This is a genomic window from Embleya sp. NPDC020630 (assembly GCF_044334985.1).
Classification (GTDB): domain Bacteria; phylum Actinomycetota; class Actinomycetes; order Streptomycetales; family Streptomycetaceae; genus Embleya.
In genome coordinates this window covers 230,686-346,028 of the sequence record NZ_JBIRUB010000001.1, presented here as the reverse complement: position 1 = coordinate 346,028, position 115,343 = coordinate 230,686, and the positions used below count along the sequence as shown (strand labels likewise).

99 protein-coding genes, 1 tRNA gene and 1 pseudogene (2 of these 101 only partly in view) are annotated in these 115,343 nt (G+C 71.9%); 50 read left to right on the top strand and 51 right to left on the bottom strand.

Translation table 11 applies throughout. The features are described from left to right. The 5 genes from ACH4XV_RS01425 to ACH4XV_RS01405 form a co-directional block, all read right to left on the bottom strand. Positions 1–77, bottom strand: the start of a protein-coding gene (locus ACH4XV_RS01425) for an electron transfer flavoprotein subunit beta/FixA family protein (RefSeq protein WP_395785996.1). It extends 703 nt beyond the left edge of the window; 77 of the gene's 780 nt are visible here — the first part of the coding sequence; the start codon lies at positions 75–77; the stop codon falls past the left edge of the window. Between the two features lie 241 nt (positions 78–318). Then, a complete protein-coding gene (locus ACH4XV_RS01420; RefSeq protein ID WP_395785994.1) occupies positions 319–1,605 on the bottom strand; it encodes an adenylosuccinate synthetase in 1,287 nt (428 codons plus the stop codon). After that, entirely contained in the window at positions 1,602–2,597 is a 996-nt protein-coding gene (locus tag ACH4XV_RS01415; RefSeq protein WP_380038771.1) for a hypothetical protein, read from the bottom strand. Before ACH4XV_RS01415 ends, ACH4XV_RS01420 begins: the two co-directional genes overlap by 4 nt. 120 nt (positions 2,598–2,717) lie before the next feature. Beyond that, positions 2,718–3,872, bottom strand: a complete 1,155-nt coding sequence (locus tag ACH4XV_RS01410) for a lipopolysaccharide kinase InaA family protein (protein WP_395785992.1) — start codon at positions 3,870–3,872, stop codon at positions 2,718–2,720. Next, positions 3,869–4,771 carry an NUDIX domain-containing protein gene (locus ACH4XV_RS01405; RefSeq protein ID WP_395785990.1) on the bottom strand — a complete coding sequence of 301 codons (903 nt, stop codon included), beginning with the start codon at positions 4,769–4,771 and terminating at the stop codon, positions 3,869–3,871. The genes ACH4XV_RS01410 and ACH4XV_RS01405 overlap by 4 nt, the downstream gene beginning before the upstream one ends. A gap of 288 nt (positions 4,772–5,059) precedes the next feature. On the opposite strand from ACH4XV_RS01405, the gene ACH4XV_RS01400 reads away from it, so the two are divergent. Both ACH4XV_RS01400 and ACH4XV_RS01395 read left to right on the top strand, forming a co-directional pair. Next, positions 5,060–5,857 carry an STM4013/SEN3800 family hydrolase gene (locus ACH4XV_RS01400; protein WP_395787034.1) on the top strand — a complete coding sequence of 266 codons (798 nt, stop codon included), beginning with the start codon at positions 5,060–5,062 and terminating at the stop codon, positions 5,855–5,857. Between the two features lie 118 nt (positions 5,858–5,975). Further along, a tRNA-Thr gene (locus ACH4XV_RS01395) sits at positions 5,976–6,051 on the top strand. Positions 6,052–6,180: 129 nt separating this feature from the next. On the opposite strand, the gene ACH4XV_RS01390 is transcribed toward ACH4XV_RS01395, so the two are convergent. After that, positions 6,181–7,035 carry an ADP-ribosylglycohydrolase family protein gene (locus ACH4XV_RS01390; protein ID WP_395785988.1) on the bottom strand — a complete coding sequence of 285 codons (855 nt, stop codon included), beginning with the start codon at positions 7,033–7,035 and terminating at the stop codon, positions 6,181–6,183. Between the two features lie 542 nt (positions 7,036–7,577). On the opposite strand from ACH4XV_RS01390, the gene ACH4XV_RS01385 reads away from it, so the two are divergent. From ACH4XV_RS01385 to ACH4XV_RS01370, 4 genes are all read left to right on the top strand, one after another. Next, positions 7,578–9,746, top strand: coding sequence for a putative bifunctional diguanylate cyclase/phosphodiesterase (locus ACH4XV_RS01385; RefSeq protein WP_395785986.1), 2,169 nt, complete (start codon positions 7,578–7,580; stop codon positions 9,744–9,746). A 158-nt stretch (positions 9,747–9,904) separates the two neighbouring features. Then, positions 9,905–11,209 (top strand): sensor histidine kinase, encoded by a 1,305-nt coding sequence (locus ACH4XV_RS01380; protein ID WP_395785984.1) that lies wholly within the window; start codon positions 9,905–9,907, stop codon positions 11,207–11,209. 13 nt (positions 11,210–11,222) lie between these two features. Beyond that, positions 11,223–11,891, top strand: a complete 669-nt coding sequence (locus tag ACH4XV_RS01375) for a response regulator (protein WP_395785982.1) — start codon at positions 11,223–11,225, stop codon at positions 11,889–11,891. 120 nt (positions 11,892–12,011) lie between these two features. Continuing rightward, positions 12,012–13,475: a DUF6745 domain-containing protein gene (locus tag ACH4XV_RS01370; RefSeq protein ID WP_395785980.1), complete on the top strand. Its 1,464-nt coding sequence runs from the start codon at positions 12,012–12,014 to the stop codon at positions 13,473–13,475. 13 nt (positions 13,476–13,488) lie between these two features. Here ACH4XV_RS01370 and ACH4XV_RS01365 read toward each other — a convergent pair whose 3' ends face one another. The 3 genes from ACH4XV_RS01365 to ACH4XV_RS01355 form a co-directional block, all read right to left on the bottom strand. Further along, a complete protein-coding gene (locus ACH4XV_RS01365; RefSeq protein ID WP_395785978.1) occupies positions 13,489–14,448 on the bottom strand; it encodes a DUF1152 domain-containing protein in 960 nt (319 codons plus the stop codon). A 139-nt stretch (positions 14,449–14,587) separates the two neighbouring features. Further along, the gene (locus ACH4XV_RS01360) at positions 14,588–14,764 is read right to left on the bottom strand and encodes a hypothetical protein (protein WP_395785976.1); all 177 of its coding nucleotides are present in this window, start codon (positions 14,762–14,764) and stop codon (positions 14,588–14,590) included. A gap of 69 nt (positions 14,765–14,833) precedes the next feature. After that, the gene (locus ACH4XV_RS01355; protein WP_380038791.1) at positions 14,834–15,526 is read right to left on the bottom strand and encodes a DNA polymerase beta superfamily protein; all 693 of its coding nucleotides are present in this window, start codon (positions 15,524–15,526) and stop codon (positions 14,834–14,836) included. A 259-nt stretch (positions 15,527–15,785) separates the two neighbouring features. On the opposite strand from ACH4XV_RS01355, the gene ACH4XV_RS01350 reads away from it, so the two are divergent. From ACH4XV_RS01350 to ACH4XV_RS01315, 8 genes are all read left to right on the top strand, one after another. Next, positions 15,786–16,592: a hypothetical protein gene (locus ACH4XV_RS01350; RefSeq protein ID WP_395785974.1), complete on the top strand. Its 807-nt coding sequence runs from the start codon at positions 15,786–15,788 to the stop codon at positions 16,590–16,592. A 177-nt stretch (positions 16,593–16,769) separates the two neighbouring features. Beyond that, positions 16,770–18,368, top strand: coding sequence for an acyl-CoA carboxylase subunit beta (locus tag ACH4XV_RS01345; RefSeq protein WP_395785972.1), 1,599 nt, complete (start codon positions 16,770–16,772; stop codon positions 18,366–18,368). Between the two features lie 73 nt (positions 18,369–18,441). Then, positions 18,442–20,499, top strand: coding sequence for a biotin carboxylase N-terminal domain-containing protein (locus tag ACH4XV_RS01340; RefSeq protein ID WP_395785970.1), 2,058 nt, complete (start codon positions 18,442–18,444; stop codon positions 20,497–20,499). Further along, entirely contained in the window at positions 20,496–22,274 is a 1,779-nt protein-coding gene (locus ACH4XV_RS01335; protein WP_395785968.1) for an acyclic terpene utilization AtuA family protein, read from the top strand. The genes ACH4XV_RS01340 and ACH4XV_RS01335 overlap by 4 nt, the downstream gene beginning before the upstream one ends. Positions 22,275–22,277: 3 nt before the next feature. Beyond that, positions 22,278–23,492, top strand: a complete 1,215-nt coding sequence (locus ACH4XV_RS01330) for an acyl-CoA dehydrogenase family protein (protein WP_395785966.1) — start codon at positions 22,278–22,280, stop codon at positions 23,490–23,492. Between the two features lie 234 nt (positions 23,493–23,726). Further along, positions 23,727–24,962 (top strand): alpha/beta hydrolase, encoded by a 1,236-nt coding sequence (locus ACH4XV_RS01325; protein WP_395785964.1) that lies wholly within the window; start codon positions 23,727–23,729, stop codon positions 24,960–24,962. 211 nt (positions 24,963–25,173) lie between these two features. After that, a complete protein-coding gene (locus tag ACH4XV_RS01320; RefSeq protein WP_395785962.1) occupies positions 25,174–25,335 on the top strand; it encodes a hypothetical protein in 162 nt (53 codons plus the stop codon). A 78-nt stretch (positions 25,336–25,413) separates the two neighbouring features. Continuing rightward, on the top strand, positions 25,414–26,013 hold the full coding sequence (locus tag ACH4XV_RS01315; RefSeq protein WP_395785960.1) for a hypothetical protein: 600 nt from the start codon (positions 25,414–25,416) through the stop codon (positions 26,011–26,013). 76 nt (positions 26,014–26,089) lie between these two features. Here the strand turns inward: ACH4XV_RS01315 and ACH4XV_RS01310 are convergent, their stop codons facing one another. Continuing rightward, on the bottom strand, positions 26,090–27,622 hold the full coding sequence (locus ACH4XV_RS01310; protein ID WP_395787033.1) for an APC family permease: 1,533 nt from the start codon (positions 27,620–27,622) through the stop codon (positions 26,090–26,092). Between the two features lie 122 nt (positions 27,623–27,744). Then, a complete protein-coding gene (locus ACH4XV_RS01305; protein WP_395785958.1) occupies positions 27,745–28,407 on the bottom strand; it encodes a TetR/AcrR family transcriptional regulator in 663 nt (220 codons plus the stop codon). A gap of 160 nt (positions 28,408–28,567) precedes the next feature. On the opposite strand from ACH4XV_RS01305, the gene ACH4XV_RS01300 reads away from it, so the two are divergent. Both ACH4XV_RS01300 and ACH4XV_RS01295 read left to right on the top strand, forming a co-directional pair. Continuing rightward, on the top strand, positions 28,568–29,773 hold the full coding sequence (locus ACH4XV_RS01300) for an FAD-dependent monooxygenase (RefSeq protein WP_395785957.1): 1,206 nt from the start codon (positions 28,568–28,570) through the stop codon (positions 29,771–29,773). Positions 29,774–29,879: 106 nt separating this feature from the next. Next, positions 29,880–30,800: an alpha/beta hydrolase gene (locus ACH4XV_RS01295; RefSeq protein WP_395785955.1), complete on the top strand. Its 921-nt coding sequence runs from the start codon at positions 29,880–29,882 to the stop codon at positions 30,798–30,800. Positions 30,801–30,849: 49 nt separating this feature from the next. On the opposite strand, the gene ACH4XV_RS01290 is transcribed toward ACH4XV_RS01295, so the two are convergent. From ACH4XV_RS01290 to ACH4XV_RS01260, 7 genes are all read right to left on the bottom strand, one after another. Next, positions 30,850–31,674, bottom strand: coding sequence for a heme ABC transporter ATP-binding protein (locus tag ACH4XV_RS01290; RefSeq protein ID WP_395785953.1), 825 nt, complete (start codon positions 31,672–31,674; stop codon positions 30,850–30,852). Next, complete coding sequence (locus tag ACH4XV_RS01285; protein WP_395787032.1) at positions 31,674–32,744, bottom strand: FecCD family ABC transporter permease; 1,071 nt, start codon at positions 32,742–32,744, stop codon at positions 31,674–31,676. The genes ACH4XV_RS01290 and ACH4XV_RS01285 overlap by 1 nt, the downstream gene beginning before the upstream one ends. Before the next feature lie 186 nt (positions 32,745–32,930). Then, positions 32,931–33,863, bottom strand: a complete 933-nt coding sequence (locus ACH4XV_RS01280; RefSeq protein WP_395785951.1) for a hemin ABC transporter substrate-binding protein — start codon at positions 33,861–33,863, stop codon at positions 32,931–32,933. Positions 33,864–34,046: 183 nt separating this feature from the next. Further along, complete coding sequence (locus ACH4XV_RS01275) at positions 34,047–34,997, bottom strand: hypothetical protein (protein WP_395785949.1); 951 nt, start codon at positions 34,995–34,997, stop codon at positions 34,047–34,049. Positions 34,998–35,119: 122 nt separating this feature from the next. Beyond that, a complete protein-coding gene (gene valS, locus ACH4XV_RS01270; RefSeq protein ID WP_395785947.1) occupies positions 35,120–37,639 on the bottom strand; it encodes a valine--tRNA ligase in 2,520 nt (839 codons plus the stop codon). A gap of 205 nt (positions 37,640–37,844) precedes the next feature. Continuing rightward, positions 37,845–38,033: a DUF397 domain-containing protein gene (locus ACH4XV_RS01265; protein WP_395785945.1), complete on the bottom strand. Its 189-nt coding sequence runs from the start codon at positions 38,031–38,033 to the stop codon at positions 37,845–37,847. 35 nt (positions 38,034–38,068) lie between these two features. Continuing rightward, a complete protein-coding gene (locus ACH4XV_RS01260) occupies positions 38,069–39,046 on the bottom strand; it encodes a helix-turn-helix domain-containing protein (protein WP_395785943.1) in 978 nt (325 codons plus the stop codon). Positions 39,047–39,339: 293 nt separating this feature from the next. Here ACH4XV_RS01260 and ACH4XV_RS01255 point away from each other — a divergent pair, with 293 nt between their 5' ends. Further along, complete coding sequence (locus tag ACH4XV_RS01255) at positions 39,340–39,846, top strand: hypothetical protein (protein ID WP_395785941.1); 507 nt, start codon at positions 39,340–39,342, stop codon at positions 39,844–39,846. 61 nt (positions 39,847–39,907) lie between these two features. On the opposite strand, the gene ACH4XV_RS01250 is transcribed toward ACH4XV_RS01255, so the two are convergent. Both ACH4XV_RS01250 and ACH4XV_RS01245 read right to left on the bottom strand, forming a co-directional pair. Then, positions 39,908–40,708 carry an ATP-grasp domain-containing protein gene (locus tag ACH4XV_RS01250; protein ID WP_395785939.1) on the bottom strand — a complete coding sequence of 267 codons (801 nt, stop codon included), beginning with the start codon at positions 40,706–40,708 and terminating at the stop codon, positions 39,908–39,910. A gap of 134 nt (positions 40,709–40,842) precedes the next feature. Further along, positions 40,843–41,568, bottom strand: a complete 726-nt coding sequence (locus ACH4XV_RS01245) for a hypothetical protein (protein ID WP_395785937.1) — start codon at positions 41,566–41,568, stop codon at positions 40,843–40,845. Positions 41,569–41,752: 184 nt separating this feature from the next. Here ACH4XV_RS01245 and ACH4XV_RS01240 point away from each other — a divergent pair, with 184 nt between their 5' ends. From ACH4XV_RS01240 to ACH4XV_RS01230, 3 genes are read left to right on the top strand one after another with little or no spacing between them, the layout of a single operon-like run. Next, on the top strand, positions 41,753–43,105 hold the full coding sequence (locus ACH4XV_RS01240; protein ID WP_395785935.1) for a helix-turn-helix domain-containing protein: 1,353 nt from the start codon (positions 41,753–41,755) through the stop codon (positions 43,103–43,105). Between the two features lie 16 nt (positions 43,106–43,121). Continuing rightward, positions 43,122–43,433, top strand: coding sequence for a 4a-hydroxytetrahydrobiopterin dehydratase (locus ACH4XV_RS01235; RefSeq protein WP_395785933.1), 312 nt, complete (start codon positions 43,122–43,124; stop codon positions 43,431–43,433). Positions 43,434–43,444: 11 nt separating this feature from the next. Next, positions 43,445–43,951, top strand: coding sequence for an HD family hydrolase (locus tag ACH4XV_RS01230; protein WP_395785931.1), 507 nt, complete (start codon positions 43,445–43,447; stop codon positions 43,949–43,951). Positions 43,952–43,985: 34 nt separating this feature from the next. On the opposite strand, the gene ACH4XV_RS01225 is transcribed toward ACH4XV_RS01230, so the two are convergent. Both ACH4XV_RS01225 and ACH4XV_RS01220 read right to left on the bottom strand, forming a co-directional pair. After that, positions 43,986–45,305, bottom strand: coding sequence for an ammonium transporter (locus ACH4XV_RS01225; RefSeq protein ID WP_395785929.1), 1,320 nt, complete (start codon positions 45,303–45,305; stop codon positions 43,986–43,988). Positions 45,306–45,516: 211 nt separating this feature from the next. Next, positions 45,517–46,410, bottom strand: a complete 894-nt coding sequence (locus ACH4XV_RS01220; RefSeq protein WP_395785927.1) for an IclR family transcriptional regulator — start codon at positions 46,408–46,410, stop codon at positions 45,517–45,519. A gap of 142 nt (positions 46,411–46,552) precedes the next feature. Between ACH4XV_RS01220 and ACH4XV_RS01215 the strand changes: the two genes are divergently transcribed. The 4 genes from ACH4XV_RS01215 (at position 46,553) to ACH4XV_RS01200 (ending at position 51,891) form a co-directional block, all read left to right on the top strand. Further along, positions 46,553–47,665: an LLM class flavin-dependent oxidoreductase gene (locus tag ACH4XV_RS01215; RefSeq protein WP_379998603.1), complete on the top strand. Its 1,113-nt coding sequence runs from the start codon at positions 46,553–46,555 to the stop codon at positions 47,663–47,665. A gap of 38 nt (positions 47,666–47,703) precedes the next feature. Continuing rightward, positions 47,704–49,299: an alpha/beta hydrolase gene (locus tag ACH4XV_RS01210; RefSeq protein ID WP_395785925.1), complete on the top strand. Its 1,596-nt coding sequence runs from the start codon at positions 47,704–47,706 to the stop codon at positions 49,297–49,299. 89 nt (positions 49,300–49,388) lie between these two features. Next, positions 49,389–51,332, top strand: coding sequence for an exonuclease domain-containing protein (locus ACH4XV_RS01205; protein WP_395785923.1), 1,944 nt, complete (start codon positions 49,389–49,391; stop codon positions 51,330–51,332). 124 nt (positions 51,333–51,456) lie between these two features. Beyond that, positions 51,457–51,891, top strand: a complete 435-nt coding sequence (locus ACH4XV_RS01200; RefSeq protein WP_395785921.1) for an SRPBCC family protein — start codon at positions 51,457–51,459, stop codon at positions 51,889–51,891. Between the two features lie 95 nt (positions 51,892–51,986). Here ACH4XV_RS01200 and ACH4XV_RS01195 read toward each other — a convergent pair whose 3' ends face one another. The 3 genes from ACH4XV_RS01195 to ACH4XV_RS01185 all read right to left on the bottom strand — a co-directional run bounded on the left by ACH4XV_RS01195 (position 51,987) and on the right by ACH4XV_RS01185 (position 54,774). Next, positions 51,987–52,706 carry a M50 family metallopeptidase gene (locus ACH4XV_RS01195; RefSeq protein WP_380038843.1) on the bottom strand — a complete coding sequence of 240 codons (720 nt, stop codon included), beginning with the start codon at positions 52,704–52,706 and terminating at the stop codon, positions 51,987–51,989. 133 nt (positions 52,707–52,839) lie between these two features. Then, positions 52,840–53,901, bottom strand: coding sequence for a hypothetical protein (locus ACH4XV_RS01190; RefSeq protein ID WP_395785919.1), 1,062 nt, complete (start codon positions 53,899–53,901; stop codon positions 52,840–52,842). Positions 53,902–54,099: 198 nt separating this feature from the next. Beyond that, a complete protein-coding gene (locus ACH4XV_RS01185; protein WP_395785918.1) occupies positions 54,100–54,774 on the bottom strand; it encodes a nitroreductase family protein in 675 nt (224 codons plus the stop codon). 201 nt (positions 54,775–54,975) lie between these two features. On the opposite strand from ACH4XV_RS01185, the gene ACH4XV_RS01180 reads away from it, so the two are divergent. From ACH4XV_RS01180 to ACH4XV_RS01165, 4 genes are all read left to right on the top strand, one after another. Then, a complete protein-coding gene (locus ACH4XV_RS01180; RefSeq protein ID WP_395785916.1) occupies positions 54,976–55,437 on the top strand; it encodes a MarR family winged helix-turn-helix transcriptional regulator in 462 nt (153 codons plus the stop codon). Between the two features lie 341 nt (positions 55,438–55,778). Then, entirely contained in the window at positions 55,779–56,105 is a 327-nt protein-coding gene (locus ACH4XV_RS01175; RefSeq protein ID WP_395785914.1) for a PadR family transcriptional regulator, read from the top strand. Then, on the top strand, positions 56,102–56,458 hold the full coding sequence (locus ACH4XV_RS01170) for a DUF1048 domain-containing protein (protein WP_395785912.1): 357 nt from the start codon (positions 56,102–56,104) through the stop codon (positions 56,456–56,458). The genes ACH4XV_RS01175 and ACH4XV_RS01170 overlap by 4 nt, the downstream gene beginning before the upstream one ends. Position 56,459: 1 nt before the next feature. After that, entirely contained in the window at positions 56,460–56,786 is a 327-nt protein-coding gene (locus ACH4XV_RS01165) for a DUF1048 domain-containing protein (protein ID WP_395785910.1), read from the top strand. A 241-nt stretch (positions 56,787–57,027) separates the two neighbouring features. Here ACH4XV_RS01165 and ACH4XV_RS01160 read toward each other — a convergent pair whose 3' ends face one another. The 4 genes from ACH4XV_RS01160 to ACH4XV_RS01145 all read right to left on the bottom strand — a co-directional run bounded on the left by ACH4XV_RS01160 (position 57,028) and on the right by ACH4XV_RS01145 (position 60,037). Then, positions 57,028–57,552, bottom strand: coding sequence for a flavoprotein (locus ACH4XV_RS01160; protein WP_395787031.1), 525 nt, complete (start codon positions 57,550–57,552; stop codon positions 57,028–57,030). Between the two features lie 100 nt (positions 57,553–57,652). Further along, positions 57,653–58,228 carry an HD family hydrolase gene (locus tag ACH4XV_RS01155; protein WP_395785908.1) on the bottom strand — a complete coding sequence of 192 codons (576 nt, stop codon included), beginning with the start codon at positions 58,226–58,228 and terminating at the stop codon, positions 57,653–57,655. Positions 58,229–58,282: 54 nt separating this feature from the next. Then, positions 58,283–58,576: a 4a-hydroxytetrahydrobiopterin dehydratase gene (locus ACH4XV_RS01150; protein ID WP_395785906.1), complete on the bottom strand. Its 294-nt coding sequence runs from the start codon at positions 58,574–58,576 to the stop codon at positions 58,283–58,285. 126 nt (positions 58,577–58,702) lie between these two features. Continuing rightward, positions 58,703–60,037, bottom strand: a complete 1,335-nt coding sequence (locus tag ACH4XV_RS01145) for a transcriptional regulator (protein WP_395785904.1) — start codon at positions 60,035–60,037, stop codon at positions 58,703–58,705. Positions 60,038–60,772: 735 nt separating this feature from the next. Here ACH4XV_RS01145 and ACH4XV_RS01140 point away from each other — a divergent pair. Further along, complete coding sequence (locus tag ACH4XV_RS01140) at positions 60,773–60,982, top strand: hypothetical protein (RefSeq protein WP_395785903.1); 210 nt, start codon at positions 60,773–60,775, stop codon at positions 60,980–60,982. Between the two features lie 18 nt (positions 60,983–61,000). On the opposite strand, the gene ACH4XV_RS01135 is transcribed toward ACH4XV_RS01140, so the two are convergent. Together ACH4XV_RS01135 and ACH4XV_RS01130 are read right to left on the bottom strand one after the other, a co-directional pair. Then, complete coding sequence (locus ACH4XV_RS01135) at positions 61,001–61,303, bottom strand: hypothetical protein (protein ID WP_395785901.1); 303 nt, start codon at positions 61,301–61,303, stop codon at positions 61,001–61,003. Between the two features lie 118 nt (positions 61,304–61,421). After that, positions 61,422–61,991: a TetR/AcrR family transcriptional regulator gene (locus ACH4XV_RS01130; RefSeq protein WP_395785899.1), complete on the bottom strand. Its 570-nt coding sequence runs from the start codon at positions 61,989–61,991 to the stop codon at positions 61,422–61,424. 101 nt (positions 61,992–62,092) lie between these two features. On the opposite strand from ACH4XV_RS01130, the pseudogene ACH4XV_RS01125 reads away from it, so the two are divergent. Continuing rightward, positions 62,093–62,674, top strand: a pseudogene (locus ACH4XV_RS01125) (DUF2867 domain-containing protein); the annotation flags it as partial. 689 nt (positions 62,675–63,363) lie between these two features. Then, positions 63,364–64,224: an aminoglycoside phosphotransferase gene (locus tag ACH4XV_RS01120; protein WP_395785897.1), complete on the top strand. Its 861-nt coding sequence runs from the start codon at positions 63,364–63,366 to the stop codon at positions 64,222–64,224. 21 nt (positions 64,225–64,245) lie between these two features. On the opposite strand, the gene ACH4XV_RS01115 is transcribed toward ACH4XV_RS01120, so the two are convergent. Both ACH4XV_RS01115 and ACH4XV_RS01110 read right to left on the bottom strand, forming a co-directional pair. Beyond that, the gene (locus ACH4XV_RS01115) at positions 64,246–64,629 is read right to left on the bottom strand and encodes a hypothetical protein (RefSeq protein WP_395785895.1); all 384 of its coding nucleotides are present in this window, start codon (positions 64,627–64,629) and stop codon (positions 64,246–64,248) included. A gap of 83 nt (positions 64,630–64,712) precedes the next feature. Beyond that, positions 64,713–67,226 carry a DEAD/DEAH box helicase gene (locus ACH4XV_RS01110; RefSeq protein ID WP_395785893.1) on the bottom strand — a complete coding sequence of 838 codons (2,514 nt, stop codon included), beginning with the start codon at positions 67,224–67,226 and terminating at the stop codon, positions 64,713–64,715. A 166-nt stretch (positions 67,227–67,392) separates the two neighbouring features. Between ACH4XV_RS01110 and ACH4XV_RS01105 the strand changes: the two genes are divergently transcribed. After that, on the top strand, positions 67,393–67,866 hold the full coding sequence (locus ACH4XV_RS01105; protein ID WP_395785891.1) for a hypothetical protein: 474 nt from the start codon (positions 67,393–67,395) through the stop codon (positions 67,864–67,866). 163 nt (positions 67,867–68,029) lie between these two features. Beyond that, positions 68,030–69,259 (top strand): styrene monooxygenase/indole monooxygenase family protein, encoded by a 1,230-nt coding sequence (locus ACH4XV_RS01100; RefSeq protein ID WP_395785889.1) that lies wholly within the window; start codon positions 68,030–68,032, stop codon positions 69,257–69,259. Between the two features lie 428 nt (positions 69,260–69,687). Here ACH4XV_RS01100 and ACH4XV_RS01095 read toward each other — a convergent pair whose 3' ends face one another. After that, on the bottom strand, positions 69,688–71,049 hold the full coding sequence (locus ACH4XV_RS01095; RefSeq protein WP_395787030.1) for a sensor histidine kinase: 1,362 nt from the start codon (positions 71,047–71,049) through the stop codon (positions 69,688–69,690). Between the two features lie 164 nt (positions 71,050–71,213). Next, positions 71,214–71,891, bottom strand: a complete 678-nt coding sequence (locus ACH4XV_RS01090; RefSeq protein WP_395785887.1) for a response regulator transcription factor — start codon at positions 71,889–71,891, stop codon at positions 71,214–71,216. A gap of 143 nt (positions 71,892–72,034) precedes the next feature. Between ACH4XV_RS01090 and ACH4XV_RS01085 the strand changes: the two genes are divergently transcribed. After that, entirely contained in the window at positions 72,035–72,589 is a 555-nt protein-coding gene (locus tag ACH4XV_RS01085; protein WP_395785886.1) for a hypothetical protein, read from the top strand. A gap of 90 nt (positions 72,590–72,679) precedes the next feature. On the opposite strand, the gene ACH4XV_RS01080 is transcribed toward ACH4XV_RS01085, so the two are convergent. The 4 genes from ACH4XV_RS01080 to ACH4XV_RS01065 form a co-directional block, all read right to left on the bottom strand. Further along, positions 72,680–73,354: a hypothetical protein gene (locus tag ACH4XV_RS01080; protein ID WP_395785884.1), complete on the bottom strand. Its 675-nt coding sequence runs from the start codon at positions 73,352–73,354 to the stop codon at positions 72,680–72,682. Positions 73,355–73,384: 30 nt separating this feature from the next. Next, entirely contained in the window at positions 73,385–74,071 is a 687-nt protein-coding gene (locus ACH4XV_RS01075; RefSeq protein WP_395785882.1) for a lactate utilization protein C, read from the bottom strand. Next, positions 74,068–75,576 carry a lactate utilization protein B gene (locus ACH4XV_RS01070; protein ID WP_395785880.1) on the bottom strand — a complete coding sequence of 503 codons (1,509 nt, stop codon included), beginning with the start codon at positions 75,574–75,576 and terminating at the stop codon, positions 74,068–74,070. Before ACH4XV_RS01070 ends, ACH4XV_RS01075 begins: the two co-directional genes overlap by 4 nt. Before the next feature lie 125 nt (positions 75,577–75,701). Further along, positions 75,702–76,433: a (Fe-S)-binding protein gene (locus ACH4XV_RS01065; RefSeq protein WP_126635586.1), complete on the bottom strand. Its 732-nt coding sequence runs from the start codon at positions 76,431–76,433 to the stop codon at positions 75,702–75,704. Between the two features lie 136 nt (positions 76,434–76,569). Here ACH4XV_RS01065 and ACH4XV_RS01060 point away from each other — a divergent pair, with 136 nt between their 5' ends. Then, positions 76,570–77,313, top strand: a complete 744-nt coding sequence (locus ACH4XV_RS01060; protein WP_395785878.1) for a FadR/GntR family transcriptional regulator — start codon at positions 76,570–76,572, stop codon at positions 77,311–77,313. A 204-nt stretch (positions 77,314–77,517) separates the two neighbouring features. Next, positions 77,518–78,705, top strand: a complete 1,188-nt coding sequence (locus tag ACH4XV_RS01055) for a phytanoyl-CoA dioxygenase family protein (RefSeq protein WP_395785876.1) — start codon at positions 77,518–77,520, stop codon at positions 78,703–78,705. Positions 78,706–78,951: 246 nt separating this feature from the next. Here the strand turns inward: ACH4XV_RS01055 and ACH4XV_RS01050 are convergent, their stop codons facing one another. Beyond that, positions 78,952–79,341, bottom strand: a complete 390-nt coding sequence (locus tag ACH4XV_RS01050; protein WP_395785874.1) for an STAS domain-containing protein — start codon at positions 79,339–79,341, stop codon at positions 78,952–78,954. 279 nt (positions 79,342–79,620) lie between these two features. Between ACH4XV_RS01050 and ACH4XV_RS01045 the strand changes: the two genes are divergently transcribed. Beyond that, complete coding sequence (locus ACH4XV_RS01045; RefSeq protein WP_395785872.1) at positions 79,621–81,351, top strand: PP2C family protein-serine/threonine phosphatase; 1,731 nt, start codon at positions 79,621–79,623, stop codon at positions 81,349–81,351. After that, positions 81,348–82,343, top strand: a complete 996-nt coding sequence (locus ACH4XV_RS01040) for a B12-binding domain-containing protein (RefSeq protein WP_395785870.1) — start codon at positions 81,348–81,350, stop codon at positions 82,341–82,343. Before ACH4XV_RS01045 ends, ACH4XV_RS01040 begins: the two co-directional genes overlap by 4 nt. 44 nt (positions 82,344–82,387) lie before the next feature. Here ACH4XV_RS01040 and ACH4XV_RS01035 read toward each other — a convergent pair whose 3' ends face one another. The 3 genes from ACH4XV_RS01035 to ACH4XV_RS01025 all read right to left on the bottom strand — a co-directional run bounded on the left by ACH4XV_RS01035 (position 82,388) and on the right by ACH4XV_RS01025 (position 86,539). Then, on the bottom strand, positions 82,388–82,768 hold the full coding sequence (locus ACH4XV_RS01035) for an STAS domain-containing protein (protein ID WP_395785868.1): 381 nt from the start codon (positions 82,766–82,768) through the stop codon (positions 82,388–82,390). Positions 82,769–83,108: 340 nt separating this feature from the next. Further along, on the bottom strand, positions 83,109–83,783 hold the full coding sequence (locus ACH4XV_RS01030; protein WP_395785866.1) for a peptidyl-tRNA hydrolase: 675 nt from the start codon (positions 83,781–83,783) through the stop codon (positions 83,109–83,111). A gap of 1,877 nt (positions 83,784–85,660) precedes the next feature. After that, positions 85,661–86,539, bottom strand: coding sequence for an alpha/beta hydrolase fold domain-containing protein (locus ACH4XV_RS01025; RefSeq protein WP_395785864.1), 879 nt, complete (start codon positions 86,537–86,539; stop codon positions 85,661–85,663). A gap of 417 nt (positions 86,540–86,956) precedes the next feature. Here ACH4XV_RS01025 and ACH4XV_RS01020 point away from each other — a divergent pair, with 417 nt between their 5' ends. Together ACH4XV_RS01020 and ACH4XV_RS01015 are read left to right on the top strand one after the other, a co-directional pair. Further along, positions 86,957–90,469, top strand: coding sequence for an ATP-binding protein (locus ACH4XV_RS01020; protein ID WP_395785863.1), 3,513 nt, complete (start codon positions 86,957–86,959; stop codon positions 90,467–90,469). Positions 90,470–90,581: 112 nt separating this feature from the next. Beyond that, positions 90,582–91,847 (top strand): phytanoyl-CoA dioxygenase family protein, encoded by a 1,266-nt coding sequence (locus ACH4XV_RS01015; protein ID WP_395785861.1) that lies wholly within the window; start codon positions 90,582–90,584, stop codon positions 91,845–91,847. A 154-nt stretch (positions 91,848–92,001) separates the two neighbouring features. Here ACH4XV_RS01015 and ACH4XV_RS01010 read toward each other — a convergent pair whose 3' ends face one another. The 3 genes from ACH4XV_RS01010 to ACH4XV_RS01000 all read right to left on the bottom strand — a co-directional run bounded on the left by ACH4XV_RS01010 (position 92,002) and on the right by ACH4XV_RS01000 (position 94,359). Then, positions 92,002–92,403: a hypothetical protein gene (locus ACH4XV_RS01010; RefSeq protein ID WP_395785859.1), complete on the bottom strand. Its 402-nt coding sequence runs from the start codon at positions 92,401–92,403 to the stop codon at positions 92,002–92,004. Then, complete coding sequence (locus tag ACH4XV_RS01005) at positions 92,400–92,978, bottom strand: RNA polymerase sigma factor (protein WP_380008086.1); 579 nt, start codon at positions 92,976–92,978, stop codon at positions 92,400–92,402. Before ACH4XV_RS01005 ends, ACH4XV_RS01010 begins: the two co-directional genes overlap by 4 nt. 256 nt (positions 92,979–93,234) lie before the next feature. Then, entirely contained in the window at positions 93,235–94,359 is a 1,125-nt protein-coding gene (locus ACH4XV_RS01000; RefSeq protein WP_395787083.1) for a hypothetical protein, read from the bottom strand. 268 nt (positions 94,360–94,627) lie between these two features. Here ACH4XV_RS01000 and ACH4XV_RS00995 point away from each other — a divergent pair, with 268 nt between their 5' ends. The 4 genes from ACH4XV_RS00995 (at position 94,628) to pssA (ending at position 101,449) form a co-directional block, all read left to right on the top strand. Next, positions 94,628–95,539, top strand: a complete 912-nt coding sequence (locus tag ACH4XV_RS00995; protein WP_395785857.1) for an NAD(P)-dependent oxidoreductase — start codon at positions 94,628–94,630, stop codon at positions 95,537–95,539. Positions 95,540–97,856: 2,317 nt separating this feature from the next. Then, entirely contained in the window at positions 97,857–99,557 is a 1,701-nt protein-coding gene (locus ACH4XV_RS00990; protein WP_395785856.1) for an amidohydrolase family protein, read from the top strand. A 394-nt stretch (positions 99,558–99,951) separates the two neighbouring features. Beyond that, the gene (locus ACH4XV_RS00985; RefSeq protein ID WP_078977923.1) at positions 99,952–100,614 is read left to right on the top strand and encodes a phosphatidylserine decarboxylase; all 663 of its coding nucleotides are present in this window, start codon (positions 99,952–99,954) and stop codon (positions 100,612–100,614) included. Further along, entirely contained in the window at positions 100,601–101,449 is an 849-nt protein-coding gene (gene pssA / locus ACH4XV_RS00980) for a CDP-diacylglycerol--serine O-phosphatidyltransferase (RefSeq protein ID WP_380008098.1), read from the top strand. Before ACH4XV_RS00985 ends, pssA begins: the two co-directional genes overlap by 14 nt. A gap of 119 nt (positions 101,450–101,568) precedes the next feature. Here pssA and ACH4XV_RS00975 read toward each other — a convergent pair whose 3' ends face one another. Continuing rightward, positions 101,569–103,824, bottom strand: coding sequence for an ATP-dependent RecD-like DNA helicase (locus ACH4XV_RS00975; protein ID WP_395785854.1), 2,256 nt, complete (start codon positions 103,822–103,824; stop codon positions 101,569–101,571). A 170-nt stretch (positions 103,825–103,994) separates the two neighbouring features. Between ACH4XV_RS00975 and ACH4XV_RS00970 the strand changes: the two genes are divergently transcribed. The 3 genes from ACH4XV_RS00970 (at position 103,995) to ACH4XV_RS00960 (ending at position 107,284) form a co-directional block, all read left to right on the top strand. Next, positions 103,995–104,423: an SRPBCC family protein gene (locus ACH4XV_RS00970; RefSeq protein WP_395785852.1), complete on the top strand. Its 429-nt coding sequence runs from the start codon at positions 103,995–103,997 to the stop codon at positions 104,421–104,423. 159 nt (positions 104,424–104,582) lie between these two features. Next, the gene (locus tag ACH4XV_RS00965) at positions 104,583–105,920 is read left to right on the top strand and encodes a M16 family metallopeptidase (RefSeq protein ID WP_395785850.1); all 1,338 of its coding nucleotides are present in this window, start codon (positions 104,583–104,585) and stop codon (positions 105,918–105,920) included. Continuing rightward, positions 105,917–107,284 (top strand): M16 family metallopeptidase, encoded by a 1,368-nt coding sequence (locus ACH4XV_RS00960; protein ID WP_395785848.1) that lies wholly within the window; start codon positions 105,917–105,919, stop codon positions 107,282–107,284. Before ACH4XV_RS00965 ends, ACH4XV_RS00960 begins: the two co-directional genes overlap by 4 nt. A gap of 118 nt (positions 107,285–107,402) precedes the next feature. Here the strand turns inward: ACH4XV_RS00960 and ACH4XV_RS00955 are convergent, their stop codons facing one another. Further along, entirely contained in the window at positions 107,403–108,065 is a 663-nt protein-coding gene (locus ACH4XV_RS00955; protein ID WP_395785847.1) for a hypothetical protein, read from the bottom strand. 77 nt (positions 108,066–108,142) lie between these two features. After that, positions 108,143–108,568: an ankyrin repeat domain-containing protein gene (locus ACH4XV_RS00950; RefSeq protein WP_395785845.1), complete on the bottom strand. Its 426-nt coding sequence runs from the start codon at positions 108,566–108,568 to the stop codon at positions 108,143–108,145. Positions 108,569–108,737: 169 nt separating this feature from the next. On the opposite strand from ACH4XV_RS00950, the gene ACH4XV_RS00945 reads away from it, so the two are divergent. Next, the gene (locus ACH4XV_RS00945) at positions 108,738–109,583 is read left to right on the top strand and encodes an arylamine N-acetyltransferase (RefSeq protein WP_395785843.1); all 846 of its coding nucleotides are present in this window, start codon (positions 108,738–108,740) and stop codon (positions 109,581–109,583) included. A gap of 3 nt (positions 109,584–109,586) precedes the next feature. Next, on the top strand, positions 109,587–110,258 hold the full coding sequence (locus tag ACH4XV_RS00940) for an O-methyltransferase (RefSeq protein ID WP_395785841.1): 672 nt from the start codon (positions 109,587–109,589) through the stop codon (positions 110,256–110,258). Positions 110,259–110,362: 104 nt separating this feature from the next. Here the strand turns inward: ACH4XV_RS00940 and ACH4XV_RS00935 are convergent, their stop codons facing one another. Together ACH4XV_RS00935 and ACH4XV_RS00930 are read right to left on the bottom strand one after the other, a co-directional pair. Continuing rightward, positions 110,363–113,182: a DUF6493 family protein gene (locus ACH4XV_RS00935; protein ID WP_395785840.1), complete on the bottom strand. Its 2,820-nt coding sequence runs from the start codon at positions 113,180–113,182 to the stop codon at positions 110,363–110,365. After that, positions 113,179–114,627 carry an SWIM zinc finger family protein gene (locus ACH4XV_RS00930; protein ID WP_395785839.1) on the bottom strand — a complete coding sequence of 483 codons (1,449 nt, stop codon included), beginning with the start codon at positions 114,625–114,627 and terminating at the stop codon, positions 113,179–113,181. The genes ACH4XV_RS00935 and ACH4XV_RS00930 overlap by 4 nt, the downstream gene beginning before the upstream one ends. Before the next feature lie 488 nt (positions 114,628–115,115). On the opposite strand from ACH4XV_RS00930, the gene ACH4XV_RS00925 reads away from it, so the two are divergent. Next, positions 115,116–115,343 carry the 5' end (the start) of a helix-turn-helix transcriptional regulator gene (locus ACH4XV_RS00925; RefSeq protein WP_126643644.1) on the top strand. 639 nt of this gene lie beyond the right edge of the window, so the window shows 228 of its 867 coding nt (coding positions 1–228); the start codon lies at positions 115,116–115,118; its stop codon lies beyond the right edge, outside the window.

The window sequence follows — 115,343 nt, the reverse complement described above, 5'->3', positions numbered from 1 at the left end:
TCGGTGGTGCCATCGTCGTTGAAGCCCCGGTCCCCGGTCGCGTCGGGTACGTACTTCACGCAGACAACGATTTTCACAACAGTTCTCCTGTGGTCGTCCGGTCACCCAGGTGCCGGTCCGAGGGTGTCATGCCCGCCGTCGGGGTCCACGACGGGCCCACGGTTCCGGCCCCAAGATCCATCGATCTCGCGCCACGATGCCACGCCCGCGCGCGGGCACACGCGTGACACAGGGCACATTCAGTTCTGACGGTCCGTCAACTTCTGGTTCCGAGAGTACGCGGTCTTGGAAAAGACTCCGACCATCGACCCGGAACCGCTATGTTACCGGAGAGTAATAGGAGCCTAGTACCGCCCGCTCGCGCTTGTCACCGGTGCGCGGACCGAACGAGAGCAAGGTCACCGGGGCACCCAGCTCGGCGGCGGCGAAATCCGGCCACTGGGCGACCGACGGGGCCGGCTCCACCACCGGCCGCGCGGCCGACATCAAGGCGGTCAGCCGCTCCGCGTGGGCCAGGTCCGGAACGGGGCTCGCCCACGGCTCGGTTCCGGCGTACGCGCGCACCACGCCCAGGCCCGGCACCCGCCCGGGCACGTCCGCGTGGGTGAGCGCGAGCCCGTCCACACCGCCGCACACCGCGACCGCGTACCGATGCGCGACCGCGTCGAAGTGGCCCACCCGGAACGTGCCCTGCCACCGCCCGGTCCCGTTGTGCGGATCCGGCAGCGCGGCCGTCAGCCCCGCGTCCTCGCTCGGCAGCGGCCCGGGCCCGTGCCGCGTGGTGTAGGTGCGCAGCACGCCGAGCCGGTACACCCCCTCTCCCGCCTCGGCGGCCAGCGCCTCCGCGCCCGCGAACGTCGTGGTCGACCACGTCGTGTACGGGTGGAACCCGTGCCACTCGTCCAGCAGTACGCCCTGCGCCCCCTCGAACACCACCGGCCCGGCCCGCAGCAGCTCGCCCGTATACCCCCCTTCCACCGCGCGCACCGCCCGCCCGAAGCCGGTGAACGCCGCCACGCACGCCTCGACGTCGGGTCCCCGCAGTGTCCCGAATTCGGCGCTCAACGCCTCCCGCACCGCGCTCAACCGCCGACGCAGCAGCCGGGGCGCGCCGCAGTCCCCCACCCGCGGCGCCAGGTCCGGATGGGCGAGCGCGAAGGCCGCGGTCTCGCCCACCCCCATCCCGCACGACCCGTGCCGCCCCGCCCCGCGCGCCGACTCCCGGGCCCGATTGGCCGCCGCGTGGTACGGCGTGGTCAACAGCGCGTCCCGGTCCACCGTGAGCAGCCCCAGCGGATCCGCCACCCCCAGCGCGCGCAGGTGTTCGGCCTCGGCGGCCAGCGCGAGCGGGTCCACCAGCACGAACCGGGACAGGTGGGTGCGCGTGCCCGGGGTGAACGTGCCCGAGCCGAACTGGGCGAACGTGTGGTGCCGCCCGTCGTCGGTGACCACGTTGTGCGCGGCCTGCGCACCCCCGTTGAACCGGATCACCGCGTGGACCGGCCGCCCCTGCGCGCGTCCCCGCGCGCACAGCCGGTCCACCGTGGTGCCCTTGCCCGCGTCGCCGAACCCCAGGTCGACGACCGCGACATGACGAGGTGTCACAGGCGCGTGGTGCCCGCGCCGTCGCCCTCGCCCAGGCCCGGCAGCGAGCCGGAGACGGCCACCGCGCCGCCGGAACGGGCATACGAGGCCAGCGCCTTGGACACGTTGGCCACCTGCGCGTCGGCACCCACGTCACGCAGGTGCTCCAGGCCCTCGTCCAGGTCGATCGCGTCCTCCGCGAGGCCGATGGTCAGCGCGATCGTCTCGCAGACCCCGTCGGGGTCGTCGAGTTCGATCACGTGCTGCCCGAGCAGGCCCCGCCACTCGCCCAGGACCTCCTTGTCGCCCACGTAGGAGGACCCGGCCGGGAGGATGTAGTACACCTCGAACTTGCGCCGCAGTTCGGCCAGGATCCGCTCGATCGGGATGTCCTCGCCGATGTCGTCGCCGATGAACTCCAGCACCTCGGACCGGCGCACCTTGCGGTAGGGCATCTCGTCGCCGATCACGAACAGGTAGCCGCGCTTCCCGCGCTTCTCGTGACAGTCGATCGAGGTGTGCCGGGCCATGAAGTACAGGGCCAGCTCGTAGGATTCGCGCTTTTGCCCGCCGCCGCCCCCTTCGAGCAGGATGTTGCCGAGCTGGTCGTCCATCCGGTTGTCGGACTCGAACTGTCCGACCTGCAACGGGACTCGGTCGCTGGTCGCGTCGCCGATCGCGCCGAACATGATCTGCGGGTCCTGCACATAGCCCTTGCGCAGCAGCAGCCCGAACAACTCGGGCAGCTTGGTCTGCAGGGTCTGCGGAACCCGCAGCATCGAGCCGGTCACGTCGAACAGCACCGAGACGGCCAGGGACATCGGGTGTTCGTCGCTGTCCCGGCTCTCCCGGATGCCCGCGAGCGCCGGATCCAGGTCGACGTGCGCCTTCCAGGCGCTGTGCGGCGTGCTGTTCTTGGTGACGTGGTCGTAGTGGAACGCGCTGCGACCGCTGGCCCGGTTGTAACTCTGGGCCGCGTCGTAGACGTTGGTGGACCAATTGCCACTACCCATGGTGCTCACTCCCCGATCGGGACGCTGGGATGCGTGCGTGGATGTTCGGCCGGCCGAGCAGGCCGGCCGAAGGTGCGACGGGAGCAGGCGGAGACCGCCGCCGCTCCCGTCGGATGGGACCTACGAGTCGCGACGCGTGGGCATCGCGAACGGCCGGAAACGGCGCGGGCCGTAGAGCTTGCCGAGCAGTTCGTCCAACTCGCCGAGCAGCTTCCACGCGTCGTGCGGACGGCGTGCCGGGGCGGGCAACGAGCAGCCCCGGGCGAAGCGCAACAGCGGCTTGGGCGCGTCCGGCGCGAGCAGGCCGGTGACACAGCGGGTCGCCATGTAGACGTCCGCGGCGGTCTCCGGCGGTTGCTTGGCCGGGATCTCCGGCGGGTACAGGTCGGCGTGCCGGTCGATCATCGCGGGCACGTGTTCGACCGCCTTCGCCCGCAGGATCGCCTCCGGTCGGGCCGGGTCGACCGGGCCGTCGAGCAGCACCGAGTAGCACCAGTCGACCAGGACCAGGCCGTGCTCGCGCGGATGGATCAGCACGTGGTCGGGGGTGATCGCGCCGTGGACCACACCCGCGCGGTGCGCGTATCCGATCGCGACCAGCAGCCGGCGCCACATCCAGGCCACGTCGCGCGCGTCCAGGCCGTCCGGGTACGCCTCGCGCACCTCGGCCAACGACCGGAAGCCGCGCACCCGTTCGATCACGTTGGCGCGCCGCTCGGTACCGGACGCGGCGTCGCGATGCCGGAACGTCTCGATCAGCCGCGGTACGTAGTTCGCGTATTCCGGGTCGCCCTCGCGCGCGATCCGCTCCAGGGCGGTGGCCTCGCGCTCCATCAGGTCGTTGTCGGTGACCGAGCGCGGCAGCTTGAGCAGCGCCCGCGCCTCGCCGTCGTCCTCGGCCCGGTAGTTGACCTTGTAGAGCGTGGCGATGTCGCCGCTCGCCCGCTCGCCGCCGACCGAGTAGACCCGGCGCTTGGTGGTGATCACCACCTGACGGCCGGTCACCCCGGTGATGTCCTGCTGATACCGGTTCCACGACTCGCCGAGCCGGGTGAACGCGGCGGCGGCCTCGGCCCGGCGGTCGGCCGGCGCGGTGTCCGGGTGGAGCAGGCGCGCGAGCAGCCGATAGGTGCGGTTGCCCGCCCGCAGACAGGCCTCCGGCGTGCCGTCGTAGGGCCCGAAGACGCCCTGGGGATCCGGCGCGCCGGTCAGCAGATCGAGCGCGTCGTCGAAGGTCGTGGGGCCGGTCGAGGTGGTGCCGGGCGTCCTGGTCATCGGGAGTCCTCCTCCGGGGACGGGCGCAGCAGCGCCGGGTGCAGCAGACGTGCGGGGCCCGCGCGGTACAGCCGGGCGCGGCGCCCGCCGCGCGCGCCGCCGCGGGCGGTGGTGGCGCCGGTGTCCCGGACGAAGCCGGGTACCGAGAGCACCTTGCGGTGGAAGTTGCCGGCGTGCATCGGCCGGCCCCACACCGCCTGGTAGACCTCGCGCAGTTCGGTGACGGTGAACTCCTCGCCCGCGAACGCGGTGGCCAGCGGCGAGTATTCGAGCTTGGCGCGGGCGCGTTCCAGGCCGTCGGCGAGGATGCGCGCGTGGTCGAAGGCCAGTTCGGCCGGGTCGACGTCGGCGACGGGGACCCACTGCGCGTGGGCGGCGTCGCCGCCGGCGGTCGGGTCGGGCAGGTCCGGGGCGAAGGCGAGGTGGGCGACCGAGACGATCCGCATCCTCGGGTCGCGCCCGGGGGTGCCGTAGGTGCCCAGCTGTTCGAGGTGGAGTCGGTCGAGTCGAGTGCCGGCGGCAAGCCCGGTCTCCTCGGCGAGTTCGCGCTCGGCGGCCTCGGCGAGGTCTTCCTCGTGCCGGGTGCCGTCGGGGTCGATCACCGGGCGGACGAAGCCGCCGGGCAGCGCGAGGCGGCCCGCGAACGGCATCTCGCCGCGCCGGACCAGGAGCACGTGCAGCGCCTTGGCGGCGCTCTCGGCCCCCTCGCCGACTCCCCCGCCGGCTTCCGGGCCGGCCCCCGCCTCCGCGTCGCCCCCCGAATCGCCCGACGCCCCGGCCGGCGGGCCGAGTTGACGGATCGTCAGCGCGACGATGTCGACGGTCACCGCGATCGGCTCGAAGGCCCTGGGGTCGTAGGACGCGAGCCAGTCGCGTTCGGTGGTGGCGGTGTCGGCCATATCGCGAATCCCTCCCATGCGCTCATGGCGATGCACGTCCGACGCAGCCCTGTCGGTTCACGTTCCCGACACCGACTCGACGGTTGTTCTCCGATTGAGATCTTCTTAATCTGAGAACAACATACACGGCCGGATCCGAACCGGCGAGGGGGTTATCCCTCGAAGAGTCCCCTCCCTCTGGTAGGCATGGGCGATCCACTCGCCGCCCGCGTGCGGGCCACCGGCGGCGGCCCCGAACACCCGAGCAGAAGCGGAGCAGGTGGCATGTCCGATATGACCGATCCCGACATGAACGCCGTCGTGGGTGAGCAGGACCTACTGCTCGTCACGCTCGACGCGCTGCGGTACGACGTGGCCGTCGAGCTCGCGGCGGCCGGCCGGCTGCCCAACCTCGCGCGGGTGCTGCCCGAGGGCGGCTGGCAGCGCCGGCAGACCCCCGCGCGGCTCGCGTTCGCCGCGCACACCGCGTTCCTCGCGGGCTACCTGCCCACCCCGGACGGACCCGGGCCGCACCCGCGCCTGTTCGCCTCCCGCCTCGGCGACACCGAGACGACCGGCCCGCACACCTGGCTGTTCGACACCCCGGACCTGCCCAGCGCGCTGACCAAGGCCGGCTACCACACCGCGTGCATCGGCGGGGTCGGCTGCTTCGACAAGCAGGGTGCGCTGGACTCGGTGCTGCCCGCGATGTTCGCCGAGAGCCACTGGGACCCCGAACTCGGCGTCACCTCACCGATCTCCTTCGAGGCCCAGGTCGCCCGGGCCGAGCTGGTGGTCGGCGGCCTGGACCCGGATCGCCGGTTGTTCCTGCTCGTCGACGTCGCCGCCGTGCACCACCCGAACTGGTTCCACACCCCCGGCGCCACCGCCGCCGACGGCGACACCCGCGACACCCACGCGGCGGCGCTGGAATACGTGGACCGGCACATCGGCCGGCTGTTTCGCGCGATGAGCTGCCGCCGGCCGTGCTTCGCGATCGTCACCAGCGACCACGGCACGGCCTACGACGAGGCCGCGCAAGCCGCCGGCGAGGTGGTCTGGACGGTGCCCTACGCGCACTTCACGATGAGCCCCGGCGAGTGGTGAGCACCCCTGCGGGAGGCGGGCGCGAGCCCGGCGCGGAACCGCCCCCGGGCCGGGCCGGCGACCCGAACGGATCAAGTTGGCAGACCGAACGCGGATCCGGTAAGTTTTCGCCGCGCAGGCCCCAATAGCTCAGTCGGTAGAGCGTCTCCATGGTAAGGAGAAGGTCTACGGTTCGATTCCGTATTGGGGCTCCAGGCAGACGAGAGGCCCCCGGTTCGCCGGGGGCCTCTCGTATTTCACCGGGGGCCTCTCGTCTTTCGGCCGCCCACCCCTCGGGACGCGGCCGAGGCGATCTTTCGCCGGACTTTCGCCCCGCGCCCGGCTCAGCCGAATCGCGCCGTCAACCGCGCGTCCAGGCCCGCGAGATGTTCCCGGCCGTACGGGCCGTCCTCCAGGCCCGCCAGCAGCTCGCGCGGCAGGTCCTGGGCGTACTCCGCCGAGCAACTCGCCGCCGCCAGCGCGATGGTGGCCACCGTGTCCACGTCGCCGGTGTACGCGACGCACGCGCGCAGGAGCGCGGCCGTGCCGGTGTGCGCGGCGAGCGCGGTGACCGCCGCGCGGGTGCTGTCCATCCCGGCCGAGCCGACCTTGCCGCGCCACGGCTCGGTCCACACCGCCGGGCCGGTGGAGGCGGGCAGGTTCGCCGCCAGCCATCCCGGCAGCTCGGCGACCGGGCCGAGCCCGTACCGGCAGTAGTGCACCGCCAGCGCCGCCGCCGTGGCCGAGGTCATCCCGCCGAGCGTGCGGTGGGTGATCCGGGCCTGGAGCGCCGCCGTGCGCCGCACCTCGTCCCGGTCCGGGAGCAGCCCGATCACGCCCGCCCGCATCGCCGCGCCGCTCTTGTCGCTCTCCGGCCGCAGCACCTCCAGAAGCCCTGGGCCGTCGGCGACTTCCTCGAGTACGCCCCGGAACCCCCGCGCGTATCCGGCGCGCGGATCCCGCTTGTACGCCCGCACGAACAGCTCCGCCAGGGCCGGAATTCCGCGATCGTCGCCGAGCAACCACTCGGCGACCGCGATACTCATCTGCGTGTCGTCCGTATATCGACCCGGAAGCACGTCACGATGACGGGGATGCTGCACATAACCGGCGAGTGTGTTGCCTCGCGTGACGAACGAGCGCTCCGCGTACTCGAACCCTGCGCCGTACGCGTCGCCCACCGCCAACTCGACCATCATCGGGACCACATCCTCTCTCCGGACGGGTCGCCGAACGCCGGTCGCGGCAGCGCCCCGACTCGCCGACGCGAGCCGGTAGAGCGTACCGTTACCCGAGGGCAACAACCTGATGGTCCGTCAGTCATCGCGTCGGGCGCCCTGCGTGCGCCGGAGTACGAGGGCGTACGCCACAATTCGGTACGGACCCGCGCGCACCACCTGTCCCTCTCCGGAGTGATGCTCCTCGCGCCGTGTCCAACTGCAAGACGTTTCCGCGCCGCGGCGGATACCGTCAACGATGATCACGCGATCGTCGGGACGTGTCGGACGTACCATCCGGCTCGTCCGAACGGGTGATAACGGGTGATGTGGCTCGTTCACACGGCCGCTGGGGATTGTGGCCGGCTCGTCCGAGAGGCGACCGCACCGACATTGCGCGGTGGCGGATCGCCCCCGAGGAGGAAAGGTGGGGCGGTGGATCGACCATCGTGGGCGCCGGGCATGTGGCTCCAGGCGTGCCGGGGAGCCGGCCGGCGCGCCCGGACCACCGTGGGGAGCACAGGGTGAGCGGCGGAACGGACGACGCGCGCTTCGACGAGGCCGAGGGGTCACTGAGCCGCTTCGCCCGGGACTGGGCCCGCACCATCGAGGGCACCAGCTTCGTCCCGTTGAGCGGAGCCGAGATCGAGGAGTACCTGCGCGGGCAGGCCGAGCGCCTCGCCCGGGCGCTGCGTTCCGAACCGTTCGACCCCGCGATCGCGCGCGAGGTCGGCGCGTCGCTGGTCGGGCAACACTTCACCGGCAGCGGGACGCTGGAGCGCACGCTGGGCCTGGTCGGCCCCTGGTGGCCCGTGCTGCGCGCCAAGGCCGCCGCGCAGGGCCACGATCCCGACGCCTGGCTGGAGCGGGTCACCGCGCTCGCCGGGGCGCTCGCGGCGGGCTACGCGGAGGCGCTGCGGCGGCGCACGCTGGACGAGCAGGAGGCCATCCACGCCGCCGTCCTGGTCGCGCGGGACAACGCCGAACACGCGCTGCACACGAGCGAGGCGCGTTTTCGGGCGGTCTTCGACCAGGCCGCGATCGGCATCGGGATCGGTGACGTCGACGGCAACGTGATCGATGTGAACCAGGCGATGACGACCATGTTCGCGGCCAGTGTCGAGGAGATGTGCAAGCGGCAGGTCCGCGAGTTCATGCACGCCGGCGACACCGACCACATGTGGAAGCTCTACGACGAGCTGGTCACCGGCGAGCGGGATCACTTCGCGCTGGAGAAGCAGTTCGAGAACGCCGACGGCGAGACGTTGTGGACACACCTGTCGCTCTCCCTGGTCCGCGACTCCAAGGGCAATCCCGAGTACCAGGTCTGCATGCTGGAGGACGTCACCGACCGCCACCGCCTGCACACCCGGCTGCGCCATCAGGCGATGCACGACCAACTCACCGGGCTGCCCAACCGCGCGCTGTTCGTCGAACGACTGACCGCGGCCTTCGAACACCCGGGCCCGGGCGATCGGGTCGGCCTGTGCTACCTGGACCTGGACGGGTTCAAGGTGGTCAACGACAGCCTCGGGCACGACGTGGGCGACCAGTTGCTGGTCGCGGTCGCCCGGCGGCTGAGCCGGTACGCGGGCCAGGCCGGGCATCTGATGGCGCGGATGGGCGGCGACGAGTTCGTCATCCTGGTCGAGCACTCCACCGGGACCGGCCAGGTGGTGGCGCTCGCCGACGGCGTATTCGCCGCGCTGCGCGAGCCGTTCCGGATCCGCGGCCACGATCTGACGGTCACGGCGAGCATCGGCATCGTCGAGCGGCCGGTGGCCGGCACCAGCCCGGCGGACACGCTGCGGGCGGCCGACATAACGCTGTACTGGGCCAAGTCCGACGGCCGCGGCCGGTGGACGGTGTTCGACACCGACCGCAACGACCGCGAGGTGGCCCGCTACACGCTGTCCGCGGAGATGCCCGCCGCGCTGCATCACGGCGAGTTCTACGTCGACTACCAGCCGCTGGTGTCCCTCGCCGACGGCGGCGTGCTGGGCGTCGAGGCGCTGGTGCGCTGGCGCCATCCGCGCAACGGCCTGGTCGGACCGGACCGCTTCATCGGCCTGGCCGAGGAGACCGGCCTGATCGTGCCGCTGGGCATGCACGTGCTGGAACAGGCCTGCCGCGAGGCGCGCCGCTGGCAGGACCTGGAGCCGGACAGCGCGCCGTTCATCAGCGTCAACCTGGCCGAACGCCAGTGCCGCGAACCGGGCCTGGTCCGGCAGGTGGAGCGGGTACTGGCCGAGACCGGCCTGGATCCGGGCCGGCTGCAATTCGAGCTGACCGAGAGTCAGATCATGTCCACCGACGGTGGTCCGCTGGAACGGCTGCGCGAACTGGCCGCGATGGGCATCCGGATCGCGATCGACGACTTCGGCACCGGCTACTCGAATCTGGCCTATCTGCGTCGACTGCCGGTGTGCGAACTCAAGATCGCGGGCTCGTTCGTCGAGGGCCTGCGCCAGCCCGGCGACTCGGACCCGGTGGACGGGCGGATCGTGGCCTCGCTGGTCGAGCTGGCGCACGCGATCGGGCTCACCGTGACGGCCGAGGGCATCGAGACGGCGGTCCAGGCGGAGCGGCTGCGGGCGATCGGGTGCGACGCGGGGCAGGGGTGGTACTTCTCCCGCCCGGGCCCGCCGGACCGCATCGAGGGCATGCTGGCGGGGGTCAAGGAGCCCGGTTGAGGGGTGGGGCGGCCGATTGCCGGCCGTCATACCCGTAATACCTCCGAGCCAGTCCGGAAGGCGGCTCCGCGGCGGGATGCGCGCCGGTGGGAGCGGTGCGTAGCTTCGGTGCCGGGGCCGGGTCGGGCATCGACCCGCCCGGACGGCGGAGGTACGGCGTGCCTAGGGTTGATCTTGTGCGGGAGGGCAGCGGGGGCCGATTCGGAGCGGCACTGGGCACACTGATCCGCACGCTCCGTGACGACCTGTGGACGGCGCGGCCCGATCCGCTGCCGCCCGGGTGGCGCGACTGGCAACCGGCGATGGTGCTGCTGGTCGCCTTCGCGGTGTTCCCGACCGGGATCCTCGGCATCAACCAGGCGATCTGGCAGTACGGCCTGGGTCAGGGGCCCGGCGTGGTACTGGGCGCGATTCCGCCGCTGGCGGTGGTGTACGCGGTGCGGCGGCCACTGCCCGCCTGGTGGGCGGTGACGGTGACGGTGGTCCTGGTCGCGGTGCTCGCGAAGCCGCACGGGCCGCAGATGTACCCGTGGACCGGCAGCGGCCTCGCGCTGCACGCCGCGGCGTTGTTCATCCTGGCGCTGCGGATGCGTCCGCGGATCGCGGCCGAGGCGCTGGGGATCAGCGTCCTGGTGGGCGCGGTGTGCACGGTCGCCGCGGCGCCGGTGCACAATCCCGATCTGTACCAGGCCACGCTGATCTTCTGCGTCACGGTGCTGGTCGGCGCGGCGCTGCGCGCGCGGGGGGTGGCCCGGAACCAGTTGCTGGCGCAGACCGAACTCACCGCCGAGGAACGGGCCAGGCGCACCCTTCTGGAGGAACGCACCCGGATCGCCCGCGAGTTGCACGACGTGGTCGCCCATCACATGTCGGTGATCTCGATCCAGGCGCAGGTCGCGCCGCATCTGGTGGCCGAGCCGTCCGAGGCGTTGCGGGAGAACCTGATCGGCATCCGGGCGAACGCGGTGGACGCGCTCGCCGAACTGCGCCGGGTGCTGGGCGTTTTGCGCTCTGAGGACGACCTGTCGAGCGCGATGCGGCACGTCCCGCAGCCGACCCTGGACCGGCTGGACGAGTTGGTCGACAACGTGCGCGGCGCCGGCCTCGACGTGGAAACCCGGATCACCGGCGAGCGCCGGGCGTTGTCGCCGGGGGTCGAGTTGTCCGCGTTTCGGATCGTGCAGGAGGCGCTCAGCAACGTGCTGCGGCACGCACCCGGGGCGGCGATCCGGGTGGAGGTGGGGTATCAGGCCACGGGGTTGGCGCTGCGGGTGGCCAATACGGCGCCGCCGGCGGCGGAGGGCGTGGCCGAGGCCGCCGGGGCGGGGACAGCGGGTGGCGGGCACGGGTTGCTCGGCATGCGGGAGCGGGTGGCCATGCTGGGGGGCGAGTTCGCCGACGGGCCCATTCCCGGCGGCGGTTACGAGGTGGTGGCGCGGCTGCCGCTGGGGAGCGGTTCGTGAGGGGGAACGGTTCGTGACCGTGCGGGTGTTGATCGCCGACGACCAGGTGATGGTCCGGCAGGGGTTCACCGTGCTGCTGAACGCCGAGCCCGACATCGAGGTGGTCGGCCAGGCGGTGGACGGCCTCGACGCGGTCGCGATGGTCGCCGAACTGGCTCCCGACGTGGTGCTGATGGACATCCGGATGCCGCGCCTGGGCGGCATCGAGGCCACCCGCCGGATCACCGGCACCGCCGACGGCGCGGCCAAGGTCCTCGTACTGACCACCTTCGACCTGGACGAGTACGTGTACGAGGCGCTGCGCGCGGGCGCGTCGGGCTTCCTCCTCAAGGACGCCTCGGCCGAGGAACTGGCCAACGCGGTACGGGTGGTGGCCGCCGGCGACGCCCTGCTGGCGCCCAACCTCACCAAACGCCTGATCGGCGAGTACGCCCGCCTGGCCGGCGCCCCGAGGATTCCCGTCAAGGGCCGGCTCGGCGACCTGACCGAACGCGAGACCGAGGTCCTGTCCCTGATCGCCCAGGGCCTGTCCAACGCCGAGATCGCCGCCGGCCTGGTGGTGGCGGAACAGACGGTGAAAACCCACGTGGGCCGGATCCTCGTCAAGTTGTCCCTGCGCGATCGCACCCAGGCGGCGGTGTACGCCTACGAATCCGGCCTGATCCGCCCGACGGGATACTGAGCCGCGGCACGGGCGCGGTCGGGCGCCGTCGGGCCCGGCCGGGCGCGCGGCGCAGGCACGGTGCGGTGTCGGTCGGGTCGGTTAGCGTGTCGCCGCGAACCGCCAGCCATGGGAGACACGATGCCCCCGCCGCCCCGCCGACTGCCCGGCATCGCGCTGCCCCGCAGGCCGCCCGCCGCACCCCCGGCGCCCCGCCCCGCGCCGCCCGCCAATCCGGCCGACGCGGCCTGGTCCGCGCTCCGGGCCCACATGGCGAGCATGGCCCGCGAGACGAAGGCCCCACACGAGGAAACGGCGGCCCGCGCCCCGGCCCCTCTCCCGAGGCCAGCTCCCGGTAGGCACCCCAAGCCCGCCCTCGCGACGGTCGTGGTCCGCTCGCGTCCCGGCGACGCCGACGGGCCGGCCCGAGTGCTCCGGGACGCGGACCGGGTGGTGTTGCAGGAGGCCGCCGAGCACTGGGGCGAGGTGGTCTCCGGCACCGGCGGGGCGGATAGGGAGGCGGCCGAGCGGGCGATCCGGGCGGTGTATCGGGCCGCCGGGACGGCGGAGCCCGAGCGGGTGGTCTGGTACGACTCGCCCCTCACCGCGGCGGTCGCGGCGGCGGTGGCCTCCGGTACGTGCCGGCCGGCGGACCTGGCCGCCACGCGGTTGTCGGTGAAGGTGCCCGGCAGGCCCGGTCGGCCCGTCCAGGAAAGGTTGTGGAGCGGGCCGTGGCAGGCCGCCAAGGCAGAGGCAAGCGCGGCGCTCGGCGCGTCCGGTTGGCAACTCGCTTGGAACGAGGGCGCGTCGCGGTTGTGGGAGCCCACCCGCGAGTTGACCGAGCGGATCCGCGAGGCCGTACACGCCGGCGTCGGCGCGACGGACCCCTCGGTACGCACCCCCACCAGGCGCGTCGCCTCCGTCCCGGGCCGATGGGACGTCGCCGACAAGGTCCGCGCGACCACGTACAGCGCCCTCGGCGGCCAGTTCGACGGGGCCTGGCTGGCGGTGTTCGACGGACTGCGGAGGTGTTTCCCCGAGTTCGACTTCCCCGTCGTGGCCGAACTGGGCGAGGTGGCCCGCCACGTCGGCTGGTGGTGGCCCTACGAGCGGATCGCCCTCGTCAGCGAACGGCCCATCGTCATGCACCGCGACGACCACTCCCGGCTGCACCACGGCGACGGCCCCGCGCTCACCTACGCCGACGGCTTCGCGCTGCACGCGTGGCGCGGGATGCCCGTACCGGCCGACTTCGTCGGTGGCCTGGGTCCCGGTGGCAGCCGGCTGACCGCACGGGCCATCCGGAGCGAACACAACGCCGAACTGCGCCGGGTGATGCTGGAGATCTACGGCTACGACCGCTACCTGCGCGAGGTGGGCGCGCAGCCGCTCGATCGGGACGAGACCGGCGTGTTGTGGGAGATCGACCTCGACGACGACGAGCCGATCGTGATGGTCGAGGTGCTCAACTCCACCCCCGAGCCCGACGGCAGCGTCCGCACCTACTGGTTGCGGGTGCCGCCGGACACCGAGACCGCCCGCGAGGGCGTGGCCTGGACGTTCGGCCTGAGCCCGGACGACTACCGCCCGCTGCGCGAGACCTGACGGCCGGCCGGCCTCAGTGCGGGATCGCCTGCCTGGGCCGGGTCGACGGCAACTCGTCGCGGAACTCCGCTATGCGCGACGCGACCTCCCAGATGTTGCGGGTGCTCTCCAAACGGTCGAGGTAGAGCGAGCGTTCGGCCAAACCGACCAGGTCGACGGTGAAGTACACGCTCATCAGCGGATTGATGAACAGCTCGCTGTTCCCGGTGCGTTCGGTGAAGTGCGCGTCGCCGAACCGGCCGGTCAGCGCGGCGCCCACCGAACCCTGCACGATGCTCGGGCGGCGCGGGGTGACCCGATTCGCATAGGCCACCGCGTCCAGGAACAGCGTGCCCTCCCGCGATTCGCGCGGGATGGACAGCGCGCCGAGATAGTGGCCCGACCGGCTCAGCGCCGCCAGGTTCTCCAACACCTGCGCGTGGCAGATCCCGTGGTAGGCGTCGATCCCGAACCCGAGCGAGGCCACCAGCCGGACCGGTACGTCCACCCCGGCCACCGCCGCCAGGCTGGTCATGTCCTCCTCCGGCGTACCGAGGGACGCCTCGTCGCCGCGCATCAGGATGTCGGTCCCGCCGTCGACCAACACGATCGCGTCGATGTCCAAGTCGTGGACCAGGCGCCGGTACAGCGCCCGCAGCGGCTTCGCCCCCGTCATCGCGAAGGCGTAGACCGTGTCCGGAAAGCCGTTGCGCGACAACCACATCGCCAGCGCCCGCTCCGGGAAGTAGTCGTCGTTCCCGGGGGTATCCGCTCGCACCGCCGCCAGGCCCGGCATCACCCGTACCGAGGACGGCAGGTGATCCACCGTCACGAACGACAGATTGGCGAAGTGCACCCGCTTGCCCAGATCCGTCAACGCGATGCCGAGCGGCAGCCCGGCGAACACGTCGAATCCACCGCCCGCCCCGGCGATCAGCACCGAGCGGGCATCGCGGAGGCGGGCGAAGAGCGGAGGTTCGGCAAGTGTGAACACGGCCGGACCGTACCAAGGTGATCACCACAAAGGTCAACACATTTGAGCCATACCGCAAGGGTCCCCGGGTGCCCCCGACCGGACGCGGATGTGCTCGGGGCCGAGACTCGGCGCGCGAGGCTCGCCGCCGCGCCGGCCGCTATCGCGTCGGTCGTACCGGGACGGCGGAGGAGCGAAAGCCGCACTCGCCGCACTGGAACAGGTCCGGACCCTCCGCGTGCCAGTCGTGCGGCGTGGCGTCCCAGTGTTCGAAGGAGTTCTTCCAATCCTTCCGGGGCGGCCTGCTCTTTCGCGGAGGATCGTATTCCTGCGCCATGATCGCGCCTCCCTTCGAAGGTTCCGGTCCGTGTCGATATCTACCCACACGGAGCGTATCCGACCTCGGTCAGGGGGTGAGGGCGGCCATCCGCAATTCCACGACCAGCGTGTTGATCGCCGCCCGGTCCGGCCGGTCGGGGAGCACCGAGGCCACGGCGTCGAGGCCGGCCTTCTCGTGTTCGAAGCGCGCGGCGAACGCGGGCGGGTCCTCGACGGCCAGCCGGCCCGCGGCGAACAGGTCCTCGCGCTGCGCTCCGACATCAAGGATCAACTCGCCGGTGGCGAGCAGGCGTTGGGCCTGGATCAGCAGGCGCAGACAGTGTCGGCCGTGCTTGGCGGTACGTCGGGCGGTGTCCGCGGAGAAGCCGTCCTTGCCCGCCTCGTGCCGTCCGAGCAGGCGTTTGGCCTGCTGGAGCGCATAACCGCCGTAAGCCGACCGGACGTACTCCGTGGACAGAAACTTCCCGCGCAGGGCCCGGAGTCGGCGACCGGCCTCGGTCTCGACCCGATACTCCGGAAGCCACAACAGCTCGGTCACCGTCGGGTTGCACTTGAGCGCGAGCGAGCAGTACTTGCCCAGTTCGTGCATCGTCACGTCGGGCTTGGTGGTCACCCGCGAGCGGCCGGCCGCCGCCGCGCCGTCCAAGCCCAGCACCTCCCGCGAATCCGCGAGGAAGACGCCGAGCAGGTCCTCGTCGGAGGTCTCGGTGGCCAACCCGTAGGCGGTCGACCCGACCACCCCCATCAACAACGTACGCATCCCGCCGACCTCGCTTCCCCGTGACCGTCCCCCCGAGCCCGCAGTATCCGACACCGCGCACCCGATGCGAATCCCGTTTTCCGGCCCGGCCGACTCACCGGCGTCGGCCGTCACGCCGCGAAGAAGTTTCGAGGAGCCGCACACATGATCTTGCCAGATACCCCCAGGGGGTATAACTTCATCTTCGTGGCCGGTACCGCCGGCCGCCGACGAAGAAACCGAACCTCGAACAGCACGCACATCGCTCAGGGAGACCGTCATGACCGTCCACGCCCACCACGCAGCCGCCCCCGCCACCCCCGAGGGTCTCCAGGTCTCCCGCGACGGCTACACCCTGGTCCCCGTCGCCGCGCCCGCCGGCACCTTCGCGTTCCGGATCGACGGCCCCGACGGCACCCCGGTGCGCGAGTACGTCCCGCAGCACGACAAGGACCTGCACCTGATCGTGGTGCGCCGCGACCTGAGCGGCTTCCGGCACGTACACCCGGTCCTCGGCGAGGACGGCGTCTGGACCCAGGAGCTGACCCTCGACGAGGCCGGCACGTACCGGGTCTTCACCGACTTCGCCCCGGCCGCCACCGGCACCCCGCTGACCCTCGGCGTCGACATCCACGTCGCGGGCGACTTCCGGCCCGTGCCGCTGCCCGCCCCGGCCGCGACCGCCGAGGTCGACGGCTACACGGTCACCCTCGCCGGCGAACCCGCGGCCGGACAGGGCGCGCACATCACCCTCTCCGTGGCCCGGGACGGCGTGCCCGTCACCGACCTGGAGCCCTATCTGGCCGCGTTCGGCCACCTGGTCGTGCTGCGCGACGGCGATCTCGCCTACCTGCACGTGCACCCCGGCGGCGCGCCCGGCGACGGAGTCACCCCGGCCGGTCCGGAGATCGTGTTCCACACCGAACTGCCCAGCGTCGGCACGTACCGGTTCTTCCTCGACTTCCAACACGGCGGCGTGGTCCGCACCGCCGAGTTCACCGTCGAGGCGGGCAAGCCCGCACCGCACGCCCACTCGCCGGAGCAGGCCGCCGACCCGCACGCGGGGCACCACGGGCACCACGGCTGATCGCACCCGCCGGCGCGCCCCCGATCGGGGTCGCGTCGGCGTCGTTGTGCGCCGACCGATCCGGGTACGGCGCCGGCGTCCGCGACTCCCCCGCAGCGCTCGGGCCTTCCATAGCCAAGTGACCGGCCGTTAACATCCGGAAGCTGCCTTCGCGTCGACAGGCGAGGAGTCGAGGTCGTGCCCGTTCTGCGTTCCCGTCTCGATCCCCGGTCCGACACCTACCGGGCCAACCGCACCGCACAACTGGCCGCCCTCGCGGCGCTGCACGAGCAACTGGACCTGGCCCGGGCCGGCGGCGGCGAACGCTACGTCGAACGACATCGGGCCCGCGGACGCCTGACCGCCCGTCAGCGCATCGAGCTGCTGCTCGACCGGGACGCGCCCTTCCTGGAGTTGTCCTCCCTGGCCGCGTGGGGCACCGACTTCACCGTCGGCGCCGGCGTGGTCACCGGCATCGGTCCGGTCTCCGGCGTGGAGTGTGTGCTGATCGCCAACGATCCGACGGTGCGCGGCGGTTCGGTCAATCCGTACTCCCTGCGCAAGAACCTGCGCGCGCTGGAGATCGCCCGCCGCAACCGACTCCCCGTGGTCAACCTGGTCGAGTCCGGGGGTGCCGATCTGCCGACCCAGGCCGAGCTGTTCGTGCCCGGCGGCCGGGTCTTCCACGACCTGACCGAGCTGTCCGCGCTCGGGATCCCCACCATCGCCCTCGTGTTCGGCAACTCGACCGCCGGCGGCGCGTACATCCCGGGCCTGTGCGACCACGCGGTCCTGGTGGCCGGCCAGGCCAAGGTCTTTCTCGGCGGGCCGCCGCTGGTCCGGATGGCCACCGGCGAGGAGGCGGACGACGAGGAGTTGGGCGGCGCCGCGATGCACGCGCGCGTGTCCGGACTCGCCGACCACTACGCCGTCGACGAGTACGACTGCCTGCGGATCGGGCGGCGCATCGTGGCCGACCTGAACTGGCGCAAACACGGCCCGGGTCCGAGCCGACCGCCCGACGAGCCGCTGTACGACATCGACGAGGTGCTCGGCCTGGTCCCGACGGACCTGCGCGTCCCGTTCGATCCGCGCGAGGTGCTTGCCCGGGTGGTGGACGGGTCGCGGTTCGACGAGTACAAGTCCGAGCACGGCACCAGCCTGGTCACCGGCTGGGCCTCGGTGCACGGCTTCCCGGTCGGGGTGCTGGCCAACGCGCGCGGGGTGCTGTTCGGCGAGGAGTCCAGGAAGGCCGCCGAGTTCATCCAACTCGCCAACCGCTCGCACACCCCGCTGCTGTTCCTCCAGAACACCACCGGCTACATGGTCGGCACCGCGTACGAACAGGGCGGCATCGTCAAGGACGGCGCCAAGATGATCAACGCGGTGACCAACTCCACCGTCCCGCACCTCACCCTCAACATCGGCGCGTCCTTCGGCGCGGGCAACTACGGGATGTCCGGGCGTGCCTTCGATCCCCGCCTGCTGTTCGCGTGGCCGACCGCCAAACTCGCGGTGATGGGCGCGGCGCAACTGGCGGGCGTGTTGTCCATCGTCGGCCGCCAGGCCGCCGCCGCTCGTGGGATCGCCTTCGACGAGGACGTGGACGAACTGCGGCGCGCCGCGATCGAGGCACAGATCGAGCGCGAATCGCACGCCTTCTTCGTCACCGCGCGGCTGTACGACGACGGGGTGATCGACCCCCGCGACACCCGCACCGTGCTCGGCATCGCGCTGTCCGCGGCACATTCGGCCCCGGTCGCGGGTACCGCCGGCTACGGGGTCTTCCGCATGTAGGCCCGACCTCCGCCGGGGCCCGCACCCGCCCTCGCGACCACCCCACCGGCCACCCGCACACCGAGGGGATCGTATGCCGCTCATCCGCAGGCTGTTGATCGCCAACCGCGGCGAGATCGCGGTCCGGATCGCCCGCACCGCACACGCGATGGGGATCGACACCGTGGCCGTGTACGCCGATCCCGACGCCGACTCCCCCCACGTCGCGGCGGCGGACGAGGCGGTCCGGCTGCCGGGCGCGACGGCCGCGGACACCTACCTGCGCGGCGACCTGCTGATCGAGGCGGCCCGCACCACCGGCGCCGACACGATCCACCCCGGCTACGGATTCCTGTCCGAAAACGCCGACTTCGCCCGCCGAACGGCCGAGGCGGGGCTGCTCTTCGTCGGTCCGACTCCCGAGACCATCGCCGCGATGGGCGACAAACTCGCCGCGAAGGACCTCCTCGGCCGCGCCGGCGTCCCGGTCCTGCCGGGCGGCGTCGTGGATCCCGAATCCGCTCCCGAATCCGTGGACGAACTGGCCGACCGCATCGGCTTCCCCCTCCTCGTCAAGGCCGCGTTCGGCGGCGGCGGTCGGGGCATGCGCGTGGTCCGCGCCCCGGGCGACCTGCCCGCCGCCGTCGCCGCCGCCCGTCGCGAGGCCGCCGCCGCGTTCGGCGACGACACCGTGTTCCTGGAGCAACTGGTCGTAGATCCAAGGCACATCGAGGTACAGATCCTCGGCGACACGCACGGTCGGGTAATCGCCCTGTTCGAGCGGGACTGCTCGATCCAGCGCCGACACCAGAAGCTGATCGAGGAAAGCCCCGCACCGGGCATCGACCCCGGATTGCGCGCCGAGTTGTGCGCGGCGGCGGTCACCGCCGGTCGCGCGATCGGCTATCTCGGCGCGGGCACCGTCGAGTTCGTCCTCGACCACGCCGGCGCCTTCCACCTCCTGGAGGTGAACACCAGACTCCAGGTCGAGCACCCGGTCACCGAACTGACCACGGGCCTGGATCTGGTCCGCCTGCAACTCCTGGTGGCCCAGGGCCACGCACTGCCCGCACAGGCGCACTCCGCCGGGCACGCGATCGAGGCCCGGCTGTACGCGGAGGACCCGGTCCGGGACTACGCCCCCTCGGTCGGCACCCTGCACCGGTTCGAACTCGCCGAGTCCGCGCGGGACGGAATCCGAGTGGACGCCGGGGTGGTGACGGGCAGTCGGATCGGCGCGCACTACGACGCGCTCCTGGCCAAGGTGATCGCGTACGCGCCGACCCGCGAGGAGGCGTGCCGAAGACTCGCCCGCGCGTTGGCCCGAGCCCGGGTTCACGGCGTACGCACCAACCGCGATCTGCTCGTCGGCGTGCTGCGCTCGGCCGAGTTCACCGCCGGCGCCGTGGACACCGGCTTCCTGGATCGGCATGCCGCCGCCGACCTGTGTGCCGCCGACCCCTCGGCGACGCGCGTGCACGCCGCCGCCGCCGCGCTCGCCGGACAGGCCGAACGCCGGTCCCGGGCAGGCGTGTTGACGAGCATCCCGAGCGGCTGGCGCAATGTCCGCGACGCCGACCAGCAGGTGACCTACACATCCGACCCGGACACCCGGACCACCGTGTCCTACCGCCTCCCGGACCACGTCGCGATCGACGGAAAACCCCTGCCGGGCCTGGTGATCCACGCCGCGCACGCCGATCGGGTCGACCTGACCGCCGACGGCGTCCGCCGCACCGTGCACGTACACCGGGTCGGCGACACGGTGTACGTGGACAGTCCCCTCGGCGCGAGCGTGCTGACCGAACTCCCGCGCCTGCCCGAGCCGGTGCCGGCCGAGACCGAACCGGCCGGGTCACTGCTCGCACCGATGCCCGGCACGGTGGTGCGGATCGCGGTCACCGAGGGCCAACGGGTGGCGGCCGGGCAGCTCGTCCTGGCCGTGGAGGCGATGAAGATGGAGCACGAGGTGACCGCCCCGTACCCGGGCGTGGTGTCCCACCTGCCGGTCGGCGCGGGCGAAGCGGTGGATACCGGAGCGGTATTGGCGGTTGTCCGCGCCGCGGATGGCGAGGAGGCGGGGCTCACCACGAAGCCGGCCGACCCACCCGCCGACCCATCGACCGGATCCCCGGAGGAGGCGGTCGGATGAGCCGGACCGACAGCCGCCCCATCCGGATCGCCAACTGCTCCGGCTTCTACGGCGATCGCCTCTCCGCCGCGCACGAGATGGTCGAGGACGGCCCGATCGACGTGCTCACCGGCGACTACCTGGCCGAGCTGACCATGTCCATCCTGTGGAAGGCCCGCGCCAAGGACCCGGGCGCCGGCTACGCCCGCACCTTCGTGACCCAGCTCGAACAGGTCATGGGCACGTGCCTGGACCGGGGCATCCGGGTGGTCTCCAATGCGGGCGGCCTCAACCCCGCCGGCCTGGCCGAGCGACTGCACGTGAGCGCGCAACGCCTCGGCCTGGCCCCGAAAATCGCGTACATCACCGGCGACGACGTACTGGACCGGATCGACGCCGGCCCGCGCACCGTAACGGCCAACGCCTACCTCGGCGGCTGGGGCATCGCCGAGGCGCTGGCCGAGGGCGCCGACATCGTGGTCTGCCCCCGCGTGACCGACGCGTCCCTGGTGGTCGGCCCAGCCGCGTGGTGGCACGGTTGGCGACGCACCGACCACGACCGCATCGCCGGCGCGATCGTCGCGGGCCACGTGATCGAGTGCGGCCCACAGGCCACCGGCGGCAACTACCCCTTCCTCGGCGAAGCCCCCCGACGGCAACGCCCCGGCCGCACCGCCGACTTCGCCCTCGACACCCGCCGCCCCGGCTTCCCGATCGCCGAGGTGGCCGCCGACGGCTCGTCGGTGATCACCAAACACCTCGGCACCGGCGGCACCGTCTCGGTCGGCACGGTCACCGCCCAACTCCTGTACGAGATCGGCGGCCCCGCCTACGCCAACCCCGACGCGGTGGCCTGCTTCGACACCATCCGGATCGGCCAGGCCGGCCCCGACCGGGTCCGGATCCAGGGCGTCCGGGGCCTGCCGCCGCCGCCCACCCTCAAGGTCGGCGTCAACGAACTCGGCGGCTACCGCAACACCATGACGATGGTGCTCACCGGCCTGGACATCGAGGCCAAGGCCGCACACGCCGAGCACATGTTGTTCGACGCGCTCGGCGGCCGGGACCGCTTCGCCGAGGTGGACGTGCGGCTGATCCGCTACGACCGCCCCGACGCGCCGACCAACGAGCAGGCCGGCGCGCACCTGCGGATCACCGTCAAGGACCCGGACCCGACCAGGGTCGGCCGCGCCTTCTCCCGCGCGGTCGTCGAACTGGCCCTGGCCGGCTACCCCGGCTTCCACACCACTACACCGCCCACAGCCGAGACCGCCTACGCCGTCTTCCGCGCCGCGTGGATCCCCGCGAGCGAGGTCGCGCACACCGTGGTGCTCCCCGACGGCGCCGTCCGCCCGATCCCGCCGCCGGAGTTGACCGCCGCGCTGCCACACGGCTTCCCGGATCCCATACCTCCCCCACGCCCCGCCCCGCCGGTTCGGCCCGCCCGCCCGCCGACCCCCACCCGCCGAGCCCCCCTCGGCCTGGTCTGCGGCGCCCGCTCCGGCGACAAGGGCGGCGACGCCAACCTCGGCCTGTGGACGCGCGACGACGCGTCGTATCGCTGGCTGCGCGTACATCTGACCGTCGGTCGGCTGCGCGAGCTGCTGCCGGAGGCGGCCGACCTGCCGATCGAACGCCACGTGTTCGACAACCTGCGCGCGGTGAACTTCGTGATCACCGGCCTGCTCGGCGAGGGCGTCGGCTCCTCCACCCGCCCGGATCCGCAGGCCAAGGGCCTGGGCGAGTACGTGCGGTCCCGCCACACCGACATCCCCACGACGCTGCTGGACGGGTGATCCATGCGCTTTGCCGAAACTCACGACGAATCCCGCGACGAAGGCTTCGACCCGAGCATCGACGAGAGCGACGAACACCGGGCCCTGCGCGCCGCCGTGGGCGCCATCACCGACGGATTCGGCCCCGGCTACTTCGCCGAGCACAGCCGCGAGCGCCGCCCCACCACCGAGCTGTGGCGGGAGCTGGGCCGGCACGGCTACATCGGTGTCAACCTGCCCGAGGAGTACGGCGGCGGCGGTGGTGGCCTGGTCGAGCTGACCATCGTCTGCGAGGAGGTCGCCGCGCACGGCTGCCCGCTGCTGCTGCTCCTGGTGTCCGGGGCGATCGCCGGCGAGGTGCTGACCCGCTTCGGCACCGCCGGGCAACAGGCCGCGTGGTTGCCGGGCCTGGCCGCCGGCACCCGCAAGATCGTGTTCGCGATCACCGAGCCGGAAGCCGGTTCCAACACCCATCGACTGTCCACCACGGCCCGCCGCGACGGTGACGGTTGGTTGCTGCGTGGCACCAAGCAGTTCATCTCCGGAGTCGACGAGGCCGACGCGGTACTCGTGGTGGCCCGCACCGGCACGGACCCGGGATCCGGGCACGGCCGGCTCTCGCTGTTCCTGGTCGACACCGACGACCCGAGGCTGACCGCGACCCCACTGGCGATCGAAGGGGCGGCCCCGGAACGCCAGTTCACCCTCTTCTTCGACGACGTACCGCTGTCCGCCGACCGGCTGATCGGCACCGAGGGCGACGGGCTGCGCCAGGTCTTCCACGGCCTCAACCCCGAGCGGGTGACCGGGGCGGCACTGGGCGTGGGCATCGCGAGATACGCCCTCGCCCGCGCGGCCGACTACGCCCGGACCCGCGAGGTGTGGGATCGCCCGATCGGCACCCATCAGGCGATCGCCCACCCGCTCGCCCAGGCCGCCATCGAGGTCGAGTTGGCCGCGCTGATGACCTACCGCGCGGCCCGGTTGCACGACGCGGGCGAGGCGCGGGTCAAGGCCGCCGGGGAGGCCGCCAACATGGCCAAGTACGCCGCCGCCGAGGCGGCCGTACACGCCGTCGACGCGGCGATCCAGACCCACGGCGGCAACGGGATGAGCCGCGACTACGGGCTGATCCCCCTGTGGGCGATGGCCCGTACGTTGCGGATCGCGCCGGTGAGCCGGGAGATGATCCTCAATCATGTGGCGCGGCACACACTGGGATTGCCACGTTCGTACTGATCCCCGATCGGCGGCCGGAGGAGTCGGGGCACTTGCGTGCGACTTGTGAATGACTCGGCACGGGACCCGGGATCGACGCGCCGGCACCACGTCGGGCACAAAATAGACAGAGGCTGCACCGCTCCCGGCGCGACCGTGCGGGGCGTCGTCCGGGACCGGCGCCATCGGTCGGGCTCGGCGGAGAAGGCAGTGGGAGCGTTGGATCAAGTGCTGGCGGGACGGCCCTTTTGGGACGTGGACATCACGAGTGTGTGGTTCGTCATAGGCATGGCGGTCGCCACCGCCGGTACCGCCTTCGCCACCGTCTGGTTCTGGAACCGCCCGACGCTGCAGCGCACCCGCCGGATCTGCACGCTGTTGTTCACCCAGCTCATGGTGACCTTCACCATCCTGGCCGCGGTCAACGCGCAGATGTACTTCTACTCGACGCTGTCGGACCTGATGCACATCGCCGACGGGCCGTCCGTACCGGACGTGTCGGTGTCCACGGTGAAGGTCAAGCACCTCGATCCCAAGCCGGCTGTGCCGTTCTCCGACGACGACGGCAAGGGCCTGCCGTTCATGGTCACCAAACCCCCGCTGACCGACCAGCCGCGCCCGCCGCATCCGCCGCGGCGCGGCGCCGACCCCAAGCACGGCGTGCTGGTCAACACCAGCATCCAGGGCCCGCGCACCGGCTACAAACTGAACACCTTCGTCTACCTGCCGGCCGCCTACTTCACCCCGGACAACGCCCGGACCCGCTTCCCGGTGATCCAGCTCACCTCGGGCTTCCCCGGCACCCCGGACACCTGGCTGCGCCGGATGAAGGTGCACCAGATGCTGGCCGGCCTGATGGAGTCGGGGCGGATGCCGCCGGCGATCGTGGTGATCGCGGCGCAGAACCCGATCGAGGGCCGCGACAGCGAGTGTGTGGACGCGCCCGGCGGCGCCCGCGCCGACACCTACCTCGGCCAGGACGTGCCCGACGCGATAACGGCCAACTTCCGCACCGCGCCCGCGCCGGCGGGCTGGGGGCTGCTCGGCTACTCGACCGGCGGCTTCTGCTCGGCGAACCTGGCCCTGCGCCACCCCGACCGCTACACCGCGGCGGCCAGCCTGTCCGGCTACTTCAAGGCGATCACCGACATGACCACGGGCGATCTGTACAGGGGCGACGAGGGGCTGCGCCGGGCCAACAGCCCGCAGTACACGATCGACAACCCTCGGCGGGCACCGGTGCGCATGTATCTGTTCGCGGCCAAGGGCGAGGGCAAGACGGTGCGCGAGGCCCGGGAGTTCGCCCGCAAGTTCCGGCCCACGGACACGGTGAAGGTACAGATCGAATCGTCCGGCGGGCACAACTTCGGCACCTGGGCCAGGGGGCTGCCCGCCGCGTTCGAGTGGCTGGGGCGCGAACTCGCGGCGGCCACCGCACAGCAGGGCGAGGTACGCGGACCGGCCTTCACGGGCGGACGTCCGCTGCACTGAGCGGTGGCCGCCGGTCCTTCAACGCGGCTGCGTACGGTGCGAGACTTCTGCGGCGCCATCCGAACGGAAGCTCAGCAGCCCGTCGCCCGCCCGGGCGGTGGACCGCCGCACCGAGACAAGGATCGCCCATGCACCCCGGTGTCATCGCCGCCGCGCGCCCCAACCGCCCCGCCGTGATCCTGGCCGGCTCGTCCAGCCGGCCGAAGGCGCCGTGCCCGGAACGGAGTTGGCCGAGGAACCGATCGCGTACTGCCGCGCCCGACTGGCCCACTTCAAGTGCCCGCGCTCCGTCGACTTCCGTCCCACCCTCCCGCGCCACCCGACCGGGAAGCTGTACAAACGTCTGCTGGTCGAGGAGTACGAGCGCTCGTGAGGGAACACCGGTAGGTTGTGCGGCCCAAGGCCCCCGTGCCTGCGAATCCAATGAATCCCCTGGGGGATCGCGCACGTCATGACCATGCCGTTCCAGAACGAGACACAGCTGATCATCCGGCAGAACTTCCGCCCGATCGTGAACCAATACGTGGTGCACCTGGTCGGCCCGGACGGCAAGCACGGACCGGTGATCGCCTTCGCACAGCAAAAGCGCGGCAAGCTCAAGGAAGAGGTGATCCTCTACACGGACGACACCAAGACCACCGAACTCGCCCGGTTCAAGGCGCGCCAGATACTCGACATCCGGTCCCAGCACGACGTGACCGGTGTCGAGGGCAGCAACCTCGGCATGTTCGCCAAGGACTTCAAGAAGTCGCTGCTGCGTTCCACGTGGCATCTGGAGCGTCCGGACGCTCCCCGGGCGACGGGGCAGGAGCGCAGCCTCTTCGGGGCGATCTTGCGCCGCCTGTGGGGTCTCATACCGGTGGTCGGGGACTGGCTGCCGGCTCCGACCTACCACTTCGACTTCGTCGACGAGGGCGGCCGGCCGGTGCTGACCGTCGAGCGGCAGATGAAGCTGCGCGACCAGTACCTGGTCTCGCTCCCCGACCCGACGATGGACCGCCGACTGGCGATCTGCGTCGCGGTGGCCATGGACGCCATCCAGAACCGCTGAATCGTTCCGTCGCCGGCCGGGTCCCCCAGCGACCCGGCCGGCGACGGGCCGGTCGTGCCGGGTCGGCCGCGTGCGCTCAGTCCTCGTCCGGCACCAGGACGGGCGTGTCCCGCTTGAGCACCTCGCCCCGGAAGAACGCCGGGCTCTCGATCCGGCGGATCTCCATCAGCACCACGCCCAGCACCAGCAGGCCCACGCCGATGATGAACACGCTGCCCACGCCCAGGACCCGGTTGCCGTCGCCGTAGTTCGGGTCGGCCACGTCGACCAGCGTCTTGACGAAGATCGCGCCCAGCATCAGTCCGCCCAGGGCCGGCATGACGCCCTTGACCATCGCTTCGCGCACGCTGCGGGAAAGGTCCTTGCGGAAGTACCACACGCAGGAGAACGCGGTCAGCGAGTAGTAGAAGCAGATCATCAGGCCGAGCGCGTAGATCGTGTCGGTGAGCACGTTCTCCGACAGAATCGTCATGACCGTGTAGAACGCGCCGGTGGCGACACCCGCGGTGATGGTGGCGAACCCCGGTGTCCTGTACCGGGGATGCACCCGCGAGAACACCTTCGGCACCGCCTGGTAGGTGCTCATCGACAGCAGTGTGCGGGCGACCGGGATGAAGGTGGTCTGGAGGCTGGCCACCGAACTGGCCAAAACCGCGACGAACATCAGCACGCCGAGCCCCGAACCCATCACCGGATCGGCCAGTTTCGCGAAGATGTTGTCGTCCTCGTCGTTGTTCAGGCCCAGTCCCGTGGTCCCGGTGCCCGCGTACATCAGCGTGGCGACGCCCGTCGTCAGGTAGGCCACCACGATGCACAACACCGAGATGATCGCGGCCCGACCCGGCACCTTGGGCCCGCCGGCGGTCTCCTCGTTGATGCTCAGGGCGGTGTCCCAACCCCAATACATGAAGATCGACAACGACAGGCCCGCGGTCAGCGCGGCAAAGCTGCCGATGCTGAACGGGTTGAACCAGTCGAAGGAGAACGGGATCGAGGTGGGCACGTCGCCCGCGCCGGCCTTGCCGATGGCCATCACGACGAACAGGGCGAGCACCGCGAGTTGGAGCGCGACGAGCACGTATTGGACCCGCTTGGTCACCGTCATCCCGCGGTAGCTGATCGCGGTGGCGATGGCGATGAAGGCCAGACAGGTGGGCACGTGGACGAGCTTGTTGTCGTCCAGGTCGCGGATCCGGTCGCTGTCGAACGCCTCGCCGAGCGCGAGGTAGAAGAACGACGTACCGATGCCGGCCAGGTTGGACAGCACGATGATGGTGGCCATCACCAGGCCCCAGCCGCACATCCAACCCACGCGCGGGCCGAACGCCTTGACCGTCCAGGTGAAGGACGTGCCCGCGTCCGGAACGGCCTTGCTGAGTTCGCGGTACGCGAAGGCGACGAGCAACATCGGCACGAAGCCGACCAGGAAGATCGCGGGCATGTGGGTGCCGACCTGGTTGACCGTGGGCCCGAGCGCGCCGGTGAGCGTGTACACCGGCGCCACCGTGGAGATGGCGACGACCACGCTGCCCAGCAGGCCGATGGAATTTCTGCTCAGCCCCTTGTCCTGGAGATCGGACTCCGGCAGGTAGTGCGACTCCCCTACCAGGTGGTGCTGGTGCTTATCGCCCCTTTGGCGCACGTGCTCATGACTCACAAGTGAACAGACTAAGTCAGGATGAAACGACTTTTGACCAAAGGGGTCGGGAACCGTCGCACGAGTCTTTCATGTCACTTGTTGGGGCTTTCGGGGGGAGCTGTCGGGCGGTGCCGGCGGGCGGTGTCACCGAGCATCCCGGCCAGCAGTTCGGCGATTCCGGTGCGGATGTCGGCGCGGGAGGGCGGTGTGGCCCAACCCGAGCCGGCGATCGCGTCGAACATCACCCCCTCGCACCACGCGACCAGGAATCGGCCGTGCCGCGCGGGTTCGGGCGAGCCGAGCGCGGCCACCATCGCGACGGCCGCCTCCCGGAACGCGACCCCGGCGCTGTCGTACATCCCGCGCAACTCGGGGCGCCGGGTCGCCTCCAGGGCCAGTTCGTAGCGGGCGATCTTCTGCGCGCGCCCTTCACGGATGGCCTCGCTCACGATCGTGGCGGCCATGTCGGCGACCCCGTCCACGTCGCGCGGCAGCGCGGGCGGCAGGTCGCCGGCGGCCAGCGCGGGGGCGAACTCCCCCGCCTCCAGGACGGTCATCCGGGCCAACGCCACCTCCAAGAGCGCGACGCGCGTGCGCGCGTAGTAGGAGGTGGACCCGGCCGGCAGCCCGGCGGCCTCGTCGACGGCCCGATGGGTCAGCCCGCGCATGCCGCGCTCGACGAGCAGGCGGATCGCGGTGTCGCCGATCAGCAGGAGGCGGTCGGGGCGGTCGGGGCTGCGCTTGGCGGTGGTCACGGGGGCAGCCTAGCGATTTCGCTACAGCTGTAGAGATCAGCCCGCTACAGGTGTAGAGATTCGGGCCACTACAGGTGTAGAGTCCTGGCCATGCCCTCTACACCTGTAGTGGGCACCAGGCAGTCGACACCGTCGACACCCACCGACATCGGGGGAAACCATGTCCGTCACCAAGCCCGAAGCGATCGTCGTCGGCGCCGGCCCCGGCGGGCTCGCCGCCGCCACCGCGCTGCACCGGAAGGGGTGGTCCGTGGTGGTCCTGGAGCGCTCCGCCACGCTGGAGCCGATCGGCGCCGCGATCGCGATCGCGCCGAACGGGCTGCGCGCCCTGGACACCATCGACGCGGGTGTGCCGCTGCGCGCGTCGGCCGCGATCCGGGGCGCCGCGACGTTGCGCCGGCCGGACGGGCGGGTGCTCTCTCCGACCAGCGGGGAGGCGTTCACCGCGCGGTTCGGCGAGCCGATGGTGCTCGCGGCGCGGGCCGAGTTGATGCGGGTGCTGCTCGCGGGGCTGCCGGCCGACGCGCTGCGGACCGGAACGACCGTGCTCACGGTGACCCCGGGGGACGCGGATCGGCGCGCGACGGTGACCACCGCGGACGAGACGCTGACCGCCGACCTGGTGGTCGCCGCCGACGGGATCCGGTCGCCGATCCGGCAGGCGGTGTTCCCCGAGCACCCAGGTCCGCGCTACGCCGGGTTCACCACGTGGCGGGCGATCGTCCCGGCCATGGACATCACGCCGGGCGAGACCTGGGGACGCGGACTGGTCTTCGGGGCGATGCCGCTGGCCGACGGGCGGGTGTACTGGTACGCGACGGCGAACCGGCCGGCCGGCACCACGCATGGCGACGCGGCCGGGGAACGGGCCGAACTGCTGCGGTTGTACCGGGACTTCCACGCGCCCGTCGGCGACCTGATCGCCGCCGCGCCGGCCGAGCGCATCCTGCATCTGGACGTGCACGAGATGGCCACACCGCTGCCGGCCCACCACCGGGGGCGGGTCGTGCTGATCGGCGACGCCGCGCACGCGATGACGCCGAACCTGGGCCAGGGCGGCAACCAGGCACTGGAGGACGCGATCGAGCTGGCCGACGTGCTCTCCGAGGTGACCGCGGCCGGGGTGGTCGACGCGCTGCCGGGATACAGCCGGCGCCGGGTGGCCCGTACCTCGGCGGTGGTCCGCAAGTCGCGTCGGATCGGGGCGATGGCGCAGTGGCACGGGCGCGGCGCGGTCGCGGTGCGCGACACGCTCCTGCGGGTGGCCGGCCGGGTCGCGCCGGACGCGGCGTTGCGTCCGCTGGACCCGGTGCTCGCCTGGCGTCCGCCGACGGGGGCCGGCGCGTCGACCCGGGCCGAGGTCTGATCCGGGCCGGGCGGCCCGAGTGCGGTACCGATGTGGGTTCCGCCTTCGGGGCATGCGTCGTACATTCCGTACCGGCCGGTAGGGGCAGCTCGACGGAGGGGGCACGGTGACCATCGATCCGCAGCTGGTGGAGTTGTTGGGGGTCCTGCCGGACGACCTGTTCGTGGGGGACGCGGCGACCGCGCGGGCCGGCATCGACGCCGGGGTCGCATTGCTGCCGGTACTGACCGAGTTGGCGCGGGTCGAGGATCGCACCGTCCCCGGCGCCGTCGACGCGCGGCCGGCGCGGGTATACCGGCCGTCGGAGGAACCCGGGCTGCCGGTGACCCTGTTCTTCCACGGCGGCGGGTTCGTGATCGGCGGCCTGGACAGCCACGACGCGTTGGCCCGGCGGATCGCCCGGCACGCGAACTGCGTGGTGGTGTCCCTGGATTACCGGCTCGCCCCCGAATTCCCCTTCCCCGCCGCGACCGAGGACGCGTTCGCCGCGTACCGGTGGCTGCTGGATCACGCCGGCGAACTGGGCGCCGATCCCACCCGGATCGCCCTCGCCGGGGACAGCGCGGGTGCCACGCTGTCCGCGACCGTGTGCCTGATGGCACGCGAACACGGGCTTGCGCAACCGGCGTTGCAGATGCTGTGGTATCCGACAACCGGCGTCGAGGGCACCGCGTCGCAGGTCGAGAACGCCGACGCGCCGCTGCTCACCGCGGCCTCGATCGCGTGGTTCCTCGGCCACTACTTCGGCGGCCGGAAACCGGCCGACCTCGGTCCGTACGCCCGGATCGGCACCATCGAGGACCTGTCCGGCCTGGCTCCCGCGCATGTGGTGATCGCGGGTCACGATCCGCTGCGCGACGAAGGCGCCGACTACGCCGAGCGGTTGCGCGCGGCGGGCAACGCCGTCGAGTGCGAGTCGTTCGACGACATGGTGCACGGGTTCATGAGTTTCGTGGACCTGGTCCCGCGCTGCGAGGAATGCGCGACGGGCTCGTTCGCCGCGCTGCACCGGGCGTTGCACCCCTGACCGGGCGCCGGCGCGGGCGCCTGCGGCGGGTGGCGCCCGGTCGCGCCGCTCAGCGGGACGGCAGGATCAGCAGTTCGTCCGTGCCGGGTCGGCGCAGCACCTCGACCGGGTGGCCGTACAGGTCGGAGAGCACCGGCGCGGTGCACACCTCGTCCGGCACACCGCACGCGACCAGCCGTCCGCCCGCGAGCAGCGCGATCCGGTCCGCGTAGGCGGCGGCGAGGTTGAGGTCGTGCAGCACGATCACCACCGCGTCGCCGAGCCGGGCCCGGGTGCGGGCCAGGCGCAGGACGTCCTCGGTGTGCCTGAGGTCGAGCGCGGCGGTGGGTTCGTCGAGGAACAGCACGGGCGCACCCTGCGCCAGCACCCGGGCCAGCGAGACCCGGGCCCGCTCGCCGCCGGACAGCGACGGGTAGGTCCGGTCGGCCAGGTGCGCCACGTCGGTCTGCGCCAGGCAGCGGGCCACGATCGTGTCCTCGGACTCCTCGCTCGGCAGCCCCGCGTGCGGCGCGCGGCCCATCCGGACCACCTCGTCCACGGTGAACGGGAAGGACAGCGTCACGCTCTGCGGCAACACCCCTCGGCGCAGCGCCAGTTCCCGCTGCGCGTAGTCGGGCACCGGACGGCCGGCGATGCGCACCGTGCCGTGGTGCGGGGTCAGGTCGCCGGTGAGCAGGCCGAGCAGGGTGGACTTGCCGGCGCCGTTGGGTCCCAGGACCGCGACGATCTCGCCGTGGCGCACGGTCAGCGAGACGCCGTCGACCAGGTTGCGGCCGCCGATGGCGAAGGTGACGTCCTCGGCCTCGACGCCGACCGTGCCGATCTCGGGGGTGCTCCGGTCGATCGCCGACCGGCTCCGGGCGAGCAGCCTCATCAGGCCCAACCTCCTTGCCGGGAACGGGTCCGGCGCAACAACCACAGGAAGAACGGTGCGCCGATCAGCGCGGTGAGCACGCCGAGCGGGACCTCCTTGGGCATCGCGACGGTGCGCGCCGCCAGGTCGGCGGCGACGGTGACCAGCGCGCCCAGGACCGCGCTCGCGGGCAGCAGCAGTCGGTGTCGGGGGCCGGCGATCAGGCGGATGATGTGCGGTACGACCAGGCCGACGAAGGTGATCACGCCGGCCGCGGCGACGGCCGCGCCGACCAGGGTCGCGCTCAGCACGACCACCACGACGCGTACCCGTTCGGTGTCCACGCCCAGGTGCCGGGCGCCGCGTTCGCCGAGGGCCATGATGTCGAGCGCGCGGGCATACCGGGGCAGGATCAGCAGGCCGATCGCCGCGAAGGGGGCCAGCGCGCCGATGATCTTCCAGCTCGCGCCGCCGACGCTGCCCAGGTTCCAGAAGGTGATGCTGCGCAGTTCCGCGTCGTCGGCGACGAAGGTGAACAGGCCGATCGCGGCGCCCGCGAGGGCGTTGATCGCGATGCCCGTGAGCACCAGGGTGACCACTTCGGTGCGGCCGTCGGAGCGGGAGAGCAGGTAGACGAAGAGGGTGGTAAGCAGGCCGCCGATGAAGGCGAACGCGGTCACCGTCCAGGATCCGAAGGTGGACACGCCCAGCACGATCGCGCCGACCGCGCCGAGCGCCGCGCCGGAGGAGACCCCGATCACGCCGGGTTCGGCCAGCGGGTTGCCGAACACGCCCTGCATCGCGGCTCCGGCGCAGCCCAGGCAGGCGCCGACCATGATGCCGAGCACGATGCGCGGGAAGCGGATGTTCCAGAGCACGGCCTCGTTGGCCTCGGACACGTGGCCGACGTCCAGGCCCAGGTGGCGCAGCGCCGAGTAGAGCACCTGGTCGGAGGGGATCTCGAAGGCGCCCATGCCGGCCGAGACGATGCTCGTGGCCAGCAGGAGCAGTACGAGGGTGGGCATCAGCCAACGGCCGTGCCGGCGCGGCGCGGCCGGCACCGGGGCGGTGGGCGTGCCGAGTTCGACCACGGGCGGGGGTTGGTTCGGCTCGCCCGTGGGTTCTTGACGCTCCGTCACCGTGGCCACGGGCCCCCCTGGGTCTTCGCGTCGTGGGTCCTCGGGCGTCGGACGGGCGGGACGGGCCCGTCCGACGCCCGGGGGGCGTGGACCTCGGGTCGGCCCGCCCCGGCGCCGATCCGGCGGATCGGACCGGGCCTAGCCATGCAGGAGGTCGACGAGCTTGTTCAGCGCGACGCCCGCGGACGGGCCGCCGCCGCCCAGTTCCAGGTCGTCCATCGCGACGACCTTGCGGTTCTGGCCGGCCGGGGTCTGCGCCACGCCGGGCAGCTTGAGCACGCCGTCGATGCCGCCGACCGACTCGAGGCCCTTCTGGAAGACGAGGATGACGTCGGGCTTGGCCGCGACCATCGCTTCCGGGGTGAGCGCGGCGGACATCTGTACGCCCAGTTCGGTACCGGTGTCGATGCCGCCGGCGGCGCTGATCATGCTGTCGGGACCCAGGCCCTTGCCGCCGATCTGGTACAGGTTGGCCTGCCCGCGGATGTAGAGGAACGCCACACGCGGCTTGCCGGCGGCCTGTGCGCCCTTGGCCTTGGCGCCGGCGATCTCGCCGGCGGTGCGGTCGGCCAGCACCTTGCCCCTGTCGGGCACGCCGAGCGCGGTGGCGATGGTGGTGATCCGGGTGATCGCGTCCTCGGGCTTGCCGCTGTCCGGGACCAGCACGATCGGTACGCCGGCCGCCTTGAGCTGGTCGACCGCGCTGCGCGGGCCGACCGAGGCGCTGCCGATCGCGACGGTGGGCCGTTGGGCGAGGATGCCCTCCGGGCTGAGGCTGCGCGAATTGCCGAAGGTGGGCTTGCCCTTGCTCTCCGGCAGGACCGCGCCGGAGGTGTCCACGCCGACCACGTTCGAGGCCAGGCCGAGGGCGTAGACGGTCTGCGCGATGTCGCCGCCGAGCGGCACGATGCGGCTCGCGTCCTTGACGGTGACCCTGCCCATCGTGGTGTCCACGGTGGCGGGCAGCGCGGCGGCGGCCTGGTCGCCCTTGGCGGTCTGGGCGTCGGACTTCTTGTCGTCGTCGCCGCACGCCGTGGCGAACGCGGTGATGGCGAGGACGGCCGCGGCCAACTTCAAGCTCGTTCGGCGCAGACGCATCCGGCGGCCTTTCGTGCACGGGGTGGGCCGACCCGGAGCCGGCGAAGTCAGGCAAGCCTTGCCTTCCTTCACCCGGCAATTTAAAGGTAAGGCTTGCCTAACTCAAGCCCGTGTCGGGTGGACAACGTCACACGAACGCCCCGCCCCGCCCACCGCTCACCCGGCCGCGCGGCGGGCGCGCCAGTCCCGGCTGTGTCGGCGGATCTCGGCCGCGGAGAAGTTCTCGTGGTCCTCGCCCCACGCGGTGACGCCGTCGAAGGTCCACTCGGTGAGGCCGTTGACGGTGAACAGATTCGGGTTCAGGAAGAAGCCGAGGCGGTTGTACAGCCGCCCCTCGGCGCGCAGTTCGCGACCGAGCGTGTCGACGCCGGTCAGTACCACCCGGGTCGCCCAGCCGGTGGCGTCGTCCCGCTCGACCACCTCGCGGCGCCCCCGGGCCAGCTTCGCCCAGGTGCCGTCGCGCAGCAGATAGCCGTGGATCGACACGCACCCCTGGCCGAAGTCCATGGTGATGCTGTGGAAGGCGTCGTGTTCGGAGGCGGTGGCATAGCTGTATCCGCCGCGCCGGGCGGGCGATTGCATCAGACCGGGGCCGAACTGGGAGCGCGGACCCCACGAACGGTCCCGGAAGCCGTAGGAGTCGACCGGGATCTCCTCGCCGCGCAGCACCACCGTGCCGGTGTAGCGGCCGGGCTGGTCGAGGTGCTTCTCGCCCAGGTAGTGCGGTGGCAGCAGGCCGGTGAAGGTGAGGTCGACGTGGATCTCGTCGCCGCCGTCGGGATCGTCGTAGCCGACCTCGTACACCCGCTGCGGCTTCACGCAGCGCACCCGGAAGCCGTTCGGCAGGCGCAGGTCGGTCAGGTCCTGGTCGGGGATCGGCAGATGCCAGAAGTTCTTGGCGTAGACCGCGTCGTGCGGGTGCTGTCCGCTGTCGTCCCAGAAGTACGCGCCGCCCGCCGCGACCCCCTGGTTCGCCCGGAAGAACGGGTACAACTGCCCGGACAACCGCTTGTGCGGCACGGTGAAGGTGAACCAGGAGGTCTCCGACCAGTACGGGTCGTCGTCGGTCGGCGGGTGGAACCTGTCGTCGGGGTGGTGAGTGGTCATGGCCAACGGGTACTACGGGTACTTGGCCGAGTCAATGAATATTGGGTGCCGCTTGAGGTTGGTTGGGTGCACCTTGAGGACCGGGTGCCGCTTGAGGTCGGGCGCTGCTTGATGGCCGGGTGCTACGTGAGCACGACCTCCGCCGTCAGCGGCCCGCTCCCCGGCACCCGGTCGATCCGGGCGATGTGGCCGGCCGCGCGCAGGTCGGTCTCGATCGGGGTGATCCGGGCCAGTTCGTCGGCGTCGCCGGTGACGGTGAGCGCGGCTACCTCGGCGCGCATCGACACCTGGGCGGCGGACTTGGCCCGGCGCACCTCGGCGATCAGGCCGGACGCGACGCCGAGCAGGGCCCGGTCGGCCGCCGGCGGTGCGGCCGGGACGGGCCAGGCCGCCCGGTGCACCGAGCCCTCCTGCCACCAGGACCACACCTCCTCGGTGGCGAACGGCAACACCGGCGCGAGCAGCCGCGTCAGCACGGACAGCGCACCCGCCAGCGCGGCCCGCGCCGAGGCGGCGCCCGCCTCGTCGCCGGCCTCGCCGTACGCGCGGGCCTTGACCAACTCGACGTAGTCGTCGCAGAAGTACCAGAAGAAGCGCTCGGTCCGCTCCAGGGCCCGTGCGTAGTCGTAGTCCTCGAACGCCTCCCCCGCCGCCCGGGCCACCTCCGCCAACTCGGCGAGCAGCGCCAGGTCGAGCGGTTCGGTCACCGCTTCGGGGGCCTCGGCCGCGCCGATCGACAACACGAAGCGGCCCACGTTGAGCAGCTTGATCGCCAGCCGCCGGCCGACCTTCATCTGCCCGACGTCGAACGCGGTGTCCACGCCGGGCCGGCCGTTCGCCGCCCAGTAGCGCACCGCGTCGGAGCCGTGCTGCGCGAGCAGGTCGACCGGGGTGACCACGTTGCCCTTGGACTTGGACATCTTCTTGCGGTCCGGGTCCAGGATCCACCCGGAGATCGCCGCGTGCGCGAACGGCAGGCTGTCGTTCTCCGCGTCGGCGCGCACCACGGAGGAGAACAGCCAGGTACGGATGATCTCGTGCGCCTGCGGCCGCAGGTCCATCGGGAAGACCCGGGCGAACAGGTCCTCGTCCCGACACCAGCCGCCCGCGATCTGCGGGGTCAGCGAGGATGTCGCCCAGGTGTCCATCACGTCCGGGTCGCCGACGAACCCGCCCGGCTCGCCGCGCTGTTGCTCGGTATATCCCGGCGGCACGTCGGTGTAGGGGTCGATCGGCAGGTCGGCCTCGGCGGGCGACAGCGGCTTGTCGTGGAGCGGCAGGCCGGCCTCGTCCAACGGGTACCACAGCGGCACGGGCACGCCGAAGAAGCGCTGCCGGCTGATCAACCAGTCGCCGTTGAGGCCGTCGACCCAGTTGTCGTAGCGGACCTTCATGTGCGCGGGATGCCAGGCCAACTCGGCGCCCCGGGCCAGCAGTCGGGCGCGCAGGTCGGCGTCGCGTCCGCCGTTGCGCAGGTACCACTGCCGGGTGGTGACGATCTCGAGCGGCTTGTCGCCCTTCTCGTAGAACTTGACCGCGTGCGTGATCGGCTCCGGCTCGCCGACCAGGTCGCCGCTCTCGCGCAACATCGCCACGATCCGCTCGCGCGCGGTGAACACGGTGGCGCCGGCGAGACGGGAGTACGCCTCGATCCCCTCGGGCCGCTCGATCCCGGCCGGCGGCTCGGCCCGGAACCTGCCGTCCCAGTCGAGCACGGGCCGGGTCTCCAGGCGCAGTTCGCGCCACCACGTGACGTCGGTGGTGTCGCCGAACGTGCACACCATGGCCAGCCCGGAGCCCTTCTCCGGATCGGCCAGCGGATGGGCGTACACCGGCACGGCGACGCCGAACAGCGGGGTGCGGGCGCACGAGCCGAACAGGTGGGTGTAGCGGGTGTCGTCGGGGTGCGCGACCAGGGCCACGCACGCGGGCAGCAACTCCGGCCGGGTGGTGGCGATCTCCAGCGCGTCGCCGGTCGGGGCGCGGAAGGTCAGGCGGTGGTAGGCGCCGGGACGCTCCCGGTCCTCCAGTTCGGCCTGCGCCACGGCGGTGCGGAAGGTGACGTCCCACAGGGTGGGCGCCTCGGCCGGATACGCCTCGCCGCGCGCCAGGTTGCGCAGGAAGGCCCGCTGCGACGCGGTGCGCGAGACGGCGTCGATGGTCTGGTACGTCATCGACCAGTCGACGGACAGCCCGAGCAGTCGCCACAACTCCTCGAACGCGCGCTCGTCCTGCCGGGTGAGTTCCTCGCACAGTTCGATGAAATTGCGTCGGGAGACCGGGATCTGGCGCTTCGCCGGCTGCGCGGGCGGCACGAAGTCGGGATCGTACGGCAGCGCCGGGTCGCAGCGCACGCCGAAGTGGTTCTGCACCCGCCGCTCGGTGGGCAGGCCGTTGTCGTCCCAGCCCATCGGGTAGAAGACCTCGCGCCCGCACATGCGGCGGTAGCGCGCGACGGCGTCGGTGTGCGTGTACGAGAAGACGTGGCCCACGTGCAGCGATCCGCTGACGGTCGGGGGCGGGGTGTCGATCGAGTAGACCTCGTCGCGGGTCCGGGTGCGATCGAAGCGGTATACGCCCGTCTCGTCCCAGACGCGCGACCATTTCGCTTCCAGCCCGTCGAGGGTGGGCTTGTCGGGCATGAGGGGGGAACCAGAGGCGGGAACCATGCCCCCGGAGCGTACCGGGCGAGGGGGCGGGGCTCTAACCGATTGTTCGTTTCGTGAGGCGGGTCGCGGTCAGTCGCCCGGGACCGGGTGGGTGGGCCCGGCGAACGCCCCTCGGGGGGTCGGGTGTTCGCCGGGGCCGGTCGGGTGATGCGGGTGATGCGGGTACGCGGCGGATCGGTCAGGCGTCGGCGCGCAGTGCGGCGACGAAGGCGGTCCAGGGTGCGCGGGCGAGGGTCAGCAGCCCGATCGCCGGGTCCTTGCTGTCCCGTACGTCGGTGCGGCCGTCCGGGTGCGGGCGGATCTCGGTGCAGTCGCCGTTCTGCATGCTGTAGCTGCTCTTGACCCAAAGGGGTGAGTTCTCAGGCATCGGCATTCTTCCTACTCGGTTACTCGACTACTCGGTTACTCGGCTGCTCGGTTCGGCTGCTCGGTTACCGGACTACTCGGCTCTTCGGTCCGCGAGTCGGTGGGGCCGCGAGGGGGCTGCGAGGGGGTCGGTGCGCAGGACGATCGGCCTGCGAGTTCCTTGGCACTGGACGCGATGAAGGCCTCGGACTCGATGGGACTCAGCGCGATTCCCCGCAAGTCCGCGAAGACCTTGCCGTAGTGAGCGGTGTCCTGGGCTCTTTCCAGGTAGGCGTGGCTGGTGAAGTTCTCCAGCGAAACCACTTCCATCCCCGAGGGGGGAGGGAACCCGTAGATCGAGAACGGCGTGGGGCCGCCCGGATAGGCGCCTGCCGAAAAGGGTAGTACCTGCACGGTCACGTTCGAAAGTTGGGCAATTTCGATCAAGCGCAGGAGTTGCTCGCGCAACACCCGCCGGCCGCCTATCTCCTGGCGCAGCGCGGCCTCGCCGATGACCATCAACACCCGCATCGGCGCGGGCTCTTCGCGGGTCAGCACGCGCTGCCGATCCAGCCGCACCCGGACCCGGGTCCGGCATTGTTCGTCGAGCGGTCCCACGGTGCCGCCGCGGATGACGGCGGTCGCGTACGCCTCGGTCTGGAACAGCCCCGGGATGATGCTGGGTTGGAAGCCCAGACAGGAGGCGACCTCGGCCTCCAGGCCGATCAGGTCGAGGAAGTCCTGCGGGAGTCGGTCGGCGAGGTCGCGCCACCAGCGCTGCCGCCGACCCTCGCGCGCCAGCGCCAACCAGCCCTCGCGCGCGGCCGGGTCGGCCACCTCGTACAGATCGAGCAGCGCCTTGAGGTCGAGCGCGCGGATGCCGCTGCGGCCGGACTCGATCCGGCTCACCTTGGCGGGATGGCAGGAGAGGGCGTCGGCCACGTCCTCCAGGAGCAGCGCGCAATCCTCGCGCAGCCGACGCAGGTTGGCACCCAGGACGCGCCTGCGCACCGTCGGGTACTGCTCGGCGCCCATGGTTCCTCCCGATTTCGATCCCGATCCGATCCCGATCCGCACCGACCGTTGCCGTGGCTTTTCGCAATACTCGGTTCTTTTCTGCGGAAATTCGGGAGTTCGCCCCGAGGAGTGGGCGTCATGGTACCCATATCCGACACGATGCAAGTCGGGTGAGTTGTTTGACTTGCACTTGCTGCCCGTACCGAGGACGCTACTGACAGCGACCCGTCGAGCACCTGCCGAAGGGCTCGTGGGGGTCCGGTCGCGCCCGGGGCCGCGCCGGTGTCCCGAACCTTGGGAGGCGAGGAATCGTGCTGCGGAAGCAAGACGCCGGCGTGAATCAGGCCGGGATCGCGTGGATCAGTGCCGCCACCCGCGATCCGCGCGACACGCGGTACGCCTGGCTGACCAACCCCGGCGCACGCCGCGCCGCGGACACCGGCCGGCTGTTCGACGCCGTGGTGGTGCGGGCCGATCTGGGCCGGGCGGTACTGGCGCTGCTGGTCGCGGCGGGTGCGCCCGTGGGGACGGTGATCGCCGAGGAGCACGCGGGCAAGTGGGCGTACCTGGTCGGACCGGGCAGCGCGGAGGCATGGCAGGGCGCGGTCGGTCCGGCGGAGGGCACCCGCTACCACTACGTGGGCCACGGCGGCTGCCTCACCCTCCCGGGGCCGCGCCCGTACCCGGGCTCGTCGATGACCTGGATCGTCCGCCCCGGCCTGGGCACGAACCTGACCTGCGTCACCACCTTGGCCGACGCCTACCTGACGGCCGAGGCCGGCACACCGGGGGCCTGCTGCGCCTCCGGCGGGGCGTAGGCGAAGGGGCACCGATTTCGGAGCCGGCTCCATCCGCGAGGGTGAAGCGAGGCGTTTCATGTCATGTCATGTCGTGTCGTGCTCGGGCGAAGCGGGTGTCGGTCGGGCGCAGTGCGGCGCGGGGGCCGGCCGCGGCGACGATCACGTCCAGGCAGCGGGCCGGGTCGGCGGCGTAGATGTTGCTGAACCAGGCCATGTTGGGCTCGACCACCACCCAGTGCTCCTCGGCGCTGTCCGCGGTGCCGGCCAGGCCGACGTCCAGGACCACCGCGCTCGGCAACCCCGTGCCGTGCTCGGCGAGCAAGTCGCGGGCGAAGGCGAACACTTCCCCGGACCTGGGATCGTCGGTCAGCGGCATCGGGTCGAGCCGGCCGAAGGTCGCATAGCGCGAACCGGTGTGCGGGACGCCGTCCACCACGAACAGCCGGTATTCGACGACGAAGGTCCGGATCTCGGCGATCAGCACCGGCGTGGCGTCGGGAACACCGGCGGGCAACCGGGTGCCGTCCGCGTACACCGCCGCCTCGAACGACTTGTCGCTGGGCGGCTTCACGAACGCGGGCACCCGCAACCGCCGCGCCTCACCCATCGTCGTCGCGGCGATCCCCCGCCGCGTCCACCGCTCCGGCAACGCGGTCAACCAGCCGTCCGCGGGCTCCAGAAGCGCCACATCCAACGACGCGGCAACGGTGTCGGCGAACCGGGGCCCGCCGTAGTAGGCCGCAACGCCCCGCAGATCGGGCCTGGACCCGGTAAGCACGGCAACCGCCATCCCACGCTCCACGGCGACCTCGGCCAACAACTCGGCCGTGGTGGTGGATTGGGCGGAGAGCGCGAGGGTGCCGGGCATGATCGAGGACACGTGCGCACGTTAGGACGTCGGGGCCGGCGAGGCGAACGAGTTTGCGTCCCACACCCGGCACCCCCACGCCGACAGCACTGCTCACGATCGCCGGGCCGCCACCGGGCCCGCATCGGCTCGGCGCTCGGCAGTGGTCAAACGGGCCGAGTCTTGGGCCCGGCCCGGTACATCTCGGCAGCGGGCGCGGTGATGGTCTTGTCGGCGAGCGCGCCGTAGTCGTATTCGACCATCCACCGGTCGCCGTCGTGCCAGACGCGGGTGATGGTGCCGAGGTGGTGGTGCCGGCCGCCGTCGAGCTTGCGCCACAGGTGCTCGCCGACGGACCAGGGGGGTGAGGTGGACACGAGTTCTCCTTGCATGCGAAACGGAGCGGGCGCGGGAGCGGTGCGCGCGCGGTGCAGGATCATCCGCACATAGCCGGGCGGGAACCCGGCCACACGGGCGACGACTTCGACGGACACCCCGGCTCGGTACGCGTCGGCAAGCGCCCCCCGAAGCGCAGCCCCGGCGACACGGCACTCCCGGCGATGCGCATCCCGCCGATGACGAGGCGCCGTCGCAGGGTCCGGCAGCCGCCCCTGCAGCCACTCACGCGCGGCAGCGACAGCGGCGAGGCGCACGAGGACGGCCGGTCGTGCGGTGGCAGGCGTGCAGCCCTCCTCGCAGGCGCTGTCGGGCATGGTTCCGCCGCCCGAGTTCGAGATCCGGCCGATCCCCGTGGGCGGCAGCGTCCGCATCAGGCGCATCCGGGCCTCGTGCACCAGCGCGGTCAATTCGGCGCGTGTCACGTCCAGTTCCGGGCGTCCGGGCAGCGTGATGCGGTGGGGGCGGGTCGAGTCGCCCGATTCGGTGACGTTCACTCGGACGACGATGTCGTTGCGCGGCACAGGGACCGCCTCCATTCCGTCGTGCACCCTCGACTCGGGTCGTCGAGGGTGTGTACTGGGAAACCAGCTTGTTACCAGTCAGCGGGCCTGACCCCCTCGACGTCCATGACCTGATCCGGACGCTCGGGCTGTCCGCTTCAGCGAGGACGAGGACGACATGCCGTATCCCCTCCGCCCCCTCGACGGCTCCCTGTCCCCGCGCCACCATCTCGGCGCCGAACTACGCCATTGGCGCAAACGCGCCCGGCTCAGTCAGGGCGCGTTGGGCGCGTTGGTACACGTCAGCGAGGATCTGATCGGGAAGATCGAGAAGGCCACGCGGCGCTGCGACGAGGACTTGGCCACGCGTCTCGACGAAGTGCTCGACACCGGGGGCGTCCTCGTTCGAGCATGGCGTCTCGCCGCCGAAGCGGACAGGCGGGCCGCTGAAGCGGACAGTCCCAGCTCGCCGGCATCGTCGTCGTCGACGCTGGAGCAGCCATCCACGACTGCTCCGGACGGGATCAACGTGCTTCGCAGGGACTTCATCTCAGGTGCTGCCGCCCTCACCGGAACCGCCGCCGCTTTGGCGCCACCTGCCGCACCGACGCGTCGCCCGATGTCACGCCGACCCGTGGACCCCGCGCTTGTCACCTATTTCCGCGAGCAACTGCAAGGCCACTACCGGGCAGACATACTGCTGGGCCCACACCAACTCGTCGCCACCGTCACCGCTCAGCACCAACTGATTTGCGAACTCTCGGCGAACACGACGGGCGACCTGCGACGCAACCTCCTGCGGGTCGGCGCTGCCTACGCCGCCCTCCTCGGCTGGCTCCACCAAGACGCCGGCGACCACCCGTCCTCGATCCGGTGGCGCGACATCACCCTCGACATGGCCCACCGAGCCCGCGATCACCAACTCGTCGGGTACGCCCTCGCGAACAAGGCATCGTTGTGCGTCGACTTGGGTGACGCATCCGGTGCTGTCGACCTCGCGGACGCAGCCCTGGCCGACCCGCGCGCGCTCGCCCCGAAGGTTCAGGTGATCGCCTCCGTCCACGGCGCCCATGGCCGCTCCCTCACGGGCGACCGTGCCGGCGTGGATGCCCTCCTCGGCGAGGCGCAGGAACTTGTCGAACGGATCGAAGACGACCTCCCCTGGGGCAACGCCTGCCGACGCACCCCCGGATACATCGATATCCAACGCGCCACCTGCTACGGGCGCCTCCAGGATCGCGACGCCATCGAGGAGGCGGACCGCATCTGGACGCGAGTGCTCGCCGCGATGCCCGACGCCCATCGAAGGGACGTCGCGGTCTTCCGGGCCCGGCACGCCGCCGTCGCAGCGGCGGCCGGCGAGCCCGAGCGCGCGCTGTACCTCGCCGAACGCGCAACCCTCGTCAGCACGAGCACCGGGTCTGCGCGCACTCGCGCCGAGTTGGCGATACTCCGCCGGAGGATGCTGCCCTGGGCCGATCATGCATACGGCCGCGACCTCACCGAACTCCTGGCTACGATCGGCCTCTGACGACATGGGGGTGGACATGGGACTCACGCCGTTGGCCGACGATCGGATTGCCGAGCTGCTGGCCGAACTTCCCGGCTGGCAGCGCGTGGGCGACGCGATCGAGCGGACCTACACGCAGGCGTACCACGAGACGCTGCACCTGGCGATGTACGTCGGCGCCAAGGCCCGCGAGATCGGCCACCACCCCGACATCCACATCACCTGGCAACGGATCCGCTTCTCCATCACCACCCACGACGCCGGAAACCGGCTCACCGGACGCGACTTCGAACTCGCCCGCTGGATCGACGCCATCGCCGAGGGACACGGGGCAACCCCGAGCAACTGACCGCCGTCACCTTGACAGACCCCGCGCGGGCAGGCGACAGCCGATGGGGACTGACCGCACGGGCGTGGCGGACTGCGCTGTTGGCCTCGGTCATCGCCGAGGCGGAGGGTGCCGATCCGGCGCGGGCCGCGTTGTTGAGTGTGTGGCACGACACCGGGGAGCGTCGCACCGGGGATCTCGCGCACATCAGTCGGAAGTACGTCGGCAAGGGTGACGCGGTGGCCAACGTCGCGGACCAGTCCAAGGGCATGCCCGCCGGGTTGGGGGCGTTGATGCGGTCGATCGTGGGCGAGTACGAGGCGCGGGGGACGCCCGAGGCGGTCTGTGCGGGTGACGCGGACAAGCTGGAGTGCCTGGTCCAGGCCATCGAGTATCGGGACCAGGGGTACGCCAACGTGGACCGCTGGATCGTGAACTCACAGAAGCGCATTCGCACCGAGTCCGCCAGGCGCATCGCGGCCGAACTCCTGGAGACCGGCTCACTCGACTGGCTTCGCGAGGCCATGGGCGAGTCGTAGCCGGACGCGCAGGGTTCGGACGGCTGACCGGAGGTCAGTCCAGGTCCTCCGCCGGCTTTGGGGTCGGGTGCCGGGTCGGGCCGGGGGTGCGCTTCGTGCCGGCGAAGGCGGTCAGGTCGTAGGCGGATTCGGCGTGTACCGCCAGGTCCAGGCCGCGTTGTTCGTGGTCGGCGTGGGCGCGGAAGCCGATGGTGCGGTCGATCACCTTGGCGATCGTGTACGTCACGCCGAAGGAGAACGCGGAGACCACCACGATCGCGACCAACTGCTTGCCGAGCAGCGCCGTGCCGCCGCCGTGCAGCAGGCCCGTCGGTCCGCCCGTGACGTCCTTGGCCGCGAACAGGCCGATCAGCAGCGTCCCGACCACGCCGCCGACGTAGTGCACGCCGACCACGTCCAGCGAGTCGTCGTAGCCGAAGCGGTGCTTCCAGCCGACCGCGAAGCTGCACAGGATGCCCGCCGCGAGGCCGATCACCATCGCGCCCGGCAGGTCCACCACACCGCACGCCGGGGTGATCGCGACCAGGCCCGCGACCGCGCCGGAGGCCGCGCCGAGGGTGGTGGCGTGTCCGTCCCGGCGCTTTTCCACCGCGAGCCAGCCGATCATCGCGGTACATCCGGCCGCCTGCGTGTTCACCAGCGCCTGCGCGGCCGGCCCGTTGGCGCCGAGCGCGGAGCCGCCGTTGAAGCCGAACCACCCGAACCACAGCAGGCCCGCGCCCAGCACCACCAGCGGCAGGTTGTGCGGCCGCATCGGATCCCGCTTGAAGCCGATCCGCGGGCCGAGCACCAGCGCCACCGCCATGCCCGCCGCGCCGCAGTTGATCTCCACCACCAGGCCGCCCGCGAAGTCGAGCGCGCCGAGCCGATGCGCGATCCAGCCGTCGGGGCCCCAGACCCAGTGCGCGAGCGGGACGTACACGCAGGTCACCCACACGGCGCAGAAAAGCACCCACGCCTTGAACCGGGTCCGGTCCGCGATCGCCCCGGAGATCAGCGCCACCGTCAGGATCGCGAAGGTCAGTTGGAAGGCCATGAACAGCAGTTCGGGCACCGTGCCGTGCAGGTCGGCGGGCTTGGTGCCGGCCATGAACACGCTGCCGAGGTCGCCGAGCAGACCGCCGCCCACGTCGTCGCCGAAGGCCAGGCTGTAGCCGAAGGCGATCCACACGACGGTCACCACCGCGATCGCCACGAAGCTCATCATCAGCATGTTCAGCACGCTCTTGGCCCGCACCATGCCGCCGTAGAAGATCGCCAGGGCGGGGGTCATCAGCAGCACGAGCGCGGTGGCCACGAGCAGCCACGCGGTGTCTCCGGCGTTCAGGGCGTCGGGGGCGACGGCGACGGTCATGCGGCTCCCTCATGGGCCTGATGGGGTTTCAGGTCAGGGTGCGCAGCGCGGGTTTCCTGGCGTATACCTCGGTGTTACGCGCGGGTTAAGTAACCGGCCGTGTGTTACGCGGGCATTGCCCGATGGTGAGCGGGCGTGCACGGGGTGAGCGCCCCGACACGCCGGTGAAACACGAATGGCCGACCCCGCTTCACTCCGGCGCCCGGCTGCTTCACTCCGGCGCCCGGCCGCCCGAGCGCCGCGTGACCAGCCGGGCCACCGCCCCCAACCGCTCGCCGTAGTCGCCCACTCGACGGCCCGTCACGCCCTTCAGGCCGTTGAGCGTGAGGGCCACCGCGACCCGCCCGGCGGCGTCGAAGACCGGGGCGACCAGGGTCGAGATGTCGTAGACGGTGTCCGGGTCGACCGCGATCAGCTCGTACTCCTCCTCGCCGAGCGCCGCGACCAGTTCGGCCAGCCGGTCGCGCAGCAGCGGCGCCTCGCGGGGATGTTCGGCCATCCGCTCCAGCGTGCCGCCGATACGGGTCCGGGTCGGGCTGTCCAAGGTGATCGAGTAGCCGCGCTCGCGGACCGCGCCGAGCGTGGCGGGCAGGTGGATGTGGGCCGTGCCGCGTACCCGCTCGTCGAGCCGGTCCAGCCAGGCGTCCACCTCCGCCGGCGTGGACCAGGCGTGGAAGACCTGCCCGAGCGGCGGCACCATGCGCAGCCGCTGCCCCACCCGGACGTCGGCGGAGGCCAGTTGCGGCCGGCCCTCGACGGCCAGGATCACCACCTCGTCGCCGATCGCCACACTCGCCACCAGCTCGGTATCGAACTCGCCCGCCAGCGCGCGCAGTTCGGCCCGAGCCAGGTCCACCGCCCGGTTGCCGCGCAGCGCCGCGTCGCCCAGCGCGATCGGCGCCGGCCCCAGCTCGTACGTCTTGCGGCGCGGATGGCGTACCAGGTAGCCGCCGTCCTCCAGCGCCTGGAGCACGGAGAGCGCGGAGGCGAGGTTGATGCCGAGCGCGGTGTGCAGCTCCGACAGCGTGTACGCCTGACCCGGGTGGGCGGCGAAGAAGTTCAGGATCTCCACCGCGCGAGCGGCGGCGAGGGCGGGACGAACCATGAGGGCGACTCTCCGACCCGGCGGGCATCTTGTGGCCGATACCTCGCGGGGCCACACTCGGCAACACGAAATACGGGATTCGGAAACACTTTTCGAGATATCGAAACATACCGGCCCTGACGCCGACCCCGGGAGTCGCCCCATGAAGCTCGACGTGCTCTACGAAGTGGACGTGCCGCGCCCCTGGCCCGGCGAACACCCGCACGGCCAGCGGCGCGCCGAGCAGCGCGCCTACCGCGAGGCGGTGGAGCAGATCCGGCTGGCAGACCGCATGGGGTTCCACACCGTCTGGGCGGTCGAGCACCACTTCCGCGAGGGCCGCTCGCACATGCCTGCCTCCGAGGTCTTCCTCGGCCACCTCGCCGGCCTCACCGAGCGCATCCGGATGGGCTTCGGCGTCACCCTCACCCCGTTCGGCTTCACCCCGCCGCAGCGGATCGCGGAGAAGGTGGCCACCGTGGACATCCTGTCCGGCGGCCGGGTGGAGTGGGGGACGGGACGCTCCACGCCGATGGAGCAGACCGCCTTCGGCGTGGACATCGCCCGCTCCCGCGACGACTGGCGGGAGGCGATCGAGATCGTCACCGGCATGTGGCGCGAGGAGTACTTCGAGTACGCGTCGGAGCGGTTCACCTTCCCGCGCCGGATGGTCACCCCCAAGCCGTTCCAGGACCCGCACCCGCCGTGCTGGATGGCCGCCACCTCGCAGGGCTCGGCGGAGATCGCGGGCCGGTACGGCCTGGGCATGTTGTCCTTCTCGATCATGCAGCCGCTGGAGACGATGGCCGCCCAGGTGGCCGCCTACCGTGCGGCGGCGGCCGACCCCACACCGCTGACCGACGTGACCACGAACAAGGTCGCCGCGTACACGCTCGTGCACACCACGGCCGGCAAGCGCGTGGATCGCCGGGTCTGGGACTCGGTCGCGTGGTGGTACAAGAACCTGGCCATGTTCACCCTGGAATGGGAACTGCCGCACCTGACCCCGGAGGAGCGGGACCGCACCTTCCCGCTCCTGAAGCCGCTGTTCGAGGGCGAGGTTCCGGTGGACACCTTCGACGCCGCCGACATGATCGTGATCGGCGACGTGGACACCTGCGTACGCAAGCTCAAGCGCTACGCCGACCTGGGTGTGGACGAACTGATCTGCTACGTCCAGTGGGGTTTCCTGGAGCATCGGGAGATCATGCGCACCCTCGAAATCCTCGGCAAAGAGGTCATTCCGGAACTGGAGAAGTATCGACCAAACAAATAGTGGGCGGATGCGGTCGGTTGCTGGTATTTCTTGGCGCCGTGAGCACCTCCATATTCGTGTCGCGAGCGCGACGCATCATCCCCGCCGGCCTCGTCCTGGCCCTGGCCGTCGGCTGCGGCGGGTCCGGCGGCGGGTCCGAGCCCAAGGCCGAGTCCAAGACCCGGCCGCCGGCCACCGGCGCCCCCGCGCCCGCCGGAACCACTCCGCCGACGGCCAAGCCGACCGGGGCGGACGACCCGGCGCTGAAGGAGTTCTACGGTCGGCAACTCGCCTGGGCCAAGTGCCCGGACGACAAGCTCACCAAGGCCGACGAGGGCATGCTCGAATGCGCGAAGCTGCGCGTGCCGCTGGACTACGCGAATCCCGCCGCCGAGACGATCGAACTCCAGGCGTACCGCAGGAAGGCCACGGGAGAGCGGCTGGGGATCCTCGCGGTCGACCCCGGCGGCCCTGGGTCGGGGGTACAGGGCACGACGGCGACCTTCGCGCAGCGCCCGGCGCTGGGCGAGCGCTACGACATCGTCGGGATCGACCCGCGCGGGACCGGCGGAAGCAACCCGGTGACCTGCGTCGACGACGCGGGCACGGACCGCTACAAGGGCCTCGACCCGACGCCGGACGACTCCGCCGAACTGGAGCGGATCACCGCCTACTTCAAGGAGTTCGCCGACGGCTGCACCGCGCGCAGCGCCAAGATGCTCGCGCACCTGGGCACCGAGGACGTGGTCCGGGACCTCGACGTGCTGCGCGGGGTGCTGGGCGAGGACAAGCTCAACTACTTCGGCTACTCCTACGGCACCTTCCTGGGCGCCGTGTATGTGGAGAAGTTCCCCACGCGCAGCGGCCGGATGGTGCTGGACGCGCCGCTGAACCCGGCCCTGGACCGGGTTGCATTCGCGCGCAACCAGGCGCAGGGCTTCGAGCGGACCTTCCGGGCCTTCCTGACCGACTGCCTCCAGCAACGGGACTGCCCGCTCGACGGCACACCGGACGAGGCCACGAAGAAACTGGCCGATCGGCTGCACGAGTTGGGCCGCACACCCCTGACCACCGCCCAGGGCCGCACGATCGGGGAGGGCGAGGCCGTCAACGCGATCTCCCAGGGCATCTACAGTGACCGGTTCTGGAAGGATCTGCGCATCACGCTGCGCGCCTACCTGGGCGACGACGCGGCCAGGGCCGCCGCGGAGACCGACCTGTGGCTCGGGCGGGACCGCAACGGCGCCTACCCCCGCGACCACACCTCGGCCAACCTCACCATCAACTGCGCCGACGGGCGGTCGTTGACCATCGCCGAGGCCGACCGACTGGCCCGAGAGGTGGAGGCCACGATGCCGATCACCGGGCCCGGGGTGGCCTGGTCGTTCGCCGCCGACTGCCGGCCCGCCGGGACCGACCGGGCCCGGCCGATCCAGGCGCCGGGCGCGCCGCCGGTGCTGGTGATCGGTTCCACCGGGGATCCGGCGACCCCGTACGAGCAGGCGCAGGCGCTCACGCCGCAACTGCCCGGCGCGGTACTGCTCACCCGTGAGGCCGACGGGCACGGGTCGTACAACAAGGGCAGCGCCTGCGTCGACGGCGCGGTGGAGACGTATCTGGTCAAGGGCGAACTACCCGCCGCCGGCACCCGCTGACGCTGACGCGACCCGGTTGGGGGACGGGACGCGGATCACGATTGCGGCTCCCGTCCCCCCGCCGCGTGCGCGCGTTGTACGGTCCGTGAGTGACAGTCACATCACTCGCGACGTGGCCCGTCGACTACCCGAGCGACTACGCGGTGGTCGACGTGGAGACCACGGGGCTGCGGAGTTCGGATCGCATCGTTTCGGTGGCCGTGGAGGTCCTGGATCGACACGGCACCGTCACCGATCGCTGGTCGACGCTGGTGGATCCCGGACGTGATCCGGGACCGGTGCACATTCACGGGCTGACCGCCGAACGGCTCGCCGGGGCACCGACGTTCGACCGCGTCGCGGAGGATCTGGCCGAGTATCTGGCCGGGCGGGTCCTCGTCGCGCACAACGCGCCGTTCGACTGGCAGATGTTGGCGTCGGAGTATCGGCGGCTCGGCACGGCGTGGCCGATGGAGCGTCGGTTGTGCACGATGGCGCTCGCGCGACATCTGGAACTGCCGGTCGGCGACTACCGGTTGGCCACCCTTGCCGAGTACTACCGGGTTCGCCAACTGCGGGCGCACGACGCGGTGGACGACGTGCGGGTGCTCTCCGAGATCTTCCGGTACGGCCTGCACGAGGCGGCCGGCGCGGGCCTGCCGCTGCCGCTGACCGCACCCGGCGACGAACCGGGGCAGCGCCGCGCGGCGGTCGCGCGCGCTCGCAGCGCGGAACGCGGCGCACCGGCCAAGGCGCCGTGTCCGTGGGTGAATCCGGGTCGGCTCGACCTCGGCGTCGGGCTGGTCCAGGGCATGCGCGTGGTGTTCACCGGCGAGACCGACCGGCCGCGCGAGGCGTTGGAACTGCGCGCGACCGAGGCCGGGTTGTACGTCACCGGCTCGGTCAGCGGCAAGACGTCGGTCCTGGTCACCAACGACCCGCGGAGCGGCAGCGGCAAGAACCGCCGGGCGGCGCAGGCGGGGACGCCGGTGATCGACGAGGCGACGTTCGTCGAGCTGGTGGGCCGGGTGCGGCCCGGGACGGCCCGGGTCGGGGTGGTGCCGGGGCCGCGTGGGGAGGGTGCGCCGGCGGTGGACGCGGGCGGCCCGGCCGGGGTGGTGGTCCAGGCGCGGGCCGACACCGGCGCCGCGCTCGACCCGGCCCGCGCCGTGGGCGCTCCTGCCGAGGTCGTCGCCGTGCCGGATCCGGCCCAGGCCGCCTCCGCCGGCACGCCCGACTCGCCCCGCGCCGGCGCCCGTACCGCCGTGCGCCAGGTCCTGGTCCTCCAGGGTCGCGACGAGCACCTGGACGGCGGGCGGGTCCGGCAGCTCGTCCTGGAGTCCGGGGCCCGGCTTCGGATCAACCTCACCTCGACCGTGGACACCGTGGTGGTGCTGCCCGGCGCGGCGGCCGACCCCCGGATCGCCCGGGCCGAGGCGTTCGGCGCGGTGTGTCTGACCGAGGCCGAGTGGTCCGCGTCGGTGTCCGGGACCCCGGCCGCGCCCGCGACGCCCGGCCGGCCGGACACCGGCCATCTGCCGCGCGGGGGCACGGTCGAGTTGCCCGGCGGCGCCAACCCCGGCCGGTGGACGCTGAACGCCTCGTGGGCCTGGGACCGCCCCGACGAGGAGATCGACATCGTGGCCTTCCTCCTCGACGAGCACGAACGTGTACGCGGCGACGCCGACTTCGTCTTCTGGAACCAGCCGGCCGCGCCGCTGGACCTGGTCGTCCTCGACGCGTCGGGGCCGGCCGAGCAGACGGTCACGCTCGAACTGGACGTGCTGCCGCGTGACGTACGTCGCGTCGTGATCGCCGCCGCCGTCGACGGGACCAGTACGTTCGACGCGGTCGGGCCGATCGAACTGGACGTCGCGCCGTTCCAGGGCACCGCGTTCCGCCGTTCGGTGCTCGACGCCGCGACGGTGGAACGGGTGCTGCTGCTCGGCACGTTCTACCGTCTGGGCACGGGTTGGAAGTTCCGCACCGAGGGCCAGGGCTACGAGTTCGACCTCGCCGGCCTGGCCGCCTCCTTCGGCGTGGACATCGCCTAGAACCGGTCCGAGTCATCGACATGACGACCGTCCGACCGGCCGGTAACCGGAGTGCGATTCGGTCGCCGGGCGGTGGAGTGGTTTGCTTGACCCGGCCGACAGCAATCGAGGGCAAGGAGTGGTCATGGCGCAGGTCAGGGCAACCGCACACACGACTGTGGCGGCGGAACCGGAGGCGGTTTTCGCGGCCGTCGCGGATTACGCGGACGTGCGACCCAAGCTGCTCACCGAGCACTTCTCGGAGTACGACGTGCGCGAGGGCGGCAAGGGCGCCGGTACGGTCGCGCACTGGCGGCTGCAGGCCACCAGCAAGCGTTCGCGCGACTGCCTGGTGACGGTCACCGAACCGGCGCCCCTCACGCTGGTGGAGACCGACGCCAACTCGTCGATGGTCACCACGTGGACCGTCTCGTCCGCCGGCGCGGGCAGCCGGGTCGAGGTCGTCACGGTGTGGAACGGGGCCGGTGGCATCGGGGGCTTCTTCGAGAAGACCTTCGCGCCGGCCGGGCTGAAGCGGATCTACGACGGCGTCCTGGCGAAGCTGCCCGACGCGCTCTGACGAGCCGTAACCGGTCACGTGCAACGGAAGAGGCCGCCGGCCCCACCGCGAGGTGGGTGCCGGCGGCCTCGGCGCGTTCGGGCCGGCCGGCGGGATCAGGTGAGCAGGGAGCCCGCGCCGATGCCGAGGGCGGCGGCGGAGACCAGGCCGAAGAAGCCGACCCAGAACGCGCCCGGTATCCGGGTCAGATCGGCGAGTTGGTCCGCGTCCGACCACGGCGCCCGGCCCCGGCTGCGCATCTGCTGCAACTCCAGGACCGGACGTACGCCGGACACCAGCAGGAACCACACCAGCAGATAGGCGAACGCCGCCTGGATCCGGGCGCCGGCCAGCCACGAGATGGCGAAGATCACGCCGCCGGTGACCAGCAGTACCAGTGCGCCGAACACGTTGCGTATCGCGATCAACATCAGCGCGAGTAGCACCAGCGCCACCCACAACACCATGGTTATGTGCGCGCCCGCGAGCAGCGCCGCCCCGCCCGCGCCCAGGATCGACGGGGTGATGTAGCCGGCCATCGCGGTGAACACCATGCCCAGGCCGGTGGGTTTGCCGACCGACACGGTCACCCCGGAGGTGTCCGAGTGCAGTCGGATCCCGGACAGCCGGCGCCCCATCAGCAGCGCCACCATCGCGTGCCCGCCCTCGTGGGCGATCGTCACCACCGTGCGCAGCGGTCGCCAGGTCGGGCGGTACAGCACCACCGCGACCGCGACCGCCCCCGTCACCAACGCGAGCCAACTCGGCGGATCCGGCTGGGTCCCGACCACCCGGTCCCACATGTCCTGCAACGACACCGTGTCGACGTTGCTCACGCCGCCCCTCTCGTCCTACGTCCCGACCGCTGCCCCCGCCGCGAACGCTACCGCCCGCCGCGCACCCCCGATCGCTCGCGCACCGTCCCGTGACGCGACTGTCGCCGACCCGGGGCACGCCCGGACCGGGCGGTCAGCCGCCGGCGCCGGCCGCTTCGGTCGCGGGGGCGATCCGGCGGTCGGCGACCTCCACCCGGACCCCGCCGCCGAGCACGAGCCGATCACGCGGGGCGAGGATCACCTCGGCGTCCACGGCCAGCGGCCGGCCAGGCTCGTACGTGGCGCCGTTCCAGCGCTCCACCTCGGTGCCGTTGGCGGAGCCGAGATCGACCGCGACCACGTGCTCGCCGGCCCGCCCCGGCGCCAAGCGAAGCAGTACGTGCTGTCGGCTCACGTAGCGCACCGCCTCGCCGAACCGGTGCCCCCGACCGCCCAGGTCGTAGCCGTTGTCGATGCGTCCCCGGCCGAGTACGAGGGTGTCGCCCACCTCCAGCGGAAGCCGCTCGATCGACGCGCCGCCGGCATGGTCGGCCAGCGCCACCTCGCGCGTCACCCGCCGCGCCCCCGCCGCCCGGAGCGCGCTCGCGCAGCCCGGACAGATCGCCCGGCCGCCGTCGTCCACGCGCGGCCACACCGGCAGCCGCCCGCTCCAGGTACGCGCGTACACACACGACTCCTCGGCGCAGCGCCACCGCGTGCGCACGACCTCCGGATGCCGCGCCGGGTCGGGACAGCGGTCGTCGACGTCGTCCTCGGTGCGGGTGGCGGGCGCCTCGGGCCGGATCCCGGCGGGCACGAAGCGCACCACCCCGTCCGCCTCCCGCCGCCAGTGGTGGAACCGCTCGGGATGCGCCTCGATCCACGGGTGTCGGCGGCGAAAGTCGAGGTAACGATCCCCGCTCAGCACGTGCAGCCCGCCGGCTTCGGCCCGCTCCAGGATCACCGTGTCCGCGACCGGCACCACACTCGCCTCACCGAGCCCGACAAGCCGCCGCAACGCGTGCGCGTCGGCCGGGCTCAGGGTGTACAACAACGCCCGGTCGGCCACGAGTTCGACCCGCGCGTCGGCCCCGTGGCGGGCCCGCCAAGCCGCCTTGGCGGCATCGACCCGAGCCAGAACCGCGCCCTCCGCGCCGGCCGGTTCCCACTCCTCGGAGTGACACACATCGGCCACATCCACGATCGCGTCCCACATACCGTCCCCCTGCTCGAACCCTGCCCCATTCCTATCCGAAACCCGCCCACCCCGCCGCGCCACACGCCGCCGCGCTCGGGGGATCGCCGAGGCAAGCGCGGAAGCCGCCGGTGGTCGATCTTGGGGTTCGGTGATGGTTCGGTGATCGTCGGCCGAGGAACTGTGTGACGCGCGGCGGACTGCGAGAGAAGTGGTGCGCTACCGCGTGGGGCCGGCGGAGCGCTGTTCCCACCGGTCCCAGTGCAGGACGTGCTCGCGGGGGATGCGGCGGGCAGGCTTGAAGTCGGTGCCGATGGTGTAGGCCAGCGGGATGAAGGCGGCCAGCATGATGTCGTCGTACGGAACGCCGAGCACCTTGGCCAACTCCCGCTCCAGTGGTCCTTGCGCTGTCGTCCAGGTGGTGCCCAGACCGCGGGCGCGGGCGGCCAGCATGAAGCTCCACACCGCCGGCAGGATCGAGCCCCACGCTCCCGCCTGCACGGTCACCGGAGCGTGGTCGGTGCGTCCTTCCACCGCAGGGATGACGAAGGCGGGCACCCGGTGGATGTTCGCGGCCAGGTGGCGCAGGCCGTCGAAGACACGCTCGGTGGAGCTGGGGTGGTAGTTCATCCGCCACGCGTCGCGTTCGGTCAGGGGATGTCCGGTGGCCAGGGGCAGGGCGCGCAGGAAGATGTCCGCCACGGCGTGCCGCTGGGCGTCTTCGGTGACGACGATGAAATGCCAGCGCTGCCGGTTGCGGCCGGTCGGCGCCTGCGTGGCCAGATCCACGCACTCCTCGATCAGGGATCGCGGGACGGGGCGGTCCAGGTCCAGGCGCTTGCGCACGGCGCGGGTGGTCGACAGGAGTTGGTCGGGGGTCAGGTCAAGGGTCACGGCCGCTTCCTCTGTTTCGGCTGTACGGGTACGGGTCGGTGGGCGTCGTGGGCCGGCCGGGCAGTGCGTGGATGTACAGATAATCTGTCGCCAGATGATTGGCGAGCCTACAAATTTAATGAGTGGCGCGCAAACAATCTGGACGCAGATTGATTTTGGTAGGGTCGACGAGTGACCGCCGCACACGCAAAGGAGGTGGGCATGCCGCCCAAGACCGCAAACCGCGAGGCCGGCTACTTTGCGACGCTTGCCGCGGAGCGCCCGGACATCGCGCTGTGTCGGGCCTCGACCCTCGTCGCCCGCGCCGCGGAAGCCCGGGCGAACGAGTCCGGGATCGGCGTCGGGCAGCATCTGGTGCTCAAGATGCTCGCCGAGGTCGGCCCCAGCTCGCAGCGAATCCTGAGTGACCAACTGCGCATCGACCGCAGCGTCATGGTCGGCATCTGCGACGGCCTGGAGCAGGCCGGGCACGTACGGCGCGAACGCGACGCGGGCGATCGCCGCGCCTACGCCGTCACGATCACCGACTCGGGCCGCCGGCTCCTCGCCCGCGCCGAGGACGCGGTACCGGCATTCCTCGACGACACCTTCGCGGACCTCACCCCGGCCGAACGTGAGCAACTCTCCACGCTGCTCGCCAAAGTCCTGCGCCTCCACCCCTGACGCGGTTCGGCCGAGGGAACCACTCCCGAAATTCCCCACGCGCGAACCGACCTACGCCGGACCGGCCGCTCCCGCCGCGCAGACATTGCCGGGCAGGGTCGCCGACTTCCTCCGCACCGCCGACCCGGAGCCCGCCGAGCGGGCCGCGCTCGACCGCGGCACGACCGTACGGCGCGGCCGGATCTACGCACTGCGCGTCCGTGCCGAGCCCTCGGGCCACGGCGCGCTCCTCGCGATCCCCCTGCCCACGCGCCCGGCCGTTGGCATCGGCACTACTCGGTGATACTTTGTAGTGGTACTCGGTGTCACTCAGTACCGGGAGAAGCCGAGGAGAACTCGCGATGGACGACCTGACCGAGATGTTGAAGGGCACGCTCGAAGGTTGCGTGCTCGAAATCATCGATGGCGAGGAAACCTACGGCTACGCCATCACCCGTCGGCTGAACGAACTCGGCTTCGCCGACGTCGTCGAGGGGACGGTGTACACCATCCTGCTGCGACTGGAGCGCAACGGCCTGGTCCAGGTGACGAAACGACCGTCCGGGGTCGGTCCGCCGCGCAAGTTCTACGCGCTCAACGACGCCGGACGCGAGGAACTGGCGAGGTTCTGGGCGAAATGGCAGTACGTCTCGTCACGCATCGACAAGCTCAAGGAGGGCGGCGGATGAACTTCCGGGAGACCATCACCGGCAGCGATCTCACCAGGGAATGGAAGGCGTTCGAGGCCCGGGCCGAGGCCCTGCCGAACGACCACCGGGCGGCGTGGGAACAGATCAAGGCCAACCTCTTCCCCTACGGGGACTTCACCGGCCGCAACCTGACGCCGATCCTCGACGGCGCGCTGGGCCTGCTCGAGGAATCGGCGGCGGACGGTCAGGGCGCCCACGAGGTGCTCGGCGGCGACATCCCGGGCTTTTGCGCGGCCCTGGCCGGCGGCGAAGGGGCTCGTACCTTTCGCGACCGATGGCGCGAGCAACTGAACAGGAACGTCGCACGGAAACTGAGCCGGCTGGGAGGCTGACGTGAGCATCGGGGACATCATCGAGGGCAAGAAGCAGTGGCGGGCGCACAAGGCTCGGATCAAGGCGCTTCCGCCGGACTACCGCATCGTCTACAAGGAAATGCAGACGTACCTGTTCAAGGTCGGCCCACTCGACCTGCCCGACGGCCCCCTGCTCCCGGGAATCGTCGACTTCTTCGAGGAGGGCGCAGCCACGGGCAGGGGAGTCCTCGAACTCATCGGGACGGACGTCGCCGCCTTCTGCGACGAACTGGTCAAGGACTCCCGCACCCACGCGGACGCCCTCCAGCAGTCCATCGCCGGTCGATCCAACCCGGCCGAGCAGTAGAACCACCCGCCTCGCACCGGTCGCCCCGGTCCGCAGACGCGGAGCCCAGACACCATGCGCAGCCGTCACGAACCACACCGCGCCTGGCCCTCGCAGTGGCCCGCTGGAATCCGCCCGGTGGGCATCGCCCCGGGCAGCACTCGGCGGCCTGCGGCGAGCGGCACGAGAGAGCCAACGGTTTCCGAGCCGGGTTGCCATGATCGCCGATCGGGGCGTGCGGGTGGTGGAGATATGGGTCCGGTCAGCCGCCGGTGGCGTGTTCGGCGAGCGCGTCGAGGGTGAGGTGCCAGGGGTAGGCGGGGATGCGGGTGTCGCCGGTGCCGGGTGGGTGTGGGACGAAGTGGGGTTCGCCGTACAGGACGTGCACGCCGCAGGAGCGCAGGGTGGCCACGGCCCGGTCGACGGCGGGGTGGGCGGCCTGGGCGGCGTTCCAGAACGGAAGCGCGACGATGGGCAGCCCGAGCCCGAGGGCTTCGGTGAGAACGCCGAGCGCGTAGGTGTCGGCGTGCCCGTCGGCCCACTTCGTGAGGGTGTTCATGGTCATGGGCGCCACGGCCACGGCATCCGCCTTCGGCCACCGCCCGGCCTCGTCGGCACGCCGATAGCGATGCCGAACGGCCCGCCCGGAAGCGTCCTCGACGGCGGCGACGTCCACGAACCCACCACCCTCGGCCGCCGGCGTCGCGATCGTGCACACATCCCACCCCCGCCCGACCGCATCCCGAACCAGGGCCACGACACCCGGCGCAGGACCCGCCGCACACACGACGAGATACAACACAGCACTCACAACGAGACCCCCGATCGCACGGCCAGGCAACGCGGTTCCGAACCTACGCGCCCGTCGGTCGCGGAACGGAAGATCGCTACGACTCGCCCATGGCCTCGCGGAGCCAGTCGAGTGAGCCGGTCTCCAGGAGTTCGGCCGCGATGCGCCTGGCGGACTCGGTGCGGATCCGCTTCTGCGAATTCACGATCCAGCGCTCCACGTTGGCGTACCCCCGGTCCCGATACTCGATCGCCTGCACCAGGCACTCCAACTTGTCCGCGTCACCCGCGCAGATCGCCTCGGGCGTCTCGCGTGCCTCGTACTCGCCGACGATCGACCGCATCAACGCCCCCAACCCGGCGGGCATGTCCTTGGACTGGTCCGCCACGATGGCCACCGCGTCACCCTTGCCGACGTACTTCTGACTGATGTGCGCGAGATCCCCGGTACGGCTCTCCCCGGTGTCGTGCCACACACTCAACAACGCCGCCCGCGCCGGATCGGCACCCTCCGCCTCGGCAATGACCGAGGCCAAAAGAGCGGCCCGCCACGAATGCTCCGCCACACTCTCCGGATCCTTCACCCCGGCGATCCACCACCCGGTGCGCTTGTGATTCTTCAGCGTCCCCGCCTCGAAGAGGAAGTTCGCCACCGCCCGATCCTCGTCAGCCACACCATGCCCCTTGCCGTGTCCGGTGCCCTTGACGTGTGTCATGTCCCTCAGGTGCTACGGGTTGACGATCTTGTCGATGGCGTCGGCGAGTTTGAAGTCGAGTTCGGTCACCACGCCCCCTGCGGAGTAGGTGGTCATGCTGAACCGCGCGTCCTTCCAGTGCAGTTCGACATCCGGGTGATGCTCCAGTTCCTTGGCGACTGTGGCAACCTCGGCAATCAGTCGCACGCCGTCGTGATAGTCGACGGCGTAGGACTTCGCGATCCGCGCCGAGTCCCCGAACCAGCCCTCCCGAATCGCAAGCCCGGCCGCCACGTCGGCGGGATCGAGCGGTGTGCGCTCACCCATGAACCCAGCCCTCCTCAGCCGTTCCCCGGCCACCACCCAGGCCGGCCACAGGCCACCCAGCCTTCCGCACTCGAGATTCACGACGCCAGAGTCCTGGCCGTCGCCAGGAGTTCGGCGACAAGTCGGCTACGGGACGACTTCCGCGAACCGGTCACGGAACTCGCGCACCGCCGGCACCGACTCGTGCCGAGTGAGCCGATCGGCCAACAGGGACAGTCGGGCGCGGCTGCGTGCCGAGTCGCTGCCGGCCGCGATGTCGAGTACCCGCATCGCGATACCGGCCGCTTCGTCGACTTCGCGCGCCTGGAGGTACGCCTCTGCCAACCACGACAGATAGAGGGCCACTTCCCTGGTGTGTCTCGTGTCGTACCGGTCGACGGCGCCGCGCAGTAGTGGTTCGGCGCGCAGCGGTCTGCGGAGCTCGGTGTAGCAGCGACCGGCCATGACGTCCATCTCGTCGCGGTTCAGCCAGTACACCCACTCGGGCTCCTCGTCGCCCGGTCGGCCGCGCTCGAACGCATCGTCGGCGACGCCGAGTGCCCGGTCGCACTCTCGGGGTTGGTCGGCTCGGGCGTGGGCCCATGCCACTCGTTCGAGTAGGAGCGCGCGCACGTCGGCGGTCGCTTTGCCCCTGCCTCCTGCCTCCGCCGACCGGGCGACCAGGACCGCCTCGGCTTCCCGGCCCGTGTTGGCCATTTGGTACGAGAGCGTGGACAGAAGGTTCGCCGCGAGAGGCCGGTCACCCGCCCCGTGCGCGAGCCGCACACCGGCGAGGTAATCGCGCTCGGCTTGTGCGTGCATTCCGAGATCGGACGCCACCCACCCCGCGAGCTGGGCGAGTTCGGCGCCCACCGTCAACAGGGCCCGGCCGGTCTCGTCGGTGTAGGCACCTTCGCGGAGCACGCGCACGGTGTCGGCGAGTTCGGCGGCGATGGCGGGGTAGAGCTCGGTGCCGCCGACGATGTCGTCCATGCGTCGGAGGCGGTCGCTGCGGAGGCGGATGGTGTCGGCGAGAGCGGTTCCGACACGCCTCCCGGAGCGCATCTCGTACACCTGGGGCGCGTCCGCGAGCAGCCATTCATGCGCCACCCGCGCGGCGAGCCCTTCGGCGTGATCGGCGGTAAGGGCGTGGGCAACGGCCTCCGCGTCGGCCCGAGTCCATTCCTCGGTGCACCACGGTGTGGCCGAACCAGGTGCCTTCGGTGCGATTTGGCTGCGGCGCCCGCGTAACGGGGCAGCCGCGGCCTCGAGTTCGTCCCGACTGATCCCGAGGACAGTCGAGATCCAGGGCAACCATCGTGTGGGCAAACGGGTGCCGCGCTCCCAACGCGAGACCTCGTGCCTGGTGACCGTGGCATCGCCGGACGCCTCGCACAGCAGATCCGCGAGGCGCTGTTGGGTCTTGCCCTGCTGCCTCCGCACGCGCGCAATCAGCGCGCCGACAGGCTCGTGCTCGTACATGGTCGCCCCCGACATAGTGCACATGTCGTACCGCAGGCCCCCAGTGTGGCCCACCCAAGGGCCCACATGGAGGCTCCTTGCCGAAGCCGTCCGACGGGGTTCCCTGGTCACATGCAACCTGCGGCGATCAGAGGAGCAGAGACGGTGCCGACACAATCCCCCGACCGAGTGCATGTGGGACCGTCCGGCGACGAGGCTCGTCCGATTCGGATCCTTACCCCGGGCCGTGCGCCCATGGATGTGACACGCGCCGAGTTGGCCATGTTGCTGACGGAAGGCCGTGGATATCTGGTGCGAACACTCCTCACGCCCCCGATGGGCCGGATCTCGAACTCGGGCGGCTGAACCATGCCCGACGGCGCGGGCCGTCCCGACCGTTTCCGGCGGCCGGCGCCGGTCCCCGAACCACCGCCCACGAGGAGGGCCATGCTCTCGTCATCCCACGACCGACCGCTCGCCCTCGTACGCCTTGCCGCCGCCGCTGCCGAGCGCGAGCGGCTTCACGGTCGGCTGCCGGACCCCGCGACGACGCCTCGCCGACGGCGGGATGCGTACCGCCGGGAGTGCCGGGCCGCCGGAGCGGCGCTACGGGGCGCGGTCGGTGATGCGCACCGGGCCGGGGTGTCCGTCGAAGTCATCGCCTATGCGGTCCGGTTCTCGCCCGGCTATGTGCGGATGATTCTGGACCGTGCGCGTACCGCCGATTTCGTTCCGTTTCGCGTTCGAGGAGAACTCGTGTCCACCTCACCCCCCTGGTCCGTCAGCGAGCACTTGTGGCGCAAGCTCGACGGCGGCCGGCACCACCATCTCGGCACCATTTCCCGCGTGTGGCACGACGGTTGCCGGTGGATGGTCGAGTACGACTACGGGGCGCTCGCCGACAAGACCGCCACCGCGCCCGCTGCCGAGATGTATCGGGCCGGGCCCATGACCCGGCCCGTTTGAGGGACGCCGGCGCGCCGGTCAGGTGAGGGGGAGGCGGCCGTCGGCCAGGTACGCCGCCAGTGGGCCGGTCGTCCGGGCGCGGGTCGGCGGGTGCAGGGCCAGTCCGTTGGCGCAGGTGGTCAGGTGGGCGACCTCGGCGGAGGCGGCGGAGTCGAGGTTGCCGAGGAGTTCGACCGCACGCGGGACCACCCGGGAGAGGGCATCCTGCACGCAGTACCGGACGTACAGTGCGTGGGCCGGCGTCGACGCGTCCGCGTCGCCGTCGTCGATCCGGCGGGCGATGCCCTCCGCGGCCGACATCGCGCCCTCGACCTCCGCCATGTCGTCCCCCATTTCCCCGGGTCCGGCCGACCCCCTGACAGCAACCCACCCAGGCGACGACGCGCACGAGGGACGAATCAGGCGATACCGCGGCCCGTTCCGCGCGGGCGGGTCCGCGTCAGGGCTTCGGCCTGGGGCGGGCCAGGAGGATGTCGGCGGCGTGGGCGCGGACTTCGGCCTTGGTTCGGGGGCCGTGGTCGAGGTCGAGGAAGTGGGTGCCGATCGCCATCGCGAAGGCCATCAGGCTGCGGGCCTCGACCTCGTCCGGGTCGGGGCAGAACGTGCCGATCATCTCGCGCAGCAGCGCCATGCGCCGGGCGTCCACCCGTCGCAGCCGCTCCGCGACCGCCTCGTCGCGGCGGGCCCAGTCGCGGATGGCCAGGTCCAGGGGTAGGAGGCGGTCGCTGGAGAAGGTGAGCGCGCCCGCGCGCTGGATCTTGGTCCTCGGGTCGCCGCCCTCGCGTTCGACCCGGTCGATCACCTCGTCGGTGCTCTCCCGCTCCCACGTCTCCAGCATCGCCTCCAGCAGGGCGCCGCGGTCGGCGAAGTAGCCGTAGAACCCGCCCTTGGTCACGCCGAGCCGCTTGGCCAGCGCCTCCACGCGGACCGCGTCCGGACCGCCGGCGGCGAGCGCGGACAACCCCTCCTCGATCCACCGGTCGCGCGGCGTGCGCGGCGTTCCCACCATGTGCCCCACTTCACTTTCGGCGCTGATGTACGGAGCCGTATAAAACGGCTAGCCTCATTTTATACGCACCCGTATATCGCGCATTCGAGGCGGTTCTGCCCATGAAGCTCCCCCGCACCGCGTACACCGATCAGCCGTGGCGCATCCACGAACTCACCCCCGACTTCCGGGTGGAGGACGTGTGGTCGTTCCGCACACCCGGCGCCGGGCCGGACGACTTCCCGACCATGCTCGCCGCGATGCGCGCGGCCGGCGGACTCGCGAAGCAGAGTGCGCCGGCCCGGTTCCTGTTCGCCGCCCGCTGGAAGATCGGCGCCCTGCTCGGCTGGGACGAGCCGAAGGCCGGCCTCGGGGCGCGGGTTCCGTCGCTGCGCGATCGCCTGCCCGCCGACCTGCGCGACAACCCGGGTTTGGAGTCCGAGGAGATGCCGCTCACCCCCGTGTACGAGCTGGACACCGAGTGCGCCCGGGAGTTGGTGAACAAGACCGTCCACACGATCATGCACCTCGGATGGGTGACGACCGCGAGCGGCGACCACGAGTTGCGCATGGCGGTCCTGGTGAAGCCCAACGGCACCTTCGGCCGGCTGTACATGGCCGCCATCGCGCCGTTCCGCTATCTCGTCGTCTACCCGGCGCTGACCCGGCAATGGGAACGCGCCTGGCGGGAGTACGGCCGCCCGAACCCCGAAGGCGCCGGCCCGGCGGGCACCGTCGACGGCGTCGTGGGACGGAAGGGCATGCCCGCGTCGTTCCAGTCCCTCACCTCGTTGCCGGACTTCGACTACGTCGACGTGTTCACCCTCACCACGGACGCGGCCGGCGACGCCACGCCCGAGCAGTGGGCCCGGGCGATGTTCGGCGACGTCCCCAACACCGGGGAACGCCTGATCTGGCGCGGCCTGCTCGGCCTGCGGCTCACCCACGGGCGCTCGCCGGACACGGTGGCCGGCTGGCGCGTCGCCGAACACGGGCCCGACTGGATCCGCCTGGAGACGGCGTCCCCGTGCCTCACCGCCAACCTCGTCGTCCGCACGAGCGAGGGGCGGGTCTCACTCGGGACCTTCCTGCGCTACGAACGCCCCCTCGGCCGGCTGATCTGGCCCCCGCTGTCCGCCGTACACCGCCGCCTGGTCCCCGGCGTACTCCGCAAGGCCGCGACCAGGGTCCGCTGAGGCCGCCGGGACACGTCGTCATTCGACTCTCTACGCCGGGCGGCCGGGCGGTCTACGCTGCGGGCATGCGTGAAACGCGCAAGCCTCCTCGCGGTCCGTCCACGCCGGACAACCCGGGAGGCCCGCCCGGGCCGGTGTCCCCGGACAAGAACCCGCCTGCGCCGCCGGAGCATCCGCCACCGCCGGGGTCGTGAAACGTGAACATCGACCGCGTCGCGTGGACCGGGCTTCCCGTCGAGGCGCGGGGCGCGGTGGCGGGGCGGCTCGGGGTCGAGTTCGTGGCAGCGGACACGCGTGCCGGCGCGAACTGCGGCGTCTCGGCGGTGTTGACGCTGCTCGACGGGCGCACGGTGTTCGTCAAGGGGCAGCGTGGCCGCGACCCCGTGCCCGCCGCCGACGGCGCGAACCAGGATCCGAAGGGCTGGTGGGGGCCGACCTGGGCCCCCGTCGATGAACTCGCCCAGGAGGAGCGCATCAACCCGTTCCTGCCCGCGAGCGCGCCGCGCGTGTTGTGGCGCCTGGCGGCCGCCGGGTGGCACCTGCTCGCGTTCGAGGGCGTCGGCGGCCGGCACGCCGATTACGCGCCCGGGTCGCCGGACCTGCCCCTGGTGATGGACGCCCTGGCCGAGGTGGCGCGCTGCCCGACACCGGCGTTGGCGTTGCCGACCGCGTGGGATCGCTGGGGTTACTGGTGCGATCCGGCGGACGAGCCGTTCCTGGCCGGTGCGTGCCTGATGCACACCGATCCGGCCGCCTGCAACGTCCTCGTGGACGGCGATCGGGCCCGTCTCGTCGACTGGGCCTGGCCCGCGCTCGGGCCGGCCTGGATCGATCCCGTCCTGTGGGGCATGCGCCTGGTCTCGGCGGGCGGCCACACCCCCGAGCAGGCGCGAGCATGGGCTTCCCGAACACCGGGATGGCGGACGGCGACGCCGCGGGGCGTACGCGCGTTCACCGGGGCCGAGGCGCGCCGTTGGGAGGAGGACGCGGCGGACGGCGTCCGGGGCGCGGCCGAGATCGCCCCCTCGGCCCGGGCCTGGGCCGAGGTCTGGGCGTAGCCCCGGGAGGCGTCCGAGCCGTCAGCGGGACCGTCGGGTCAGTACCACCGTCGTGGCCAACGCGGCCACCGTCACCGCCACCGGCAGGGCCGCCCGGCGGGCGTCGCGGCGCCGGTTGTGGGCGTCGAACAGGCCGCCGCTCGACTGGACCGAGAACGCCGACCACACCGACTGCGCCGAGAACGCAGAGGCCACGCCCAGAAACGAGCCGATCGACACGCACGACAGGGCCGAGCCGACCGACCCGAAGGACAGCGCGGAGCCGACCGAGCCGATCGACAACACCGAGCCCACCGAGCCGATCGAGAGCACCGAACCCTCCGACCCGATCGACAACACCGAGTTGTGCGAGTTCCGGGACAGGATCGAGCCGTGTGCGTCGACGGCGAGCCGCTTCTTGGTCATCGGCCCAGTCTGCCCGAACTCACATACGATCGACCGCAATCACCCGCGCCCCCCGCGCGTCCCGCCCCGGCGCCCGCCGCCCCTCACATCCGGTCCACCGCCACCACCCGCACCACCGCGCGCCCGGTCTCGTCCGACTCGGTCAGGTCCACCTCGGCGGTGATGCCCCAGTCGTGGTCCTGCGCCGGGTCGTCGAACACCTGGCGGACCCGCCATGCCGAGTCCTCCTTGGTGATCTGCAACAGCTTGGGCCCGCGCGCGTCGGGACCGGTGCCGATCGAGTCGTGCTCGTCCCAGTAGTCCTCCAACGCGTCCTGCCAGCGCTCCGAATCCCACGCCGTGTCGCCCTCCTGCTCGGACAACTCGCCGAGCTGGAAGTAGCGCCGCAGCGCCGCGAGTTCCACCCGCCGAAAGAGCGCGTTGCGCACCAGGACCCGAAACGCGCGCTCGTTGGCGGTGACGGGCGTGGTCCGCCCCTCGATGTCGTCCAGCTCCTCCTGCGTCGCGTCCGGGTTGGCCAGCTTCTCCCACTCGTCGAGCAGGCTGGAGTCGACCTGGCGGACGAGTTCGCCCAGCCACGCGATCATGTCGTGCAGGTCCTCGTTCTTGGCGTCGTCCGGCACGGTCTGGTTCAGCGCCTTGTACGCGCTCGCCAGGTAGCGCAGCACGATGCCCTCGGTGCGCGCGAGTTCGTACCAGCCGACGTAGTCGCCGAACGTCATCGCCCGCTCGAACATGTCGCGCACGATCGACTTCGGCGACAGCGGGTGGTCGCCCACCCACGGGTGGCTGCGCATGTAGATCGCGTAGGCGTGTTCGAGCAGTTCCTCCAGCGGGCGCGGGTACTGGATGTCGGCCAGCCGCTCCATCCGCTCCTCGTACTCGATGCCGTCGGCCTTCATCTGTCCGACCGCCTCGCCCTTGGCCTTGTTCAACTGCGCGGCCAGGATCTGCCGCGGGTCGTCCAGGGTCGCCTCGACCACCGAGAGCACGTCGAGCGCATAGGTCGGCGCCTCCGGGTCGAGCAGGTCGAACGCGGCCAGCGCGAAGGTGGACAGCGGCTGGTTGAGCGCGAAGTCGGCCTGGAGGTCCACGGTGAGCCGCACCATGAGGCCCTCCTCGTCCGGGGCGTCGAGCTTTTCCACCACGCCGCCGTCGAGCAGCGAACGGTAGATCGCGATCGCCTGCCGGATGTGCCGCAACTGCTGCGCGCGCGGCTCGTCGTTGTCGACCAGCAGGTGCCGCATCGCCTCGAACGCGTTGCCGGGCCGGTTGATCACCGCGAGCAGCATCGCGTGGGTGACCCGGAAGCGGGACGCCAGCGGCTCCGGCTCGGCCTCCTGGAGCCTGGTGTAGGTCTCCTCGTTCCAGCCGACGAAACCCTCCGGGGCCTTCTTGCGCACCACCTTGCGGCGCTTCTTCGGGTCGTCGCCGGCCTTGGCCAGCGCCTTGAGGTTCTCGATCTCGTACTCGGGGGCCTGCGCCACCACGTTGCCCACCGTGTCGAACCCGGCCCGCCCGGCGCGCCCGGCGATCTGGTGGAACTCGCGCGCCCGCAGCCGGCGCACCCGCTGGCCGTCGTACTTCGACAACGCGGTGAACAACACCGTGCGGATCGGCACGTTGACCCCGACGCCGAGGGTGTCGGTGCCGCAGATCACCTTGAGCAGCCCGGCCTGGGCGAGGCGCTCCACCAGCCGGCGGTACTTGGGCAACATGCCCGCGTGGTGCACGCCGATCCCGTGCCGCACCCAGCGCGAGAGCTGGCGGCCGAACTTGGTGGTGAACCGGAAGCGGCCGATCACCGACGCGATCTGGTCCTTCTCCGCTCGCGTGCACATGTTGATGCTCATCAACGACTGGGCCCGCTCGACCGCCGACGCCTGGGTGAAGTGCACGATGTACACCGGCGCCTCACGCGTGGTCAGCAACTCCTCGATGGTCTCGTGCAGCGGGGTGACCCGGTAGGAGAAGTAGAGCGGCACCGGGCGGGTGGCCGACTTGACGATCGTGGTGGACCGGCCGGTCCGCCGCTTCAGGTCGGCCTGGAAGTGGTCCATGTCGCCGAGCGTCGCCGACATCAGCAGGAACTGCGCCCTCGGCAGCTCGATCAGCGGGATCTGCCAGGCCCAGCCCCGGTCCGGGTCGCCGTAGAAGTGGAACTCGTCCATCACCACCAGGCCCACGTCGGCGTCCGCGCCGTCGCGCAGCGCGATGTTGGCCAGCACCTCGGCGGTACAGCAGATGATCGGCGCGCCGGCGTTGACCGAGGCGTCGCCGGTCATCATGCCGACGTTCTCGGTGCCGAACTGGGCCACCAGGTCGAAGAACTTCTCCGACACCAGCGCCTTGATCGGCGCGGTGTAGAAGCTGCGCTCCTTGCGGGCCAGCGCGGCGAAGTGCGCGCCGGCGGCGACCAGACTCTTCCCGGAGCCGGTCGGCGTGTTCAGGATGACGTTGTTGCCCGAGACCAGCTCGATCAGCGCCTCTTCCTGCGCGGGGTACAGGGTGAGGCCGCGCTCTTCCGCGTACGCGGCGAAGGCTTCGTACAGGGCGTCGGGGTCGGCCTCGGCGGGGAGCAGATCGATGAGAGTCACCCGTCTATCCTGCCTGCTCGCCGACCCCGCCCCGGACGCAACCCGGATACGACCTCGCCCGCGCGTCGGCGGCGGCGCTCCGCGCGCCGGTCGTGGGGGCTTCCGGTGACGCGTGTCACATCTCTAGGGTCGCGTGATCATCCGCCGCCTGGGACGGGGAGTGTTCGTGGGGTCGGCACGACGCGTGGGGCGGGTGGGTCCGGTGCTGCTCACGGGCCTGGTGCTGGTCACCGGTGTGGTACTGGCGGGCAGCCTGCTCGGGTACGCGGCCCGCTCCGGATCGCCGGCGTCCCGACGCGCGCCGACCGTGGTCGCGATGTCGGACGAGGCGCGGGCGGGGGCGGGCGGGATCGGCTGGGCGGTCCGCTACGGCGACCTCCGCCACGACCGCGCACAGCGCACCTACCGGCTGGTCATCTCCGCCGATCCGGGCTCGCTGGACACGGTGCTCGCCGGCGGCGTCGACCCGGACGTGTGGGACAGCGGGGTCGTGCACTCCGCGCAGCACGCCGGGGTACGGCCGTCGGGGTTCCGCTACGAGTCGGGCACCACGTACTACTGGAGCGTACGGATCCGGGACGACCGGGACCGGGACTCCGGCTGGAGCACCCGCGAGCGGTGGACGGCGCCGCACCCCTGACGTCGACGCCCGAAGCGCGCCGCCCTCGCGGCCCACGCCCGCTCCCCGACCCCCGCGGCCCGATCTCCGGTCGGCGGCCCCCGAGTTCCCGTCGGTGCCCCTGTGAACACGCAGCGCGAGCCATACGATGCATGCGACTTGATCAGGGGAAGGGACTTCAGCCATGCGCAGGATCCTCATCGTCGGTGCCGGCCAATCCGGGCTCCAGCTCGGCCTGGGATTGCTCGCCCACGGCTACGACGTGACCGTGATGACCGAGCGCACGCCCGACGAGATACGCGCGGGCCGGGTGACCTCGACACAGATCATGATGCCGTCGACGATCGCCCTCGAACGGCCGCACGGGCTGGACCTGTGGGCCGACCGGGTGCCGCCGATCGACCGGGCGGGCTTCACCATCCCCGGCCCGGACGGCACACCCGCGGTGGACTGGCTGGGCGACTTGGGCGGCGCGCAGTCGGTGGACCAGCGGATGAAGATGCCCGCCTGGATGGAGCTGTTCGTGGCCCGGGGCGGCAACCTGGTGGTGCACCCGGTCGCGGTGTCCGACATCGACTGGTTCACCCGCGCCTACGACCTCGTGGTGGTGGCCGCCGGCAAGGGCGAGTTGGTGTCGATGTTCGACCGGGACCACGAGAAGTCGGAATTCACCACCCCGCAGCGGCAGTTGGCGGTCGCCTACTTCCACGGCGCGACGCCCAGGCCGGCGGTGGGACACGACGCGCTGCACGTCAACGCCATCCCCGAGGCGGGCGAGATCATCATGTTTCCGGGCCTGACCCTGTCCGGGCCGTGCGACATCATCCTGCTGGAGGCGATCCCCGGCGGACCGTTGGACGTGTTCGGCGGTGTGCGCGACCCGCAGGCCTACTGGACGCTGATGCGCGACGTGGTCCGCCAGTTCGCGCCGTGGGATCACGACCGGATCAGCCGGGCCGAACTCACCGACCCGATGTGCGTGCTCAGCGGCGGCTTCTCCCCCGTCGTGCGCAAGCCGGTCGCCCAACTCCCCTCCGGCGGCGTCGCCCTGGGCATCGGCGACGTGCTGGTCACCAACGACCCGCTCAGCGGCCAGGGCGCCAACAACGCCGCGCGGGCCGCCGACCTGTACCTGAACGCGATCGTGGCGCACGGGGACCGGCCGTTCGACGCGGCCTGGATGGAGTCGCTCTTCGCCACGTTCTGGGAGCGCGCCCGGCACGGGGTGAAGTTCTCCACCGCCCTGCTCGGCGCCCCGCCGGAGCACGTGCAGGTGCTGATGGGCGCGGGCAACGACTGCCCGGCCGTCTGCGACGCGATCATGAGCGCTTTCGACAACCCGGCGGAGTTCGAGGAGTTCATGTACGAGCCGGAGAAGACGAAGGCGTTCCTGCACGGTGTCGGCGCGCTGTAGGGCGATCGGCTCCCCGGCGTGGGGTCCGGCGACCCAGGACTCCACGATCGGCGCCGACGGGCGCACAAAGAAGACCGGCCCGAGAGCTCACGCTCTCGGGCCGGTGCCGTCGTGCCCCGGGTGGGGGTGGGGACACGAACGGCCGGGGATCAGATCCCCGAACGGCTACAGACCCTGGGGGGGATTGGGCTGCGCCTGGCCCACTCGGAAAGGGGGGAGTCCCGTTGGTTCCGAATGGACCGTCGTTCTGAAGGCTAGTGAAAACCATGGCCGAAGAACACCTGTCGACCCGACCGGATTGGGCCCGGGACGAGGGTTTAAGGCCCTCTTAAGAGTGAATCGTCGCCGAGGTTCCGGGGGGCACACGACCAGTAACTCAGAGTGAGAAGATCGGCGCCGCCGACAACCCGCGGAAGGTGTCGGGGCACTCAGCCGACACCGGTCCGGCGCCGGCCGCGCCGACTCTTGCCGGCCCGACGACTGCGCCGGGTGACCGCTTCCGTACGGCCCGCACCCAACCGCACGCTCACCTCCGCGCCGCCGAGCACCGAGCGGCCCAGGCCGACCTCTCCCCCGGTGGCCTCCGCGAGCCGGCGCACGATGTCCAGGCCCAGGCCGGTCGAGCCGTCGCCGCCCTGGCCGTGCCCGCGCCGCAGCGCGGTCTCCGGGTCGGCGATGCCGGGGCCGCCGTCGGCGACCAGCAGGATCACCGATTCCCGGCCCGCGTGCAGCGTGACGGAGAACGGCACCCCCTCCTCGGTGTGCCGGAACACGTTGCCCAACATCGCGTCCAGACCGGCCGCCAGGTCGCCCCGGGACACCGGGACCCGTACCGGCACCTCCGCGCCCACCAGCTGCCACGGGCGGTCCTCGTCCTCGGCCAGCGCGGACCAGAAGTCCATCCGGGCCCGCACCACCTCCGCCGCGTCGCAGCCCACCCGTTCGATGCTCGCGCTGGACCGGCGCGCGCCGCGGATCAACTCGTCCACCTCGCGCTCCAGTTGCGCCACCGCGTGCCGGGTCTGCTCGGCCACCGGATCGTCGCCGAGCGCCGCCGCGTTCAGCCGCAGCGCGGTCAGCGGCGTGCGCAGGCGATGCGACAGGTCGGCGGCCATCTCCCGCTCGTTGGCCAGCAGTTGCTCGACCCGATCGGCCATCGTGTTGAACGACGTGGCGGCCTCCTGGAGTTCGGAGGGGCCCTGCGGGGCGATCCGCGCCTCCAGGTCGCCCGTACCCAGCGACCGCGCGGCGGCGGCCAACGACCGGGCCGAGCGCACCACCTGCGCGCCGAGCCGGTCGGCGACCAGGACCGAACCACCGACCAGAACCACCGCCACCCCCGTCAGCACCAGCCACGCGGTGCCCACGCCGTGGTCGAGGTCGCCGTCCGGGACGTACACCTCGATCACCGTGATCCGCCCCTGATCCAGCACCACCGGCTGCAACAGCGCCCAGCCGCCGCCCGCCCGGACCCGGAACGAGCGGGCCGACTCGCGCGCGCCCGCCACGTTGTGCTCGCTCGCCCGCGGTCGCCCGAGCACCGACCCGTCCGGCAGGTGGATCGCGATCCGCCCGCCCGAACCGGCCGGCACACTCGCGATCGCCGGCTCCAGCGCGGCCCGATCGGTGGTGATCACCAGCGCCGGCTGCAACGCGGCGGCCTGCCGCTCGGCATCGGTGAAGGTCCGGTCCGCGGCAATCTCCCGGATCACCAGCACCAGCGGGATCAGGAACGCCAGCGCCACCATCGTGGTCACCGCCAACGAGACCCGGACCAACGTGCCGCGCAGCCCCCTCGGCGCCCGGGCCGGCCTCGGGCCGCGCTCCGACCTCGGACTGCCCGACCCCGAAACCCGGGCGGACCCGCCGGCCCGCTCCGCCGCACCCGCCGTCCGACCACCGGAGCGGCCCTCCCCACGCCGCCCCGTCGCCCCGCGCCCGCCCGAGCGCAGTCTCACGCCGGGGGCTCCAGCTTCACCCCGACACCCCGCACGGTATGCAGATACCTCGGCTCCCGCGCCTTCTCGCCGAGCTTGCGGCGCAACCACGACAGGTGCACGTCGATGGTCTGGTCGTCCCCGTACGCCTGACCCCACACCTCGGCCAGGATCTCCCGCCGCGGCACCACCCGGCCGGCCCGCGCGGCCAGGAACGCCAGCAGGTCGAACTCGCGCCGGGTCAAATCCAGTTCGCGGCCGTCCAGGTGCGCCTCGCGGCGCCGGGTGTCGATTCGCAGGCCGCCGGTGGTGAACACCTCGGGTGTGCTGCCGCCGCGCGCGCGGCGCAGCACGGCCGACAACCGGGCACCCAGATGCTCCCCGGAGAACGGCTTCGTCACATAGTCGTCGGCGCCGGCGTTGAGCAGCCGGACCACCTCCGCCTCGTCGTCCCGGGCGGTCGCGATGATCACCGGGACGTCGGATATGCCGCGCAACATCTTCAATGCCTCGGATCCGTCCAGATCCGGCAGGCCGAGATCCAGGATGACCACGTCGAACGAATACTGGGCCACCTCGCGCAGCGCCTCCAGGGCGGTGCCCACGCTGCGCACCGCGTGGGAGGACGAAGTGAGGTAGCGGATCAGCGCCGAACGTACGAATTGGTCGTCCTCGACAACGAGCACCTGTGCCATGGTTCGGAACCGTACCCGTAGGGTCGGCTCCGTCCAGCCCGGGAGGGGCCCGCGCGGTCGGCTCCGCCCAGCCCGGGTGGGGCCCGCGACCTCGGCCCCACCCCGCCGGGGAGGGGTGGGGCCGAGGCGGGAGGATAGGGCTCGTGCGGAGAATCATCACGTCGATCTCGGTGTGGCTCGCGGTGACCGCGGTCGCCGTCGCGCTCTCCTGGTGGGGGGTGCGCAGTGTGCTGCGCGAGACCGTGTTCGAGCCGCCCCGGCCGCCGAGCCCGGTGGCCGGGAACGAACCGCCGCCCTCGGTGTCCACATCGCCGCCCACGCCCTCGGCGCCGCCGACCTCCGAGGCGCCGGACCTGATCTCGGCCGTCAACCGCACCCCGCCGCCGACCTCGTCGTCCCCGCCCCCGACCACGACCCCGCCGACCACGAAGGCCCCGCAGGCGCCGCCGCCCGCGCAGTTGCGGGAGCAGCCGGCCGCGGCGGTGCAGAGTTTCGAGGTGCGCGGCGGGCGGGCGTCGTTCCGCTACCAGGCGACCATCGCGACGCTGATCGCCGCGACGCCGAACTCGGGGTGGGCGGTCAAGGTGTGGCCGGGCGACCGGTGGATCCGGGTCGACTTCATCCGACACGGACAGACCTCGTCGGTCTTCGTGGTGTGGAACGGGCACGACCCGATCGCCTCGACCTACGAGGACTGACGACCGGCGCGGACCGGACGACCCACGCGGCCGAGCCGGCCTACGCGCCCCGACCCCTGCCGTGCCCTCGCGCCCCGCGACCCGCCCGGCTCACAGGTCCTCCAGCACCTCGGCGGCCGTGGCGCGCAGACCGCGCGCGACCCGCGTGGCGGTGTTGTACCCCTCGTCGCCGCGCCCCTCGGAGAACGCGTTGGCCGCCTGGATCAGCCCCTGGGCGCCCTTGAGCGCGTCGACCGCCGCGGCGAGCAATGCCTCCCCGCGCGCGTCCTGGCCCGGTTCGCCCGCCATCCCGGCGAGTTGCCGGGTGAGCACGGTCAGCCGCATGTCGACGCCCCGGACACCGGCCAACGGCGCCGGCCGCGGGTCGCGCACGCTCGGCACACCCTGACGCGGCATCGACGCGCCCTCGGGGCCACCGCACAGCGGACACGTCTCGCCGAGCGCGAGCAGACCGCGCTCGGGGTGCCGGGGACACGGCGCCGAACGTGGTCGCGCGTCGGCCGCGTCCCGGGCCCGGCCGCGCCGTCGCCGGTTCTCGCAGAACAGGCACTTGTCCCGCGCGTCCTCGTCGACCGGGCCGTGCGGATGCTCGTTGCACAACGTGGTCGGCGCCGGCGCGGTCAACTGACCGAGCAGCCGCCGCGTGTTCGCCAACTGCTCGGCGATCGCGTCGTACGCCTCCGGCGGGCTGGTGTTGCCGAGGAGGTCGACCATCTCCATCAGGTTCTTGGTCGAGCGGACGAGTGCGTTCGTATCAGGTGCCACGCCTATGGACTGTAAATGATCGGCGGCCCGTCACCGCACGATCAGGACTTCGAGGGTGCGCGGCCCGTGCACGCCCTCGACCCGATTCAACTCGATGTCGCTCGTCGCGGACGGCCCGGAGATCCAGGTCAGCGGTCGACCGGGGTCGAGTCGTTCGAGCGCCTGGGGCACCGAGGCGACCACGTCGGCGGCGCGAATCACACACAGGTGCCAGTCCGGCACCAGGGTCAACGCCCGACGACCCTGGCCGGGCCCGGCGTCGAGCACGATCGTGCCGGTTTCGGCGATGCCGACGGCGGCGGCGGTGAGTACGCCGTCGGCGGTGTCGAGGGCGGACGTGCTGAGGGTGCCGGCGGGCTCGACGATCTCAGGCCTGTTATTAATACGGTTTTCGTACAACTGCCCGTACGCCCAACCGTCCGCCAGGCACACCCCCTCGGCGAGACCGGCCGTCCACGCCGCAGGCAGCCCCGCCGGGGTCACCAGGGTGCGGGCCCCGCGCCGCGCGACCGCCGCCGCGACCGCGTCCGGGAGGGCGTCCTCGGCGACCTCGTGCACGACGGCCCGATAGTCGCGCAGGTGCTCGACGAACAGGTCGAGCACACCTTCGGTGACATGCGCCCGTGCGTAGTCGCGCACGACCGGGGAGTCGTCGCCGCTCGGCACGTCGGCGAGCGCCCGGCGGACCCGGGCCAGGATCGCTGCACGCGAACTCATCGGTCGTCCTCCTCGATCCGGTTCTTCTCCGCCGGCGGTTGCGCCGGAGCGGCCGGGTGCCGCGCCGGCGGCGCGCCGCGTTCGCGCACCCACCAGTCGCGGAAGGACTGCGCCGGCACCTCCGGCAGGGCCCGGCTGTCCGACCAGGCCGCACCCGGCCCGGGCGCGCGGCGCGGCAACAACCGACGCGAGCGGGCCGCCACCCGCTGTACGGTGCGCAGCCGCTTCGCGTCGTCGAGCACCCACTCGGCCGCCCGCATCGCCGCCCGCTCGGCCCGGTGACCGCCGCCCTCGACCACCTGTTCGCGCAGGTGCACCAGCACCTCGGGGATGTCGATGGCGACCGGGCACACCTCGTAGCAGGCACCGCACAACGACGACGCGTAGGGCAGCGACGCGGTCTGCGGGTCCACCTTCCCGGTGGCCACGCCCCGCAGTTGCGGCACCAGGATCGCGCCGATCGGCCCCGGGTACACCGACCCGTACGCGTGTCCCCCGGTGCGCTCGTACACCGGACACACGTTCAGGCAGGCCGAACACCGGATGCAGCGCAACGCCTGCCGTCCGGTGGTGTCGGCCAGCACGTCGGTGCGGCCGTTGTCGAGCAGCACCAGGTGGAAGTCCCGGGGGCCGTCGCCGGGGGTGACGCCGGTCCACATCGAGGTGTACGGGTTCATCCGCTCCCCGGTCGAACTCCTGGGCAGGAGTTGCAGGAACACCTCCAGGTCGGCCCAGGTCGGCACCACCTTCTCGATGCCGACCACGGAGATCAGCGTCTCGGGCAGGGTCAGACACATCCGCCCGTTGCCCTCTGACTCGACCACGACCAGCGTGCCGGTCTCGGCCACCAGGAAGTTCGCGCCGGATACCGCGACCTTCGCGGACAGGAAGCGCTCCCGCAGGTGCCGCCGCGCGGCCTCGGCCAGCGCGGCCGGCTCGTCGGTCAGTCCGGGTGGCGCCGGTACCCCCCACTCGGCCATCTCCCGGACGAAGATCTCCCGGATCTCGGCCCGGTTGCGGTGGATGGCGGGCACCAGGATGTGCGACGGCAGGTCGTCGCCCAACTGCACGATCAACTCGGCCAGATCGGTCTCGTAGGCCCGAATGCCCTCGGCGGCCAACGCCTCGTTGAGCCCGATCTCCTGGGTGACCATCGACTTGACCTTGACCACCTCGGTCTCACCGGTGGCCCGAACCAGGTCGGCGACGATGCGGTTCGCCTCCGCCGCGTCCGCCGCCCAGTGCACGGTGCCCCCGGCGGCGGTGACGGCCGCCTCGGCGGCGACCAGGTACTCGTCGAGCCGACGCAGCGTCCGATCCTTGATCGCCGCCCCGGCGGCCCGAAGCTCACCCCAGTCGGAAAGCTCACCGACCACATGGGCCCGTTTATCCCGAATGGTATGAGTGGCCTTGCGCAGATTATGCCGAAGTTGAGGATTCGACACGGCAGATCGAGCAGCCTCGGGAAACGGCGGCATACCCAAGAACGTGGGCGGTGAGGTCATGACAAAGCTTTCCGATCAACGGGTCAAGGAAATTCGGCTCACAGGCCATCCAGGCCACACCGCTGCCCCTAAAACCGCAGCCGGTACGGCCTACGCAACGGGTGGAGCGGGCGGGTAAACAATCCCTAACCCGCCGTCGAGGCGAGAATCTCCGCCAGATGCACCACGCGCATGCCGGTCCGCTGACGATCCATCAGCCCACCGATGTGCATCAGGCACGAGTTGTCCGCCGCGCACAGCACCTCCGCCCCCGTCCCCGCCGCGTGCCGCACCTTGTCGGCGCCCATCGCGGTGGACACGTCCGGGTTCTTCACCGCGAAGGTGCCGCCGAAGCCGCAACACTCCTCCTCGCCCGGCAGGTCGACCAGTTCCAGACCCCGCACCTCGCGGAGCAGCGCGGTCGGCCGGTCGCCCAGGCCCAGGAGGCGGCGGGAGTGGCAGGTGGGGTGGTAGACGACCCGGTGCGGGAAATAGGCGCCGACGTCGGTGACGCCCAGCACGTCCACGATGAACTCGGTGAGGTCGTACACCTTCGGAACCACCGCCGCGACCCGGGCCGACAACCCCGGATCGGCCGCGCGGGCGGCGGCGCGCGGGTGGTTGTCCCGGATCATCGCGCCGCAGGACCCGGACGGGGTGACCACCGCGTCGTAGCCGGCGAAGGTGTCCGCGAACCCGGCCACCATCGGCTCGATCCGTTTTCCGTAGCCGGTGTTCCAGTGCATCTGGCCGCAGCACGTCTGCGCGGTGGGGAAGTCCACGGTGCAGCCGAGCCGTTCCAGGAGGCGGACGACGGCCTGCCCCGTGCGGGGGTAGAGCGTGTCGTTGACGCAGGTGATGAACAGCCCGACGCGCATGCGTGCGGCCTCCTCGCGACGGTCGAATCATGTGGTCTGACCACACTGTGGTGTGCTCACGCTAAGGGCATGGCATGCTTGGCCACAAGACACCCCCCGATTCGCGATTCGCGACGCCCGCATCCGAGGAGCCCCCGTGACAGACGGCCCCGACTGGCGTCCGGTCAAGCGTGTACGCGCGTTCGAGGAGGTCGTGGCGCAGATCGAGGAGCAGATCGCGAGCGGCCGACTGCGGGCCGGCGACAAGCTCCCGGGCGAGCGCGCGTTGGCCGCAGCGCTCGGGGTCAGCCGCCCCTCGGTGCGCGAGGCGATGCGGGTCCTGGAGGCCATGGGCGTACTGGTGGCCAACCCGGGCAGCGGCCCGGAGGCGGGGGCGATCCTGGCCGGCTCGGCGGGCCCGGCGCTGACCGGCGTTCTCGGGCTGCACCTGGCACTGGCCAACTTCGCCGTGGACGACGTGGTGGAGACCCGGCTGCTGATCGAGTCGTGGGCGGTCGAGGGCGCGGCGCGGCACGCGGGCGAGGCCGACCTCGACCGGCTGCGCGCGATCGTCGCCGCGATGGACGACCCGGACCTGCCCCCGGAGCGGTTCAACGAACTGGACACCGAGTTCCACGCCACGATCGCGGAGTTGTCGGGGAACGCGCTGGTGACCACGTTCATGCGCGCGCTGCGCGACACCGTACGCCGACACCAGCGCCGCGCGGTGGCCGAACTGGGGCCGGACACGGGCGCGTTGCGCGCGGACCACCGGGCCATCCTGGCCGCGATCGTGGCCCGCGACCCGCGCGCCGCGGCCGACGCGGTGGCCGCGCATCTGCGCCGCGCGTACCCGCAGGTGTCCCGGGTCCGCGAAGACACGCCGTCCCCGGAGAACTGACGAACCGTCAACGATCCGGCCGACATAGCTGACGAACCGTCATCGACCGCGTGTGGTAAGGCGATCGCTCAACAGGTCGGCGCCGGGGGTGGGTTGTCGGCGGACCGCTCGCGCGGACTTCGGGCAAAGCGCGCAACGCTCTGGTGACACGGCGCTCCGGCCCGGCATACTGCGCGGCAACGTACAGCGCAGGAGGTCGCGAGGATGCTCGGGCACGACCGGATCGACGCGGAAACCTACCACCGGGACATCGTCCCCGGATTGCTCATCGGCGCACATGGCAAACGGGCCGAGGCGGGCCTCGCCGGGCTCGACCCGCTCGGACTGCGGATCGGCACCGGGGCGTGGACCTATCGCGCGGACGACTCCCGGCTGCGCGTCGTGGAGGGGATCGACCCGGACGCCGGCTGCGTGGTGCGGCTGTCCCCCGACGCCTGGACCGACCTGGTCACCCTGCTGCGCACCGCCGCGGCGCTGGCCATCGCGGGCGAGGTGCACACCGAACACGGCACGGTGCTCGACCTGTTCCGCTGGGAACCGGCGTTGCGGGCGCTCTACCAGGGCATCGAGATCTACCTGCCGCAGGGCCCGGAGCTGTACGACCGGCACGGCGCGCCGGTGAACCCGGCGGCCGAACTCACCCTCGACCGCTCCGATCGGGAACTCGCCGAACACTTCGAGGCGACCGGGGTGATGCGGATCCGCGGGGTGTTCTCCACCGCCGAGATCGCCGTCCTGAACGCGGAGGTGGACCGGCTCGCCGCCGAGGCCCGTCCGGACGACGACCGGTCCTGGTGGGCGGAGACCGAGTCGGGTGAGGCGGTGCTGTGCCGGATCGTGTATGCGAGCGAACGCTCCGCGCCGATCGGTGAGTTGGCCCGCGATCCGCGCCTGGTCCGGCTGGCCGGTCTGCTGCACGACGACCTGGCCGCGTCCATGGACCGGATGGAGGGGGTCTCCGTCCTGCTCAAGCCGGCGGGTCGGCTCAAGGGCCTGGCCAACATCCCCTGGCACACCGACTGCGGTCTCGGCGGCCACCACATCATGTGCCCGTCGGTGGCGATCGGCATCCAACTGACCGGCTCCTCCGCCGAGACCGGCTACCTGGAGGCGATCCCCGGCTCGCACGGGCGCACCTGCCCGCAACCGACGCAGGAGGAGCCGGCGAACCTGCCCTATGTCGCGGTGCCGACCGAGCCGGGCGATGTGACGGTACACGTGGCCGACGTACTGCACGCGTCGCCGCCGCCCGCCGGGGTGGGCGGGCGGCGCACGATGTACGTCACCTTCCGGCCGCCGTCGCTGTTCGAGCAGGTCGGACCGGGCGAAGCGGTCAACGACCTGATCCGCAGTCGTACGGCGAGTGAGCTGGAGGCCGGCCTGGGCCGGTGAGTCCGCCCCTCGGGGCGGGTGGGCGCGGGGACTGCGCCGGGCGGGACGGGCGCGGGGGCGCGCCTGGCGGGACGGGGGCGGGGACTGCGCCGCGGGACGGTTCGGGACGGGCGGGGCGGTTCGGGGCGGGTGCAACGGGCGGGACGGGATCGGCCGCTCGGCTCGCGGCGGCGGCCACACGCGCGGGCACGCGTGTACTCGTCGGCCGGCATCGGCACTTCGCGTTCGGCAATCGGCGTTCGGTGCTCACCGGTTCCGGAGGACACCCGCCGGTTCCACGCTGAGGATCCGGTCCAAATGGGTGATTCGCAACACCCGCGCCGGCTGCGGACCGACACCGCACACCACGATGTCCCCGTCCCGGTCGCGCAGTCGGCGGTAGCCGTAGACCAGGCTGCCCAGGCCGGACGAGTCGATGAACGGCACCCCCGACAGGTCGATCCGCAGGCTGCGCGCGCCCTCGTCGACGAGGCGGTCCACCGCCTGGCGAAAGGCCGGTGCCGCGGTCATGTCCATGTCGCCGTGTACGGACACGATGCCACCGAGGTCGGCCTTCAGGGCCGTGTGCACCACGCACGGTCCGGCCGGGAACGATGTGTGATCCACGTCGTCCGGCGGGAGATCGTCAAGGCTCATAGGGACCACTCCACCCGGTCGAGTGTCGGTTCGGTCGCGCGGCACGCGACCGCTCGCTACGATGCGCGCATCCCGGGACGAACCCCCATATCCATCCCGGAACGCAAGACCGCATCGGCACCCTACTCGCCGCATCGGTCGCTCGTGGACCGTCTTCCCCTTTAGGTGTGATTCCGGCGGAAGCCACCCCCGGCCGACCCCGGCGGTCGTACCGTGAAGGTCGCGCGAGCGCCGGCGCAAGCCGGCTCGAAACGCACGGACGCAAGGGATTCCGTAGCCATGACCGGACCACGCCCCTCGAGCGACGAGCGGGGCAGTAACACGCAGGAGCCGGCCGCCGCTCGGCGGAGCGACGGCTTCGAGTCGCCGCACGCCCCCGACGAGACGGCGCCGCCCGGCTGGTCACCGGCCGAGGTGCTCGACGAGAGCGACAGCGGCGTGATCGTGTACACCGCCGAGGGCACCGTGTGCCACGTCAATCTCGCGGCCGCGCGCCTGTTGCCCGACTGTGCGGTGGGCACCGCCTTCCCGACCCTGCCCGCGACCGGTACCACCTGGCACGGCGAGGTCGACGATCGGCGCGTGCAGGGGCGCCGAGCGGTCCTGAGCGGCGGACACTACGCCTGGTACGTCCGCGACACCACGGCGGAACGGCGGCGCGAGGACGCGCTGTTGGCCGAGCGGCGGCGCAAGGTCTTTCTCGCCGAGGCGGGCCGGATGTTGTCCGCGACGACCCACCCGCGCCGGCTGACCGATCTGGTCACCACGCTGCCCGCGCCCGAACTGGCCGACTGGGTGGCGCTGTCCGTGCCGAGCATGGAGGACGGCCGGATGCGCACCACCTACGCGCCCGCCACCGGCACCCCGATCGCCCGGGTGACCACCGGGTTGGGCACGGCGTGGACGGCCCCGGCGGGCGTCGGCCGCGTGTTGCGTACCCGCCGGCAGGAACTGCATCCGTTGATGGATCGCGAACTGCTCGGCCGCCTGGTACCGGACGAGGCGGTCGCGGACCTGCTCGCCGTCGACGCGCGGTGTGCGCTCGTGGTCCCGGTGCCCACCGACGACGACGCGCCGTCCGTACTGACGTTCGTGCGCTCGGCGACCTCGGAGCCATTCGCCGAGGAGGAGATCGCACTCGCCGTGGACTACGCCGAACGGGTGGGCGTGGCATTGCGCACCTCGCGGCTGTACGTCGAACAGGATCGGCGCACCCTGCTGCTCGCCCGGGCCCTCGTCCCGGGCCCGCTGCCCGAGGTGCCCGGCGCGCGGATCGCCGCCCGGTATCGCCCGGTGTCGTTGACCAATGGTCTGGGCGGCGACTTCTACGCCGTGCATCCCACCCCGGTCGACGGCACGTGGGCGTTCTCCGTCGGCGACGTGTGCGGACGTGGCACGCCCGTGGGCATGTTCAGCTCGCGCTCGCTGCTGATACTGCGCACGGCGGCGAGCGCGGGCTGCGCTCCCGCGCATCGGATGGCGCTGCTCGACGCGGAACTCACCCTCGGCGATCCCTCGTTGGTGCTGACCGCGATCACCGGGGACTGCTCGGTGCATCCGGACGGCTCCGCGCGGGTGCGGTTGACCTGCGCCGGGCATCCGCCGCCGCTGTGGATGGACCCGGCGGGCCGGGTGACCGCGATGGCGTTCACCGATCCGCTGGTGGCGGGCATCCCGGGCACCGTGTTCGGCGAGCGGGAACTGCCGTTGCCGGCCGGGTCGACGCTGCTCCTGTACAGCGACGGGGTCACCGAGGCGCGGGACGCGGACGGTGAGGCGTACGGGGTGGAGGCGTTGCGGCACGACCTGGCCTCGTGTGCGGGCATGCCGGTGGAGGCGCTGGTGGAGCGCCTGGAACAGCGGCTGTTCACGCATCTCGGCGAAGCCCCGGTGATCGACGACGTGGTGCTGTTGGCCATTCACATCCCCTATCGGGACGACCACGAGGCGCTGCCGATCCTGGCCGAGCCGGGTCGTCCCGGTCCCGACGAGCATCCGGACGGCGCATGACGCACGTGGTCTCCGACGAACTCGACCTGTTCCTCGCACACCTGGGTCGAGCCGACGAGGTCGAGGCACTGAACCTGGTCCGCAACCTGCTGGGCAAGGGGGTGCCGGGCGAGGAGGTGTTGACGGACCTGGTGATCCCGGCGCTGCGGGTGGTGGGCGAGCGGTGGGCGACGGGCGAGTGGACGGTGGCGCGCGAGCACGCCGCCTCGCACGTCACGGGGCGGGTGGTGCACCTGGTCGCGGACGCGACGCCGCGTCCGCGCTCGCAGACCCGGATCGTGGTGTGCTGCGCGCAGGGCGACTGGCACGGGCTCGCGTCCCGGATCCTGGCGGCGCTGTTGCGGCTGCGCGGGATCGACACCACGGTGCTGCCACCGGGTACGGGCGCGGGTGAACTGGCCCGGGTGGTGCCCGACTCGGGCGCCGGGTCGGTGGTGCTGAGCTGTACGGTCTCCACCGCGCTGCCGGGCGCGCGGGCGATGGTGGAGGTGGCCCGCCGAGTCGGGGTGCCGGTGCTGGTCGGCGGTCCCGGCTTCGGCCCGAAGGGGCGCTGGGCGGGCGTCGTCGGCGCGAACGGCTGGGCGCCTGACGCCGAACGCGCCGCCGAGATGTTGACGGGTCCCGGCTGGCCGACCGTCACCACGCCGGCCCCGCGCCTGCGCCACCTGTCCGACCCGGCGGACGACGGCGTCGGCCTGCTGCGCACCCCGCTGGTGGCCGCGGGCATGTCGGCGCTGGCCCCGATCGAGGGCGAACACTCGGACACCACCATGCGCGACGGGCTGACCAGTGCGGTCGACACGCTCGCCGTCTCGCTGTTCCTGGACGACGACGCGCTGTTCGTCGATTTCACCCGGTGGTTCGCCGGCGTACTGGGCCACCGGCGCGTGCCCAGCGAGGCACTGGCCGCCGCCTATCGGGCCTTCGCCACGCGCTTGACGCACGTCCCCGGCGCGAGCGCCACGCTGACGGCGGCGGGGGCGGTGTTGTAGGCGCGGTGTTGTGGGCGAGCTGTTATAGCGCGAGGCGGAGCCGGTCAGCTCACGGCGCTCAGGTCCTCGTCCGTGGGGGTGTCGTCGGACAGGGCTTCGGTGAGGTCCGGGTGTACGTCGAAGAGGCGGCGCAAGCCCAGGGCGGTGAAGACGCGGTTGACGTGGTGGTCGTTGTTGCCGGGCATCACCAGACGCAACGAGCCGCCGGTGGAGCGCAGTAGTCGGCGGGCCGCGACGAGGGTGCCGATGCCGGTGGAATCGAGGAATTCGACCCGGGTGAGTTCGAGGACGATGCGATGGTCGCCGTCGGCGACCGCGCGTCTGACGTGTTCGCGGAGTTCGGGGACGACGGCGTAGTCGACCTCCCCGAGGACGTGCAGCACGGTCCAGCCCTGGAGATCGTCCTTGATCACCTGAAGAGTCACGCGCCGGCAGTCCCCTCGCCCATGGTGTCCCGAGCCGCGCGAGACAGGGCGGCCGGAGCGATCGGCGAACCCGTCCCCCAGCGGATGGCACCGACGGATCCGGGCGGGACCTGGACACGTGGCTCGGGAGCCGGGTGGTCGGCCCGGCCTGTGACCTACCGTAGTGGCCCGCAGGAACCGGGGCAGTGACGATCCGGTCACGTACGGGTCTCGGTTGCAGCGTACACGGATCATCCCGGACGCCTCCGGGAGTCGGGGCGCTCGCCCGAACGACCGCCCCGATGACGCAACGTCACCTGCCATCACCTCGACTCGCAACGCGGCGGGAGCGGTGCGCCGTTCAGCGGGTCGGCCACGGCACATCCGCAACCACGGTGCACGACCCCGGCGCGATCTCGGTGAAGCCGGCGTCGCGAACCACGGGCCGGCCGCTGCCGGCCAGCGCGGGCCACGCGGCGGGGTCGGCGACCCGAACCGCGAGGTCGAATCCACGCGCGGCCCACTCCTTCCGCGCACCCGAACCGAGCCCCATCCAGGCGATGTGCGCGCCGTGCCCGACCTGTGCCATGGCCTTGCCGGCGGTCATCTCCAGGGACGGGTTCAACCACAACACCGGCTGCCCGGGATCGGCGGCGCGCGGCGCGACCGGCTCGTCCAGGTCGGTGCCGGAGACCTGCAACTTGGCCAGGTCCTTGGGCCATCCGTCCAGTGGGATGGGCGGGTACACCCGGACCTCGGCGGTGCGGTGGGCCACGGTGATCCCGGGCAGGGCGCCGGCACGACGCCACTCACCGCCGCGGGCCCGGCGCACCACTTTGCGGATGCGATGCCCCTGCCATGCCTCGACGACGTCGTGCCACTCCCCTTCGGGGTCGGTGGAGCGCACGTCGGCAAGCAGGACGAGGACGGCCCGCGCGGCGGCCTCGAGGGCATCGGTACGGGCGGGGGGTTCGTCCTTCTCGATGTGGGCGACGAGGGGGAGAACGTATTCGATGGAACTCACGCCCCCGATCATGCCGTGCTCGCGGCCACATGGCCCCGCCGGGCGGGGTGGGGTGGGCGGGGCGGGGTGGTCGGTGTGCCCACCCGCCCACCCGTTACGCCGGGTGCGGAGGCTGGGCTTCCACAAACATCGGCCGAGACCAACCCGGCCCCACACCCCGAACCGCATGGCGCGTTGGGCGGGCGAGTCGCAGAGGTTGGTCGGACTCGGCACCTTTCGCACAACTCGGCTGCTTCCGGCGCGCGTTGGGCGTTGGGTCGCGGGTGGCTGGTCCGGGGCCGGTCAGAGTCGGTGATGGGCCGCCGCCGGCGTGCGGGGCTCCACGACCCGAAACTCCCGACGGGATGGCCGCCTTGCTCACCGAAAACCGGCTGGCAGTGAGGGCGGGAGGACGGGGCGGTCGGGTTCTCCGGGGTGCCTTCCCGAGTCGGTCGAGTGCTTCCGGCGCGCGTTGCGCCTGGGGCTGCGGGTGGCTGGTACGGGGCCGGTCAGAGTCGGTGATGGGCCGCCGCCGGCGTGCGGGGCTCCGGGGCTCCGGCTTCCGGCTGGATGGACGTGTTGGTCGGCGAAAACCGGCCGGCAGTGAGGGAGCGGGAGGGCGGTTGGGTTGGGTCCGCCTGGGGGCCTTTTCGGGTGGGTTGAGCAGGGCATTTCGCGGTGTGGTGGGCGTGTGTGTGGGCGAGAGTCACGAAACCGGACGGCGTTGGGTGCCGTGGCCTCGGTGTGGGAGAAAACCGCAGGTCAGCGCGGAGAGGAGAGCGTTTGAGGCGCCTCGGGATCCGGGTTCGGCTCCCGCTGGGCACTTTCGGTCTTCTTGACGGCCGCTTTGAGGTCGGAGCGCTCGAAGCCGGCTCCGAGTGAGCGGTTTCGGTCTCCGCGCCCGGCGTTGAGGGGTCGGAGCGCCCGAAACCGGCACTCGTCGCCCGAATTTCCGTCTCGACCTTGCAAAGCCGCAGTTCACCGAGGCTCCAAGCCCACAACTACCCATCGCGATCCGGTTTCGAAGCCCAACTCCCCTCCAAACGCTCCCGAAACACCCCGGCCCACCCGAAAGGTCCCGGAGGACCCGACCTGACCACCCACCGGCTCCCCCGCTGCCGGCCGGTTTTCGCCGAGCAACACGCCTGTCTCGTCGGGAGCCCCCGGTCATGGAGCCCCGCACGCCGGCGGCGGCCCACCACCGACTCTGACCGGCCCCGCACCAGCCACCCGCAGCCCCAGGCGCAACGCGCGCCGGAAACACTCGACCGACTCGGGAAGGCACCCCGGAGAACCCGACCGCCCCGTCCTCCCGCCCTCACTGCCAGCCGGTTTTCGGTGAGCAAAGCGGCCATCCCGTCGGGAGTTTCGGGTCGTGGAGCCCCGCACGCCGGCGGCGGCCCATCACCGACTCTGACCGGCCCCGCACCAGCCACCCGCAACCAAACGCCCAACGCTTGCCGGGAACGCCTGGCCCCCTCGGGAAGGCCACCCGGAGGACCCGACCTGAGCGCCCTCCCTGCCCGCCGCTGCCAGCCGGTTTTCGCCGACCAACACACCTGTCTCGTCGGGAGCCCTGACGCTCGGAGCCCCGCACGCCGGCGGCGGCCCACCACCGACTCTGACCGGCCCCGCACCAGCCACCCGCAACCAAACGCCCAACGCGCGCCTGAAGCGCTCGGCCCACTCGGGAAGGCACCCGGCGAACCCAACCCGACCACCAACCCGCTCCCCTCCTGGCGGCCGGTTCTCGGTGACCAATGCACCCGCTCCGCCGGAAGCCCGATGTCTCGGAGCCCCGCACGCCGGCGGCGGCCCATCACCGACTCGGGCACACCCCGCACCGGCCACCAGCAGCCCAAAGCGCAACGCACGTCGGAGCTGTCCGGCTTCGCGCTTCGCGCTCCGTCTCAGGTCGCCGACGGTGTCGTCAGGAACCGCGCTATCGCGCCGATGGCCGTCGTGGATTCCGGGATTTCCGGGTCGATGGCGGGCCAGGCGTGGGGGACGTCGGGGATCAGGTGGGCCTGGACCTGGACGCCGGCTGCGGCGGCTCGGGAGGCGAAGGCCGTGGTGTCGCCGAGCAGGGCCTCGTGGCACGAGGCCATGAGCAGTATCGGTGGCAGGCCGGACAGGTCGGCGAACAACGGGGAGGCCAACGGGTCGCTCGGGTCGTGCAGTTGCAGGTAGATCTCGGCGGCCTCGCGCAGCGACCGCTTCGAGATGAACAGGTCCGTGGCCGCGTTCGAGTCGTATGTGGGCTTGGTCACCGTCAGGTCCAACCACGCGGACAACAGCACGAGGCCCGCCGGCATCGGCACCCGCGCCCCCCGCGCCGCGATCGCGAGCGCCGCCGCCAGGCCGCCGCCCGCCGAGTCGCCGCCCACGAACGGCGCCGCGTCGAGGCCCTCCTCCTCCACCGTCACGAGCGCGTCGTACACGCTCGCCGCGTCGTGCAGCGCGGCGGGGAACGGCGCCTCCGGGGCGAGCCGGTACTCGACCAGGATCACCCGCGCCCGGGCCGCGAGCGCGATCCGCGACGCGATCCCCAGCCAGCCCTCGGCGTCGCCCATGCGATAGCCGCCGCCGTGGAAGTAGAGCAGCGTCAGCGCCGGGACCGGGACCTCCAGGAACGTGCACGGCACCCCGCCCACCAGGCGTCGGGCGACCGCCACCCCCTCCTCGGGTTCCTCGCGGTACGCGGCCGTGCCACGTCGCCGCGCCTCCAACTCCTCCGGCGCGGGCCGCCCTTCCCGTAGCGGCGGCAACTGCCAACTGTCCAGGCTCATCCCTGCTCCTCCCCGACCGGACTCGAGCCGGCCCGACCGTCCCCGGCGGCCCGCTCGACCCCACCGATCCCATGGATCCCGTCGACAACCCGTCCCGGCCCGCGGATCCGGGCCCACCCACCGTCTGCCCCGCCGTCGATCGTCCACGCCGGCGGGCCCACCCCACGAACGGACCCGTGCGACCGCCCGATCGTCGACCGCCCGGCCGGGAGCGCGCGTGTGCGGATCGAAGCTTGCGACAAACCCTGGTAGGGATCAAGCGATTGGCCGGGTTGTGACCTGAGCGCCGGCGCAATTGGGCGCCGGGTGCACCGTTCGGTTCGTACGATGTGGCGCGCGGGGTCCTTCGAACCGCTCCCGGCCCGGCGCCGGGGAATCGGTCGTCGCGCCGACGACAGCAGGAGGGGGGTCCGTCGCATGGTGGTCCGGGTACGTGTTCTCGGCCATGTCTGCGTCGACGGCCCCGCGGGTCGTGCCGCGGAGGACCTGCTGGGCGGACCGCAGGCCCGGCTCGTCTTCGCCGCGCTCGCGCTCGGCCGCCGTCACCCGGTGCCGCGCGAGGAGTTGGCCGCGCTCCTGTGGCCCGAGCAGGCGCCCAAGTCGTGGGAGGGCGCCCTGCGCGGAGTGCTCAGCCGGGTGCGCGGATTCCTGGGGCAGGCCGGCTACGACGCGTCGTCGGTGTTGCGCCACCGGGCCGGTTGCTACGTGCTGTCTCTGCCCGAGGGCACCGAGGTCGACGTGGAGGCGGCGGAGAGCGCCCTGATCGAGGCCGAGGCACTGGCCGTGCACGGCGCGTTCGCGCAGGCCAGGACCCGCGCGCACGACGCGCACGAGATCCTCGCCCTGCCGTTTCTGCCCGGCCTGGACGGCGACTGGGTGAACGAGCGGCGTACCCGCTGGCGTTCGGCCCGACTGCGCGCGCTCGCCGTGTCGGTGACCACCGAACTGCACCTGGGCCGCGCCGACGCGGCCGTGACCCGCGCCGCCCAACTGGTCGACCTGGACCCGTTCCGCGAAAGCAGTCACCGCCTGCTGATGACCGCGCACGCCGCCGGCGGCGACCGCGCGGCCGCGCTGCGCGCCTACGAGCGGTGTCGGCGGCTGCTCAACTCCGAACTGGGCGTGGGCCCCTCGCCCGAGACCGAGTCGGCGTTCCTGCGCCTGCTCGGCGACGCCACGCCGCAACCGCTGCCGGTACCCGCGCCCGCCGCCCGCTTCGCCTCACCGACACCCGGCCTGGACGCGCCGCCCGCGCCCGCCCCGACCCGCTCCGCGCACGACGTGTTCCCGCACGGCGCGCCCGGGCCGATCGTGGGCCGCTCCGCCGAACTGCGCCTGCTCGAGGAGTCGACCCGGGCCGAGGTCGGCTCGCGGGTGATCCTGGTCAGCGGCGACGCCGGGATCGGCAAGTCCTTCCTCCTCAACGAGTTCGCGACCCGCGCCGGCCGCAACGCGTTGGTGCTGACCGGACGCAGCGACGAGGGTGTGGCCGCGCCCTTCCAACCGTTCGTGACCATGCTGCGCGCCCACCTCGGCGACGTCGCGGCGGAGGAACTGCGCGAGCGGGTCGGCGACCTGGGCGGCGAGTTGCACCGACTGCTGCCCGAACTGCCGCTGGAGCCCGCGGGCCTGACCCAGCCTCAGGGACCGCCCGACTCGGACACCGAGCGGTATCGGCTGTTCGAGGCGGTCGCCGGGGTGTTCCGGCACGCCGCCGGCGAGCGCGACCTGATCCTGCTGCTCGACGACGTGCACTGGTCCTCCACCTCGACCATGCTGATGTTGCGGCATGTCGCCCGCGCCCTGGTCGGCACCCGGGCGGTGGTGGTGATCGCCTTCCGGGACACCGGTCTGGGCTCGGTGCATCCGATGACCCGGCTGATCGCCGACCTCTACCGCGATCTGCACCCGCTGCATGTGCCGCTCGGCGGCCTGGACGTGGCCGCCCTGGTCGAACTGGCCCACGTACTGGCCGGCCCGCTGCCGCCGCGCGCCGAGGGCGTCCGGGCCCACGTACTGCGCGAACTCAGCGACGGCAATCCGCTCCTGGCCACCGAACTGCTGCGCCAGTGGGCCGACGTCAGCGACTGGTCGGCGCTGGGGAAGAGCGTGCCGGCCGACGTCCCGCGCCGGGTGCGCAACGTGCTGCGCCAACGGCTGCTCGGCCTGCCGCAGTCCACCCTGGAGGCGCTCACGGTCGCCGCGGTGGTCGGCCCCTCGTTCGACATCGACCTGGTCGCGGCGGTGCACCCCGGCGGTTTCGACACCGTCGTGGACGCGCTCGACGACGCGGAGCGCGCGCACGTGGTGCGCGGCGAGGAGACCGACCGCCCTGGCCGCTTCACCTTCGTGCACGCCCTGGTCCGCTCCACGCTCTACCAGGAACTGCCCACCGCGCGCCGCCTGCAACTGCACCGCAAGGTCGGCCTGGCCCTGGAGGCCCGGGGCGATCGAGACGCCCATCTGCCCGAATTGGCCCACCACTTCCGGCTCGCCTGCCGCTTCGGCGAGGCCCGCCGGGCCTTGGACTACGCCCGCCGCGCGGGCGACGAGGCGCGCGACGGCGGCGCGTTCGAGGTCGCCGCCGAGCACTACCGGCAGGCCCTGGAGGTGCTGCCGATGGTCACCGACCCCGCCCCGGAGACCCGCTGCGACCTGCTGCTCTCGCGCGGCGCCGCGCTGGACCGGTGCGGCGACCGGCGCTGCCGTGAGGTGCTGCGCCGCGCCGCCGAGGAGGCCCGAGCGCTCTCCGACTCGCGCCGGCTCGGCCGGGTGGCGCTGGCCATGGTCCGTCTGGGGCAGGTGTACCAGGTCGGCGTGGACCTGGAGTTGGTCGCCCTGCTGCGCGAGGCGCTGGCCGCGCTGCCGATCGCCTCCGCGCTGCCCGCCGACATCGCGCTGCGCTCGTTGCTGCTGGCCGCGCTCGCGGTGGCGCTCACCTTCGGGCAGGACCGCGAGGCCCGGCTGGGCATGCTGTACGAAGCCCTGGAGGCGGCCCGCGAGTCGGGCTCGCACGACGCGCTGGCCCAGGGCCTGGAGGCCCATCACCTGGCCGCGTCCGGACCCGACCTGGTCGAGGAACGGCTGCGGATGAGCAGCGAGTTGACCGTGTTGTCCGGGCTGACCGGCGATCAGGAGTCGCTGTTTCGCAGCCACTTGAACCAGGCCTACGACCTGGTGGTGTGCGGCGCGATCCCGGCCGCCGAGCGCGAGTACGCGCAGGCGCAGCGGGTCGCCCGGCGGCTTCGGCACCCGTGGTTCACGTGGGAGGTGCTGATCTACCGCTGCGGCCTGGAACTGTTGCGCGGACGCACCGCGCGGGCCGCGGACGTACTGGCCGACGCGCTGCGTCTGGCCCGCCGTTCGGGGCTGCCGCGCGAGGCGGTGCGCTCGTTCAATCTCTCGCAGATCCTGGCGGTGCGCTGGGAGCAGGGCCGGCTGGGCGTGATGGCGCGTCGGGCGGGGGTGGCGGCCGGCTGGTCCCGGGACGTGTCCTGGTGGCGGGTACAGGCGTGTTGGGCGGCGTCCGCGTCGGCGGATCCCAAGTCGGCGCGCGAGGAGTTCCACGCCCTGTGCGTACCGGGCTTCGCGACCATCCCGGTGGACCTGCTGTGGACCGGCTCGTTGATGCGACTCGGCGAGGTGTCCCTGGAACTGGGCGACACCGAGCGGGGGTTGCTGGTGGCGGAGGCGTTGGCGCCGTACGCGGACCACCTGGATTGGACCGGCTCCTCGCTCGGCCCGGTACGCCGGGTGCTCGGCGGCCTGGCCGCGCTGGCCGGCGACGGGGCCTCCGCCCGCGCGCACTTCGCGGCGGCGTACGCGCGCTGCGTCGAACTGGGCCTGCCCGGACACGCGGAGCGTACGCTTCAGGACGCGGTGCGATTGCTCGGAGACTCGCCGGACGTTGGCGTACCGTCGCGGAGCTGACTGGCTGTCACCTTGCGCTTTCGCGCTGCTCTGACGCTGTTCTGACGCTGTTTGCCTACCGTTGGTGACGACCCGGCCGGTGTGCCGGGTGCACAACGGGGAGGACGGGGCAATGGGGATTGCGGGCGCGGGATCGGCGGTGGCGCACGACGCCGACCGAGGCACGTTCAGTGTGTTGGGCTGGCCGGTCGTGTGCTTCGATTCGTTTCATCGGGTGGAACTGCCACGCCGGCTCGAGGGCGGACTCGGCGAACGGGTCGCCTGGGACGTGGCCGGCCGCGCCCCGATCGCCATGTGCATGCCCGACGGTTCGGCGTACAGCTATGTCGAGGACCGGGGCCAGGTGCGCATCGTGCCGGGGGTGAGCGCGGACGCCGAACTGGTCGTCGAGCTGGCGTCCGGCGCGTGGCAGGACTACCTGTACGAACTGCGCACCAGCCGCGGCCTGGTCGAGTCGCACGCGGTGCGTTTCGTGCGCGGCACGTTCGCCGACTGGGACACCTGGGAGCCGGCGATCCGCTGCATGTACTCCGGGACGCCGATCTACCACCCCGAGGCGCTCGATCTGCGCGACCTGGCGGATCGGCCGATCGACCTGTACCGCGACTTCACCACCCGGGATGAACCCGACGAGATGGCGCATTTCCTGCGTACCACCGGCTACCTGGTGGTACGTCAGGTCTTCGACGCGGACCGGGTCGAGGAGTTGGCCGGCGAGGTGGACCGGATTCGCGGGTCGTGTCGTGAGGGCGACCGGGGTTCGTTGTGGGCCGCGGACCCGGCCGGCCGGCGCTCGCCCTACCGGTTGACCTACCTGGGCATGCGCTCGCCGCGGATCGCGGCGCTGGCCGACGACCCGACCGTGCGCATGTTGTGCGGCCTCGCGGGCCAGGACGTGGTCGCGGTGACCGACCGGGACTCCGGACAGATCGCCGTGCTCAAGGAGTTCGGCACCGCGCCCGAGCCGCTGTCCATCCCGGACCTGCCCTGGCACAAGGACTGCGCGCTCGGCGGTTGTCCGATCACGTGTCCGCGCGTACACGTGGGCATCCGGCTCGACGCGGTGACCCAGGACAGTTCACAGCTGTACGCGCTGGCCGGGTCATGGGGCACGGTCGCGCACGAGCGCTACACGGCGGAGCAGTGGGCCGGGCTGCCTGTGGTGGGGATGACCACCGACCCGGGCGACGTGACCGTACACATGGGATGCGGGATGCACGCGGGCCCGGCCGCGACCGGCGCCGCCCGCCGGCGCACGCTTTACGTCCAGTTCGACAATCCGCGCATCTTCGACGTGACGAGCCCGTACGAGAGCTACGAGCACGTGATCCCGGGTTACGACAACAGGGGGGACGAGTCGGCCATGTCGTGGATGTGAGGCCGGGGGCGCGTGTTTGCGGTGCCTGGGGGCGGGGCCGGGTTCGAGTCGGGGCCGGGTTCGAGTCGGGGCCGGGTTCGAGTCGGGGCCGCGCCCGGCCCGGCGGATCCCGACGCGGCAGGATCCGCCGGGCGGCGCGGGCGCGGCGCGGCGCCTATTTCGCGGGACGGGTGAGTTCGCACCTCCCGTTCGCGCAGGAGCGGCGCAGACGGCCGGCCGAGATGGTCTCCATCAGGCCGATCGCCCAGCACATCGGGCAACCGCGCAGCGCGACCAGGCCGACCGGCGCGAGCAGCAGGCTCACCCAGCCGGCGACCGGCAGCAGGGCCAGGGACGCGACGAGCGCGCCGAACCCGACCGCGCCCCGGGCCAGGTGGCGCGGGACGGTGGCACTGGCGAAGCCGGCGGGCTTGGGCGCGACGTGGACGGCGTGCGCGGCGAGGGCGGCCTGCGCGTCGTGGGCAGCCGGCCGGACCGGATCGGCGGGAGGGGAGACGGGCTCGGCGGTGCGTGTCTTCGTGAGCGTGGTCGTGGTCGTGGTCGAGTCGAGCGTCATCGTCGGTTCTCCTCACTACGGGACGGTTCGTCGCGCAGGGCCTCGCGTACCGCCGAACGGGATCGATGCAGGCGGGACTTCATCGCGGCGGTGCTGATCCCGAGCCGATCGGCGACCATCCGGCCGGGCAGCCCCTGGATGTCCCGCATGACCAGCACCTGCCGCAGGTCGTCGGGCAGGGCGGCGACGGCGGCCGCGACGCGTTCGGCCTCCAGGCGCAGCAGGGCGTCCTCCTCGGCGGAGCGCGCGGTACCGCCGGGGGTGTCGAACGGGTCGGACTCGGCGGCCGAGGCGTGGTGGACCAGGGCACGGGTGCGACGCAGGCACTCGTTGCGGACGATCCGGAACATCCACGACGCCAACGCCCCCGAGGCGCGCAGCATGCCGATCTTGCGGTAGAGGATGATCAGCGCCTCCTGCGCAGCGTCCTCCGCATCCTGGGGGGTGGCGCACAACGTGTGCGCGAACCGGCGCACGTGCGGGTGGGAGCCGTGCACGAGCGCGGTGAGCGCGTCGACGTCACCGCGCTGCGCCGCCGCGACCAGGACCGCGCCGGGCCAGGTGTGGTCAGCCACGCTGACGCTTCCGGCGGCGCAGCGTGACGGTGCAGACGCACAGCAGCAGGGCGAGTGCCGCTACGACGATGACGACTACGGTCATGGGGTCCTCCCGATGGGATGCGGGGCGGACGAGGTGTTCGTCCGCACACGCATGAGAGGCGCGGCGGACGCGAAAGGATTCACCCGGATTCGCGAGCAGGGTTCGCGCGGGTTCGCGAGACGGTGACGACGCATCACGAACCCGATGATCCCGCGCCGGGCGGGGGTGGCCTCAGCGCGGGTTGCGCTTGGTGATCCGGCCCTCGGTGTCCGCCTCCAGCGACGCCTTGCCTTCGGCCCCGGTCACGGTGACCCGGATGACCACGGCCCCGGACCCGGGCGCGGAGCCGGCCACCGGCTCGAAGGTGATCCGCCACGAATTCGGCTCGGCGATCCCCAGTTTGGTCTGCGCGATGCGTACCAGTCCGGGCAACCGCTCCAACGGCAGCGCATTCACGTCGATCACCGCGCCGGGGTCGGCCGGCGCGCCGAGCACGCCCTGCATCGAGATGCCGTGGTCGTCGATGGTGATCGTGGCGGCGTTGCCCGTGCGCATCCCGCTCACCAGCGAGCCGACCAGCCGGCGAAGCTCCCCCTCGGCCAGCATCGAGTCTGACGACGCGGTGCCGGAGACCGTCGTACCCGTCGAGACGCCACTCGTGACCTTCGTCTCGGAGTACGTCGAGGAGGAAGACGACGAGGATGTGGTTTTCGTACTCGAGTCGCCGAGCTCGTCGGCCAGTTCCGCCCGGAAGAGCAGCACCACGATCCCCGCGCCGACCAGCAGGCCGAGCAGGACGAGCAGGCAGAACGCGCCGTCGCCGCGCGGGGCCTCGACCATGGCGGACACCGGCGCGGAGTCCACCGTCTCCACGCTCGCGCGCCGGGCCCACTCCTCGGTCGGCTCGGTCACGAGCTTGACGTCCCACAGGTCGTCGGGGCGGTACTCCACCACCACGACCCCACGCGGCCGATAGTCGGGGATGTCGACCAGGTTGAGGTCCTGACGCATCTTCACCCGGTACGCCGTGCGCTCGTCCGGCGCCACGGTCAGCTCGAACTCGACCGGGATGTCGGCCGTATCGCTCCCGAGGGCCCGCCGGCTCTCGATCACGGCGAGCGCAAGCCGAGCCGGCGCACGCACGTCCCGGGCCTCCTGGAGGCGCCCACGGACGGCCCACGCGGCCATGTTGAACAGGAAGAGCCCGACCCCGACCACGCAGAGCCGCCAGCTCTCCAGGATGCACCCGGCCACGAAGCAGCCCAGCGCAGCGCCGATCACGCCGCCGGAAAGAAATCCGAGCGCACCGGACTTCAGCCGCTCACCGACGGATTCGCGGGTCTCGATCATCGCCATGGCGGCGATTGTGCCGGTCCCGGATGGACGCCGAAAGACGTCCGGGCGAAAACCGACCACCTGTTCGCAGGACGTGGGGAGTTCCCCCGATTCCGACCCGCGTAGCGGCCCGAACGGCCGCCGCCATGGCCGCTCGCCTCAATACTTACCAATTCGTTAGTACCTCACTTATTAGTAGGTACTTGCCGACTGGAGTGCGTCGATCAAGGATGAATCCCGGCGCCGGACACCGGCGTCTCACCCACCTCCACCCCCTCTGGAGAACGTTGTGAACGCGCAGCAGTCCCACATCCCAGTAACCGTCCTCGGCCTCGGCGCGATGGGTCGGGCCATCGCCAGCGCGATCCATCGGGGCGGCCACCCCACCACCGTCTGGAACCGCTCCGCCGGCCGCGCCGACGATCTGGTCGCCCGGGGCGTCACGCTCGCCCCGAGCGCCGCCGAAGCGGTCCGCGCCTCGCCGGTGGTCGTGGTGTGCCTCCTCGACGACGCGTCGGTCCGCGACACGCTGACCGCCCTGGTCGACCCGCTCGCCGGCCGCCTGGTGATCAACGTGACCACGGTGACCCCGAAGCAGGCCCGGGAAACCGCGACCTGGGCCGCCGAGCACGGGATCGCATACCTCGACGGCGCGATCATGGCCATCCCGGAGATGATCGGCCTGCCCGTCGCCTCGCTCCTGTACAGCGGCTCGCAGGCCGCCTTCGACACCCACCGCGACCTCCTCGAACTGCTCGGCGGCGCACGCTGGTTCGGCGAGGACGCGGGCTTGGCCTCGCTCTACGACCTGGCCCTGCTCGGCTCGATGTACTCGATGTTCGCCGGCTTCGCCTACGGCGCCGCCCTGGTCGGCAGCGAAGGCGTCCCGGCAACCGAGTTCGCCGAGCTGGCGGCCCCCTGGCTCACCGCCATGACCGGCGGCCTGGCCGGCCACGCGGAGTACTTCGACAGCACCGACTACACCGCCGAAACCCAGAGCCTGGCCTTCAACAAGGCCGCCGTCGACACCATCGCCGAGGCCGGCCGAGACCAGGGCGTGCGGACGGAGGTGATCGCCGTCGTGCAACACCTGATCGACCGCCAAATCGCGGCGGGCCACGGCAAGGAAAGCTTCGCCCGAATCATCGAAAGCGTGCGGCGGCCGGTGGCCGGCGGTGGTGGCGGTGGGGAAGGGCACTGACGACGGCGGGGGCGGGGGCGGGGTGGGGTGAGTCGGGTTCCCCGGTGGCCTTCCCGAATGGCCCGGGCGTTCCCGGCGCGCGCTGCGCCTTGGGCTGCGGGTGACCGATGCGGGGCCGATCAGAGTCGATCATGGGCCGCCGCCGGCGTGCGGGGCTCCGAGACTCCGGCTTCTGGCGAGACGGCCGCATTTGCTCGGCGAAAACCAGCCGGCAGCGCGGAGCAGGGAGACGGTCGACTCCGGTCCGCCGGGCGGCGTTCCCGAGTGAGCCGGGCGTTTCCGGCGCACGTTGCGCCTTTCGCTGGGGGTGGCCGGTCCGGGGCTGGTCAGAGTCGATCGTGGGCCGCCGCCGGCGTGCGGGGCGCCAAGACCCGCGCCTCCCGACGAGACGGGCGCGCTACTCGGCAAAAACCGGCCGGCAGCGAGGGAGCGGGAGGGCACTCGGGTCGAGTCCTCCGGAGGGCCTTCCCGAGTGGGCCGGGTGCCTTCGGCGAGCGCTGCGCCTTTGGTCGCGTAGGCCGATCCGGGGCCGGTCAGTGTCGGTCGTGAGCCGCCGCCGGCGTGCGGGGCTCCGAGACCCGGGGCCCCCGACGAGATGAACGTGTTACTCGGCGAAAACCGGCCGGCAGCGAGGGAGCGGGAGGGCACTCGGGTCGAGTCCTCCGGAGGGCCTTCCCGAGTGGGCCGGGTGCCTTCCGCGCGCGTTGCGCCTTTGGTCGCGTAGGCCGGTGCGGGGCTGATCAGAGTCGGTCGTGGGCCGCCGCCGGCGTGCGGGGCGCCAAGACCCGCGCCTCCCGACGAAACGGGTGCGCTGCTCGGCGGAAACCGGCCGGCAGCGAAGAACAGGTGGGTGGTCGGGGGTCGGAATCGTCCGGGGGCCTTCCCGGGTGGGTCGGGCAGGGCATTTCGAGGTGCGGTGGGCGTGTGGGGGCGGGAGTTCACAAAACCGGACAGCGTGAGGTGCCGTGGACTCGGCGCGCGAGAAAACCGCAGGTCAGCGGGGAGGGAAGCCGTTTCGAGTGTCTCGGGATCCGGTTTCGACCCCCACTGGGCACTTTCGGTCGGCTCGACAGCCTCTGCGAGGTCGCAGCGCCCGAAGCCAACCCGACTGGGCAGTTTCGGTCTCCACAGCGGCGATGAGGAGGCCGGAGGGCACGAAACCGGCACACGACGCCCGTCATTCCGCTCTGATCTCACAAAACCGCAGGTCACCGAAGCTCGAAGCCCACAACCACCCACCGCGATCCGGTTTCGAACCCCAACCCCCCTCCAAACACCCCGGCCCACCCGGGAAGGCCCCCGGAGAACCCGACCCGACCACCCACCTGTTCTTCGCTGCCGGCCGGTTTCCGCCGAGCAACACGCCCGTCTCGTCGGGAGCCCCGGGTCTCGAAGCCCCGCACGCCGGCGGCGGCCCACGACCGACTCAGACCAGCCCCGCACCGGCCCACGCGACCAAAGGCGCAACGCGCGCCGGAAACGCCCGGCCCACTCGGAAACGCCACCCGGCGGACCGGATTCGACCACCCACCTGCTCCTCGCTGCCGGCCGGTTTCCGCCAAGCAACACGCCCGTCTCGTCGGGAGCCCCGGGTCTCGAAGCCCCGCACGCCGGCGGCGGCTCATGACCGACTCAGCCCAACCCCGCACCAGCCACCCGCAACCAGGGACGCAACGCGCGCGGGAAGCACCCGGCCCACTCGGAAAGGCCCTCCGGAGCACTCGACCCGAGCGCCCTCCCGCTCCCTCGCTGCCGGCCGGCTTTTGCCAAGCAACGCGCCCGCCTCGCCAGGAGCCGAAGTCTCGAAGCCCCGCACGCCGGCGGCGGCCCACGACCGACTCTGACCAGCCCCGGACCGGCCACCCCCAGCGAAAGGCGCAACGCGCGCCGGAAACGCCCGGCCCACTCGGGAACGCCACCCGGGAACCCGGCCCGGCCACCCTCCCGCCCCCTCTGCCGGCCGGCTCTCACCGACCAAAGCACCCGCCTCGCCGGACCCCCGTCTCGGAGCCCCGCACGCCGGCGGCGGCCCATCACCGACCCTGACCATCCCCGCACCAGCCGGCCGGCGGGCCGGCCGGGCCGGCCCGCAACCAAAGAACCAACGCCCGCCGAAAGCACCCAACCCCACTCAGGAAGGCCCCCAAGCACCCGACCCAAGCACCCGACCCAACCCCCTCCCCCCGCGCCAACCACCCACCACTCTTGAATAGTTCACCAAGTTAAGTTACAACACGTAACGTAAATCCAAGGGAGCCCCGGCAGTCCGACCCGACCCCACCCCGGTAATCCGGCACAAGTAATAGGGAGAAGCCCCATGGCCGATCTGCTCGTACGCGGAGGCACCGTCGTCGACGGAACCGGAGCGCCCCCCACCCCCGCCGACGTGCGGATCAGGGGTGGCGTCATCGTCGAGGTCGGCCCCGGGCTGCTCCCGGACGGTGGCACCGAGCGTGTCGTCGAGGCGGGCGGGGCCTACGTCGCGCCCGGGTTCATCGAGGCGCATACGCACGTCGACGGGGCCATGTGGTGGAACCCGGATCTCGATCCGCTGCCCGCCTACGGCACCACCACCGTCGTGTTCGGCAACTGCGGGATGTCGGTGGCGCCGTTGCGGGAGAGTGCGCGTGGGCCCGTGCTCGATCTGTTCTGCTTCCTGGAGGACCTTCCGCTCTCCGCCTTCCAGGACAAGGTGCCGTGGACGTGGGAGCGCTGGCCGGAGTACCGCCGCGCGGTCGAGGGGCAGGCCGTCGCGGTCAACGTGGCCGGGTTCGTCGGGCACCTGACCCTGCGCACCACGGTGATGGGTGCGGAGGCGTCCTGGGGGCGGGCGGCGACCGGCGAGGAGATCGCCGAGATGGCCGCGTTGCTTGACGAGTCGTTGACTCATGGAGCTATCGGCTTGTCGACCAATGTCTTCGACAAGGATCGCTATCTCAAGCCCGTGCCCACCCGGCTCGCCGAGGACGCCGAGTTCGAGGCGCTGGCCGACGTACTCGCCCGGCATCCCGGGGCCACCCTCCAACTCATCACCCGGTTCAACGAACCGGACAACATCGACGCCGACGTGGAGCGCTTCGCCCGCATCTGCAAGCCGCGTGGGATCCGAGCCCAGTGGACCGCCATCCCGTCCACCGTTCGGGAGGACTACCTGCGCGAACAGACCATCGCGCTGCACCGCAGGCTGCGCGCCGACGGCGTCGACTTCTGGCCGAACGTGCCGCATAAACCGCTGGAGCCGTTCTTCAACTTCGAGCGTGCGCTCACCTTCCAGCGGGTCGCCGCGTGGAACCACTGGATCAACGGTCCGGCCGAGACCAAGCTCGCCACCCTCGCCGATCCGCAGTGGCGGGCCCAGGCCCGCGAGGACTGGGACAACCGGGTCTCGTCGTCGACATCTCGACTGGATCGCCCCGAGTCGCTGATCCTGGCCATCTCGGAGACCGGGCACGGCCCGCTCGGCATCTCGCTCAAGGAGTACGCCGACCGGGAGGGGCTGCACATCTCCGACGCGCTGGCCACCTGGATCGGTCACAACGGGATCCTGTCCTGCCTGCGCGGCATCCCGGACGCGTTCGACGAGCCGGTCGTGGCCGGCCTGTTCGCCGAGCCGCACACGCTGACCAACATCAACGACTCCGGCGCGCACCTGCAACTGTTCTGCGGCTCGGGCGAGAACGTCTACCTGCTCACCCGCTACGTGCGCGACACCGGCCTGCTGAGCGTCGAGCAGGCGGTGCACAACCTCACCGGCAAGCTCGCCGGCTTCTTCGGGCTGGGCGACCGGGGCGTGATCGCCCCGGGCCTGGCCGGCGACCTCGTGGTGTTCGCGCTCGACGAGATCGAGGTGCGGCCGGAGGAGAAGCGCTACGACAACCCGGACGGCTCGTGGCGCTTCACGCGCGGACCGGCCGGCGTACGGGCCACCATCGTGCGCGGCGTGCCCACCGTGCTCGACGCCGAGCCCACCGGGGAGCGGCCGGGCACGATGGTCGGGCTCGTTTCGTCGCCCGACTGACGGAACGTCACATAACTCCCCTTACCCTTGGAACACGGCGGTGGGTCACCGACCCTCCGCCGTGTCACGGTTTCGTGACGATCCGGCCTGGCCTTCACCATGGGGCAGGCACCACAGGGACGCTACGGCCAACGTGATCGATGCCACGGACCGCGTACGGGGAGCGGGACCCGCGGCCTCTTCACAGCGGGCATGCGCGGAGGGCAACCTTGTGGATACGGGCAACCGGTTCCACGACCGAAAATGGCTCGATCGGCGTCCGAATTACGCCGATTTGGGCAATGACGGTACGTCGTGAGCAATCACCGCCGGAAGCGCGATGGCCCTCCGTCTAGGTAGCATCCGCCGAGTGCCGCCCGTTACCGACGGGCACGCCCCCCGACAAAGGTTCTCGATGAGTGACGATTCCCCCTCGCCGGCTTCGGCGGGGTTCGTGCCGACGCAACGGCCGCGCCTGGCCAAGGGAGCTTCTCCCTGGCTGGTGCCGACGGCCGTGACCGGCGCGTTGACCGGTTTGGCCGCACTGCGCAACCGGCGCTGGGCCCTCGCGGCCGTGCCGACGCTGGCTCTCACCGGTGGCATGCTGTGGTTCTTCCGTGACCCGGAGCGCGTCATCGGCGACGGCGTGATCGCCTCGGCCGACGGCGTGGTCCAGAGCATCGACCCCTGGCCCGACGGCCGCACCCGGGTCGCGACGTTCATGAGCCCGTTGAACGTGCACGTGAACCGTGCGCCGCTCGATGGCGTCGTGAAGTCCGTGGAGCACAAGGCCGGCGGATTCGTTCCGGCGTTCAACAAGGAAAGCGAGCACAACGAGCGCGTTGTGTGGATCTTCGACACCGCGATCGGCGACGTGGAGCTGGTGCAGATCGCCGGGACCGTCGCGCGGCGCATCGTGCCGTATCTGGAGCCGGGTACGGAGGTCGCCCGCGGCGACCGCATCGGCCTGATCCGGTTCGGCTCGCGCGTGGACGTGTACCTGCCGCCGGGCGTCGAGCCCGCGGTGACCGTGGGACAACGGACGACGGCGGGAGAGACACGTCTTGACCGGGACTGATTACGACGATACGGCCGACCTGGATGTCGCCGAGCTGAACATCCTGGGCACCCCGGTCGAGGACGATCCGCAGGCGTGCCTGTCCTCGCGGATCTCGGTCGCCGACGTGCTCACGCTGGGCAACGCGGCGTGCGGGTTCATGGCGATCTACTTCCTCGCCTGCTCGGTGATGGCGCAGCGCGGCGGCGACGTCGGCGTCTCCGCCGAGCGCGGCATGGCGGCGGCCGTGGTGCTGATGCTGGTCGGCGCGTTGTGCGACCTGTGTGACGGCATGGTCGCCCGCAAGCTGCGGATGTCCTCGCTCGGCGCGCAGCTGGACAACCTCGCGGACGTGATCACCTTCGGTGTCGCGCCGGCGTTCTTCGTGGTCACCTGGGCCGCCGTGCCGGTGAACGCTGGTCAGGCGCCGGCCGCGGTACTGGTCGCGCTGTCGGTGCTGATCGCCGGTGTCCTTCGGCTGGCCAGATTCGCGACCACGCCGGGGCGCCCAGGGGTGTTCCAGGGCATGCCCATCCCGATGGGCGCGATGACGGTCGTCTCGATCGTGCTGCTCGACCTGCCGTTCACGCCGGCCGCGGTGCTGATCGTGGCCGTGTCCGGGCTGATGGTCAGTCGGATCGAGTACCCCAAGCCGCAGGGCAACATGGCGATCCTGGTCATGGCGGGGATCGCGCTGAGCATGAGCTGCCTGATCGCCTGGGCGGCCGACGCGCCCGGCAGCGACTGGATGCTCAACATGGGCGCGACCACCCAGGTCACCCTGGCCCTGCTCGTGCCCGCGATGGCGATGGCCCGCAAGGGCGTGGAGCGCATCGGCCTGCGGATGATCCGCTAGCCGCCGGCACCACCACCACCGCTTCGGACGCCGTCACCCCTCGGGGTGGCGGCGTCCGGCGTTTCCGGGCCCGGGGCCGGGCCTCACGGGGTCGGGTGAGTCAAGGTCCCGGCCCACCCCTACCGCAACCGGTGCGCCAACCCCGTGAACCGTTTGCCCGCCGACACCGTCCGCACCGCCTGCCCGAGCGCACGCCGCGAGCCGACCAGGACCACCAGCCGCTTGGCACGGGTGATCGCGGTGTAGAGCAGATTGCGCTGGAGCATCATCCAGGCACCCGTGGTCACCGGCACCACCACCGCCGGATACTCGCTGCCCTGCGAGCGGTGGATGGTCACCGCGTACGCGTGCGACAGCTCGTCGAGCTCGGCGAAGTCGTAGTCGACCTCCTCGTCCTCCTCGGTGCGCACCACGAGCTTCTGCTCCTCGGGGGACAGCGCGACGACCACCCCGCCGGTGCCGTTGAAGACGCCGTTGGCGCCCTTGTCGTAGTTGTTGCGGATCTGGGTGACCTTGTCACCGACCCGGAAGACGCGCCCGCCGAACCGCTTCTCCGGCAGGCCCTCGCGCGAGGGCGTGAGCGCCTGCTGGAGCAGCAGGTTGAGCGCACCGGCTCCGGCGGGGCCGCGGTGCATCGGCGCGAGCACCTGGATGTCGCGGCGCGGGTCCAGACCGAACTTGCGCGGGATGCGCCGGGCGACCACGTCCACGGTCAGCGTGACCGCGTCCTCCGTCTCCTCGGCCGGGAACAGGAAGAAGTCGCTCAGCCCGTCGGTGACCGGCGGGCGGCCGGCGTTGATGCGGTGTGCGTTGGTCACCACGCCCGACTGCTGGGCCTGGCGGAAGATCTGGGTCAACCGCACCCGGGGCACCCGTTCGGCCGCGAGCAGGTCGCGCAGCACCTCGCCGGCGCCGACGCTGGGCAGCTGGTCCACGTCGCCGACGAACAACACGTGCGCGCCCGCCGGTATCGCCTTGATCAGCTTGTTGGCGAGCAGCAGGTCCAGCATCGACGCCTCGTCGACCACCACGAGGTCGGCGTCGAGCGGCTTGTCCTGGTCGTAGGCCGCGTTGCCGCCGGGTTGGAGCTGCAACAGCCGGTGCACGGTGGCCGCTTCGCATCCGGTCAGCTCGGCGAGCCGTTTGGCGGCCCGGCCGGTGGGCGCGGCCAGGATCACCTTCGCGTCGCGCGCGCGGGCCAGTTCGACCACGGATCGTACGGTGAAGCTCTTGCCGCAGCCCGGACCGCCGGTGAGCACCGCGACCTTGCTGGTCAGCGCGAGCCGTACGGCCTGCTCCTGCTCGGGCGCCAGCGCCGTGCCGGTCCGGCCGCGCAGCCAGGTCAGCGCCCGGGTCCAGTCCAGGTCGGCGAAGGCGGCCAGCCGGTCCTCGCGCGCGCCCAACAACGCGCGCACCCGCCCGGCGAGGGAGAGTTCGGCGCGGTGGAACGGCACCAGGTAGACCGCCTGGACCGGATCGCCCTGGGTCCCGGACACGGTGACCGGGCCGGGCAACTCCTCGCAGACCACGCCCTCCTCCCCGATCAGGTCGTTCAGGCAGCGCACCACGAGGTCGGAGGGCACGTCGAGGATCTTCACCGCCTCGGCGACCAGGACGTCGGCGGGCAGGTAGCAGTGGCCGCTGTCGGAACCCTCGGACAGCGTGTACTGCAGGCCGGCCTTGATCCGCTGCGGCGCGTCGTGCGGTATCCCGACCGCCTTGGCGATCGCGTCGGCGGTCTTGAAGCCGATCCCCCACACGTCGGCGGCGAGCCGGTAGGGCTCGGTGCGCACCACGGTGATCGACGCGTCGCCGTACTCCTTGAAGATCCGCACCGCCGGCGAGGTGGAGATGCCGATGCCCTGGAGGAAGACCATCACCTCCTTGATCGCCTTCTGTTCCTCCCACGCGGCGGCGATCAGCTTGGTGCGCTTGGGTCCCAGGCCCGGGACCTGGATGAGCTGCGTGGCGTCCTCGTCGATCACGTCGAGCGAGCGCACCCCGAAGTGTTCGACGATGCGGTCGGCGGTCTTGGGGCCGATGCCCTTGATCAGCCCGGAGCCGAGATAGCGGCGGATGCCCTGGACTGTGGCCGGCAGCACGGTGCTGAACGATTCGACCTGGAACTGTTTGCCGAACTGCGGATGGCTGCCCCACCGGCCGCGCATCCGGATCGACTCGCCGGGCTGGGCGCCGAGCAGCGCGCCGACCACGGTGAGCAGTTCGGTGCCACTGCGGCCGGTGTCCACCCGGGCGACGGTCCAGCCGTTCTCGTCGTTCTGGTACGTGATCCGTTCCAGCACGGCCTCGAGGACGGCACCTCCCCCGGCCCCGGATTCCGGGCCGGGCGGTATCCCCGGCAGCGTGCTCGTCATGCCGCCCGAGCGTAGTCAACGGGGGCGACACGGTAACTAGAACATGTTCTCTTTTTGCTCTCCGACACCATTGACTGTGTCACATATCGGCGGTACGTTCCGTGCACTCCACGCTCCGAGCCGCAAGCTCTCCGCTGATCGAAACAGATCGAAACCGTGAGGACACACGCATGCCCGTCATCAACGAGCAGGTCGAGGTCGCTGCCAGTCCCGAGGCCGTGTGGGCGAAGCTGACCGACTACAGCGTCTTCGGCGAATGGATGGTCCCGCACGTCGAGTTCCCGAACGGCGCCCCGGACAAGCTCGAAGCCGGCGTGGCGTACGACGAGAAGATGAAGCTGATGGGCTTCCCGGCGGACATCAAGTGGACGATCAAGGACGTCGAGGCGGGCAAGTCCCTCGCGCTCGACGGCAAGGGCCCGATGGGCGTGATCATGACCGAGACCTTCATCGTCGAGGCGTCCGGTGACGGTTCGATCCTGCGGATCGAGTCCGAGGTCAAGGGCGGCGCGGTACAGATGATGGCCGGCAAGGTCACCAAGGCCACCCAGGAGGCGCTGATCGAGTCGCTGGCCAAGTTCGCCGCGCTCGTCAAGTAACGCCCCGCGCAGCAGGACGACCACACAGCACGACCACCCGCCCCGGGCACACGCCGGGGGCGGGTGGTCGTCGTGCGTCCGCAGTCGCGCCCGCTCGGCGCGTCCGCCTGAAACAATGGCGGTCCGTCGTCGATCGCCGCACCCCCGGAGGAACCTGACGTGCCGTCAACTTCCGCCCACTTCCCGTGGGCCCTGCACCGGACCAGGCTCGCCAACGGTCTGCGTGTGGTGGTCTGCCCCGACAGCACGGTGCCGCTCGCCGCGGTCAACCTCTGGTACGACGTGGGTTCGCGGCACGAGGTCGAGGGCAAGCACGGCTTCGCCCACCTCTTCGAGCACCTGATGTTCGAGGGCTCGGCGCACGTCGACAAGGGCGGCCACTTCGCCGCGATCGAGGGCTGCGGCGGCGATGGGATCAACGCGTCGACCAATCCGGACCGGACCAACTACTACCAGACGGTGCCCTCGGGCCGGCTCGACCTCGCGCTGTGGCTGGAGGCCGACCGGATGGGTTCGCTCGCGCTGACCCAGGAGACCCTGGACAACCAGCGCGAGGTGGTCAAGAACGAGCGCCGGCAGCGCTACGACAACGTGCCGTACGGCACGTGGAGCGAGGAGATGACGGCCCTCGCCTACCCGCCGGGCCACCCCTACGCGACGTCCACGATCGGTTCGATGGAGGAGCTGGACAGCGCCGAACTGGCCGACTTCACCGCCTTCCACGAGACGTACTACGCGCCGGACAACGCGGTGCTGACCGTGGTCGGCGACGTCGACCCGGACCGGGTGGTCGCGCTCGCCGAGCGCTACTTCGGCGGGATCGCCCCGCGCGGCTCCTTTCCGCAGCCCTCCCCCGACCCGCTGCCCGCCCGTTTCGGCGCCGGGCGGCATGTGACGGTGTACCGGGACGTGCCCATGCCGCGCCTGTTCCTGTGCCACCGGGCGCCGCGCTTCGGCACCCCGGACGCGCCGGCCTCGACCGTGCTCGCCGCGGTCGTCGGGCGCGGCCGGGGCAGCCGGCTGTACCGCGAGCTGGTCACCGCCCGCAATCTGGCCCAGTCCACCGGCGCGTTCCTGTCCGCGTGGGGCTACCTCAACCACGAGTCGGTCCTGATGGGCTCGTGCGCGCCGAGCGAGGGCACCGAACCCGGCGAACTCCTCGACGCCTACGTCGCGGTGTGCGACGGGGTGGCGGACGAGGGGGTGACCGAGGCCGAACTCGACCGGGTGCGGGCGATGCTCGCCGGCGACTGGCTGCGCGAGTTGTCCACCGCCGGCGGCCGGGCCGACGCGATCGGCCGCTTCACCACCCGCTTCGGCGACGCCGAGTCGATCCGCGACCACCTCGACCACCTGCTCGCGGTCACCACCGACGACGTGCACCGCGTCGCCCGCGAGATCCTGCACGCGGACAACCGCATCGTGCTGGAGTTCCTGCCCGAGGCCGCCGAGGCGGGCGCCGGGATCGACACGGACGAGCCGGAGGCCGCCGCATGAGCGCACACGTCGGGACCCGACACACCCTGGTCGCCGAGCGGCCCACCGGCACCGAGCCGCGCCCGTACCGCTTCCCCGAGGTCCGCCGGGTCACCGTGGCCGGCGGCGAGGTGGTCGGCGCGCACCTGCCCGGCCACCGCCTGGCCTGGGCCAAGTCGGTCATGGAGAGCGGCGCGTTGCACGAGCCGGTCGGCCTGGACGGCCTGGCCCGGATCACCTGCTCCCTGCTCGACGAGGGCAGCCTGGACCGCGACGCCGACGCGTTCGGCGTGGCCGTCGAGGCCCTGGGCGCGCAGTGGCGCATCGCCTGCGGGTGGGAGACCCAGGAGGTGGGCATCGACCTGCCCGCCGACCGGCTCACCGAGGGCCTGGACCTGGTCGCCGAGGCGGTCCGCCGCCCGGCCTTCACCGACGCCGACGTCGAGCGTTTCCTCGCCGACCACGTGCGCTCCCTGAAGACCGCCTGGGCACAGCCCGGCACCCGCGCCCAACTCGCCTTCCGGCAGGCCCTGTTCGGACCGGGACACCGGCTCGGCGGGGTGCTCGGCGGCACCCCGGACACCGCCGCCGCGCTGACCGCGGACGCGATCCGGGCCTTCCACGCGGCCCGGATGACCGCGCCCGGCACCCTGGCCGTGGTCGGCGACCTGGACACGATCGACCTCGCGGCGCTGGGCACGATCGTCTTCGCGGGCGCGACCGGCACCGGACACCCCGCCGAACTCGCCGAGTTCACCGGCGCGCCCTCGACCCGGCGGGCGATCGTGGTGGACCGGCCCGGCGCGGTGCAGTCGGTGTTGCGGATCGGGCACACCGCGGCGCCGCGCTCGACGCCGGATCTGATCGCCATCGAGTTGTGCGCGGAGGTGCTGGGCGGCAGCTTCGGCTCCCGGCTCAACCACCTGCTGCGCGAGGTCAAGGGCTACACCTACGGCGCGCACGCGAGCTTCGGCCACGGGCGCCGCTCGGGCTCGTTCACGATGTCCGCCGCGGTACACACCGAGGTGACCGCCGCGGCGGTGGTGGACACGATCGCCGAGATCCGCCGGATGCACTCCGACGGGGTCACCGCGGACGAACTCGCCGCGACGCGGGCCCATGCGCTCGGCAGCATGCCGATCAATCTGCAGACGCCGGGCGGCATCGGAGGCAGGTTGATCGAGGCGATCGTGCATGGCCTTTCGGACGATCACGTGACGCGTGAGTACGCCGAGATCGCGGCCACGGATCGGGCCGCGGTCTCTCGGGCGGCGGCGGTCCATCTGCGGCCCGATGAGCTTGCGGTCGTGGTCGAGGGCGATGCGGTTCGGGTGACCCCGGACCTGGAGGCGGCCGGGTTCGAGGTGGTGCAGGCCGCGGTGTGACGCTGCGGGTGGCTGGGGCTTCAGAAGCTTCGGCGGGGCCGATCGGCCCCTGGGCCAAACGACCGCGCTGAGGGTTCGCAAGCTTCGGCGTGGCCGGCCCGGCCCCTTGGCCAGGGGGTCAGGTGGGGGCGTCTGCCAGGTATACCTGGCGGTAGCCGCTCCATACCGCCGGGCCCAGGTCCTGTGGCACGTGTGGGGGGAGTGGCCACATCGGGCCGCTCACCTCGCACAGCAGTACGTGCAAGCCGTCGCCCGCGTCGAACCAGCGCAGGCCCACCGCGCCCGGTGAGCGCAGGAGTTCGGCCACCGCCTCCTCGTGCAACCAGCGGCCCATCGCCGTGCCGGAGCCGTGCGCGGTCAGGTGCAGCACCTTGTCGCCGGCCGGGAACAGCCGGCTCACCGACACGTTGGGCCAGCGCCGCACCTCGCGGCAGTCCAGCCGGGACGAGGTGATCGCGCCGATCAGTTCGGGCGGCAGCGGGGTGTGCACGTCCTCGCCCGCGGCGGCGAGCACACCCACGTGCTTGAGGTCGTACACGGTCAGGTACCGCGCGGCCGGCGGCCCGGCCTCGGCCTCACCGTTGGTGAACGCGCCGCACAGCACGAAGCGGCGGGCGCGCCGAAAGCCGGGCACCTTGAGCAGGTCGTCGTGGTGTCGATCACACCAGGGGGAGAATGTTCCGTCCAGGGCCTCGGGCAGATCCGATCGCAGGTGCAGCAGCCCCGCGCCTGTGGGGAATCCGTCCAGGTCGAGTCGCGGTATCGCGGCTTGGTCGGACATGGTGTGCGCCTCCCCCGACTCCCCCACGCCCGGCTGTCCCTGGCGCAGGCGGGAACTGACGGAGGGTCATGGTTTTGTTACCCACCGGTCGCCGAAAGCATGTCCTCCTTGCCGAACATCCGCGCGGTCTCGCGCGCGCTCGGCGTGCCCGCGTCGGGGTCGGCGCCGGCCGCCAACAACGCCGCCGCCACCTCCGGCTCGTTCTTGAACACCGCGCCCGCGAGCGGGGTCTGGCCGCGGTCGTTGGCCCGGTCCGGATCCGCGCCGCGCTCCAGCAACGCGCGTACCGCGTCGGCGTGTCCGTGGTACGCGGCGAGCATCACCAGCGTGTCGCCCCGGTCGTTGGCCAGGTTCGCCGGCAGCCCACCGTCCAGGTAGGTGCCCAGCGTCTCGGCGTCGCCGACCCGCGCCGCCTCGAACATGCGCCCGGCCAACTCCTCGATGGCGCGTTCGTCCGCGGCGGACGGCGACTCCGGACGCGACTCGGGCTGCTGCTCGCTCATGACGACCTCCGTGCACGTGACGGCCCGCACGGCGCGGGCCGGGCCGCCGTGCGACCCGATCCGAACCTATCGGGTGGCACACCGCGCGAGCCGTCCCACCCGCGCGGACACGCGTGTGAGAATCGGTCCACGCCCGGCCCCGGGCCCCCGGATCCGAAGGAGACGGCTCTTGCGCCGGCAACGCCATCAGCACCATCCGGACCTCGACGCCTACTTCGCCCGGATCGGCTGGTCCGGTGAGCGGGCGCCCACGTGGGCGACGCTGCGTTCGCTGCACCTGGCGCACGTCGTCGGCATCCCGTTCGAGAACGTCGAGGTCGTCATGGGCGGGGTGCCCTCGCTGGAGCCGGCCGACCTGGAGGACAAGCTGGTCCGGCAGGGCCGCGGCGGCTACTGCTTCGAGCACAACCTGCTGTTCGCGGGCGTGTTGGAGGCGCTGGGCTTCGGGGTGACCCGGCTGGCCGCGCGGGTGCGGATGGGCTCCGACGCGATCCGGCCGCTGACCCACATACTGCTCGCGGTCGAGGTGCCCGGCGAGGCGCACCCCTACATCGCCGACGTCGGCTTCGGCAGCGGCGGCCTGTTGGAGCCGCTGCCGCTGCTGCCGGGGGTGTCCAGCCGGCAGGGCGCGTGGCGCTACCGGCTGGTGCGCGAGGACGATCTGTGGCTGCTGCAGACCGTATACGGCGACGACGGGTGGTTCACGGTCTACGAGTTCACGCTCCAGCGCCGAGAGTTGGTCGACTACGAGGTGGCGAACTGGTACGTCGCCACCCATCCCGGCTCCCCGTTCCGGAACACCCTGCGGGTGCAGCGCAGCGGCCCGCACGAGCGCGCCTACGTGGTGGACCGGCTGCTGACCGTGGTGCGCAGCGACGGCTCCACCGAGGAGCGCCGGCTCGCGGACGATCACGAGGTGCTGCGGCTGCTGGTCCGCGACTTCGGTCTGCTGCTGCCCTGGGACACGGCCTTCCCCGAACCGCCCGAGCGCCCGGAACGACCCGAGGAGAATTGACCGATGTCCTTCGACAAGCAGGTGCGCGTCACCCCGGAGCTGTACGACTACGTCCTGGACCACTCGCTTGCGCCCGACCCGGCGCAGCGTGCGGTGATCGAACGCACCAGGGGCATGGGCGGGTTGGCCCAGCTCCAAGTGCCCGCCGAGCAGGGCGCGTTGTTGACGCTGCTCTCCGGTGTGGTCCGGCCGCGGGTCGCGGTCGAGGTCGGCACCTTCACCGGATACTCGGCGCTGTGCATCGCCAAGGGGCTGGCCTCGGACGGCCGGCTGCTGTGTTGCGACGTGTCCGAGGAGTGGACCGACATCGCCCGCGAGACGTGGCGGGAGGCGGGCGTGGCCGATCGCATCGACCTGCGGATCGCGCCGGCCCTGGAGACGCTGGACGCGCTGCCCTCGCATCCGCACATCGATCTGGCGTTCATCGACGCGAACAAGGACGGCTACATCTCCTATTGGGAGGCGCTGGTCCCGAGGATGCGGCCGAACGGTCTGCTGATCGCGGACAACGTGCTCTACGACGGGCAGGTGCTCGAGCCGAACGGCGACCCGACGCCGGCGGCGGTGCACGCGTTCAACGAGCACGTGAAGGCCGACCGTCGGGTGGAGCCGGTGATGTTGCCGGTCGCGGACGGGATCACGCTGGCCCGGGTGAAGGCGCTCGACGAGGACTGACCCGCCGCGGGCGCACACCGGGCACCGGACCGGCGAGCCGACGCCGCGGTGCCGGACGGATCGACACAGACCCGTCCGGCACCGCGCACCCGGCCCGGTCCGGCTCAGCCGGTGTCGCCGTCGAGCACCTTGCGCAGCCGCCGTGCCTCCACCACCGCCCGGGACGAGCCCTTGCGCTCGGCGAGTTCGGCCAGACCGGGGATGGACACCCCCCGCGCGCCCGAGCCGGCCGCGGTCTCCGCAGCGAGCGCGAGCACGTCGCCGAGCCCGGTGGTCCCGGTCCCGGCAAGCAGGTCCGGCACGAAGCCGCTCAGCGTGCCCCAGACGCTGCCCGTCGCGCCCGCTCGGGCCGCGTCGCGCAGCGAGGCCACCACGCGGGTGGTCTTGAGCCCGCGTGTGCGCACCGCCTCGCCCAGGTCGCGGCCCAGCGCCTCGGTGTCCCACGCGTCGTCCCGGGCGCTCAGCGTCACGAACGCGTCCACCGCGCCGGTGCGGTCCTCGGCGGCCTGCGCGCCCAGCGCGTAGGCCAGGGCCAACGACATGCCCGGGCCCAGCGGACCGAAGGACTCGGCCAGCGCCGGCAGCACCTCCGCGCCCCGGCTCGGGGCGTCGATGCCGCGTTGGGTACAGATCGCCAGGTGCGCCGCGATCACGTCCCGGTCCCGGGGCAGCAGCAGCGGCCAGCAGTGCAGGTCCGGCCCGGAGTCCTCGGACCAGGCCGAGGTGCGTGCGGCGGCGCCCGGGTCGGCGAGTCCGTACAGCGCCCACGCGGTCTCCGGCACGGTGTCCGGGTCGCCGGGGGCGACCGTGGCCAGGGGCCCGTCGCTGTGTACCCAGCCGCCCTTCGGCGCGGAGTATGCGCGGTGGATCCGGTCGAATCGCCCGCGCCCGATCAGGCCCGGGGTGGGCCCTCCGGCCGCCATCACCCGGGCCACCCGCCGGCCCGCGGGCGAGGTGAGCCGCCCGGCGCGGGCGATCGGCGCGGGGTCGAGGTGCGACGGCAGCCGCAGCAGCGCCTGGTCGACGTCGCGCCGCCAGGGGCTGTGCCCGGACGCCTCCCACGTCTCCAGGCCGGCCACCAGGGCCTCGGGGTCCACGAATCCGGCCGCGTCGGCGATCTCGGCCAGGTAGGGGCCGGAGTGCGGCACCTGCAACCGGGTGCCCACCTCGTAGAGCCGGGCGAGCAGGAAACGTTGCGGCGGGGCGATCCGCTCGATGTCGCGCTTGTCGCCGGGGATCAGGTCGTGCTCGGCCGCGTCGCCCTTGCCGAACAGGCTGCGGAACCAGCCCTGTCGGCCGCCGTGGCCGGTGGCGGCGGCCACCATGACGCCGACCGCGCCCCGGACCTGATGGGCGAACCACTGCTGGTGGACGATGTGCCCGTGCTGCTCGGTGAGCGGGAGCAGGGCGGTGTGCAGCGCCTCGCCGTCCCGGGCGTGTTCGCGCAGCAGGGCGGCCACGATCCGCTCCACCGCGAGCGGGTCGGTGGCCTGGCCGCGCGGGCTGACCCACGGGTTGGGGGTGCTCCCGAAGAACACCGCCAGTTCCTCGACCAGTTCGGCCATGGAGGAGATCGGCGGCGGCAGCTCGCGCGGTGGCGGCGGCCCGAGTGGGACCACGAACGCGGGCTCGGGTGTCCCGCTTTCCCCGATCAGCGCGGCCGCCTCGGGGCGGATCGCGTCGCCGAGCATCGGCAGCGCGTCGCGCACCTCGGTGAGCACGAGGTCGACCTGGTCGGGCGGCAGCGAGCGGACGTGCTTGGCGATCAGCGCGACGGCGCGTTCCTGGAGGTCGCCGGCGGGTGAGCCGAACGCGGTGCAGGCGGTGGCGAGCAGGGTGCCCGCATGCTCCGGGTGCCGCTTGATCGCCGTGCCCAGCCAGGTGAGTTGGGCGCGTACCAGGGTCTTCTCGGCGCGGAAGAGCACACTGCGACTCGCCTCGGCGATGCGTTCGGGATCGAGCAGGTCCGCGCCGTCCACCCGGCGCAGCGCGGCCTGGGCGAGTGCGGCCACCGTGGAGGGCGCGTCGGGCAGCAGCCGGAGGTAGCCCTCGACGCGGGCGGCGAGTTCGTCGTCGGCGGGCGCCAGCGCCTCGTGCAGGCGGACGAACCCGCGCAGTGCGCCGGGGCGTTCGCCGCGCAGCAGCCGGGACAGGCAGCCGTCCAGGAGCACGTCGCGCTGGATCGTCTTCGCGTCGGCGAGCGCGGCCAGCGCGGTGTCCCAGCCGGGCCGCACGGCGTTCGGTCCGGTGGTGGGGGTGTCCAGGTTCTGCCCGACCCCGGCGACCTCGAACAGCGCGGGCAGCAGGTCGGGGAAGTAGCGGTCGGCGGCGAGGTGTTCGGCGAGCGGGCGGCCGGAGCCGCGCCATCGGCCGGCCACCTCGGTCATCCACCGCAGCACGAAGCCGGGCGTGGTCGGCGTGGGCAACCCGGCGCCGCGCACCAGGGCGTCAACCACGTGCCACTGGTTGCCCCACGGATCCAGCGGCAGCCGGGCGGCCATGCGGGTGGCGATGTCGGGGATCCAGGCAGGGTCGCGCTCGGCGAGGATCGTGTATACCGCCTCCTGGCCGAACTTCTCGGGCCATGCCATGTCCTCGCGCAGCAGCCACTGGGCGATGCCGGCGGGGCCGCCCAGGAGCGCGACGCCGACGTGGCGCAGCGGGCGCAGGCCGATCCCGCCGGTGCGGCGGCTACGGACCGCCTCCTTGTAGGCGGGCAACAGCGCGCGGCGCTCGGCCTCGGTGCGGCCCGCGAACAGCGCCACGATCGGCGCGGGGTCGTCCTGGTGGCGCCCCGGGTCGTCCACGACCGCGAGCACCCGCTCCCACGTCAGGGGCTCACGCACGGACTCGCCGCCCGTCGGGCCGGCGCCGGTGGGCGGAGCGTCGCTCGCTGGGGTGCCGGTCGATGTGGTGCCGGTCATCGGTTCGCCTCCTGGGCTGCGGTCGCGGTCGCGCCGCCGTTCGCGGTGCCGGTGGTGCTCGCGGTGCCGGGGATCGCGCCACCGCCCGTGTCGACCCCGACCCGGCCGCGCACGATCTGCGTGGCGAGCAGATGTTTGCAGGGCCCACGCCCGCCGCGATACTCGGCCCACCATTGACACGTGCAGCTGCCGTCCCCGGCCAACCGCAGGCCATAGGTGCGGTCCCCGCTGCGCACCGAGGCTTCCCCGCCGCCGCCGGTGAGCGTGACGGCGCCGGCCGCGACCAGGGCGTGCGCGTCGCGCAGGCGCGGGTTCATCCGCTCCACGCTGCCGGTGTCGTAGGGCAGCTCGCGGTGGTAGTAGGCCGCTTCGGCGACGTCGTAGCCGATCCGGCCCGAGGTGCCCAGGCGCACCAGCGCGGCCCGCACCCGCTCGGTGTCCAGACCCGAGCGGGCGGCCAGTTCGCCGATCTCGACCCGGGGTTCCCAGGCGAGCAGGGCGGAGATCAGGTCCGCGTCGGCGCCGCTCGTCTCGCTCGCCAGGCCGGTGAGCACCGCGCCCTCGCCGGAGAAGCCGCGGGCCGGATCCGGGGACAGCGTCAACGTCAGCCGCATGCCGGGCAGTTCGACCTCCCAGGCGGACGACACAGCCGTGCTGCGCGCCTGCACGGCGGGTCCGTATATACGGAGTGCGAGCGCGTGCCGCAGCAGCCTGGCGAGCGCCTGGAGGCGATCGGGCCCGGGCAGGCACACCGCGCCCGGCACGGGGCGGGCGGTCAGCCGCAACGAGCGCCCGGCCGGGACGGCCCACAGCGCCTGCCGGGAGCCGCGCGGCAGCGCCCGCAGGAAGCGCACCGCCTCGCCCGCGCCGACCTCGGCGCGCAGGTCGAACCCGCCGGAGATGACCTGGACTTCGGCGAAGCCGCGCAGCCAGCGCTCGGGCAGCGGCACCTTCTTCTCCACCACCGGGCCGTCGAACGTGGTGACGGTGACGTCGTCGGGGCCGACCGCCAGGTGCAGCGGATCGGCGCCGCCGACCCGGGCCAGCGCCTCGCGCAGCGGCGCGTTGACGTCCACGTTGGTGGTGCCGGTGCCGAACATCTCGCCGTCGATGCCGGCCGGCAGCACGTCGAGGCGCGCGTGCACCCCGCAACAGGCGGAGAACGACTCGAAGCGCAGCCGGTCGCCGTTGCCGGTGACCACCGGATCCAGCGAACCAGGCCGCAGCGGCTGGTAGTAGCGCGCCGCCGCGACGTCGGCGACCGCGAGCAGGCCGCCGGCCGCCGCCTCTGGCGCGGTCAGGAAGCCGGAGAAGAAGCGCGGGAAGGGGGTCAGGCCGCGCGAGCCGAGCCCGCCGCAGGTCTGCAGGCCGAGGGAGGGGGAGCCGTCGACGGCGCCGAGCGCGGACGGCCGCAGATAGGTGAAGGAATGTACCGGGGAGGACATGTGAAGACCGTAGACAGCCCGTCCGACAGCGGGAATCGGATGTTGTCGGCGTCCTCTCGGGTGGTCTCGGCGCGGGCGCCGGGGTGCTTTCGTGCCGCCTTCGGCGACGAGTTCGGCCGAAAGGATGCGGGCCGCCTCACCCGTGTGCACGAGTGCGCCCACGTCACTCGCTCGGCGCAGGATGCGACGCGTGTCACCAACCGCGCGCGCAGCGTGTGTATCGGGCCGTCGGTTCGTCGGAAACTTCCGGATTACCCGGCGGTAGAGGGGGATTCGCGGTGCCACGGCATCGATTAGGTGGTATCACCTGTGCGAGCATGGGCGGCTGGGGCCCGGAGCCCGAACATGACAAGCCGAGTGTGCGGCACATGGTCGATCCGGGTGGGTGGTGGCACATCGTCAAGAGAGTGCTGTTGTAACCATGATCCGAGGACGCGTGGCAACGCGCCGGCATACTATGCGCTGGTCCATTCAGCCGGAGGTAGCAGATGCCCGCAACGCAGCCGGGGAGCGGCTCGACGGTTCGCCGTATTCTCCTCGGTTCCCAGCTTCGCCGTCTGCGCGAAGCGAAGGGCATTACGCGGGAGGAGGCCGGTTACGAGATCCGCGCCTCCGAATCGAAGATCAGCCGAATGGAACTGGGGCGCGTCAGCTTCAAGGAGCGAGACGTGGCTGATCTGCTGACCATGTACGGCGTGGGCGACGAGACCGAGCGG

Excerpts from the sequence above, each read along its gene's own strand:
- ACH4XV_RS01150 (WP_395785906.1), bottom strand. The coding sequence starts at position 58,576 with ATGGGTGAGCGCACACCGCTCGATCCCGCCGACGTGGCGGCCGGGCTT.
- ACH4XV_RS01225 (WP_395785929.1), bottom strand. The coding sequence starts at position 45,305 with ATGACCGTCGCCGTCGCCCCCGACGCCCTGAACGCCGGAGACACCGCG.
- ACH4XV_RS01175 (WP_395785914.1), top strand. The coding sequence starts at position 55,779 with ATGGACGACCTGACCGAGATGTTGAAGGGCACGCTCGAAGGTTGCGTG.
- ACH4XV_RS01215 (WP_379998603.1), top strand. The coding sequence starts at position 46,553 with ATGAAGCTCGACGTGCTCTACGAAGTGGACGTGCCGCGCCCCTGGCCC.
- ACH4XV_RS00935 (WP_395785840.1), bottom strand. The coding sequence starts at position 113,182 with ATGACCGGCACCACATCGACCGGCACCCCAGCGAGCGACGCTCCGCCC.
- ACH4XV_RS01220 (WP_395785927.1), bottom strand. The coding sequence starts at position 46,410 with ATGGTTCGTCCCGCCCTCGCCGCCGCTCGCGCGGTGGAGATCCTGAAC.
- ACH4XV_RS01315 (WP_395785960.1), top strand. The coding sequence starts at position 25,414 with ATGACCATGCCGTTCCAGAACGAGACACAGCTGATCATCCGGCAGAAC.
- ACH4XV_RS01045 (WP_395785872.1), top strand. The coding sequence starts at position 79,621 with ATGACCGGACCACGCCCCTCGAGCGACGAGCGGGGCAGTAACACGCAG.
- ACH4XV_RS01070 (WP_395785880.1), bottom strand. The coding sequence starts at position 75,576 with ATGACCTCACCGCCCACGTTCTTGGGTATGCCGCCGTTTCCCGAGGCT.
- ACH4XV_RS01115 (WP_395785895.1), bottom strand. The coding sequence starts at position 64,629 with ATGACCAAGAAGCGGCTCGCCGTCGACGCACACGGCTCGATCCTGTCC.
- ACH4XV_RS00990 (WP_395785856.1), top strand. The coding sequence starts at position 97,857 with ATGGCCGATCTGCTCGTACGCGGAGGCACCGTCGTCGACGGAACCGGA.
- ACH4XV_RS01410 (WP_395785992.1), bottom strand. The coding sequence starts at position 3,872 with ATGACCAGGACGCCCGGCACCACCTCGACCGGCCCCACGACCTTCGAC.
- ACH4XV_RS00960 (WP_395785848.1), top strand. The coding sequence starts at position 105,917 with ATGAGCGCACACGTCGGGACCCGACACACCCTGGTCGCCGAGCGGCCC.
- ACH4XV_RS01015 (WP_395785861.1), top strand. The coding sequence starts at position 90,582 with ATGGGGATTGCGGGCGCGGGATCGGCGGTGGCGCACGACGCCGACCGA.
- ACH4XV_RS01040 (WP_395785870.1), top strand. The coding sequence starts at position 81,348 with ATGACGCACGTGGTCTCCGACGAACTCGACCTGTTCCTCGCACACCTG.
- ACH4XV_RS01290 (WP_395785953.1), bottom strand. The coding sequence starts at position 31,674 with ATGAGGCTGCTCGCCCGGAGCCGGTCGGCGATCGACCGGAGCACCCCC.
- ACH4XV_RS01050 (WP_395785874.1), bottom strand. The coding sequence starts at position 79,341 with ATGAGCCTTGACGATCTCCCGCCGGACGACGTGGATCACACATCGTTC.
- ACH4XV_RS01075 (WP_395785882.1), bottom strand. The coding sequence starts at position 74,071 with ATGAGTTCGCGTGCAGCGATCCTGGCCCGGGTCCGCCGGGCGCTCGCC.
- ACH4XV_RS01010 (WP_395785859.1), bottom strand. The coding sequence starts at position 92,403 with ATGACGCTCGACTCGACCACGACCACGACCACGCTCACGAAGACACGC.
- ACH4XV_RS01020 (WP_395785863.1), top strand. The coding sequence starts at position 86,957 with ATGGTGGTCCGGGTACGTGTTCTCGGCCATGTCTGCGTCGACGGCCCC.
- ACH4XV_RS01235 (WP_395785933.1), top strand. The coding sequence starts at position 43,122 with ATGGGACTCACGCCGTTGGCCGACGATCGGATTGCCGAGCTGCTGGCC.
- ACH4XV_RS01200 (WP_395785921.1), top strand. The coding sequence starts at position 51,457 with ATGGCGCAGGTCAGGGCAACCGCACACACGACTGTGGCGGCGGAACCG.
- ACH4XV_RS01335 (WP_395785968.1), top strand. The coding sequence starts at position 20,496 with ATGAGCCGGACCGACAGCCGCCCCATCCGGATCGCCAACTGCTCCGGC.
- ACH4XV_RS01415 (WP_380038771.1), bottom strand. The coding sequence starts at position 2,597 with ATGGGTAGTGGCAATTGGTCCACCAACGTCTACGACGCGGCCCAGAGT.
- ACH4XV_RS00950 (WP_395785845.1), bottom strand. The coding sequence starts at position 108,568 with ATGAGCGAGCAGCAGCCCGAGTCGCGTCCGGAGTCGCCGTCCGCCGCG.
- valS (WP_395785947.1), bottom strand. The coding sequence starts at position 37,639 with ATGCCCGACAAGCCCACCCTCGACGGGCTGGAAGCGAAATGGTCGCGC.
- ACH4XV_RS01190 (WP_395785919.1), bottom strand. The coding sequence starts at position 53,901 with ATGTGGGACGCGATCGTGGATGTGGCCGATGTGTGTCACTCCGAGGAG.
- ACH4XV_RS01130 (WP_395785899.1), bottom strand. The coding sequence starts at position 61,991 with ATGGTGGGAACGCCGCGCACGCCGCGCGACCGGTGGATCGAGGAGGGG.
- ACH4XV_RS01025 (WP_395785864.1), bottom strand. The coding sequence starts at position 86,539 with ATGAGCCTGGACAGTTGGCAGTTGCCGCCGCTACGGGAAGGGCGGCCC.
- ACH4XV_RS01275 (WP_395785949.1), bottom strand. The coding sequence starts at position 34,997 with ATGACCACTCACCACCCCGACGACAGGTTCCACCCGCCGACCGACGAC.
- ACH4XV_RS01400 (WP_395787034.1), top strand. The coding sequence starts at position 5,060 with ATGAACGCCGTCGTGGGTGAGCAGGACCTACTGCTCGTCACGCTCGAC.
- ACH4XV_RS00985 (WP_078977923.1), top strand. The coding sequence starts at position 99,952 with ATGAGTGACGATTCCCCCTCGCCGGCTTCGGCGGGGTTCGTGCCGACG.
- ACH4XV_RS01135 (WP_395785901.1), bottom strand. The coding sequence starts at position 61,303 with ATGGCGGAGGTCGAGGGCGCGATGTCGGCCGCGGAGGGCATCGCCCGC.
- ACH4XV_RS00970 (WP_395785852.1), top strand. The coding sequence starts at position 103,995 with ATGCCCGTCATCAACGAGCAGGTCGAGGTCGCTGCCAGTCCCGAGGCC.
- ACH4XV_RS01330 (WP_395785966.1), top strand. The coding sequence starts at position 22,278 with ATGCGCTTTGCCGAAACTCACGACGAATCCCGCGACGAAGGCTTCGAC.
- ACH4XV_RS01405 (WP_395785990.1), bottom strand. The coding sequence starts at position 4,771 with ATGGCCGACACCGCCACCACCGAACGCGACTGGCTCGCGTCCTACGAC.
- ACH4XV_RS00940 (WP_395785841.1), top strand. The coding sequence starts at position 109,587 with ATGTCCTTCGACAAGCAGGTGCGCGTCACCCCGGAGCTGTACGACTAC.
- ACH4XV_RS01390 (WP_395785988.1), bottom strand. The coding sequence starts at position 7,035 with ATGATGGTCGAGTTGGCGGTGGGCGACGCGTACGGCGCAGGGTTCGAG.
- ACH4XV_RS01000 (WP_395787083.1), bottom strand. The coding sequence starts at position 94,359 with ATGGCGATGATCGAGACCCGCGAATCCGTCGGTGAGCGGCTGAAGTCC.
- ACH4XV_RS00975 (WP_395785854.1), bottom strand. The coding sequence starts at position 103,824 with ATGACGAGCACGCTGCCGGGGATACCGCCCGGCCCGGAATCCGGGGCC.
- ACH4XV_RS01065 (WP_126635586.1), bottom strand. The coding sequence starts at position 76,433 with ATGCGCGTCGGGCTGTTCATCACCTGCGTCAACGACACGCTCTACCCC.
- ACH4XV_RS01030 (WP_395785866.1), bottom strand. The coding sequence starts at position 83,783 with ATGATCGGGGGCGTGAGTTCCATCGAATACGTTCTCCCCCTCGTCGCC.
- ACH4XV_RS01260 (WP_395785943.1), bottom strand. The coding sequence starts at position 39,046 with ATGGGCGCCGAGCAGTACCCGACGGTGCGCAGGCGCGTCCTGGGTGCC.
- ACH4XV_RS01350 (WP_395785974.1), top strand. The coding sequence starts at position 15,786 with ATGACCGTCCACGCCCACCACGCAGCCGCCCCCGCCACCCCCGAGGGT.
- ACH4XV_RS01145 (WP_395785904.1), bottom strand. The coding sequence starts at position 60,037 with ATGTACGAGCACGAGCCTGTCGGCGCGCTGATTGCGCGCGTGCGGAGG.
- ACH4XV_RS01300 (WP_395785957.1), top strand. The coding sequence starts at position 28,568 with ATGTCCGTCACCAAGCCCGAAGCGATCGTCGTCGGCGCCGGCCCCGGC.
- ACH4XV_RS01355 (WP_380038791.1), bottom strand. The coding sequence starts at position 15,526 with ATGCGTACGTTGTTGATGGGGGTGGTCGGGTCGACCGCCTACGGGTTG.
- ACH4XV_RS01370 (WP_395785980.1), top strand. The coding sequence starts at position 12,012 with ATGCCCCCGCCGCCCCGCCGACTGCCCGGCATCGCGCTGCCCCGCAGG.
- ACH4XV_RS01170 (WP_395785912.1), top strand. The coding sequence starts at position 56,102 with ATGAACTTCCGGGAGACCATCACCGGCAGCGATCTCACCAGGGAATGG.
- ACH4XV_RS01055 (WP_395785876.1), top strand. The coding sequence starts at position 77,518 with ATGCTCGGGCACGACCGGATCGACGCGGAAACCTACCACCGGGACATC.
- ACH4XV_RS00955 (WP_395785847.1), bottom strand. The coding sequence starts at position 108,065 with ATGTCCGACCAAGCCGCGATACCGCGACTCGACCTGGACGGATTCCCC.
- ACH4XV_RS01340 (WP_395785970.1), top strand. The coding sequence starts at position 18,442 with ATGCCGCTCATCCGCAGGCTGTTGATCGCCAACCGCGGCGAGATCGCG.
- ACH4XV_RS01360 (WP_395785976.1), bottom strand. The coding sequence starts at position 14,764 with ATGGCGCAGGAATACGATCCTCCGCGAAAGAGCAGGCCGCCCCGGAAG.
- ACH4XV_RS01180 (WP_395785916.1), top strand. The coding sequence starts at position 54,976 with ATGCCGCCCAAGACCGCAAACCGCGAGGCCGGCTACTTTGCGACGCTT.
- ACH4XV_RS01240 (WP_395785935.1), top strand. The coding sequence starts at position 41,753 with ATGCCGTATCCCCTCCGCCCCCTCGACGGCTCCCTGTCCCCGCGCCAC.
- ACH4XV_RS01100 (WP_395785889.1), top strand. The coding sequence starts at position 68,030 with ATGCGCAGGATCCTCATCGTCGGTGCCGGCCAATCCGGGCTCCAGCTC.
- ACH4XV_RS00930 (WP_395785839.1), bottom strand. The coding sequence starts at position 114,627 with ATGTCCTCCCCGGTACATTCCTTCACCTATCTGCGGCCGTCCGCGCTC.
- ACH4XV_RS01265 (WP_395785945.1), bottom strand. The coding sequence starts at position 38,033 with ATGCCTGAGAACTCACCCCTTTGGGTCAAGAGCAGCTACAGCATGCAG.
- ACH4XV_RS01090 (WP_395785887.1), bottom strand. The coding sequence starts at position 71,891 with ATGGCACAGGTGCTCGTTGTCGAGGACGACCAATTCGTACGTTCGGCG.